Source organism: Prevotella sp. C561, from assembly GCF_000224595.1.
GTDB lineage: Bacteria > Bacteroidota > Bacteroidia > Bacteroidales > Bacteroidaceae > Prevotella > Prevotella jejuni.
The window spans coordinates 136,107-220,688 of sequence record NZ_JH114143.1 but is presented as its reverse complement, the minus strand read 5'-3'; the positions used below and the strand labels follow the sequence as shown (position 1 = coordinate 220,688).

Here is an 84,582-nt window from a genome sequence, read left to right as displayed (position 1 = left end):
CCAGATATTTGTTCTGGAGACCATTGCTCAGTAATAAGAAGGCGCTTCGCCTCTTCCATGACATCCTTGTCGACTGAACGATTGCCTGGCTTTCTGCGCCTTGTTTGTACTGCATTTGCTTGGGCAGTTTCCCAATTATAGTGTCTTCGGACTCCGCTATTACGTCTTATTTCACGAGACACTGTACTTGCACTTACATTTATCGCCTTGGCAATATCTTTTTGTTTCGTTCTATTTTGGAGTAGCACAGAAATTGTGTACCTTTGCTCCGAGGTTAATTGTTTGTACATTGCAATGCAAAATTAATTAATCTTTGGGAGACAGAGGTCTCCCTTTCTTATTTTTATGCATTGCTTGTTGATTTTCTTCTCATGGGGGCTTCTCGCCCCCAAACCCCTCGGTGTTTTCAGGTATAGATTATTAAGCTACACCAGCACTTGGGATTGCAGTTCTATGTTGAACTTGCGACACTAACTGAAAAGATTTTGTTCATATATTGCGTTCCGTTAAGACTTGAATAGTACACCCTCATTACGGTCTGTTATTGATAATAATAACACTGTAAAACACCTAAAGAAGCAAGTTTCTCAACCCCAAATAAGACTGATACTAAGCCTTCTCACTAACTGTCCGGAGCCTCTGGACAACTTGTACGGGGCGTCCGGACAACTTGTCCGAAGCCTTCGGACAATAGTTAAAAACAAGTAGCAAGGTTCACTAAAACACCTAAAAACCAACTATTAGAGCACTAAATATCAGCTACCTGTACACTACTTATGGGACGATATTAGCCGTGACAACACCAAAGGTGGATTTTCTTAATCCAAATACAAGTCCAACGCATCAATAAGTTCCTTTACAGGATGATTTGTCTCCAACAGTTTATTCAGAGACTCACGAGGCGTAAGCATTGGCTTGATTTCTTCAAACTTAGCAAGACGAATATCTACTTCAATCTGTCCGTTGTGCAGTTCTTTTGCCAATGTAGCACGGATGCGCGATTTAATAGTTAGCATTTCGTTGAGCTGAATATTGTTTTCTGCAAGTACCAAGATTGTTGGATACTCTGTGACAGTAGGTGTAATATTCTTCATACGCTGTGCCAAAGCCTGCATACGCTCAGGCATTCGTGAACACATAGCCCGCCAACTCACAACCAACTCTTGCTGTGTAAACCGCTCATTCTCATCCTTATTGGTTATTTCAAGCTCCTCTTCTTGCTTTTTCTTCTTATCGGCTTTGAGCAGATTATCGAATGACATCGTCAACGAACTGAGATTAACAGCATTCGGGACACCTGAATTTACATTCACATTAGGACGTTCGCCAGAAGTCTCAGCAACAGACTTTTCAGACGAAGACACAACCTCAACAGGCACTGTCCCACCCGCATTAGCATTGTGAACAGTGTCATTATCATGTTTCAGGCTCCCAACCACCTGCGGAGTCGGTTTCTGTTGAGCCTTCAGAATAAGATTCTTGAACAGGGATTTTAATCGTTTAGGGCTACGCCCCGAGGCAGGAATATCATCTTCCTTCTGCGTAATCTGCGCCACTTGGATAAGCGTTAGTTCAACCAACAAACGCTTATTAGAACTCTGTCGATACTCCACATCACATCGATTCATAATCTGCAATGCAGTGTAAAGGAAATTAACAGGACACTTCTGTGCCTGCTGCTGGTAACGATTTCTCAACTGTTCGCTCACCTCAAGCAACGGGAGAGTCTGCGCATCCTTTGCCATCAATACGTTACGAACATGAGAAGCCAGACCGTTCACAAGGTGCCCACCATCAAATCCCTTATTGATGACAGTATTTAAAAGTACCATTATCTCACTTACCTTATTCTCTAAGGCAAGGTCGACAATGTTAAAATAATTTTCAGTATCAAGTACATTCAAGTCTTCTATCACCTTTTGATAAGTGATATTCCCCTGAGAGAAACTTGCAGCTTGGTCGAATATAGAGAGCGCATCACGCATTCCGCCATCCGCTTTCTCCGCAATCACGCTCAGAGCCTCTTCCTCATACTGTATATTCTCCTTCTCAGCAACACGCTTTAGATGGTCGATAATATTTGGAACCGTCATTCGTTCGAAGTCATAAATCTGACAACGCGATAGGATCGTTGGGAGAATCTTATGCTTCTCAGTCGTAGCAAGGATAAAGATGACATGTGCTGGCGGTTCCTCCAGCGTCTTGAGGAACGCATTGAAGGCTGCAGTAGAAAGCATGTGAACCTCGTCAATGATAAAGACCTTATAACGTCCTACCTGTGGTGGGATACGGGTCTGGTCCATCAATGCCTTGATATTCTCAACAGAGTTATTGCTGGCAGCATCTAACTCGAAGATATTATAACTGCGTCCTTCGCTGAAAGCCTTGCAACTTTCACACTCATTGCAAGCCTCACCGTCAGCCGTAGGGTGTTCGCAATTAATAGCTTTCGCAAAGATACGGGCACAAGTAGTCTTACCCACACCTCGTGGACCACAAAAAAGATAAGCATGAGCCAGCTTACCACTCTTCACAGCATTCTTCAGCGTAGTAGTCAGCGCCTGTTGTCCTACGACAGCATCAAAGGACAACGGGCGATACTTTCGCGCCGAAACAATATATTCATCCATAAAATAGTAAAGTCTGATTATCAATGCAAAGGTAATAAAAGTTAAGAAAACAGTAAGGAGGTAAGAAGAATTAAATTGTTAATTTGCTAAAAATATATATCTTTAATGCTCCGATATGCAATCTTTTCCTTACTTTTGCAAAAAAGAATGTAAAGAAGTGAGTAAGATTACTGGACATATCATTAGTTTCTTCAATCGGTTTAAGTTTCATATTGTTATCATTCTCGGTGTACTCATTGTTGGTATCGTGGATGAAAACAGTTTTATGAAACGAATAGAGTATGCCTATCAGATTGATGATTTGAAGAGAGAAATCCAAAAGTACGATTCTCAATATAAGCATGACATGCAACAACTTAAGGAACTAAAGACTGATCCCAAAGCTATTGCACGTGTCGCTCGTGAACGTTATTTTATGAAAGCTGACAATGAAGACATCTTCGTTCTAAGCGATGATGAGCATCCAACCGAAAACACTGGTAAGAATGAAACAACTGACTAAAGTAGAATCTATCGTTTACCTCTTAGGAGGGATAACAATGGTTGCAGGGGCAGGCTTGTATGCCTTCCTTTTAATCCAGCCTATTGCTTGCTGGCTAATGCTTGTAGGTGCAATCTTATTTGCACTTATGCAGTCACGACAACGTTACTTAGGTACAGTATTAGCTATTCGTCGTCTACGCAAGATTATGTCGTTGGCAGGATGGGGATTTATCCTTGCTGGCATCTTTATGGTAGAAGACGCTTATCATTTTCTTCGCCCTATTTTCACTGGCTCATTAGATGGATACAGCAGTTATGTGAGTATCTTCCATCATAATTGGGTCATACTCCTACTCATTTCTGCTGTTATTGAGATGTATACTACTCATCGTATCAGCTACGAATTGAAGCGGGAAAGCAGCAGCACAAATACCTAAAAAAAGCTAAAAGCTCACAGATTGTTTTAATTTGAATAAAAAAGTTTCTCGGCTTCGATTATAGAATGTAATTTTGTCTGAGAAGAAACAGAACCAGTTTAATCATCTATGAATAAGATTCTCTATGCATTACTAACGCTGATAGCGTTTACGTCATGTGCCAACTCATTCAACATCCAAGGTACATCTAACGTTTCAAGTCTGGATGGACGTAAGTTGTATCTGAAAACTGATCAGGCCGATTCACTCATTGACTTGGACTCATGTGACGTGGTTCATGGTCAGTTTGCTTTCCATGGAACGGTTGACTCTACCAAGATAGGGCAAATATTCATGGATGACATCAACCTTCAGTTCCCTGTTGTAATAGAGAAAGGCGATATTACGGTTAAACTGGATAATACACAGCAACGTGTCAGTGGTACGCCCCTGAATGATAAACTTAATGATTTCTGGACGAAGTTTATACAGCTACGCAACCAATACGCCGAGATTGACCATGAAGAAAGTGCAGCCATTATGAATGGACAAGATGAGGAGACGGTGAATGTTCGTCTTACAAAGAAGGCTTTGGGCGTATATGACAAAGGTGACAAACTTTTCACAAAGTTTATTACAGAGAATTTTAATAATATCCTTGGACCATGGTGTTTCCTTACGCGCATCAGCTATGAGACAACACCTGACGCATATCCACAATGGATGAATGATTATATGTATAGCAATGCTATTAATCAATTACCTTCATGGATTGAATATATCATGTCTAAGGCTACAGACACATTTAAGCAGAATCCGCAGATAAAAGCATTCTATGCTAATTTCTTACAAGCTCAAAAGGAAATGAACGGAATGGCTGATCCTGCAGGACTACCAGATGCAGCAGGTACAACACCTAATGCTGCAGTTGCTCCTCCAACACCAGCACAAATGGCAGGCGACTCTATTTCAAAGTAAGGGCCAACCACACCCCACCATCTTTTCTGTAACGACTCTGACTTAACAAGAGTAGGATAAGATTCCATAGGAGTGTTTCCGAAGGTAGGATAAAGAGTCTACGAGCAACAACGGATTTATCCAAAACGAAAGTTGCTGTCATATCTGTCAGCCCACATGGGTATTTAACTGGCTGGATTATAGGATATTGACACGGAATGTTAAAATGACAGCAAATGATAATAAAACTATTACTAGTAAAATAGGTAATGTTTTCTATCTTACTTTAGTAGGTTTTATGCTTTCAACTTTCGGATGAATTAACAAACAATCTCAAACAAAAAAGAATATAATATATGAGGAAACTCATTCAAGGTGGAACTATCGTCAATGAAGGGCGAAGCTTTATAGGTTCGCTCGTCATAGAGGACGATTGTGTCATAGAGATTATAGAAGGTAACGAGGTACCCCGTGGTATGTTTGACGAGATAGTCAATGCCACGGGGTGCTTTGTTCTACCAGGCGTTATTGACGACCATGTCCACTTTCGTGAACCCGGCCTAACAGAGAAGGCAGATATTGAAAGTGAGAGTCGTGCAGCTGCGTATGGTGGTGTCACATCATACTTTGAGATGCCAAACACCAATCCACAAACAACAACGCTGGAAGCTTTACAAGATAAATGGGATCGTGCAAGCCGGACAAGTCATGTGAACTATAGCTTCTTTATTGGTGCGACGAATGCTAATAGTAAGCTATTTCCTCAATTAGATATACATACTATCCCTGGAATAAAGCTCTTTATGGGAGCCTCAACAGGAAACATGCTTGTTGATAGACGTGAAGCGTTAGAAGAAACATTCCGTACTGCAGCAGCATTGAATCTACCAGTGATGACACATTGTGAGGATTCTGGTATTATCAATGAGAACATAAGAGTTGCCAAGGAACACTTTGGTGATGATCCAGATATTACACATCATTGGGAGATAAGAAGCGCTGAGGCTTGCTGGGCATCCTCTCAATTAGCCGTAGAATTAGCTCGAAAATATAAGACCCAACTCCATATTGCTCATATCACTACTGAAAAGGAGCTTTCATTAGCCAATCAAACAGAAGACGAGGGAAGGATAACCTTGGAAGCTGTTATTGCTCATATAGCTTTCTCGAATGAAGATTATCTTACAAAGAAAGCACTTATTAAATGTAATCCTTCAGTCAAGACGGTATCTGATAGAGATGCTATTCGTCAGGCACTCACAGACGGGCGGATTACAGTTATTGGTACCGACCATGCGCCACACCTATTGACACAGAAACAAGGTGGTTGTACTAAGGCTGCATCAGGTATGCCAATGATACAATTCTCACTCGTCACAATGCTCGAATTGGTTGACAAAGGTGTTATGACAATAGAACGGATGGTTGACTTGATGTCACACGCACCAGCTCGGCTCTTCCATGTTGACCAACGTGGTTTCTTACGTAAAGGATATAAGGCCGACATCACCATCGTTTCACCCAACCAGCCTTGGACTGTGGACGAGGATTGTATTCAGAGTAAATGTAAGTGGAGTCCGATGATGGGACACACTTATCAATGGAGAGTATTACACACCTTCTGCAATGGACAACACCTATTAAATAACGGAAAGTTTGATGACACGCTTCGTGGTGAGAAGATTACTTTCCGAAATAAGGATTAAAGTAAAATGAACGATGCAATAATTGATAATAAAAGTAGGATTGTAACTTATAACATCAGTGACATTGTTCCATATATTAATTGGGCTTTCTTCTTCTATGCTTGGTCGATGAATGGTAAGGCTAAAGAGGCTCAACAAGAACTACGTAAGGAAGCTGAGACCCTGCTAAACGATATGGAAGAAAAGTATCACACCCATGCCGTCTTTGCTTTGTGTGATGCTAATAGCGATGGTGATGATATCATCGTCAATGGAACACGTATCCCCATGTTGCGTCAGCAGAAGGCAGTTGCAGGAAAACCCAACCTCTGTCTTTCAGATTTCCTACGCCCTGCTGCATCGGGCATTAAAGATACAGTAGGACTCTTTGCAGCTTCTGTTGATACGGCTTTTACAGAGAGTAATGAGGATGACCCCTATCAACGTATGCTATCCCAGACCATTGCTGACCGATTAGCTGAAGCTACAACAGAGAAGTTTCATGAGGATGTCCGCAAGAAATATTGGGGTTATGCAGCAGATGAGCAGCTTACAATAAAAGATCTCCTTGCTGAGAGATATCAAGGAATAAGACCAGCTGTAGGCTACCCATCTATACCTGACACCAGTGTTAATTTCCTTTTATATGAATTATTAGATATGAAAGGAATTGGGATTAGCCTAACAGAAAGTGGTATGATGATACCTCATGCCAGTGTATCTGGCTTTATGTTTGCTCACCCACAAAGTAGATCTTTTGAAGTAGGGAAGATTGATGAAGACCAATTAGAAGACTATGCTCGTCGTCGTAATCAGCCTGTTGAGCTGTTAAGAAAGTTTCTTGTCTCCTCTTTATTGAAGAAATGATAGCTCGAATCGTTATATATCTTATATTGATAATAGTGCTGTCAGACTTGTATATTGACATTCACTATTTCCGTAAGCGTTACCACGTATCTTGGTGGCTACGTCTATTGTGGTGGTTACCCTGCATCGGGATGGTAATCTATACTTGTGCAATGGCATCCATTCAAAACTTTGCGCCAGACAACCTCACTTGGTTGAACACTTATCTGTTCCTGCTCGGTATGTTTGTCGGACCTAAGGCTATCTTTGCACTCACATCATTCTTAGGTTCGATAGTTCGTAAATATATTATTCGTACAAATCGAAATTGGGGACATTATATAGGAGTACTTTTAGGTTGCTTTGCCTTTGGAGTATTTGTTTATGGACTCACATACGGAATATCAGATATACGCATCAGGCATGTAGACCTTTATTTCAAAGACTTACCAAAGTCGTTTGAGGGCTATAGAGTCGTACATGTATCTGACTTGCACCTTGGAACTTTCGATGGTTGGCGCAGTAAGATACTAAAAGCAGAGATGGATAGTATTGAAAAGCAAAAGCCTGACCTCATTTGTTTCACTGGCGATTTACAGAATATACGCCCAGAAGAGGTTGAAAGGATGTCGTCCTTTATTCGTCAACCCATGAAGGGGACTGTCTCCGTCTTAGGGAACCATGATTATACGGAGTATATAAAAGGTGATAAAAGAGAGAAGGCAGCGCAAGAAGAACGATTAGTCAATGCAGAAAGGAAGGTCTTAGGCTGGACACTCTTACGCAATCAGAACATTTGTATCACATCACCTAAGAAAGAGTCTATTTATATCTGTGGTACAGAAAATGACGGTAAGCCTCCCTTCCCAAACCATTCAGATTATAAGAAAGCAACACAAGGCATAGCGCCAAATTCGTTTATAATTATGCTACAGCATGATCCATCTGCTTGGAAGCGTTCTATCCTTCCAAAGACAACAGCACAACTGACACTTAGTGGACATACACACGGAGGACAAATGCAACTTTTTGGATGGCGACCAACGAGTGTACGCCAGCATGAAGATTATGGAGTCTACGAACAAGATGGTCGTTTTCTCAATGTTACGGCTGGATTAGGTGGCCTTGTCCCCTTCCGAATCAATATGCCTAATGAGATTACTGTTATAACATTACATATAAAGAAATAGAATAAACGGAAACATATATGAGCAATACTGTATCGCAACAAAAAAAGCAAACGTCAATAGTGATGTTGGTTATAACCTTTCTATATAGGGTTTACATGCTATTCATTGCTTTTCCACTCTTTTTCATTGCGTCCATCTTTACTGCATTAACCACAACCATTGGTTGTCAACTCGGTAATGGACATTTCTGGGGATACTACCCAGGGAAATGGTGGTCATGGTTTACTATTCGAATTCTCTTCCTCCCCGTAAAGGTTGAAGGACGTGAACACCTCAATCCTAAACAGAGCTATGTATTCGTCAGCAATCATCAAGGTGCGTTCGATATATTTCTTATCTATGGTTTTCTTGGTCGTAATTTCAAATGGATGATGAAGAAGTCTCTTCGTAAGATACCATTGGTAGGCCTGGCGTGTGAGAAAGCACATCATATTTTTGTGGATAAGAGTGGTGCAAGTAAAATTAAAAAGACTTACGACACGGCACGTGAAACACTTCATGAAGGAATGTCAGTGGTTGTATTCCCAGAAGGGGCACGTAGTTTTACGGGACACATGGGTAAGTTCCGCCGTGGTGCCTTCATGTTAGCAGACGAACTCCAATTACCTGTTTGTCCTATCACCATCAATGGTTCCTTCGATGTTATGCCCCGTACGAATGATTGGCATTTCCCTGTTTGGCACCGACTGAGTCTCACCATTCATAAACCTATTTCACCTAAAGGGAAAGGTAGCGAATATGAAAAGGAGACTATGAACGAAGCTTACAATTCTGTTATGTCTGCTCTTACTCCTGAATACCAAGGCTTCATAGAGAACCCAGACCAATAAAAATAGACAAAAACTTGTTAGTATCATATTTTTATACTACATTTGTCCTATAAAAACAAAAATCTATGACAAGCGATAGCATTGTAATTATACCGACATACAACGAAAAGGAGAATATAGAGAAGATTATCCGAGCGGTATTCCTATTGGAGAAAAAGTTTAATATCTTGGTTATTGATGACGGAAGTCCTGATGGAACGGCACAAATCGTACATAACCTGATTAAGACAGAATTCTCTGATTGTCTCTTTATCATTGAGCGTTCAGGAAAGTTAGGATTAGGTACGGCCTATATCACTGGCTTCAAATGGGCTTTAGAACATGGCTACGAATACATCATTGAGATGGATGCTGACTTTAGCCACGACCCTAACGACCTTCCTCGCCTTTATGCTGCAACCCATGACGAAGGTTATGATGTTGCAGTTGGTTCACGTTATGTCAGTGGAGTAAACGTTGTAAATTGGCCTATCGGACGTGTATTGATGAGTTACTTTGCCAGCAAGTATGTTCGTATTGTAACAGGTTTCCATGTTCATGATACGACTGCGGGCTTCGTATGTTATCGTCGTCGCGTTCTTGAGACAATCCCATTGGATATGATTCGTTTCAAGGGCTATGCCTTCCAAATCGAGATGAAGTACACCGCTTTCAAGATTGGTTTCAAGATTAAAGAAGTACCTGTTATCTTCGTTAATCGACGTGAGGGAACAAGTAAGATGAGCGGTGGTATCTTCTCTGAAGCTTTCTTCGGTGTCATCCGACTCCGTATGGATGGTTGGTTCAGAAAGTATCCTAAGATTAAAGACTAACATTCACTTTTACAAGAAAGAATAAACAAGCGGAGTAAATAAAAGGTAACAGCCACAATCTACATAGATTTTGGATGTTACCTTTTATATATAGGTCTCTTTGTCTTCATTAGCCGAGCTGGCTTACTATATTGTACTCCCTCCTTATTATATAATGGTATAATGCTTTCGGCAAACATGTTCATAAAATCTGACAACACCTATTTATAAGACATCAATGATATCAAAAGGAACACTATTCTCTGTTGTAAGCCTTTCTGTTTATATGAGAAAGATATATTACTACAGAGAACAATGTTCCTTTGTTACTATGTCTTAACACAGCGTACTGCGTGTCTTATTACCGAACTTACGCCTCCTTATCGTACTCGAGGTGGAAGTTAATGATTGTCTCAATACCCTTCAACCAGAGATCTACTGGCATATTCTCGTTTGGAGAGTGAATAGCATTTGACTCCAAACCGAAGCCCATGAGAACAGTCTTCACACCAAGCAACTTCTCGAAAGTAGAAATGATTGGAATACTACCACCGATACGTACTGGCAATGGACGCTTGCCGAATACTGCTTCGAAGCCACGCTCAGCAGCTTTATAAGCAGGGAAGTCAATAGGACAAACATAAACATGGCCACCGTGATGCTTCTCTACATTCACTGTAACATAATCAGGAGCAACACTATTAAAATAGTCTATTACCAACTGGCTAATCTTTGTATGATCCTGATGTGGAACAAGACGTGAAGAAAGTTTTGCGTATGCCTTTGATGGAATAACAGTCTTAGCACCATCACCTGTGTAACCACCCCAGATTCCACATACATCAAATGTTGGACGATAACCAGTGCGCTCGATTGTACTATAACCTTCTTCTCCGAAGAGTGCCTTAACACCAAGAGATTTCTTATATTCCTCCTCATCGAAAGGAATAGATGCAACGAGTTTACGCTCCTCATCAGAAGCCTCCTCAACATCATCATAGAAGCCAGGGATACGAATCTTGCCATCAGGACCAGTCACATCAGCTATCAACTTACAAAGAACATTGATTGGGTTAGCCACAGCACCACCGAAGGTTCCTGAGTGAAGGTCACGATTAGGACCAGTAACCTCTATCTGCCAGTAAGACAAACCACGCAAACCTGTTGTGATAGAAGGAGTATCAGGACCAATAAGACCTGTATCAGAAACGAGGATTACATCGCAAGCCAAGAGTTCCTTGTGTTCCTCGATGAATGGACCAAGACTACCAGAACCAATCTCTTCCTCACCTTCAAAGATGAACTTCATATTATGCTTCAACAAGTCATTCTTGTTAAGATACTCGAATGCCTTTGCCTGCATAAATGATTGTCCCTTATCATCATCTGCACCACGAGCCCAAATATGACCATCCTTGATAACTGGCTCAAATGGCTCAGTTTTCCAAAGTTCAAATGGCTCTGCTGGCATCACGTCATAGTGACCATAAACCAATACAGTCTTTGCATTAGGGGCAACCATTCTCTCAGCATAAACCATAGGATTACCCTTTGATGGCATCACCTCAGCTTTATCAACACCTGCCTCAAGCAGCAGTTCCTTCCAACGTTCAGCACAGCGTACCATGTCCTCCTTATGAGCAGGTTGTGCACTTACGCTTGGTATGCGTATCAGACTGAACAACTCCTCGAGCATTCTGTCTTTATTCTCTTCTACATATTTCTTAATCATAATTATTTGATATTTTATGGTGTTATATCTTTTCTTTCTTCTCTCTCCGTTTTTAGCATAAAACAATCCCATATAGTTCTACATTATCTCGGAAAGAAGTGTGAGAGAGAGTGCTCCATTCTTTTGAGGTATATACAATAGGATGAATCATTGCATTGATTTCCCAGCCAAGTTCCCAGAATGGATAAGTGAACTTATCATGGTCTATCACCTCTATCTTATCCTTGTCTAATAGGACTAGAATATCCCAATCGGAATTTTCATGAGCGTCACCACGTGCCTGAGAACCGAAGAGTATTATCTTTCCATTCTCTGGTTTTAACTTCATTGCAACGTTGCGAATAGAGCTAAAAACATCTGTATGTTTCATTCTCGTAGTCATTTGTTCGCAAATTTAAGCATGATTTATGACTTTTGCAAGTATTTCCTTTGGTTTTATACTAGTTTACTTGCATGAGATAGAATTAATTGATATATTTGCAAAAACTAATACCCTCTTTTATGAACAAAGTTATCCTGACAATCGTCCTGTCATCTTTACTATTTGCATGTGGTTCTGCTAAACTTACAGAAGAACAACGTATGCAGAATGAAATAAGGCGAGATATCCCCTTTCAATTAGATTCTCTTAAATCCATCAATAATGATTGTTGGAGTTTTGTCAGCAACAGTATTATCACAGTTGAGCCTGATTATGAAATAAGGAATAATAGTAGTTTATGGGTTTATCATACATTCTTTGATGGACCGAAGCAGGCGCAGCAGCCCAATATAGTATGGCGTAACCTCTTCATAAAAAAGAGGAAACATCGGATAATATGTGTAGATAGGGTGTTGATAGAAAAAAAACGAAAGGTATAATTTATATTCTTCAGAGTAGGAATAAGTCCTATGCCTCTTGTGGACATTATAATTGGGATGTCACCCGACTGGAACATTTAGAGTTAGTTGGCTCTATTTTAGAAGATATGAAGAACTCAACTCTAAAACGATTCAACCTTTCTAACAGCACTCCTAAATTAATGTCTTCAGATATCAAGACACTTTCCTCACAGGATGATTATTGGCGTCTTATCTTCCATGCCGACTCTCTTTATGAGCAAGGGCGTTATGATGATGCCATCCGTGCATATACTGAAGCATTCGCAGATGATCGTTACATCTTTCCTTCCAAGTTATCAAGTGTTGCTTATAAATTGCGTATGGTTGATAAAGATGAGGCTGCTTATAAGTTTGATATGCACCGTATAAGAATGGAAAAGGATTACTATCAGATGCCAGACTCTGCTACTGTACCCTCTTATGAAGATGAATTTGATAAGCGAGCAGATATCTATAACTATGACTTATCACTGAAGAACCATTTAGAAGAGATGCTTGAACGTGACCAAGCTTATAGAACACAATGGATATTGAGCCGACAGTTGCACCATGAGGAGACACAATATGATATAGCGTTAAGGCTTCGTGCTGATAGTATTGACTCTCTCAACCAAGTCGAGATAAGGCAAATATTGAAAGAACACGGCTTCCCTAAAAAGACAGAAGTAGGCACTTCTGCTTGTGAGGCAGCATGGATAATCATTCAGCATGCACCCTTGGACATACAAAAAGAATATCTACCTATGCTGGAGAGAGCTGCGACAGAAGGGAACATTCAAGCTGCTTTAGTTGCTGCTCTACATGACAGGATTGATGTAAGAGAGGGGCGACCTCAGAAATACGGAACACAGAGAAATCACAATGGGATCTGCCCTTTACTTAATAAGAAATTGGTCAATCAATGGCGGAAGGAGGTTGGTCTTCCACCATTGGATGAATATTCAAAGTGAACTTAGGGTATCCATTTCATCAAGACATTTTGTTCCCTTGTTCTATTGCTCTTAAAACTTTCACACCTTCTCCCACCGTTTTAACGTCACTAACCACCATTGACCGCTTGCCATTTCGTTCTTTCAGATTACAACGGCGGGGATGAGAACCGATGTAGTTGAGAACCTTATCAAAAGCAGCACTCTGATAGTAGACACTGTTAGGGTTAGAAACAAACTGCATCTGCATACGTCCCTGCTTAAGGATAATCTTCTCACAGCCTAATCGCTTACCTACACGACGAAGTGCAACGACCTGCATCAGTTCCTCACCTTGACGTGGAACAGGACCGAAACGGTCTTGCAGACGCTTACGATAGGCATCAAGGTCTTCGTCTTTTTCAATATTATCAAGCTCACGATAAAGTAGCATACGCTCTGAACTACCTGGCACATAGTTATCAGGGAAGTACATTTCAAGATCGCTCTCTACGGCACAATCATCAATGAAGTCATCACCCGTAATCTGCTTTCCTTCTTCCATCTCCTCTTCATAAAGATCTTGGAACTCATCATTCTTCAGCTCCATCACCGCCTGATTGAGGATTTTCTGATAGGTTTCATATCCTAAATCCTCCATAAATCCACTCTGCTCAGAGCCTAAGAGATTGCCCGCACCACGAATATCGAGGTCCTGCATCGCAAGATTAAAGCCACTACCAAGGTCGGAGAAAGTTTCCAAAGCCTCCAGACGACGACGTGCCTCTGGGCTCAATGCAGCCAAAGGAGGAGCGAGAAGATAACAGAAAGCCTTTTTATTAGAACGTCCCACACGACCACGCATCTGATGCAGGTCGGAGAGTCCGAAACGATGAGCATCGTTAATGATGATGGTGTTGGCGTTAGAAATATCAATACCATTCTCAACAATCGTCGTTGAAAGCAGTACATCATAGTCATAGTTCATAAAACCCATAACTATCTCCTCCAACTCCTCAGGTTTCATCTGTCCATGTCCGATTGCAACACGACAGTCGGGAACATACTTCTTAATTAGCTTTGCTATCTCTGGAAGATTGCTAATACGGTCATTAACGAAATAAACCTGTCCATTACGGCTCATCTCAAAGTTAATAGCATCTGCTATTACTTCATGCGAGAAAGAAGCTATCTCAGTCTGAATAGGGTAACGGTTAGGTGGCGGTGTACGCATAATACTCATATCACGTGCGCCCATCAGTGAGAACTGTAGCGTACGTGGGATAGGCGTTGCCGACATCGTAAGGGTGTCAACATTCGTTTTCAGCTGCCTGAGTTTCTCCTTTGTAGAAACACCAAACTTCTGTTCTTCATCAATGATAAGGAGTCCGAGGTCATTCCACTTCACCGTTTTTCCTATCAACTTATGCGTACCGACAAGAATATTAATCTTTCCCTCTGCCAAATCCTCCAATACCTGTTTTGTTTGTTTAGCACTACGAGCACGTGAGAGATAGTCAACCCGCACTGGCATATCCTTCAATCGCTTCTTAAAGGTTTGGTAATGCTGGAAGGCTAACACGGTTGTAGGCACCAATACAGCCACCTGCTTATTATCCACCGCAGCCTTGAAAGCAGCACGGATAGCCACCTCGGTCTTACCAAAACCCACGTCACCACAGACCAGACGGTCCATCGGACGTGCGCTCTCCATATCTTGTTTGAGTTCTTGCGTAGCCTTCAACTGGTCGGGCGTATCCTCATAAAGGAATGAAGCCTCCAATTCATGCTGCATAAATGAGTCAGGAGAAAAGGCAAATCCCTTCTCACGACGTCGCTTAGCATAGAGTTTGATAAGGTCACGAGCAATATCCTTGATACGCTTCTTCGCCTTTTCTTTCAGACGATCCCAAGCACCTGAGCCAAGAACAGACAATCGTGGTGGTTCACCACTATCACCACGACGATACTTACTAATCTTATAAAGCGAGTGAATAGATACATCCACAATATCATTATGCTGATAAACCAGACGTATCATCTCCTGATAAGAGTCACCAGCAGGTACACGAACCAGACCAGCAAACTTACCTATTCCAAAGTCAACATGCACTAAGAAGTCACCGGGTTCCATCTCTTGCAGCTCTTTCATCGTCAAAGCCATCTTACCTTGACGAGCCTTGTCTGACTTGAGGTTATACTTATGGAAACGGTCGAAAATCTGATGATCGGTGAAGAAACATACCTTCAGCGTACTATCAACGAAACCTTCATGCAACGTTCGGTTGACTGGCGTGAAAGGTAAAGCCCCCACTGTTGCATCCTGACCCTCCCCAGACAGTTCGGCTACAGATAAGTTCTCTGATTTAGCCGACATATTCGTATCTGACAAAGAGTCAAAGATATCCCTCAAACGTACAGTCTGCTTCTCGCTATCTGCAAAGATATAGAGTTTATAACCTTTTATAAGATAGTCACGAAGCGTCTTAGACAGCAAGTCAAAGTTCTTGTGGAAGAGTGGTTGCGGTGACGTACTGAAGTTTATCGTAGCCCGTGAACCATCCTTCTTCTTTGCTAAATCGGAACTGGAATGATTAATACCGAACTCTATACGACGGAAATCAAGTGCATCATTCATCCAACGTGAGGCTGGCACAAGTTGCCCTTCCTTACGGAAAGCCATTTCCAATTCGCGCTGTTCTAACTCCGTTTTACCCTCTAACTTCTCTGTCAAAGCCTGATTAGTAAAACCTTCTTGATAGATATTATCAATCGCATCACGAACATAAAGGAAGTCCTTGAATGCCAACACGGCATCTTCTGGTAAGAACTGAAGAAATGGAACCTTCTCTTCTGACATCGTTGTCAGCTCTGGAACAATCTCAACACGTGTCAACTTCTCTGTAGACAGCTGCGTCTCTACCTCAAAGTTACGAATGGTTTCAATGTCATCACCGAAGAAATCGATACGGAAAGGAAGTTCATTTGAGAAGGAATAGACATCAATAATACTACCACGCACAGCAAACTGACCTGGTTCATAGACGTAATCTGTCTCTGTAAAGCCAAAAGAACGTAAGGTTTTCTCTACCTCCACAATGTCAATATGCTGGTCAACAGTCAATGTCAAACGGCGTTCATCCAACTGCTTTTTTGATACAACAAGTTCTGATAGCGCTGATGGCTCAGTGACAATATAAAGCGGTAGAGCGTTGTCAGCACCCGAGGCAAGGGCAGAAAGACGTGTTAGCACCTCTGTTCTTAGGATTTCATTACCCGCATCACGCTGTCCATATTTCACTGCACGACGATAAGACGATGGGAAAAACAGCACCTCTGCCACCTTCCCTTCACCATCTGCAGGCATAGCAATTGTCTTAAGGTCATTATAGAAATAACCCGCCTCATCATTGTCGTTCAACACGAAAACAGTCGTTGTCTTCCATCGTTCAGCTATTGATGCAAAGAACATCGGGGCAGCTGAGGCCACGAGTCCCTGCAGGAAAACAGTCTTAACTGACTTTTCTTCCTGTATCTTCAATATCGCTCCTGCCTGTGGCAGCATAGCGTATAGTTTCTGTATGTCTTGTATCTTCATCGCAAATGCGTTGTGTTTGCAAAGTTACAACAAATTTCAGATAGACAGCAATTATCTATGAAATTAAGAAGAAAAGTACTTAAAGATTTGGTGGTTTCGTAAACTCTCCTTATATTTGCAGTCTGATTCAGTGGAAACAGAAGAGGATATGATAGGAAAACAAGGATGATTAACGTCTCCTTAAACCTATAAAAATCCTCATTGTACTATGGGCTTGTTTGGATTTGACGGCAAGACGAGATGGTACGTAAGCACGCGGAGCATCGTTGACTGGCTCCTAAATCTCAGTTATCAAACAATTAATTGGCGAAAACAATTACGCTCTCGCTGCCTAACCGAAGTACAGTAGGTTACTGGCTTTATCCGACTATTAGATAGTTGGACGAGACATCGCTCCGAGGATGTTGTTCCGAATCCAGAGAGTAAGCGATGCAGGTTCAATCGGAGATAGTTAGTGTATGCCTCAATACACTGATGAAGACTAAGAGGATAAGATGTCGGTTGGTGGTCCAGGTCTTGCCGACATACGAAAACCGAAGGCTGGAATAAACGTGTAGAAAGCGTATGGTTTCCTTGTGCGGACGTGGGTTCGACTCCCACCAGGTCCACCTCTTAATCCTAAAAGGGATTCTCTAAAAATTAAAAGGCAGTATCAAAGTTTAATTTGATACTGTCTTTTTTAGACTCTCATTGCTGAACTCATATACAGCTCTTCCGAGACATGGAATGAAAAAGCCCACTGAAAGAAGGAGAGATTATGTCTTCTATTATCATAAAAAGTTTAATTTCGTTTTGCTGTCACTTTTAACATTTCAAGTAATCTCCCTGTTGTTCAGCGTATTAAGTCGTCGCTTTGCATGACAGGAATGACAGGAAAATTTGTTTTCAAGTAATGTCTCCTTCGAAGCAATGCCCAAATCATATACGTTTCTACCTAATAATAGACCCTACAAGACAAGGATTATTTATGCGGCAGTAGCGCTTTCAGATGCTCAAGGTGCCTCATCATCCTTTGTTTCGTTTGCGCATTACGTTCTACACGACATGCCGCTTCTAAGTCAGATAAGAAGGGGAGATAGTCAGTCTCAGCTATAAAGCGAGCCGCCCGTTCTCTTACAGCAGGGCTGTTATCAAAGAGCAGACCCTGTACCCAGCGTTTAGCATCCCACGACCGACAGTTCTGTAGCCAATCGAGTGCCGCTATCTTCTCCTTAGGCGAGCCGTATAAGAATGTGTTATAATACCCACGCTCCTTTTTTAAATCAGCTTTCGTCATGAGAATCTCACGATTATATAGATCGGGATTAACGACTCGCTTCGAATAAGCTACAACTGGCATTCGTAATGTCCAACGCACCATGCGTGGTATCATCCACATCATTCCAGGTGTTGCCTCTGGGTGCGAGATACTACTAAAGACACGTCCTTTCCCATACTCATTGGCGATAAAGAATGGACGATTGTTCGTCATGTTAGCAGGTGCATTACCTTCTTCGTGCACATCGGTCTCCATCATCGCCATAGCCGTGTAGGGAAGAGGAACACTATCACTCTTCACAAGGACCGGACCTTCATAATACATCACGTATGAACGGTCTCGATTAGCAAGTTCAGGGAATAGTTTTCTACCTTCAGCGGTAAGAGAGAAAGCTGATATACCATGTCCACGGTTGTCATGTTCGATGTCGATTGCCTTTCCACCATTGATGTGCATACAAGCATATCCTGGTGTGTCTGTAAAGAGATAGGCACCAGCACAGATACCCACAGCACCTTTTCCTGAACGAATAAAGTTTCTTATTCGTTCCATGTTCTCCTCTCCAAGATTCATGTACTGCGTTGCTCCTTCTCCTCCTGGGATGATGATAGCATCCAAATCACTCAAAGCTCCATTCGCAATATCGCCTGTTGTGATTGTTCTCACAGTCATGTCTGGGTCTAACTGTATAGACGCTATGGCCTCCCAAATACACGTTTGCGCACCACCATTACCTTGGAACACACCCACACGTACCTTGTTCCCTACTCCCATACTCCATGCATTCAGTCCTACCAAACACATGGCAATGATAAAAATCGTTTTCCGTAGCATAATTGTTTATGTTAGTTTGTAATTCTTTTATAGTCTTGCTTGTTCATCGTCAACCTGCTATGAACGAAACAAAGATAGTATTTATCTTTGATACTTACATGCTTACATACGTGTTTTAAGTATTTTTAGACTATCACTTACCGTCTTGTTCCACCTTATTATATAGTCTCCACTCATCTCCCCTACCCTTTCCTCCAATAAGCAGACAACCAACTCCCTTACACGACATTATCACTAAGCAAAGCAGAACGAGCGATTGATTTCCTTGTCAACGCCTATTACGATCTTTATCATTTACGAAACATCTTACCCAACATCTTCTTATAGGTTCGTGATTATGCCACACAGCCAATGTCATTAGGGTGAGAAGCCTCAATCATAGCGTCTTCCGTGAAAAAAGAAATCTTGCAGCATTGATAATTAGAACACGCCATCTAACTCCATGGAAGCAAAGTGTAATGTCAAACCAACCACCTCATTGTATCATACCCATTATTGTCATTATTGCTATCCCTTATCATATAAATGTACACGGTGCACGAAGTCGGGTATCATGACTGGTATTGAGCCATTCTCAACAGATAGTTTAGATAGCTCCGCAATGCTGCACCACTCCGCTAAGTCATACACATCCATATCCAAAGGGAGCCCATCTTGCAGACACTGAGCGAGCCGTAAGTCCATAAAGAAGGACATCCCACCTCGTGAATCGAGCTGTTTGGCTAAAGCGATAGTCTCGGATGAGAAGGAAGGCGCATAATGATTGAGTAGTCTCTCTATCTGAACAGTATTCAAGGGTGTGTCATCTTCCTCTATCTCAATACCCACCTTGGCCGCAGCCATAGGACTTAATTGCACTTCTGGGGCAGGATATTTAGCGACATACCCCTGTGTGCCAACCGCTTGGAACATCCTACTATAAGGACGTGGAGTCATCACATTATGCTGTATAAGGATAGTCTTCCCCCTCACCGTCCGTATCATCGTAGACGTTTGGTCACCATTAGCAAAGTCATCGCAGTCTGTCCCCATCACCGTTTGATACATCTCCCGCCCCTTAAAAGCATTAGATTGCATCGCCGTAAGGTACTGCATGTTGTCAGAACGGTGTATATCAAGGAGTCTGCAAGCTGGTCCTATACTGTGCGTAGGGTAGATATCGCCGGCATGCCGACGTGTGTACTCCATGCGCCAAGGCATCCAACGGTCGCCAATAGGGTGTGCATACCCCCCTTCAACGTGTATAAGCTCACCGAGTAGGCCCTCTCTTACCATTTGACAGACTGCCATCTCAAAGTAGTCATACACTACATTCTCTAACATCATACAGTGTTGTCGTGTCCGCTCGGCCGTATCGACCAGTTTCCAGATGTCTTTTAAGGTGAGTGCTGCAGGTACTTCCACTGCGACACATTTCCCTTGCTCCATCGCATGAACGGCTATAGGCACATGCGACATCCAATCCGTACACACATAAACGAGGTTGACTGCTTGCTGTTGACACATATCGACGTAAGCTGTCTCACCCCAAAAGACCATCGGACGAGACTTCCCTAACTGCTCAACATGCTGTGCCACCTCCTCAGCCACCTCTCTTGAAACATCACAGACAGCAGCTATCCGAACCCCAGGGATATGACACCAGCGTGTGACTGCCATCCGTCCACGAGCGCCAACACCCACAAAAGCCACCTGCAAGAGGGGCATCGGTGGGAGTGTCAACGACAGAACATCACGCTGACCCACAGCCCGAGCTGGGATAAAGGTTTCTAACGGACAAGCAATAGACTTCACTTTCATTGTTATTGTAGGTTTTATTCTGTGCCAACATACTTAAAGCATGAGAAGATGTTACACTATGCTCTCTTCCCTTTCGAGTGGAACCAAGGCCTTACACAGCACTAACTCACTCCTCGAAAGTCTCCTATTCCCCTATTGCAGTCTGACGATAACAACCAAAAACAGTCATAAAGCGGGGCTTAAATGGGGGAAAGAGACCCTTCAAGTACATTGTCATGACTTGCAAAGATAGTCAATTATTATCGAAAATATTGTATGTCAGCTGACTTTTGGAGATATTTACGTCAGCGCATAGACTGAGATTATTATTAAAACAACATTCGTTTGAACTGAAAGACACGACTGTAATAAATCGTCCTCACACCATTCAGCCTTCAAAACGTCCATTTCCGATGAGAACACATGCCTGACTACCCCTGCTATCTATCTTTAATTCACGCTCACTTACGTATCTTTATAGAAAATGATTACCTTTGCAAAGTAGTTTAGAACAAATCACAACGATATGAAAAAACAGCTTATTTTGCTTTGTGCGTTGGCCTTCTCCGCATCGCTACACGTCACAGCACAATCGTTTAAGAAGCAGATTAGTGCTCGTCCAGAGCTTTCTGCCAACAATTACCTTGCTTATCCGACTCCTTCTGGTAAGCTGACACCTGCTCCGTCAGGCTATCTTCCTGTCTATCTCTCCCACTATGGCCGCCATGGCTCACGTTATCTCATCCATGCGCAGCAATATCTCCGCCCAATAGAGACGCTCGAACGGGCCGATTCAGCAGGCGTTCTGACCAATGAAGGGAAAGATGTATTGAAGAAGTTACACCTCATGTATGCTGAATCCTACAAGCGGTGGGGCGAGCTAACACCGTTGGGAGCACAGCAGCATCAGCAGATTGCGAGAAGAATGTATCGTCGTTTCCCATCCGTTTTCCGTGATTCTGTGTGGGTAGATGCCAAGTCTACGGATGTTATCCGCTGTATTCTGTCCATGGAAAACGAACTGCAAGAGCTGATTCGACATAATCCTCGCTTACGCATTAGGCATGATGCGAGTGCACATGACATGTATTTTATGAATCAATCAGACAAGAAACTGTCTCACCAAAGGGATAGCAGTGCTGTAAAGAATACGATTGACGAGTGGGGCAAACGCAACATCGACACCAAGCCTTTGATGGCTCGCCTCTTTAAGGATAAGGAATACGTGGCCAAGAAGGTAGATGCAGGACAGCTCGCCTTCGACCTCTTCAGTCTGGCAAGTATTGTTCAGAACTCAGAGATACGCCACTCGCTCTCATTGTACAATCTCTTTACGTCAGATGAGTTATATCGTCTGTGGGAGCGAAGCAATGCTTGGTGGTATCTACGCTATGCCAGTGCACCACAAAGTGGAGGTAAGCAACCTTTCTCACAGCGCAATCTCTTGCGTAAGATTATCACCGATGCCGACTCTTGTCTGGCCCTACCTCACCCAGGTGCTACCCTTCGTTTCGGTCATGACACGATGGTTATGCCATTGACTTGTCTACTTAATCTTAATAACAACGACATTAGCGTAACGGATATAGATAGTCTCGACCTAAAAGGTTGGAGCTCTACTCGCATTGTCCCTATGGCTGCTAACATTCAGTTCGTGTTCTATAAGAACCCTAAGAAGCCTAATGCCGATGTCCTCGTGAAGGTTTTACTCAATGAGGAAGAGGCTACGCTGCCCCTTCCAAAGACCTCTACACCTTATTATTATCGATGGAGTGACTTTAAGAAATACTATCTTGCAAAGCTAAACAGCTATCGTGAATAAGGGGCTGCACGCTCTTCTATCTAACAGCTGGTGGCGGGTATTTCCCATCACCAGCTGTTTTCTTCCCCCACCCCTGTCCCTTTTACTCATCAAAGCCCTGACCGTTTGTCAATAATTTTCACCTTTCTTAAATCCAACACACGCCCTTCACGGGGTAAGAAGACGCCCTTCTACAGTCAAGAACATGCCCTTCTTGCACATTAAAGAGGCCCTTCTTGATGCAAGAAAGGCCTATTCTTTAACACTAAACCTAACCACCTGATTTGTTGAATGTTACAGACTCTATTATAGAAGGTATCACACCCCTATCTTGAGAGTATTTTGTTAAGTGATATGTAATGATTTTTCATAATCTTACTAATCCTACTGATAAGGGGAGAAACCGCTACCCATGAAAGTGTTTGGAAACTTATATAACCCTAAAAAGAATGTTTGAAACACCCACGCAATTATCGGATGAGCTAAAGAAAAACTTAGAATGATAAAAGTAAACGAACATTAAGTTTATACCCAATGGGGTATAATTACGTTAAATAAGTATAAGATTATACCCGTTAGGGATGTTCTACGCTCTTTTTCATATTTTTTTTCGTATATTTGTACCCGATAAGGTATAATCAAGATGGAGAATAATCAATTATCAACCACACTAAAGCAGCTACGTAAAGAGTATCATCTTACGCAAGAGGATATGGCTTTCAAGGCTGGAGTAGGTCTACGCTTTGTTCGCGAAATGGAGCAAGGAAAAGCAACATTACGTATGGACAAGGTGAATCAAGTGCTTCTACTGTTCAACCTACAATTAGCCCCTGTACCCATTCCAAGGGAAGAACCACCATTATTATATTCATCGAAATGAGACAAGGACAGGTATTTGTTAAGAATCAATTGGCGAGTATCATAACGGAAGATGAGACTGGTTACGATTTCACTTACGCACAAGCATACTTAGATAGTGACCATCCCACACCTGTTAGCCTTACCTTGCCATTAAGCAAGAAGGACTATCAGAAACAGAGCTATAAAGCTCTTATCGATAGCCGATTAGATGTATTAGCATGGGAATAACTGCTCCTTTGTACATAAAGTAGAGATATTCACGAAGCTTTCGAAATAGCTGCTGACATAATCTGGACACACTATAAGAAACGAGGAAATCATTATTTGCTGTCATTCCTATCATTGCTTTTGCATAAAAAACCTGTTGTACACCAACGAGTTAGCGCAAATGTAAAAAATGACAGCAAATAAAAACAAAACTAAATCAAGGATTTATCGTGTGTTATAGAGAGCTTTTATTTTAGGTAAATCACTTTGCTTTGTCCACAACTTTCAATAGGTCGCGCCCCCGTACATGCTTTTTTGCAAATAGACGAATGATATTCTGGAAAGGAACTGGCATCTGTGCAAAGTCGCTATTATCACAGTCAAAGACTGTACGCCTATTTACCTCAAGCCATACACATACATCTCCTTGTCCATAATGTTCAACGTCTCCATCATAATTTATAGATGCTGATGGATGCTGATGGATAAAAGTAACAATACTATCATTCGCCTCCTGGGACAACTTAAAACTAATTTTATTCTTAAAATCAATCCCATCGTCGTCTATACTCATTATCCGTGTCCGTGTGTTATATTCGAACTCATAATTTGGAAGAGAGCTTTCGTAACATAATAAATGACAATCAAGAATATAGTTTCGTTCCTTCATCAGATAAGACTTACGTAGGTTTAGAATTTCCTTCTGATGCCGCTTATATAATAAGGAGTCGGTAACAAAAAGGCTATAAGCCTTCATACCTCGATCTTCATCAAGTTTATTATCCGACCATGCCACCAGTACTCCCCACTGGTCATAGAACTTCCATTGTGCAGAATCAGGGATTAGTGGTGAATCTCTGAGGCGTCCTTTAGACCTTACTTTATTTACTATTCCTCCCCTATCACATACGAAGAAAGAGCCAACGGAGGCATAACCATCTGTGATAATATGGTTCTTATCCTCATACCACACAGTTTTTGGAGCTTCAATAGTGAACAAAAGCAGACCGATAAATCCAACCACAAACACAATCCCACTGATGAGGATTATCGCTAAGATACCTAATATCTCATTATAGTTAAAGGTCTTCTTGATGACTCTCACTATAGGATAAAGCCATATAGGAAGGGTGCAGAGCATGCCATAATACAATATGCTGTCTAAGACAACATTGAGCTGTAAGTCATCAGACAGGCACATGTGCAATATCCACCAACTGAAGCACAGTAGGATGTGTAGTAAAAAGATGGAATATACAATCCGCTTAGTTGTCATAACAATCAGCATTTGTTACGAACAAGGAACATATTTCTTTATTCGTGCGTGATAAATCGTTGCTCAGCTAACTGCTCGTACTTCGTACCCTTACGACCATAGTTAGCGTATGGATAGATACTGATTCCCCCACGAGGAGTGAAGATTCCTGTCACCTCGATGTACTTAGGATCCATGAGCTTAATGAGGTCCTTCATGATAGTATTCACACAGTCTTCATGGAAATCACCATGATTACGGAAGCTAAAAAGATAGAGTTTAAGACTCTTACTCTCAACCATTCGCTCGTCAGGGACGTATGAGATACGTATCTCAGCAAAGTCTGGTTGTCCCGTAATAGGGCACAGACTCGTGAACTCAGGACAGTTGAAACGTACCCAATAGTCATTCTCTGGATGCTTGTTCATAAACGTCTCCAACACCTCTGGCGCATAATCCATTCTGTATTGGGTTGCAGAACCTAACGACTGCAAGCCCTCTTCGTTTCTTTCCATAATCGTTTATATTGTTTTACTTGCAAAGGTAATACATTGTTAGTAAACTACAAACACCTTCACAAGATATTACCAAAGAAGATGACCTACCTCTCCTTTTGTTGTCTCCGATATTCAAGAGGACTGCAACCAAGCCGATCCCGCACGTACTTCCCAAAGAAGCTTGTGTTAGGGAAGCCTAATAAGTTACTAATCTCCTTCACACTCATATCCGTTGTGCGTAGGTAGTTGCTGATAGCAGGTCGACTAAGAAGCCTACAAAGAACCTTGCACTTGAGATTCAACAAGCTTACGACCATTAGAACTAACGCCTGTTAGAGCAGTTTCTGACGTACAGGACTACTCTCACACATTGACATCTTATATGAAAGTCGGTAATGTAGAACTAAAAGTAATCGTCTTATCAACTTTAAGAAAGTAAGTAAACAATGAGAAAAGACATACTATTATTTCACTCGCTCATAATGAGTCTCACCGCAAACACGCAACAGAAATTCACTTTTTAGTAGGTTAAAGAGTGTACTATGATACATACTATCTGTATTTGAACTACTAACAACACTATTTTCCAAGCTTCAAAATGACTTTTAAGCTAATGAACTACGAAAAAAGGGGATGTGTCTTCTGATTGACACATCCCCTTTCTTTCGCCTATCCACTTATGTTTATTGTAAAGAGAAAATCTTCCATATACTATAGTTCACACCGTTGTCATAAACATCTTCGCCTTCATGTTGCTTTAACTTCTTTACTACACGGATAGTGATAGGCAAGGCTATTACCTCATAAAGCGTCTTTAACACTACCTGCCAAAGCATTAGTTTTGGCAATTCAGGGGTAGGAACAACGCCACCCAACGCTAATGGAAAGAAGATAAGAGAGTCAAGGCTCTCGCCTGCAATGGTACTCAAGATGGCACGCCATGAGAAATGACGACCTCCATCACGTAGTTTCATCTTACTCATCACGTAGGCATTAGCGAATGAACCTACGATGAAAGCTACGAAAGAGGCTGCTGCCACACGTGGAGCAAGGCCAAAGATAGCATGGAAGCCTGCTTCGTTTGTCCAATAAGGTGCACCCGGTATCCAGTCGCATAATGCTCCCATCGCCACGAAAAAGAAATTCATTGCAAAGCCCGTCCATATCAACAGACGTGCTTTTTGGAATCCCCACACCTCACATACACAGTCGTTGATGATGTAAGAGATGGGGAAGACGATGAGTCCACCCGTCAATGAGATACCTAATACAGAGATTTGCTTTGTCTCGAGCGTGTTTGCTGCAATAAGGCAAACGCAGAAGAGGATGCTGAAAAGCATAAACAGCACACTCACTTGTTGTTTACTTTTTGTCATTGTCTTGTTTTGTTAAAGGGGGTTGAGCAAGTACCCCTATTCAATTAAGCGGCTGCAAAGGTACACATTTATATTGAAATAACTCTAAATAATACAAGAAAAGAGAGAGTGTGCTAAGTTATTGTTCTATCAGAACAGACGCTCTAAGCATCTGTAAGACCAATATCTTAACACACTCTCTATCATGTATTATAGCCCTAATCGTGGCAATATGGGCAATATAAGTCTAAATGTAGCAAATTACTATATTACCCTTTTTACACCATCGGAGCTTAATCCTCCCAAGGAGTGAACTCAATTTCGCCCCATTCACTTTCCTTAGCTTCGAAACCACCTACGCCATCAGTGGCTCCACTATCACCTGGTTGTGAGTTAGAGGACTCTACAGGAACACCGCTCTGGTTACCGAAATGGCCATCAAGGATATCACCATTTACATTCAAAACCACCACCTCACATTGAGGGGTTAAATATATCTTCTTCATGACTTTATCCTCCTTTGATTATTTAATTACGACCTTCTTACCATTAACGATATAGATACCACGTGTTGGATTCTCTACACGACGACCCTGTAAGTCATAGTAAACACCATCATCAGTGCTACGCTTTGAGTTTTCAAGAGTCTCTATACCAGTTGTACCACCGTCCTCAAACTCTAAGACAAAGCTCTTTGCCTGTGCTTCAGTGCTGGTAAGGACAAGGAATGCCTTGTTGCCTGGGATATTAGTAACATTATTCTTCACCTTATAGAAACCTATTGGGTTTCTGCTATCAGCGGTGTTGATATTGAAAGCACGGATGTTATCATGCGTTACATTGTAGTCATTTCCTGCACCATCCTTCACTGTCAAGCCATTGATAGAGCCTCCAAAGAATGTTCCACAGAGACGGTTATTACTTGTCTTAGGTTTTTCATCACCCGTAGGCAACAACTGATTGTCAGCAGGATTCGTAGAGTTACACTCCAAAACAACGGCGGTCTGAGCTGGAACTGTATCGCCTTGCTGAGCAAGCTCCTTCACTTTAGCGAAATAATAACCTTGAGCATTCTTAGCATCAACGCCCTCAATGGTGTAAGCTTTTACGTCACCAACTATCTTGAAGGGGAAGTCCACATACAATGTAGTGTAATACTTGCCATCTCTACCCTTCATGTTAGCAGAAGGCTTAACACCAAAGTAGTTTATATCATCAACCTTTTCAAGGATCCACATAGCTGCATCTCCTGTCACAGGGAGCTCAGGACCAAAGTATTCGTCCGTAGTATTATTATTGACAAAGTCAAACTTTGCCTCCGTTCTGTCATATTCATTATGTGCTGTCCCTGTCGGATTAGCAGGGTTATAGGCTGTTCCTGAAGGGTCGACCTTCTTTAATGCACCAGAAATAAGATAGTAAGTTTGTCCTTGATTGATACGATTTTCTGCACGTGTAGTACCAATATAATGCTTTATAACATTAACAATATCAGCATTAGCATTTGGACTACTTTCTATCTTTGCTAAGGCAAGACGCTCTATTTCATACCATACATCGTCTGGATTACCACGGTCTAAAGCTGCCTTCAAGTTAGGATAACTATCCAGTGCATTACCTACCTTCAACTTTACAATAGGCCAAAGATCACAGATTGGCTGCATGGAAGGAACTGTCGCAAAGGCATAGTAAGCATCACGCCCATCAGATGTTTTTACAGATTTTAGGTGCATTTTCAAATCCCATTGTCCAATCACACTCGTATTAAAAACATCAGAAGCCATGCCACCCCCAAAAGCACCAAGCTTTTCAATCAGCTTGTCTTTCACAGCTTTCTCCACCGCTTCAATTTTAGGGTTTAGGTAATCATTGATTACATCAACACCTTGTGAACGGAGAGTTGTCACGTTAAGCCTGCTTGCGTCTTTGTCATCAACCTCTGTTTTAAGGTGAATTACAGTACCAGGCAACGTGGTTGCCTCAGCCTTAGTGGCATTAGGCTGTGCCGCAATTTTACCCGTTACATAAACATACTGCTTGCCATCCGAACGCTGATGAGCATTTACAATACGATAATAACCATCATCTGGTTTTGTTGGATTAGGTGTTCCTTGGCCAAAAGCAGCCACAGAAAAGAATCCTAACACAAGTGTCAGGACTGAGTGTAAATGTTTAACCATAAGTTTTATATTATATAAGAGTTTATTTAGCTTACATGCTTTGTCTCTTTAATTTAGCTGTGCAAAAATAATACTTTATGTAAATAGCAATACAAAACAGCATGTATTATTAATAAAAATTCAACATAATGCTACTTTATGTCATTCTTTTTCGAGTACATTTACATAACTTTTATAGATTAAAGTATTTAAGACATATATTAACCAGCCGTGTTTATATTTCTGAAATTTAATTTACTATAACCGAATAAACCGTATGATCAACTATTTTTCATGATCGCCTAATATATCACTTTACGCATAAAGCGAGAGTAAACGCATAAAAAAACATAATTATTCATGGTGATAAGCAGAAAATCAGTACTTTTGTAGTCTTATCAAAGAATAATTAATTATGAAGAAGATTATTTTAATATCAATGTTAGCTACGGCTGTCTTCACCGCTAATGCACAAGACACCAAGCCATACGAGGAGAAGATGTCTCAAATAGAGGCGCAGTTTAAGAAACTTGAAGCTGACTATCAGACATTCGGAAAGAAAGACCCTTCAACCCTCACCGAAGCTGAGAAGGCAAAGATTAGCGAGATTATCGCCAAAGCAGATTCGCTTGGTAGCGCACAGAAGAATGCTGTCTTAGAGATAGCAAAGAAATTCAAAGACACAAAGTTCCCTGCAAAATATATTGCACAGGTGATGTATGACGTTGAATATGACGAACTAAAAGACCTTTGTGACCCAAAGACAGGCTATTATAATGAGCCTGAGATGGCCAAACCAAAGCAACTCTTTGAGTCTTACAAATTACGTCAACCTGGTTCAATGTATAAAGATCTTACCATGGAAGACCTCAATGGCAAGCAGGTAAAACTGAGCCAGTGGGTAGGCAAAGGTAAGTATGTATTGGTTGACTTCTGGGCAAGCTGGTGTGGTCCTTGCCGTAAGGAAATGCCAAATGTCGTTGAGGCTTACAAGCGTTTCAAGGATAAAGGCTTAGAGATTATTGGTGTTAGCTTCGACAGTAAGAAGTTACAATGGTCTGCAGCAGTAGAGAAGTTAGGTATGACTTGGCCTCAGATGTCTGACCTTAAAGGCTGGGAATCAGCAGCAGCTGCCGTTTATGGCATCCGTAGTATCCCTTCTAACATCCTCATTGATCCACAGGGTAAGATTGTGGCAATGGACCTTAGAGAGAATAAACTACAGGAGGTACTGGCTGAGAAGTTGAAATAAAGGGACTGTAAAAAGGAATTACTGAATAAGAGGCATTGCCTGAGAATATTCAAGCTCCCTTTTGAGGGAATATAAGTTCCTATTGCACACTCCGAGAAATTACGATTTTATCAATATAAAAAAGAACCCTATCTAACTCTACTCATGAGTTTAGATAGGGTTCTTTTGGTGTTATTGCGTTTTTATCTAACCGATAAGTATTGTTAAGTAGAGGATTGTATCACTCGTTCCTCACTATATATTCGTCTCTTCCTAACAACACATTACAAAGTATTTAGTATTCTAAACCACACGTGCTAAGTCTGCGTACGTATGTAAGAAAAGGTAAAGGCCCACCATCATTGTCAACATCAATATAGCGAAACATCAACAACTTACCTCTAAACAATAAGTCCATCAGACCATACTAAATAAGGACAAGCAACGCTCCCTTCAACAGTTCCGTCGTTGCTTTAGTTCAGAAAAAGCCTTCCGAGGCAGAGTTAAAGATGCTATTAGAGCAAGGAATAGATATACCCCACGAACACTACCGTCAGTATTGCTCCTTCCCACCGCTCAATCTTATACTTCGTAAACGAAAAGAGCCATATAAGGATGATGGAGATAACCATCATGGAAAGGTCGGTCATCGTAATCCCCTTTAATGTCATTGGACTTATCACACCCGTAAGACCAAGGATAGCAAGGATATTAAACACATTCGAACCGAGTACGTTACCTATCGCTATACCACTATTCCCTTTGCGAGCTGACACAACACTTGTAGCCAGTTCAGGGAGAGAAGTTCCTCCTGCAACAATCGTCAGACCGATAACTGCCTCCGACACACCGAGCTTTGTTGCCACTGCCGTAGCACCATCAACAAACAGATTACTACCTCCTATCAAACATGCCAGCCCAACAAGAATCCATACAATAGACAGCCAAGTGCCCATCGGCTTCTTTTCTTTTTCCTCTAAGTCAGTCCCTTGCGCCTTTGCTCCTCGAAGTGTTATATACATAAAAATAAGGAACATCACAAAGAGAATAGCCGCATCAATCCTACTAATATCCCCATCAAGACACATTATCAATAGTAAAGTAGAGGCTACAAGTGCAAAAGGAATATCCTTCCTTACTGTTGTCTTCATAATAGACATTGGTGCCACCAAGGCTGACACACCAACAATAAGCAGCGTATTAAAGATGTTTGAACCAACAATATTACCCACTGCAAGGTCGGAAGTACCTTTCAAAGCAGAGATAAGACTCACACAGAACTCTGGCATACTTGTCCCCATTGCAACAATGGTCAGCCCAATAACAATCTGTGGCATCTTCATCTTCTCCGCAACAGCCACTGCCCCATCGGTCAGTCGGTCAGCTCCCCACAACACAAGGACTATCCCGATGACTATAAAAAATATATTTAGTATCATTAATTCGTACTATATTGAATAACTAAAGACAAACCTAAGCAATAGCGTCCGTTATTTTAACATCTTACGACGGTCAAGTATTTTAATATTCCTACCGTCGATCTCTATCGCACCCTCCTTCTCAAAGTCGGACAGAACACGTAGCAAAGAGAACTTCTGAATGCCAAATGAGTCGGCTATCTCCTGCCGTGACCGCTCAAGATGTACCTCGTTACTACCTTGCTCTCCGGCACGCTCCATCAGAAGATAAGCCACCTTCTCACGAACAGTGAACAGGCTAAGTATCTTCATCTTCTGTGTTAAGAACACGTCGATGTTTGAAAGAATACGAATAAAGTTCATTCGAATAACATCATCGACATCAATGAGCCGCTTCAACTCCTCTGGACGCATACGAAACAGCTGTACCTTCCCATCAGTCTCGACACTCACTGGTAGACTCCTATCCTTTGAAAAGATAAAAGCAGGAGCTACCATATTCCCACTATGTAGTCTACTTACCTCAACCTGCTTGCCTGAGAGTGCAGCCATACGGCATACAAGCCTACCTGTCACCACGATGTCTACATACTTGCAAGGCATACCCGCCAAGGCATATACCTCATGTGAAGGTAGCGAAACAAGCTGGTGGCTGACGCTACCTAACGTTAGGTCTATCTCTATCTCGCTCATTCCTGCAAAAAGCGGACAGGAACGGAGTGCTTTCATTACTTTATCTTCCATGTTACAAAGTTACGAAGTTTCTTGTTATTCCTATAGATTTAACTTTATTTAATTCGTGTTGGACACATTTGTTACCCTCGTTTCTGCTTGATAATGATTACATTTGCAACCGTATTAAACGAACAAGATAAATAGAATAATAATGGCACAAACATCATTTCAAACCACAATTCCATTCCAGTCATGGGACCTTGACCTACTCGTAGACTACGTTCTGAAATTCCATCATCGTAACATACGCAGAAAGGGAGAGGACCTTGCTATAAGACTAAACGCTCTTGCAGGCAGTCACCCAGAACTGAATCGTGTAGCAGACCACTTTCGCAATAGTGTTGCCGACCTTGACATGCACTGTCAGAAAGAGGAAAACATCCTCTTCCCATACATTATCGACATCTTCAACGCTGCTGAGTATGGACAAGAACACGCACCATTCCACTGTGGCTCTATTCAGTTTCCTATCAATGCGATGATGGCTGACCATAGTGAAGAGCTTGAACGCCATGAACGAATAGCAGAACTTACAAACGACTACACCGCTCCAGAAGGTGCTGAGCAAGAATATGTACAGGCCCTTACCGACCTTCGTCAGTTCCGTGACAACCTCCTTGAGCATGTCTATGTAGAAAATGAAATCATATTCCCAAGGGCTTTAATGTTAGAATAAAACAATGAAAATCAAACGTGCTTACGCTCCGGTAGAAGATACCGACGGTTATCGAATCCTCGTCGACCGCCTATGGCCAAGAGGCATCAGTAAGGATAAGGCGAAAATCGACCTCTGGCTGAAGTCGGTTGCACCAAGTAATGACTTGCGTAAGTGGTTCGGGCATGACCCAGAACGCTTCCCAGAGTTCTCTAAACGTTATCAGGCTGAATTAGAAGAGAGCGGTGCCTTAGACGAACTACGCGCTGCTATTAAGGATCATCCTAACGCTACTTTGCTCTTTGCGGCCCATGATGAAGAACATAACAACGCTGTCGTTCTGCAGCATCTGCTTGAAACAAAGTAAGCATTTGCCCTATAACGCAAATGAACAAAAGAGAAGTTACAAAACTAAAGGGGACAGACATCATCGTCTATCCCCTTTCTCTTTTTCACCTTCTAACATCCACTTTCTCTATGTCAGAGGTTAGTCCTTAACGCTTTAAGGTGAATGTCCTTACGTTTTTGCCTGTGTTAAGTTTCAAGATGAGAATTTTTGGTTGAACACCAGACAAGTCTATACGCTGCTGATAACTGCCTTGCTGCAAGAGACTCCCGTCTGTTGAGAAAAGCTGATATGTCTGATACGTGCCGTTAACTGTCAGTTCTGTACCATTAACAACGGGCATCAGACTATCATCACTACCACTCGTAACATTGCTGATACCGTCCGTGACAGGCTGTGCAAGCAGCTTCACGATGATAGGCTCCGCTCCACGTGTTTGGATAAGTAGTGCGGCAGCGTGTGTCTTTGAGTCATTACTCTTAAAACCTACGGCCATCGCACCACCTTCAAGGGGTAACTTCTCATGTGAAAGTTTAAAGTATTTCTTCTGAGTAGAAGGAGTCAAGGTGATAGTCACAGGTGCTGTCGTACGATCACTATATATATTAAGTGGTTGAGGTGTCATCTCCTGTCCTGAACGGAACGCAAACTTAATGAAGTCATTATCAACACTTAGCTCTGGAAGGTCAGTACGTCCGAAGGTCACATCATCTATCATAAAGTTCAAGGAGGTCTCATTCCCACCTACTGGACTATAATATGAAAAGGCCACATGAAACTTATCATCAATGGTTAGTCCCTCTACCTTAGACAGGTCTATACGATAGTCAAACCACATATCAGGCTCAAGTTTGACTCCTGCTGGGACGTATGCTGATAGGTCTATATAATAAGGTGTAGCCTTACCGTCCTTCTCTGTGATGATATAGAAGCCGAACTGTTCCTCACCATTAGTCGTCTGATTGCGATACATCACACTGAAAGTAAGGTCCCTGCTTTGTGCTTTCTTATAAGAAAGTGTTGGAGAGATAAGCCAACTCTCATGCTCACGTTTGTCCACAACCCCATACTTTAAGAAAGAAATCTGTGCCACCTCGTTCTCTACAACGCTCTGGTCAGCATTCTTCTGTTGCCATGCATAGAATGGGCGTTCACCACGTACTGTAAGGTTCTGCCAGCCCTTCAAGCCAAGGATACGTGTATGACGCAAACCTGAGAAGGTCTCATCTAACACTGCTAACGGCTCACTGTCAGCTCCTTTCAACATAGCGTCTTCTATCTTATCGTATGTCTTACGTGCCTCAGCAGCATTCGGATTAATGGTCACCCCCTGCAGCTCTACAGGCTCAGAGGTGACAAAACGCACGAGTGTAGGACGATGAGTTCCCACAACAAACTTGCCGTCACCATCAGCTGCACCAACTGAACTCCAATGCCCACCACCATCTACAGAATATTCAGCAGTACACTTTGCAGCACTACCTACTGGTGACAACTGCAGTGTATTGACTCCATCGGCAACCAACTCATCGTAATAAAGCGTATCCTTTGCCGTCAACGTGACATTACTTGCACTGTTCCAATTACCATTAAGTTTCCAATAACCTAAGTCGAACTTATGATATCCCTTCCATGCAGCACCCGTAAAGCGACTGTCCATAGCACGGTCTGCAGTGAATTTCTCTACTAAGTCGGCAGTAGCTGCTACCTGTGAGACGCCCTTGAGCTTTATGACCAAGGTGTCAGCCAAGACGCTTGACACCCTCAACTCGGCCTCATATACCCCTGCTTCACGTGGTGCAAAGGTCACCTTTACAGGACTCTGATAAAGTTTTCCTGTCCTTGTTGCATAGTAATATTGACTTTTATCTATACGGAAGGGAGTATTTTCGCCATGTTTCAGTGCAAGGTTCACATTCGTAATGACATCATCAATCTCGAACTCAAGTGTCTGTTCGTCCGCCTTTCCTGGTGCAGCACTCATCTCACGAGCCTGTCCTGACTTTAGTTTAATCGTCGGAGTAGTACCAGCCTTCTTAAAATATCCTGTCAAACTAAGCATTCCACTATTCTCTGCATCGGCTCCCGAGAAACGAAGTTTATAGGTATTAGCACCCACATAGACACCTGCAGTCTGCGGTGTAATCGTTAGATTGGCTTTTAGTGTACCGTTCTTTGGTAGTTTCTCCACATCTAATTGCATTACAGAAGACGACTGAGTACCAGAGAAATTAGGCACCTGCTCCGTTGCAAGATGCATACCCTGTAAGGCTACAGGGAACGACTTTGCTTGTCCCACCTCGCCTGTCATCGTACGATACTGTGGAAGAATGGCAACAAGTGGAGTCTTGTCTCTGTCTGACAAACGTAACACACTGAAATCATCCATACGAACTTGACTTCCTGGAGCTACCAAGAGTGAGAATTCTAAACGTACTGCCCCAGCCGGACAAACGGTACGGAATTTCAATTCGCCATACGCCTTCATGCGACCGAAATAGACCTCTGGGTTATGGATAAAGGCTTTTTCATTAGACTCAACTTCATTCCCTGCAGCGTCCAACCAGCGCAGAGCAAGACGGAAAGGACCCTCCGTGCGACTACTCTCCATCGTACAATAATGTATCAAACACTCCAACTCGTCGCCTTCAGCGACTTCCTTCCCAGTACGTTTGAGGTCTATCACCTGCTTCAGATAGCCTTCAGCATCTGATGCAGTCATTATTCCTATACCGAAACCCGTGTCACTACTGTATCTATCCCCAGCCTTCAGCTGTGTAACCGTTCCTGCTGTCTCCCACTGTGCAGGCTTACCATTATTAAAAGAATAGAAATAAGGGTCCTCCAACAACTCTACCGTTGCTTGTTCAGCAGTAAGTTGACTTGCATGACTAACCGATTGAGAGATACCATTTTGTGCATACAACGTGTTTGTAAAACCAACTAAACAAAGACTTACAAACAGTTTTGCAGATAAGTAAAAATGCTTCATTGACATCTAATTATTGATTAACATACTGCAAATATAGGAATTATTCACATACAAACAAAGTTTTGTTACATTTTATTTGACTTTTGACTTATAATAATACCAATCTAAACTAAAAGGTGTATAAGCTCTCATTAATTATAAGCAAATGGTGGTACTATTAGGCTTATTAGCCCAATAGGCACAATAAGGCCCATGAGTCAATTTGTCAGTCACGACCGACAAGATGTCATAAAGGCGTTAATGGTACGCTCATTGCATATTAGTTGGTACAAAACATTAATAAACAAACAAAAGTAAAGGAGATTAAGATATGTATAGAAATTCATGGTTACCAGAGGTTTTCAATGACTTTTTGAACACTACAAATATGCCTAAGGCTAATCCAACAGCACCAGCTATCAACGTACTGGAGTCTGAGAAGGATTATGTTGTTGAACTTGCAGCACCGGGTCTGAGCAAAGAAGACTTTGATGTGAACATTAACAGCGATGGTGACTTGACCATTAAGATGGAAAAGAAAGCTGAGGAGAACGAGCAGAAGGCGCATTACCTCCGTCGCGAGTTCGCATATAGTAAGTATGAGCAGACACTGATCTTGCCTGATGATGTTCAGAAGGACAGTATCGCAGCACGTGTTGCAAACGGAGTGCTCACCATTACTTTGCCTAAGATTCAGGTAGAGGAGCAGAAGGTTGCACGCCAGATTACAGTGGGCTAAATACTCACTGTACCCCTGATGAAAGGTTGTCGTTCTGATGCGTTAAGCTGAGGAACCTTGATGAAATAGGTTAGTTATTGGTGAATATGCCCCCGGACGGAATGTGTTTGGGGGCTTTTTCGTGTCTATACATTAGCTTTTACGACTCAAGTGGCTATCTATCATGCATCCAAAAGACGAACGAGACTACCCCAGCAAACAACCTCTCCCCACATTGAAAGAACTTCCCTTGCGAATTATTTTCACGAAGAAAAATATTTTTCTTCATGAAAAAAATATTTCTTGTCACGTAAATAAATATTTCCACTCATGAAAATAATTCGATGATAACTTCCTTTCATCTTAGAGAAAGTAAACTGAACATATATAGAAAAAGGTGGAAAGAACATAAGAAGACCGCTATCATCTCCCTAAAAAACAATGAGAAAAAGTATAACTCTTTAAGATAAACACTTGACAAGTTGGTTATTTATACTTATATTTGTACCAGAATAAAATAAACTCAAACAAAGGCTATGATGAAGACTACCTACACTATCACTTTTTTACTGGCTACGTTTCTACTCTCTTGCACGGGGAAAACCAATGGACAGATACAGCAGCCTACAGAAAAACCATCTACTGTTGAACAGACAACCATGGGTAACCAACAACGCTTAGCACCACCACCTGGCTATGAGAAAGTAAAACTATCAGAAGGAACATTCGGTTATTTCCTACGGCATCTGCCATTGAAACCTGTGGGAAGTGACTTACATTATTATAATGGTAGCATCAAACAAAAGAACTACGCAGGTGCGGTTGTTGACATCGACTTTGGTCATGGGGAGGTAGAACAGTGTGCTGATGCTGTTATCTTCCTCAGAGCTTTATGGCTTTGGACGACAAAGCAGTATGATAAAATCCATTTTAACTTCACCAATGGGTTTCGAGCTGATTACATCCGGTGGGCTAAAGGCGAACGAATCCATATTGACAAAAGGACTTGGCGATGCTCGTATAGCAAAGACACAGGACCAGACTATTCCTACAAGACATTCCGCAAATATCTAAATCTCGTCTTCACGTATGCTGGAACGGCCTCACTTGAGAAGGAATTAGCCAACGTCACGGGTAAAGAACTGCAGGTTGGTGATGTGATTATCAATGGTGGTCATCCTGGACACACCGTTATTGTCGTAGACAAAGCTGTCAACAAGAAGGGAGAAGCCGTCTACCTACTTGCACAAGGATATACGCCTGCACAAGAAATAGAGATTTTCAATCAGTGGTTCTGTATCGATCCACAGGTAAAATACCTTGAGACTCCAAACTGGTACTTCCGTGGTAATTATGCTAAACACTTCTAATTAGCATTCGATACAGTTTAGAATAGAAAAATTAAAAGCACTGCGAGCGAACTCACAGTGCTTTTGTTTGTTCCGTATTCTGACTTGAAAGCAATCTTACTTTCTGTCATCAACGTTATCGCCCTCAGTTGGTTTCATATCTTCCTCAAAGTTAGTAATACCTGCTTTAACGAGGATTTCATACCACTGGAGGAGCTTCTTGATGTCACTTGAGTGTACACGGTCGCGATCGAAGTCAGGGAGAACCTCTGCGAAGTAGTCCTGCAACTCCTTAGCAGAAGCCTTACGCCAGTTAAGAGAAGCCACTTTGCCCTCTTCCTTGTCGCGTACCTTTGCCAACACCTCACCCAATGGGACATCATCAGACTCTGTGAACATAGCGATATCAGCAAGACTTGTCACACGGTCTGAGCCAAATGCTGGCTGACGCTTGTGTGTTTCATCGAGTGACTCAACGATAAGATTCATTTTACCACGGCTCACCAACTTATAAAGACCTGGCTTACCTGCGATTGAAAGAATTGTCTGTAACATTTTAATTTATTCTTGTTTATAATTTAATCATTCTGAAATAACGGAAAGCAGATGGTCTACCTGCGGAGCGAGAGGACGTATGCCATCGTTGATGATTTCGTAATCACTACGTCGTAATACTTCCTCCTGCGGCAGCTGACGTGCTATCCACTCAAGGGTTTTGCCCCTACTAATACCATCACGTACCATCACTCGATGAATACGAACGTCTTCTGGAGCTGTGACACATACCACCTTATCTATATGGGTACGCTTGTCAAAACCACTATCGAAAAGGATAGCACTCTCTAACCATGCCTGACCAGACTGCTCAAAGTCGTGAGCTACAGCAGGATGAATGATAGCATTTACAGCTTGTACATGGTCTTCACTACGAAGGAGATAGGCCGCAAGAATGCTTTTCTGTAACACTCCATCACGAAACACATCATCACCTATAAGTGTGGAGAGCTGCTGCTGTAAGGACTGGGAGGTGCGCATCAATTCCTTTGCATGCGCATCACAATCGTAAACGGAGATACCTCGCTCCGCAAGAAGCTTACAAACGTAAGACTTTCCACTACCAATTCCACCTGTTAATGCTATAATCATCGTTGCTCAATAAGATAGTCAACCCTATTTAAAGCCAGCCGAACATTACGTACACCATTAGGTGAACTAATCACATAGATAGGACATTTATCGCTATTACTCTTCTCTATCTCTTCGTAGTTGACAACAACTCGAAAACCTACAGGGAGTAGCTCTTTCGTCTCAGCATTCTTTGGCATAGACTGCATACGGTAGGCTCCTACCACAAAGTTGACTTTTACCTTGCTTGGGAAGGTACGCATCACCTTATTTTCTGGCATGTTAATCGCCTCAATAGGTACCTCAACACTCTCTTCAGTAAGTACGTCAGGATAAAGCTTCATCCTCACCTTGGAAGGAATACACTTAGCATCGGTGAACTTTCTGAGGTCGACTGTCAATTCCTTAACGTCAGTAAAGTTACTTATATGCTGCCGCTCCGTATAGACAGTTTGGATGCTATCCAACACACTACGTGCTGCGTAGACCTGTACACTGTCTGGATAGAAATCGACACGTGCAAGATAATAGTTATCACCTGGCGTTACTGTACCTAAAAGACGTACTGGAACCTTCTTATGACGACCAAAGTTAAAAGAAAAAGTGAACTTACCGCTCTTTACAGAAGTTATCTTTGAACTCTTGGAAAGTTGAAGATTAATCTGACGTTGGAGGTCGGCAACGGGTACTTCTCCTCGGCTTCTACCATCACTGTATGCCTTATAATCGATGTAAAGAGGATGGAAAGTATCATCAAGTCCATAAAAAGCTATCATATACCCCTTGTCTCGCACGGTAAAGCGAACAACGGAATCAAGGTCGCTGGTGATGACCACATTACGAGGAACTCCCGTCATGCGAAGTGAGATACTGAACTCTCGTTCATAAGTCTCGTTCAGTGTCATAATCAACCAAAAACCTCCACTCAATACCAAGAAGAACAAAAAAATCAGAAACTCCTTATTGAATATCCTCAATAAGAAGCTCCTGAAGGTACTGAATGTACGAAGCGATTTGCTTGTTTTCATCAAATCCTTTCCTTCTTTTCTTTATCAATAAGGGTTTATTTAGTCTGTCCCTGCTGAGAAGACTGTACGTTTGCAAATACGTAGTTCTTATCAACAGTGATAACAACACCACGTGCTATTTCGACTTCAACCTTATTGGTTGTCATATCAATATGCTTTACTGTTCCATAGATTCCACCACCAGTTACAACAGAGTCACCTACTGAGAGCGCATTCTGAAAAGCACGAATTTCCTTCTGCTTCTTCTGTTGTGGACGAATCATGAAGAACCACATGATGGCAAAGATAGCGACCATCATGATAATCATAGGCATTGGACTACCTTGATTTGCAGCCTGAGCTGCGAGGATTAATGTTGTATTCATTATTTATCAGTTATTATATTCTATAATGTAATAAGTAAGAGAGAGTAAACAGCTGGACCTACTCCTTTGGTAGCTATCATAATGTATATGAGAACCATTCACATGAGTTTCGCATCCTTATCAATGCTTATTGTTATTCTCTCTATACGCTAACTCCTTATTCCTCTACAGCCTGTTCTGGCTCTTGTTGCTGACGATTAGCAACACGCTGAGCAGAAGTTTGCGCAATCGTAGGGCGACGACCTTCACGACGAGTAGCCCTATTGTCTTGACGTTCATTATGAGGATGACGAGGGCGAGGCTCTGGCATCGTCTTCATCATCATACCAGCCTGTATGAGATGACGTGCAATCGTATCAAGCATACCGTTGATATATCCGCCACTACGTGGTGTACTATATAACTTAGCTAAGTCAACATACTCGTTGATCGTTACCGTCACTGGTATATTTGGGAATGTCAACATCTCTGCAATGGCTATCTGCATGATGACAACATCCATATACGCCAAACGAGAGAAATCCCAATTACGACTTGACTCACTCATGTAACGCTGATAGTCATCGGCATTGAGGATTGTCGAACGGAATAGCTTAAGAGCGAAATCACGGTCTTCTTCGTCGCGATACTCCGGTAGAAGCTCCTGATCAGCACCATTAGCTGGGTCAAAACGCTTGATAGTCTTGATAACGAAGGTATCAACAACCTCCTTATCATCATTCCAATAAAGACTCTTCTCCTCCAACACAGCGTCCAAATCAGGATTCTCTTGTATGAGAGTACGATATATCTTACGCCACACCTCACGGTCTGCCTCGTACGAATCATCATCACTTGCCATGTACTCTTGGTAGATAGTGCTCTGTTCTATCTGGTCACAGAGTTTACGAACAGCCTCCATATCATCTTCCCAACGGCGTTTCTGTGATTCCATGAACAGGTTTAGCTGCTTATTCTCCTCCAACTGAAGAGCGAATTTATTATCTACAAAACGACTTGAGGGAGCCTCTGTCCCCTCACGGGTAGCACGATTAGCAGCAATCTCCACACGATGACGCTCCTCTTGAGTTATGGATACGATTAAAGCCAAGAGGTAATTGTAGAGATCATACGCTTTCGCCAAGCTGAAAAGTAGCTCCTTTTCAGCATTGTCCATATTCCTGTTACCGTTCTGATAGTATGCATAGGTTAACTGGACAATCTTAATTCTAATTAATTCCCTATTGATCATTGCCTTTTCTAAAGATTGTGTTTCGTATTGAATACTTTATTTTGCAAATGTAGGAAAAATCCTTCGTACGTGCAAACATTACTATCTTTTTCTATGTTTTTTTATAGATTACTTGCTTAATCCAGCTAAAAGCGGTATCTTTGCAGCGCTTTTTGCAAATTGAGGATTGAAAGTTATGGATATAGATAAAGATTTCCAATTCCTTAATCACTCAGTGTGTGATGGCGAATTAAAGTTCATATTAATTTAGAGTAACACAATTATGAAAGAAATTAAAGTATCAGGTCAGAAGCGTACAGACCTTGGAAAGAAAGCTTCTAAGCAGCTCCGTAAGGAAGGTTTAATCCCATGCAACCTCTATGGTGAGGCTCAGCAGGATAGCAAACCAGTAGCATTCTCTTTCACTGCTCCTATGTCAGAGTTGCGTAAGTTGGTTTACACACCACACATCTACGTTGTTGAGTTGGTTATTGATGGTGAGAGACACACTGCAGTTCTCAAAGAGCTTCAGTTCCACCCAGTAACAGATGCACTGCTTCACGTAGATTTCTATGAGGTAAATGACCAGAAGCCTATCACTATCGGCGTTCCTGTTAAGCTCGTTGGTTTGGCACAGGGTGTTCGTGATGGTGGTCGTATGAACCTCTCTATCCGCAAGATTAATGTTAAGGCTCCTTATCAGCAGATCCCAGAGCACCTCGATATCAACGTTACAGAACTTCGTCTTGGTAAGAGTATCAAGGTTGGCGAGTTGAGCTTCGAGGGTCTTGAGTTGGTAACACCAAAGGAGGTTGTAGTTTGCTCTATCAAGGCTACACGTAATTCTATCCAAGCTGCGCAGGCTGCAGCAGCTGCTGAGGCATAGTAATCCTACGCCAACAATTAACTTAATATAGGAAATTGGACAAGTATTTAATTTGTGGATTGGGTAACCCAGGGTATGAATACGATGGGACCCGACACAATACAGGATTTATGGTATTGGACGCTTTCGCTAAAGCGTCCAATATTGTTTTTGAGGATAAGCGTTATGGTTTCATCGCAGAGACAACCATCAAGGGTCGTAAGATTATTCTTTTGAAGCCTACGACATTTATGAATCTCTCTGGTAATGCCGTGCGTTACTGGCTCAACAAAGAGAATATCGACCAGAGTCGACTCTTGGTTATCTCCGACGACGTTGCTCTTCCATTAGGTGCTTTCCGCTTGAAAGGAAGTGGCTCAAATGGTGGACATAATGGTTTAGGACATATTCAACAACTCATCGGACAGAACTATGCCCGCTTACGTATGGGTGTTGGCAATGACTATCCACGTGGAGGACAGGTCGACTGGGTATTAGGTCGCTACTCTGACGAGGAGATGAAAGAGCTTCAACCAGCTATCGATTTAGGTGTAGAAATCATCAAGAGCTTTGTTCTTGCTGGTATCGACATCACGATGAACCAGTTTAATAAACTCGGAAAGAAGTAATAGTACACGCTCTCTAACATCAAATGAAGTTATGAACGATACTGCAAGAATTGACAAATGGCTATGGGCAGCCCGCATCTATAAGACTCGCTCGATTGCAGCGGATGCCTGCAAAAACGGTCGTATCACAATAAATGGTGTCAACGTGAAGCCTTCTCATACCATTAAGGCGGGTGAAGTGGTGAGTGTAAAGAAGTCGCCTATCACCTACTCGTTTAAGGTTCTTAAGCCAATAGAACAACGTGTTGGTGCAAAACTCATCCCTGAAGTCTACGAGAATGTGACCGATGCTAAGCAGTATGAACTCTTAGAGATGAGCCGTATCAGCGGTTTCGTTGACAGAGCACGTGGTACAGGACGCCCAACTAAGAAGGACCGCCGTCAGATGGATGCCTTCGTCGACCCTGCCCTATTTGGTTTTGATGAGGAAGACGACGAGGAAGACGACTTGTAAAGGCATGACTTACCTAACTGTACATAATTTATAGACTGTCTTACAAGGTCCCTATCCAAGCAACATTGCACCATGTGACTTCATAAGAAATAAGAAAACACGACTTACGTACCGCAAACAACAATCATAAGCGGACAGGTAAGTCGTGTTTTCTTATATAATAATGACATGCTAAAAGCGTATATTCTGCAGAACTAAAGGATGATTTAAAGTCCAATAAGACGTTCTGAGAAATTGAGAATATGACGAATAAATTACAAAGCGAACTACCCCTAACATCTAAATTTTACCAAACTTACACCTACAAAAGGTCCCACCAACAATAGACCAAACTATCGTTTTCCTACAAAATTAGCCTTTCATTCATCTTTATTCATTTTATTTCATATCTTTGCAAATGCATTTAATAAAACTAAACAAATGAAGAAACTACTCATTTTCACCTTGTTCTTTGGCTTACAAACGGCGGCTATGGCACAAGAGACGACTGGATTGGATAAGGACAAAGCCGTTTACTTGGAACTATTAGGTGCCTCTAACCTTGTAGGTATCAACTATGACGCACGTTTCAACGACCACACACGCTTCGGATGGAGAGCCGGATTGAGCTTCTGTTATGGCCATAATTCCAATATATTCTGGGAAGGTTCAGACGTACGTGGCTATGCTGTACCATTGGAAGTTAACTATCTCTTGGGTAGCCAAAAGAACAACCTTGAGGTTGGTGTAGGTACAAGTGTGGGTATATACAATATACACGGTATATTTGTGGAGTCTGTAGACGGTCCTACGTCTTCGTTATCAGCTGACCAGCAGAAGCATGCTGTGGGAGAGTATAACACTCCAGAAGGAACAAAGACCTGGCTGGCTTACAATGAGAGTCGCAACAAATTCGGCTACTATTTCTATGGAAACATAGGCTATAGACACGTCTCTCGCAAGGGTTTCCTATTCCGTGCAGGTATCAGTCCGTCATTTACTTTTGGCGAAAAGAACGCTGTTAAGAAGTCCTTCATCTATCCCTATCTTGGCTTCGGTTGGGCTTTTTAATCTTCAGTTAGATACTAACAAAAAGCAGGGACGCACGCTGAGGACGCCCTTGCTTTGCTGTATAAGCAACAGTTAAGCAATCACCTTATCTATTACACAGCCATAATTAACACCGCTATCATATTTCATTCCAACACACTCACTACTCCCATGGACAGGAGCATACTCTATAAGCGATGCTTCATCCACCTTTTTTAGCTGCAGCTCATGTACAGATATAACATAGAACACCGTTGTCAAATTCGATACATCCCATGCTTTTGGTATTGAATAAGACTTAACTAACCCATCCTTAGAATGTAAGTCTTAGAGAGAAAGGAGTAACCAACGACTCTATTAGCGTACACCTCAATTGTCGTGATATACTGCCTTAGCGTGTGTAACCAGTATTGTCTTATCTATCCTTCACTCCTTTGCAACCTTTTAATTCCCAAAAGGAACTTTCCTTCATACCCTTTCACGCTTTAGTGCTTTGACTAATTGTCAACAATTTTCACTTCTCTCGATTATAATACTTGCCCTCCTCGGGTAAAGAAGACGCCTTTCAACATTCAAGAACATGCCCTTCTTACACCTTGAATACGCCTTTCTTGAGGCAAGAAGGGCGTATTCTCCAACCCAGTATGTAACTATCTGATATATTGTAGTTTGTAAGCCTCATTCTAAAAGGCCATAGTCACCTATTTTGAGCGTATTCAGTTCACATGTATGTAATGATTTTTCTTACCCTCCAAGACGAATAGCTTTTTACAATAAAACAATAAACGGCCTACCACTCCCTCATAGAAGAAGCGGAAGGCCATTGTTTCCTTTGTTCTATTTGTAATCTACCTTACTTAACAGGTATCTCCTCCAAAGTCTGAACGAGAAGTTTCCAGAAAGGCTCAACAGTTGCTATCTCAAGACGCTCCTTCGCTGTATGTGGACTGCGGAGAGTTGGACCAAGACTAACAACATCCATACCTGGATACTTGCCAAGGATAACTGAACATTCAAGACCAGCGTGGTCAACCTGTACAATACCCTCTTCACCATTCTGCTCCTTATAAACCTTCTTCAAGAGATTAAGGATTTCGCTATCTGGATTAGGGTCCCATCCACCATATTGGCCGCTGAAGACAGTCTTCATGCCAGCCATATTGAAGCAGCTCTCCAACTGAGTAGAGATATAATCTCTCATGTCCTCACGGCTTGAACGAGCAAGAATCATAATAGAGGCCTTAGTTGGCTCAATATGTATAATTGCAAGGTTTGACGAAGTCTCAACAACGTTTGGATACGAAGGAATCATGCGTAACACACCATTGTGGCAAGCATAGATTGCATCAATAAGATTGTCCTGAATGTCTACAGGGACAAGGTTTGCAGGCTTCTCAACATCCTCTACGAAGAACTCTACATTTGGTTCAATACCCTTGAACTCGTCTTCTAAGAGTGCTTTCTGGCGTGCAACCATATCCTTCAAAGCTGCAACATTGCTCTGTGGCAACGCCAAAACAACCCCTGCCTTGAATGGAATAGCATTGCGCATATTACCACCTTCCCAAGAAGCTAAGCGTGCACCAAGTTCAGTAACAGCGTTGCGAACGAAGCGAACCATCTCTTTATTAGCGTTAGCACGACCCTCATTGATCTCAAGACCAGAGTGACCACCACGAAGACCCTTTAAAGTCACCTTTACAGCAGCTTCTTGATCGTTCTCAACCTCCTTATATTCTAATGTTGAAGTAATGTCAACACCACCTGCAGAACCAATGACAAACTTGCCCCAAGTCTCTGAGTCAAGGTTCATAAGGATATCACTATGCAACTCACCACTTGGCATTTCATTGACACCATACATACCCGTCTCTTCATCACGAGTAATCAATGCCTCTACAACACCATGCTTCAAGGTCTTATCTTCCATGACAGCCATGATAGCAGCAACACCGATACCATCATCAGCACCAAGGGTGGTATTGTTCGCATAAACCCATCCATCCACGATATGTGTGACGATAGGATCGGTCTCAAAGTTATGGTTACTATCTGGAGCCTTCTGTGGAACCATATCCATGTGAGCCTGCAACAGAACCGTCTTGCGGTCTTCATATCCTGGTGTAGCAGGCTTACGCATAACGACATTGCCGCCAGCATCGATATAAGACTCAACACCTACTCTTTTAGCAAAGTCTAACAAGAATTGCTGTACTTTCTCTGGTAATCCTGAAGGACGTGGAACCTGTGTCAGATCATCAAAGTTTCTCCAAAGGCCTTCAGGCTTAAGATTTCTGATTTCACTCATAATGTTGATTTTAAAAGGTTATTATCATTGTTTATTCATTCGCTCAATAGATTCTTCTTCTACCCTTAGTTTGCAGGACGAGTAAGCTCGGTTGGACGACCTAAAGACACTGGTGTCTTGGTGAAACTTAGTGCTATCCATGCATAGATGCCCAAGAGAATGACCAATAAGGTCTGAATGGTATGTACAATCAGTACGAAATAGAGTGCCTGATTGTCTGCCACTCCATAGAGTATCAGCATTGTCTTGACGGCGAAATGCCATGGTCCTGCCCCATTAGGTGTCGGTACGATAACGGCCACAGAGCCTACAACGAAACTCACAAGTGCACACGAAAGACCGAGGTTTGCTGTTGCATCAAAACAAAAGAACGTCAAGTAATAATGTAAGAAATAACTTCCCCATATCGCCAGACTGTAGAAGATAAACAAGGGAATATTCTTTACTTTACGTAATGAGCTAATTCCCTGCCATATACCACTAAACATTTCCTTCACTTTCTTATAGAAAGACAAGTGACGTAACACATAATAGATGAGGATAACAGCGGCAACACCACAGATAGCTGTTACCAACCAGCCTGTTGATGAGAACATTCCGAAAACATCATCAATACGTGTTCCCGTCTTAGAGAAGAAGTTTGTAAAGACTCCTATCTGCATTAAGAAGGCTGTAGCACTGATAAGTAATACGATAATCGTGTCTACTGCGCGTTCAGTAACTACCGTTCCAATAGCTTTCGGGAAGGCTACTTTATCATATCTATTCAATACACCACAGCGAGCAAACTCCCCAATGCGAGGGATAAGCAGACTGACAGCGTAAGAAAGGAAGATTGAGTTGACACATACCGACGAACGTGGATGCTCGCCAATAGGCTCAAGACTCTGCTTCCACCTCCACCCACGGAATGCTTGCGCCAGTATGCCGAAGGGGAGAGAGAGAATCATCCAAGTCCAGTTCATATCATGTAGTAGTACATGCTTGATGCTGGAGAAGTCGAATCCTCGGTACATCCAATATAGGATTGCACTTCCAAGTAGTAACGGCAATGCAATCTTCACAGTATTGTTGAACAGCTTCTTCGTCCTCATATAATGGAGCAAAGATAATTAAAATGTTTTTTAATGCAAAATAAAATGAGTATCTTTGTAGGCAAATAAAGAAAAATTATGAAATTAGTCAAGCCAAAGAAGAATTTGGGTCAGCACTTCCTCACTGACTTAAGCATAGCCCGTCAGATTGCTGACACCGTTGATGCCTGTCCTGACATACCAGTATTAGAGATTGGACCAGGTATGGGTGTCCTCACTCAATACCTTGTTGAGAAGCCTCGTGAAGTGAAAGCTGTAGAGATAGATACGGAGAGTGTGGCTTTTCTCTACGATAAGTTCCCTAAGTTAAGGGAGAATATTCTTGGGGAGGACTTTCTCCTTATGGACTTGACAAAGGTCTTTGACGGTAAACAATTCGTACTGACTGGTAACTACCCATACGACATCTCATCTCAAATCTTCTTCAAGATGCTTGAGTATAAAGACCTTATTCCTTCCTGTACGGGAATGATTCAGCGTGAAGTTGCACAGCGTATGGCTGCTGCACCAGGTTCAAAGGCTTACGGAATATTATCTGTCTTGATACAAGCATGGTATGATGTAGAATACCTCTTTACAGTAGATGAGAATGTCTTCAACCCACCCCCAAAGGTGAAGAGTGCCGTTATCCGTATGACACGCAATGATGTGACAGACATTGGATGTGATGAGAAACTCTTCAAGCGTGTGGTAAAGACTGTCTTCAATCAGCGTCGTAAGATGTTGCGTGTGAGCCTACGTCAGATCTTCAACACTGGTAAACCTACGAATGGTTTCTATGAGCAAGACATCATGACCAAACGTCCTGAACAACTGTCTATCGCTCAGTTTGTTGAACTAACAAACATGGTTGAGGCGCAATTAGTTAATTATCAACAATAGAGTACATGACAAGAAAGGAGCAATATGAACAACTAACGGTACAGATTGCTGGCTTAATAAAAGATGAAACAAACCTCATTGGCATCTTAGCGAATGTATCGGCAGCACTACATGAGGCCTTCCCAGAGCGTTTCTTTTGGGTGGGCTTTTATCTCCAAGCACATGGCAATATGTTGAGATTAGGTCCTTTTCAAGGGTCAGTAGCTTGTTACACTATCCCATACGGTAAAGGTGTCTGTGGGAAAGCATGGGAAGAAGGGCACACACTCATTGTTCCCGACGTAGAGACATTCCCTGGACACATTGCTTGTAGCAGTCTTTCTCGCAGTGAGATTGTTGTCCCTATGTATGATGATGCACATACCTTCCGTGGTGTACTCGATATCGATAGCACCCGCCTCAACGACTTCGACGAAGACGACAAAGAAGGCTTAGGACGTATCATCGACTTACTCATGGAAGAAACACAAGACCTTTTCTTATAAAGAAGGATTGAGAAGCTTATTTTAAGTAAGAATAGTAGCTAACCTCCCAACGATACGGATAGTGTATAAGGAGTAAGACCTTATTTTGACAAAAAAGTAAAGTAAAATCTTGTACATATCCGAATTAATACCTATTTTTGTAACATTGAATAATAACACAACGGAATATGATAGACGTTAAGCAGACATTAAATGATGCCAGCGAGCGCATGGAAATGGCAACGATGTATCTCGGTGATGAGTTGCAGCGCATCCGTGCTGGCCGTGCAAACGTAGCCATCCTCGATGGTGTACGAGTAGATTCATACGGTTCAAAGGTTCCTTTGAATCAGGTTGCCTCTGTCATGGTGCCTGACGCACGTACCATCGCTATCAAGCCATGGGATAAGAAAGCCATCAAGGACATTGAAAAGGCTATTATGGACTCAGATGTTGGTATCACACCAGAGAACAATGGTGAGCTAATTCGCCTTAACTTGCCTCAACCTACCGAGGAACGTCGTCGCGACTTGGTGAAACAATGCAACAAAATAGGCGAGCGTACCAAGGTTGAGATACGTAATGTTCGCTCTGATATCAAGGAGAAACTGAAGAAAGCTATCAAAGATGGCCTCTCCGAAGACAATGAGAAGGACGCTGAAGACAGCTTACAGAAGATTCATGACAAGTTTATCAAGCAGGTTGATACGCTGTTAGAAGATAAGCAGAAAGAGATTATGACCGTTTAAGAAAACACACAACGGCCCCTCCCCCTTACCCCTCCCCCAAAGGGAGGGGAGTAATATGTACCGACTATCACAATTCTATTCAGATTAATGGCGGTAACTACTCCCCTCCCTTTAGGGGAGGAGTAAGGGAGAGGGGCCACTCTCTTTTATTTTTATGCGCGGCTTAGTAATTAAGAACACAGGTAGCTGGTACACGGTGAAGACCGATGACGGCAAGACGATAGATAGCAAGATTAAGGGCAATTTCCGACTGAAAGGAATACGCTCAACTAACCCCGTGGCTGTGGGTGATCATGTTGTCATCACGCCCAACCAAGAGGGAACGGCCTTCATCACAGAGATAGAAGACCGACGAAACTATATCATCCGAAAGTCGCCTAACCTATCAAAACAGAGCCATATCATTGCTGCCAACATCGATCAAGCGTTCTTGGTTGTCACAACAAACTATCCTGAAACATCCACAACCTTTATCGACCGCTTCCTTGCCAGTGCTGAAGCTTATCGCATCCCAGTAACACTCGTATTCAATAAGCACGACTTACTTGATGAGGACGAATTACGTTATCAGCATGCCGTGATGAATCTCTATGACACTATCGGATATCAATGTGTAGAGATACAGGCAAGCGCTGAAGCAGATAACGAGTTTAGCGTGGAGAAACTAAAGCCTTTACTGGCTGGGAAAGTGACCCTTTTGAGTGGGAATAGTGGCGTAGGAAAATCAACCATCATCAATGCTCTCCTACCCCATGTCAACCTTCGTACGGCTGAGATATCTGATGTTCACAACACGGGTATGCACACTACAACATTCAGCGAGATGTTGGAGTTGCCTATAGGCGGATATCTTATTGACACACCAGGAATAAAGGGATTTGGAACATTCGATATAGAACGTGAGGAGCTGACAAGCTACTTCCGTGAGATTTTTAAGTTCTCAAAAGACTGCAGGTTCTCAAACTGTACGCACACACATGAGCCTGGCTGCGCTGTAAGAAAGGCTGTCGAAGACCACTACATAGCTGAGAGTCGTTACAATAGCTACCTCTCTATGCTCGAAGACAAGGATGAAAATAAATATCGTGAGGCTTTTTAGCTTCACGTTTCTTTTGTTCGCTTGAATTTTATTTCATGATAAGAAAGATTTTTCTTCACGACAAGAAATATTTATTTTCATGATGAGAAATATTTCTTTTCACGTAAATAAATTGAAGAAGGAAGCTTTTATAATTGTTTTTTCAATATACGAATGATAGTAGAAAACAAGTAGACTAAAAGCTAAAAAAGCCCAAATTAACGCTTTGTGAGACGTTCTAAGACATGCTCCCAACTGTCGGCAAACTCGCGAATGGTAGGGAAAAGGATGTTAGCTCCTTCTTTTAAGAGCACCGAATCAGCCAAAGGACCACTATTAATGGCCACCGTATAGCATCCTGCTGCTACTCCTGCATGCACTCCAAGTGGTGCATTCTCAACAACAATACCCTCTGATGGTGAATAGTTACCTGCTTTTTGTAATCCCATCAAGTAGGGATCGGGATTAGGTTTACCACGCTTCACATCGTAGGCCGTCGTTATCTGGTCCTTAGAAAGAAACTCACCAAAGTCACGAGTGACACGCTCTATCAATGGAAGTTGTGCACTTCCTGTTACAATACCTATCTTTAATCCACTTTCCTTAATCTTTCGCATGAGGTCTATCACACCATCAAACACCTTAGCCTCAGGCATTTCATGGAAATAATGTGCCTTAACATCATATATTCGCTGGGCCTCATCCTCACTAAGTTCCTTACCTAATTGGACTTTTGCGTACTTACGAATGGTGTCAACTCCACGTGCTCCCTCCGTTGCGTATGAGTCTTCAAGGGTGAAGTGGATACCAAACTCTTTCATAGCACGCTGCCAAGCAATACCGTGATTGGGCATTGAATCATAAAGAACACCGTCCATATCAAAGAGGACTACCCTGGGTTCTCTCCAAGACTCTCCTACGGAAGGGCTGTCTTGCTGAGGTTGTGACATCATCGTAACTTGCTTCACCTTATTATTATATATTATTATCCTCAAGTCCCTCAGCTATGTGAAGAACTTGAGGATATAGTAAGAATATTATAAATAGTACTCTCCGTGACATCTATCCACACCACCCTAACTTCGTTTCAGTAGGTATTCCTCCCCATTCGAGGAGCTTGGATAGGGTGCTTCCCTCCCTTTTGAGGAGAGATTGGGGAGAGGTTCTTATTCCTTAGTCAGTCTTTCCTGAATAGCTTTACTCTCTGCTTCGTACCCTGGCTTATTAAGAAGAGCAAACATGTTCTTCTTGTATGCCTCAACACCTGGCTGATTGAAAGGATTAACTTCTTGCACAAGACCACTAATACCGCAGGCCTTCTCGAAGAAATAAATAAGCTGACCGAGGTAATACTCATTCAGTTTAGGAACACTAACACGGATGTTAGGGACACCACCATCAACGTGTGCCAAGCGTGTACCAAGCTCAGCCATCTTATTAACCTCGTCAACACGCTTACCAGCGAGGAAATTCAAGCCATCAAGATTTTCCTCATCATGTGGGAAGAGAACCTTAGCATTAGGCTCCTCGATAGAGATGACTGTCTCAAAGATAGAACGTTCACCCTCCTGAATCCACTGACCCATAGAGTGGAGGTCGGTTGTGAAGTCACAAGCCGCTGGGAAGATACCCTTGCGATCCTTACCTTCACTCTCTCCATAGAGCTGCTTCCACCACTCAGCAAAGAAATGGAGCTTTGGCTGGAAGTTAGCTACAATCTCAATCTTCTTGCCTGCTTGTGAGTAGAGGCCTTGACGAACTGCTGCGTAACGTGCTGCGATATTGTTTGCGAAAGGAACGTCAACAGAAGTCTCTTTCTCCATCACCTGCGCACCCTCAACAAGCTTCTTTACATCGAAACCAGCAACAGCGATAGGCAACAAACCAACTGGAGTGAGTACAGAGAAACGTCCACCGACATTATCAGGAATAATAAATGTCTTATAGCCTTCCTTTGTTGCAGCAGCACGTGCAGCACCCTTGTGCTCATCAGTGATAGCAACAATGACATCCTTAGCATTCTCCTTGCCCAGTTGATCCTCACATTGCTTCTTCAAAAGACGGAATGCAAGGGCAGTCTCGGTCGTTGTACCAGACTTAGAAATATTGATAACACCAAACTTCTTATCCTTCAGATAGTCTGTTAACTCAGCGAGGTAATCCTCACCAATATTGTTACCAGCAAAGAGGATAGTTGGGTTCTTCTTATCATTTACAAGCCAAGCGAAGCTGTTACCCAATGCTTCAATGACAGCGCGAGCACCGAGGTAAGAACCACCGATACCTGCAACGACAACCACCTCACACTTGTCACGGAGTGTATTGGCAACTGCTTGAATCTCATCAAGGAACGCTGGAGTAATACTTGATGGTAAATGCAACCATCCAAGGAAATCATTACCTGGGCAAGTAGCCTTCTCTAAAGCGTCTTGAGCTGCAGCAACATGAGGGGCATAAGCCTCTACTGTGCCTGGATTCAGAAACTGAACCGCTTTTGTGATGTCTAACTTAATACTTTCCATTTGTGTTTATCTAAATGAATCTGTTAATAATTTTATTTCTATTTGTGGACTAATACGCTCATAAAGGATGTTATATACAGCATCAAGGATAGGCATATTGACGTGTAGACGACGATTAATCTCTTTCATACACTTTGTTCCGAAATAGCCCTCAGCAACCATCTCCATCTCTATCTGTGCTGATTTAACGCTGTATCCTTTTCCTATCATTGTACCAAAGGTGTGGTTTCGAGAGAACTTACTATATCCTGTCACCAATTGATCACCAAGATACACGCTGTCAATGATAGACCGCTTGATAGGATTTATCGTATTGAGGAAGCGCTCCATCTCCTGCATTGCATTTGACATCAGTACTGCCTGAAAGTTATCACCATACTTCAAACCAGAACAAATACCAGCCGAAATGGCATAGACATTCTTCAATACAGATGCATACTCTATACCGAGGACGTCTGGAGAGGTCTTTGTCTTTACATAGTTTGATGCCAACACCTCCGTGAAAGCACGTGCCTTACTGAGATCAGAACAACCCACTGTGAGATAGGTCAAGCGTTCCATTGCCACTTCCTCCGCATGAGAAGGACCGCCAATGACTGCAAGATTATCGTAAGGTACATTATATGCCTCATGGAAATACTCCGAACACACAAGGTTCTCGTCGGGAACAATACCCTTAATAGCTGTCACTATCAGCTTAGAACTTACCTTTGTCTTCAGCTTCTTTAGTAATGCTTTCAGATAAGGAGAAGGAGTTACAAACACCAACGTGTCATACTCTTGTACTATCGCATTGATATCTGATGAGAGCATCACCTCCTTCATATTAAACTTCACACTGGTGAGATAGGTTGGGTTATGTCCTCTCCGTTTAAACTCTTCTATCTTATCGTCACGTCGGAAGTACCAACCAATATGATGCGTATGCTCCACAACAATCTTAGCGATAGCCGTTGCCCAGCTACCGCTTCCTATGATTGCTATTTTACCGATGTCGAACATAGTCACTAAAGTAAAAAGGTTATAGGGTAATAAGGCTAAGAGTGGGATAAGATTAGCGTATCAGCAGGGTGTTATAAACCCCTCTCTTGACGCAACACCATCTCCCTGTTTCTTCTATCCTATATCAGAACAATAGCTTACTCCCTACTTTCTTACCTATTTGCTTCTACTTTCTTATCTTTTATTTGCTTCTTCAATCCACTTTTGGATATCCTCAACAGAAGGCTTCTCGTAGCCAAGCTTGTACTTCTTGTTGATTTCTCCAAGTTTCTGCTGCAGCCCTTGTGCCTTCTCCTCTTTGATATCAGAGATGAGGTTAAAGCCTGCCTTACGCAGAACATAGACCCACTCTTCAGCTACTCCGAGCTCAGCCCATTCCTTAACAGAAGACTGTGGAATCTTTGGTTCTGGCTTCATCTGTGGGAAGAGCAATACTTCCTGTATGTATTCCTTACCTGTCATCAGCATCACCAAACGGTCGATACCGATACCGATACCTGATGTAGGAGGCATACCATACTGCAAAGCACGGAGGAAATCTTGGTCAATAATCATCGCTTCGTCATCACCCTTATCTGCTAAGCGCATCTGTTCTACGAAACGCTCCTCCTGGTCAATTGGGTCGTTAAGCTCTGAATAAGCATTAGCCAACTCCTTTCCATTAACCATCAACTCAAAGCGTTCTGTCAAGCCTGGCTTTGAACGGTGCATCTTCGTCAGTGGTGACATCTCAACAGGATAGTCTGTAATGAAGGTTGGTTGTACGTATGTACCCTCACAGAACTCTCCGAAGATTTCGTCAATAAGCTTTCCTTTACCGAAGCTCTCGTCTATCTCTTCTAATTTCAGCTCGTTTACAGCGATATTACGGATTTCGTCCTCTGTCTTATCACTAAGGTCAAAGCCCGTCTTCTCCTTGATTGCGTCAAGAATTGGCAGTCTACGGAATGGCGCCTTGAAGCTGATAACCTTATCACCGACCTGTACTTCTGGTTTGCCATTTACCTCTGTACATATCTTCTCAAGCAATCTCTCGGTGAAAGACATCATCCAGTTATAGTCCTTGTACTGTACATAAAGCTCCATACAAGTGAACTCTGGATTATGGAAACGGTCCATACCTTCGTTACGGAAGTTCTTACCAATCTCATAAACACCCTCAAAACCACCGACAATCAGACGCTTCAGATAAAGTTCTGTTGCAATTCTCATATACATCTCGATGTTGAGAGCATTAAAGTGGGTGATGAACGGACGTGCACTTGCTCCACCAGCAATACTCTGCAAGGTTGGAGTCTCCACCTCTGTATATCCTGCCTCGTCGAAGAACTTACGCATAGTACGCAGTACGGTGGCACGCTTCAAGAAAGTATCTTTCACACCATCATTCACAACGAGGTCGACATAACGCTGACGATAACGCTGCTCTGGATCCTCGAACTTGTCGTAGGCTTCACCGTCCTTATACTTTACGATAGGTAGAGGCTTCAAACTTTTAGCCAAGAGGGTAATCTCTTTTGCATGTACAGAGATTTCTCCCATCTGTGTCTTAAACACTTCACCCTTAACGCCGATGAAGTCACCTATGTCGAGTAACTTCTTGAATACCTTATTATATAAATCTTTATCTTCACCCGGACAGATGTCATCTCGAGTGATATAAACCTGAATTCTACCCTTACTATCCTGTAATTCTGCGAAGGAGGCCTTGCCCATAACACGACGTCCCATCATACGACCAGCAATTACAACCTCACGGTGCTCGTCTTCTTTGAACTGCTCTTTGATATCAGTAGAGTAAGCATTTGTTGGGAACTCTGCCGCTGGATAAGGATTAATCCCCATCTCTCGCAATTCTTGCAGGCTTTGGCGGCGACCAATCTCCTGCTCAGATAATTCTAAAACGTTCATATTTATAATTAAATCGAATATATTCTTATAGTTTGCAAATTTAATAAATAATTCGCAAATTATGGCTGGTTTTGACTTTTTTATGGCTACTTCGCATTTATAACACTTACTTTTCAATATTTATCCCATATTGCTTTTCAGTGCCTAAACAGATTTTGTTTTTATTATCGAACTGCCTGTTCGGATTACATAACTCTGCTGCTTCCAACCTACATCATGCAACAAAGTCTTCCAAGATACCTACTCGAGGATACACTGATAGTAAATAACCATGCGATTAGTAAGAATAATAATGGCACTTGAAAATGTCTAAGAGATGAGCTATAATTACAGTTTTAGTTTTAAACTAAGTTGCTGTCATTTTAACATTTGACGCTAACTCATTATCATTCAATAGATTATATACAACAAAAGGGTGACAGATATGACAGCAAAATTATTTTCGCTCTCATTCAGCCAATCCTTAACATCTTCATATTTCACTCTTAGCTCGATTGGAATTGTATGCAAAAAGAAGGGAGAATTTAATTATTTACGATAGCCAGTAGTGGCACTCTATGTGAACTAAATTGGCTATGGGGATCTATGAGCCTCTACCAATGTACATAAATCGGTAGTCATCTGTGAAAGAAAGGATGACTCCCTTTTACTTTTTCTTACGTACACATAGGCGATGTCTCGACTATCACTCCACACTTCTGATTGGTCTGTGAATTATGAAAAGTCATTACACAGACTTGAACTAATGGTTCTCAAGACAAGGGCATATAGCCTTCTATTATAACATTCATAACCCACAAGGAATCAGAATGTTACGAATAGCGTTTAAGAACATGCCTTTCTTGCCCCAAGAAGGGCGTCTTCTTGATGCAAGAAGGGCATGTTCTCGAACGTAGAAGGGCCTCTTCTTGTTACGTCCCCAGCCTCTTTCGCAATTGAGAGAGGGAACGATTACTGAAAAAGACAGACAAGAACGGACTCACAACCGACCTCTGTACAAATTTAGAGGAGGGTGATTACTGAACTACTCTCACAATTTCAATCTGCAAGCGTAACGTTTCATCTCCTTTTATCAGCCGTCCATGAGGAGTGACCTCACATTTTACACCTCTCCCATCGAGGGAGGAGAAAGGGGAAAAGGCAGCTGGGGAAGGAGAAAGGACCAGCTGGAATTGGGGATAGACCACCTATGCAACAGCGAGTGAGGAAGCTACCCCTCCAACTTTCATATACCTTTGTGCACATGAGTCTTAGGATAACATAATCTACCAGAACACATGACAACATACATTTAATAGCCGCTTAGCACCTCATAACTATTGCTGTAATGTTGCAATCTATCTAACTTTTTACTACCTTTGCATAGCATTAAACAGACAAAGTGATGAACATAGATAAAGTTTGGGAACATATCAAAGGGGAAGACGGACTAAGTCATACACTCGGTATGGAGTTTATTTCGACACCAGAAGACGACACCTTAAAAGCAAGAATGGCGGTTGACGACCGCAATAAACAGCCTTTTGGCTTCCTCGCAGGCGGTGCTTCTTTGGCACTTGCAGAGAACCTTGCAGGGGTTGGATCGATGGCTTTATGCCCTGGGATGATGGCTATGGGTATTAATGTACACGGTAATCATGTCAAGGCAATGCCATACGGTGGAACGGTTACGGCTTATGGGAAACTGATTCACAAAGGGCGTACACTACACGTATGGAACATTGACATCAAGAATGACGATAACGAACTTATTTCAAGCGTACAAGTTACCAACTACGTCATAGCCCCACAGAAGAAGTAAATGGATTCTTTTTTTATCTATCGCGAACCTTTTGAGGAGGTTTGTCATTGCTATACTCAACCAGAACAGCCGTCAGTTTTCTCTTCCCTCACAGCCCTTAACGGACGAGAAGGATTTGTTATTGCTCCCTTCAGTTGCCATACTAATGATAAAGTCTACTTGCTGGATGGTCCAAAGGGCACTTCGGTCGTCCTTCCATTAGATGGGAGTAAAGGTTTTGAAGCTATTCCCGAATGGCAAGACGATGCTGTGTTTACCGCATCAAGTATCGCTTATCGTGAGGACTATCACAATGATTTCTGTCATTTCCATAGTGAGTTGGAACGCAATACATTCCGAAAATTGGTCTTGGCTCGCTCGGTCATCGAACAGAAAGACGAGCACATGAGTCCTCGGGACATCTTCTTGAATGCTTGTAGTATGTATCCTCGCTCATACATCGCTCTTTTCTACACACCAGCGACGGGTATGTGGCTCATTGCAAGTCCGGAGATTCTTCTCCGTGGAGACGCTAATGGTTATCAAACCATGGCTTTAGCAGGTACGATGAGATATGCGGGTGAAGACATGAGATGGTCTGACAAGAATAGAGAGGAGCAACAACTTGTGACAGATTATATCCGTACTTGCTTACAGCCGTTTGCGATGGAGGTTACAGAAAGCGAACCTTACACGACACGTGCAGCCCACCTGGCTCATCTCCGCACAGACTTTCGTTTCCTTCTCAAGGATAGGCAACGCCTTGGAACCTTCCTTACAGCCTTCCACCCTACCCCTGCAGTATGTGGTATACCTAAGGATAAGGCACAGCAATTCATCCTATCTAACGAACAACTCAACAGAGGTTATTATAGTGGGTTCAGTGGACTGCTCTCTGAAAACGGTACGGCAAAGCTCTATGTCACACTCCGTTGTATGCAACTCTCCCGCTCTGCTTGCCGCCTCTATGCTGGTGGTGGGCTCTTAAAGGACAGCATCGAAGAGAATGAATGGCTGGAGACAGAATCTAAACTCGACACAATGCGAAAGCTATTAATAAGGGATTAGCCTAATAAGCATTATTGGCCTTATTAGGCTTATTAGGCTTATTGGCCCTATAGGCCTTATTAGCCCAATAGCCCAAATAGGCCCTATAAGCCCAATAACCCTAACCATCATCACCCAACACCCATCACCCATCACCCATTATGTACAGCACCAAAGAAAACGTTAACATACTCACTGCCTTGCTCGTAAAGGAAGGCATCACAAAAGCAGTTGTCTGTCCAGGTTCTCGTAACTCACCGATTGTACACAACCTCTGCGCTTGTCCCGATATAGAATGTTATCCCGTGACTGACGAGCGGTCGGCAGGATTTGTGGCATTGGGTATGTCCTTGGCTGACAACGAACCTGTTGTCGTTTGCGTTACGTCTGGATCGGCCTTGCTCAACGTGGCACCTGCTGCCGCAGAAGCCTTCTATCAGAAGCGCCCATTGGTTATCATTTCAGCCGACAGACCACCTCAGTGGATTGACCAACAGGACGGACAAACACTACAACAACACCGTGCATTAGAACCAAACGTACGCAAGAGTGTCACACTCCCCGAACCTCACAACGACGAGGAATGCTGGTATTGCAACCGATTGGTCAATGAAGCGTTGAATGTCCTACACCTAAATGGTGGCGGTCCTGTACATATCAATGTGCCCATCACCGAACCTTTATTTGATTACGACGTCATGCAACTACCCGACGAACGTCGTATCACAGTCTACCCTGCTGTAACCAATGACACAAGTGTCTATGAAATAGCAGCAGATTTCTTCTGTTCAAAAAAGCCAATGGTCGTCCTCGGACAACTAATCCCCGAAGTTGTAGGCAACTTACTTGAGCCTATCGAGGAGATAAAGAAGGTTGCGGTCGTCATTCAAGAGAAATTGGCTGATGACGATATTGGGCCTTCACAACCTCTGGATGAGGCTTTAATGATGATTGAAGAGGATGACAGCTACCACCCAGACCACCTTATATATATAGGAGGGACCATCGTTAGTAAACGACTTCGTCAATTTCTTCGTAAGAGTGAGTGTAAGATGTCAATCGTTGTGAACGAAGGCGGGGATTGTTGTGACACCTTTATGCACACAACCGACATTATCCAAGGGTCGGCAGAAGAGGTTATCAGCATCCTTGCTAATGAGACGGTAGGAGTGGAACAAAAGGCTTTTGTGACACAATGGGACAAGCTCTTTGATAAAGCCAAGGCTATTCGTAATACGCTAAAACCACGTTTCTCACAACTGTTGGCTGTCAAGACCTTTCATCACAAGATGAGAGAAGAGGCTATTGATGGGCAACTCTTCTACGCCAACAGCTCGGCAGTGCGCCTCGGCAATATCTTCTCTGACCAATACATCTATGTCAATCGAGGTGTGAATGGTATTGAAGGCTCCTTGTCAACGGCTGTCGGTTATGCTATTGCACATCAAGACGAAGAGGATGTCTACTGTGTTATTGGTGACCTGAGCTTCTTCTATGATCAGAACGCACTATGGAACGAGTCGCTCTCACCCAATCTTTCTATCTTATTACTTAATAATGGCGGTGGAGGAATCTTCCATCAGCTATCGGGATTGGAGCGTTCTCCCTACCGAGATAGTGCTATTGGTGCTGAGCATACGACCTCTGCGGAGGGTGTCTGCCAAGCACATGACATCGTCTATCTATCTGCACATAACGAAGAAGAGCTATATGAGAATCTTGACAAATTCTTTAACTCAGAAGAAGGACCAGTCCTTTTGGAAGTATTCACCAATGTAGAGGAAGATGCACAAGCCTTGAAGGATTATTATCAAGCTTTTAAATAAGAACAACTTGCCATGGTCTACCCTCTTTTTAGGAATGCCTTGGCAAGCTCCCTATAATCAATAAAAACAAAAGACCTTATGGAGAAAAGAGAATGGAAGCCTATTGAAGGCTTTAACTTTGAGGAAATCCTCTTTGAAGAGTATAACCACATAGCGAAAGTAACCATCAATCGCCCACGCTATCGTAACGCTTTCACACCAAAGACAGTATGGGAAATGACGCAGGCCTTTAACTACTGTCGTGAAGCCCTCGATATACGCGTCGTTATACTGACTGGTGCTGGCGACAAGGCGTTCTGCTCTGGAGGCGACATGCACGTGAAGGGACATGGTGGATACATAGGTACTGATGGTGTTCCACGCCTTAATGTACTCGACTTACAGATGCAGATTAGGCGTCTTCCAAAGCCTGTCATCGCAATGGTTAATGGTTATGCCATTGGTGGTGGACACGTCCTCCACGTGGTATGCGACCTCACCATAGCATCAGACAATGCCATCTTCGGGCAGACTGGACCCAAGGTTGGATCCTTTGATGCTGGTTTCGGTGCATCATATCTGGCCCGTATTGTCGGTCAGAAGAAGGCTCGTGAGATCTGGTTCTTGTGTCGTCAATACTCTGCAGTAGAGGCAGAACGCATGGGACTGGTCAATAAGGTAGTACCTTTCGACCATCTCGAAGACGAGTGTATAGAATGGGCAGAGACAATGATAGAGCGTTCTCCACTGGCTCTCCGTATGATGAAGGCAGGCTTCAACGCCGAACTCGATGGTCAGGCAGGTATTCAGGAGCTTGCAGGTGACGCCACCATGCTCTACTACACACTTGATGAAGCACAGGAAGGAGGCAAGGCCTTCCTTGAAAAGCGCAAGCCAGATTTCGACAAGTATCCGCAGTTCCCATAATTGGTTATAGCCTCATTGGCCTTATTAGACCAATGAGGCCAATATTGCCTTTAATAAATAAGAACTGTAGAATTGTTGCTCTATTAGGCCTATAAGCCCAATAGGCCTAATAATCCTAACAGAATTATTATTATCAACATCCTATTGAAACAATCATGGAAACACCTTTCTTGCCACAAAAAGGCAACTATCGAAACCTAATAGCTTATCAGAAGGCTGAGTGTATATACGATATCACCTACTACTTTGCCCACCACTTTCTGGAAAGAAACGATAGGACAATAGACCAGATGGTACAAGCTGCTCGCTCGGGAAAGCAGAACATTGCTGAAGGATGTGCTGCCTCAACGACTTCTGCAGAAACTGAAATAAAGTTGGTAAACGTTGCACGCGCCAGTCTACAGGAACTATTAATTGATTATGAAGACTATCTTCGTGTCCGAGGTCTTGCTAAATGGAATGTAAACGATAAGAATGCTATCATCGCTCGGCGCGTATGTGCCAAGCATAATGACTCTTCTTTTTATCGCAATGCCATTCAGGTACGCACCGATGAAACCATTGCGAACATTGCTATCACCCTAATTCATCAAGAAGACGTAATACTTAGAAGATATTTAGACTATATCAAAGAGGATTTCCTTAAACATGGTGGTATACGTGAGCAGATGACAAAAGCAAGAATTGAATATAGAAACAAGCAATAATGATTATACTATGTACAAGATAAATATCACCTCACGCACGCTTCATTTCCACGTCCCTGCAGGTACCTCACGGGGTGTTTACACAACGAGGAAAAGCTATTATGTCACACTATCTGACACCTATCAACCGGGAGTCGTGGGTGTAGGGGAATGCGCAACACTCCCCGACCTGTCGTGCGACGCCATGCCTGACGAACAATATGAGCAGAGACTACATTCCTTCTGTGAGGATTTCTGTCGTACAGGGAGGATAGACATTGATGCTATGCGCCCTTTTCCCTCTATGCTCTTTGGGTTGGAAACGGCTAAGGCACAGCTGGATGCCAAGGGAAGTATCAACCTCTTCAATACGTCGTTTGGCCGAGGAGAAGAGGGAATCACCATCAACGGACTCGTTTGGATGGGGTCCTTTGACGAGATGTTTCAGCGGTTAGAAGCAAAACTCACAGCTGGCTTCCGCTGTGTGAAGCTCAAGATAGGAGCAATAGACTTCAAGAAAGAAATCGAACTCATACGTCATATCCGTCAGAACTTCACACGTGATCGAGTCGAACTACGTGTTGATGCAAATGGAGCCTTTGCCCCTGAGGAGGCTATGCAACGGTTGGAAGCACTGGCACAATATGACATTCATTCCATCGAACAGCCTATCCGACAGCATCAATGGCAGGAGATGGCACGCTTGTGTGCTGATTCTCCGCTACCGATAGCCCTCGACGAGGAACTAATAGGGGTCAATGACCCTGCCGAGAAAGCATTATTACTCGACACAATCCGCCCACAATTCATCATCCTCAAGCCGAGTCTACATGGGGGAATGACGGGTACAAGGGAGTGGATCACAATGGCAAAGGAACGTAACATCGGTTCTTGGATAACCTCAGCACTTGAGAGTAACATCGGACTGAATGCTATCGCACAACTAACCGCAGATATCTATGGGTCGAATATCACCACCCCACAGGGATTAGGTACGGGACAACTCTTCACTGACAATATCCCAATGCCATTAGAGATAAGGCGCGATCAGCTATGGATCAGCGATTAAGATAGTTATTATTAGCCCTATTAGGCTTATTAGCCCTATTGGCCCAATAGCACAAATAAACAACAAGATAGTTATTATTAGCCCTATTAGGCTTATTAGCCCCATTGGCCCAATAGCACAAAAAACAGCAAAAATGACACTACAAGACTTTCTTTCAGAATGGCAGAATGACTGTCCACAACTCCTTGTACACACCAGTGGCTCTACAGGTAAGCCTAAACCGCTGTGGGTGGAGAAGCAACGTATGCTCAACTCAGCCCGTATCACCTGCGATTTCCTTGGCTTGAAAGCAGGCGACACAGCCTTACTCTGTATGCCACTCGACTACATTGCGGGAAAGATGATAGTGGTAAGGAGTATCGAACGCAACCTGCGTTTGTTGAGTGTCACACCATCCGGACATCCCCTATCTGATGCTTCCTTGGCAGAAGCAGACCTCCCCGACGAAGAGATAACCTTTGCTGCTATGGTACCATTACAGGTTTATAACTCCCTACAAGTACCTAAAGAATGTGAGAGATTACGCCATATACGCCACCTAATAATAGGTGGTGGTGCTATTGACGACAAACTATCAGCGGCCCTACTCAATTTCCCTAATGCGGTATGGAGTACATACGGTATGACAGAAACACTCTCTCACATAGCCCTACGACGCCTAAACGGACCCAATGCGAGCGAATGGTATAAGCCTTTCGAGGGTGTGACTGTGTGGCTCAACGAGGAAGGTTGTCTTGTCATTGACGCCCCTGCTGTATGTTCACATCCATTGGTAACCAACGACAGAGCTGAGATTAGCCCTTTCACAACAGAAGATAACATTAAAACTCCTTGTTTTCGTATCCTCGGAAGGAAAGATAATGTAATTGACTCGGGCGGCATCAAGATTCAAATTGAGGAAGTGGAACAGCGTCTAAAACCCTATCTAACAGCCGACTTTGCCATAACCAGCTGTCCTGATGAGCGTTTTGGAGAAGCTGTTGTCTTGCTCTCAACACAAGACAACACCAATGACATTAAAGCACTCTGCCAACGACATCTCCCCAAATTCTGGCAGCCTCGCTTCGTCTTCCACGTTCCCTCCCTCCCCAAAACAGGTACTGGGAAACCTGCAAGGGCTGAGATAAAAGCCTTAGCACACCAAATGAGTAAGTTAAATACATAAGACTGCTCCCTTGCTAATAGTATATACTATTGGTATTCAAGCTCCGCACAACCCGTGCGGGGTGTCCCCACTCCTCTTGACAAGGGTCTGAGAAATTAGTCAAGAAGATTATCAATATTGCCCAGATAGTCCTATTCAGAACAAAAACATCCCTTAACAATCTATTGACCAGCGTAAAGCAGGAATATAAAACAAAGAGAAAGCGTCTCTTATCATACTATTGATGCTGAGAATACACCTTTTTATATATAATACACGATAATAGTCACACAAGCGATATACCCCCACAACCATTCGGCATCTTTTCTCTCATGAAACCAATTCAGCACTTGCTATACAATGAAAAACTTAATCTTTTGTTTGCCACAACCGATTTTTTTGTCTAATTTTGCACTCACAAAACCAATACGTAGATTATAAATGGACGATTATCACGCGGAGAATTACAATTCGTAGACGTGAGGATTACAACAAGAAGTTGCTAATCCCCACCATATTATTTAACTATGGAGATTAGCTAATGAAGACATATTGGAACATTAACGGAACCCTGAATACCATTAAAGAATGGCAGCCAAACTGCTGGATTCAGGTTACTTGCCCAACAGAACAAGACCAACAAGAACTCGAAGACACCTTTCATATTCCAGACTATTTCTTATCGGATATCAGCGATACCGATGAGCGAGCTCGCTATGAATATGATGATGGATGGATGCTGATTATCCTTCGTATACCATACGTGAAGGAGATACGCTCACGAACACCTTATACTACGGTGCCATTGGGTATTATTCATAAAAGAGATGTGACCATCACGGTTTGTAACTTTGAGACGAATATGATGCTCGACTTCGTCAGCTATCAGCAAAAAAGGAATGAAGGCTTCACCGACTATGTAGACCTTATCTTCCGTCTCTTCCTCTCTTCTGCCGTATGGTACCTTAAACGACTGAAGCAAATCAGTACTTTGATTGAGAAGGCAAAACACAACTTGGATAGAGGAGTGGATAATGAGAGCCTTATCGGACTAAGTAGACTACAGGATTCGCTCACTTATTTCATCACATCTATCCGTGGTAACGAGAACCTCCTGGCTAAGTTGAAGTTCAAACTGCAGATAGACGAGTTGGATGCCGACCTCATTGAAGACGTAAACATTGAGATGTCACAGGCACGAGAAACGACAAGTATCTATTCAGACATCCTTGAGTCAACAATGGATACCTACTCAAGTATTATCAACAACAACATGAACACCGTGATGCGTACGCTCACCTCGGTGTCTATTGTCATGATGTTGCCAACCCTAATATCCTCTCTCTTCGGTATGAACCTCGTCAACGGAATGGAAACAAACCCTTGGGGATTCCCTGTAGCAATGCTCTTATCAGTCGTTGTTTCCGTTGCTTCATGGTGGTTCCTACGCCATAAACGATTGCTTTAGAGCAGAGAAATAAAAAAAACAACTTAAAATTAGGTATTTTCAAACTTTTTGTCTAAGTTTGCAAATGATATGTTATATGGTAGAAGACTACCGGCATCTTTGCAATGGTCTGAAACCTTGAATGTGGAAAAACCCAAATCACAAACAAAAAGTGAAATGATGGACTCTCAAGAAAATACCCTGAAGCAGGGTGCAGAAGAAGTTAAGCTGTCTGAAGAAGTTGTAACTAACGCCTCAAAAGATAATTCTGAAGAAGCACAGGAAACTAATACTAAAGCAGCAGAAGACCTCAAACAGCCAGTTGAAACACAGCCTGAAAGCGAGGAGACAAACCCTGCTGCAAAGGCGTATAGTTCAAAAAAGGAAATCATAGAGCGTCTAAAGGCTATCGTCGATAGTGACGATACACCTGAAAAAGCAGAAGTGGAACACCTTAAAACGGTATTCTATAAGTTGCACTTTGCCGAGCGCGAAGCACAACAAAAGGAATATCTCAACAATGGCGGAGACCCTGAGAAATATCAGGTACTACCTGATGAGGACGAAGAAGTCTTTAAGGCGGAGATGACCATTATCAAAGAAAAACGCCAGAAAGCATTCCTTGCGCTTGAAGAAGAGAAACAGCAAAATCTGAAGAAGAAAGAGTCTATCATCGAGCAGATTAAGGCGATGGCTACTACTCCAGATGAGGCTAACAAGAATTTCGACAAGCTCAAGAAGCTACAACAGGAGTGGAAAGAAATCAAACTTGTCCCTGCTGAAAAGGCTAACGAGCTTTGGCGTAACTATCAACTCTATGTTGAACAGTTCTACGACTTGTTAAACCTCAACCGAGAGGCACGAGAATACGATTTCAAAAAGAATCTTGAGAAGAAGACAAAACTGTGTGAGGCTGCAGAAAAGTTAGCTGACGAAACAGATATCATCAGTGCTTTCCATCAGTTACAGGAGCTTCATCAGGAATACCGAGAGACTGGTCCTGTGGCAAAGGAGCTTCGTGAACAGATTTGGACACGCTTTAAGGCTGCAAGTACTGTTATCAACAAACGCCATCAACAGCATTTCGAGACACTTCGCAACCATGAGGAAGAGAATCTAACAAAGAAGACTGCACTCTGCGAAAAGGTTGAGGATATCGCTAAACAGGAGAATAAGACCTCTGCTGATTGGGAGAAACGTACAAAGGAGATAATAGCTATTCAGCAAGAATGGAAGACTATCGGCTTTGCTCCACAGAAGATGAACGTTAAGATCTTTGAGCGTTTTCGTGCTGCATGTGACGATTTCTTCGGCCGTAAAGGCGAATTCTTCAAGCAGCTTAAAGAGCAGTTTGCTGAGAACGCAGAGAAGAAGAAGGCACTTGTTGAGAAGGCAAAGGCATTAAGTGACTCTACTGACTGGAAAGCAACATCAGATAAACTCATTGCATTACAGAAGGAGTGGAAGACCATTGGTATGGTTCCTAAGAAGATTGGTGACCAGCTATGGAATGATTTCTTGGCTGCTTGTAACCATTTCTTTGAGGCTCGTAACGCTGTCCATGCAGACTCTCGTAATGAGGAGCATGAGAACCTGAACAAGAAACGTGACATCATCAAGCAATTGAAGGAACACGCAGAAAAGGCCGAGGAAGGTTTGCACGAGAAGGTTCAAGAGCTGACTGAGCAATATAATAAGGTGGGGCACGTACCTTACAAGGAGAAAGACAAGCTTTATAAAGAGTATCATGAGGTATTGGACAAGATATATAAGGACCTCCATATCTCTGCTGCTCGCAAGCGTGTTGACAACTTCCGTAACAATCTGAAGAAGGTTGCAGACCGTGGTGCAGATGCTCTTGACAACGAGCGCGGCCGTCTCCTCAGACGCTTCGAACAACTGAAACAGGAGATAAATACCTACGAGAACAATCTTGGGTTCCTCAATATTAGTTCAAAGAAGGGCAATAGCCTTATTGATGATATGAACCGTCGTATTCAGAAACTCAAAGATGATATGGAAGAGGTGAAGCAGAAGATTAAGGCAATCGATGCTGAAAACAAATAAAACATAACATCCCTACCATGCTCGTCCATGGTAATAAAGGACGGAGGGAAGGGTAAAATAGAAACAAAGAAAGGGGCAATTCCGCATAGGATTGCCCCTTTCTTTGTTCTACTTTATCCACAGCTCCACTCCACAAAAAGCTTCATTGCCGAATTTACTTTCATGAGAAGAAATATTTTTTATCGTGAAAAGAAATATTTTTCTTCATGAAAAGAAATATTTTTCTTCATGAAAAAAAATCGAAAACAGACTTTTCTTTACTCAAAGAAGACAGATGACAGGAGTATCTGTCACACATAGTATCTACTCTGAAAGATGGTTTCGTCACTCCTTAACCGTCTTCTTCTTTGCCTCATTCCATGCTATGATACCCCCTAAAAGGTTAGTTACTTTAAAGCCCTCCTTGCTAAGAAGAGAAGCAGCCATAGCCGAACGCTTCCCCGAACGACAATAAACCGCACAAGCACGATGCTTGTCAAGCGTAGCAAGAGCCTTCGTTAGAAATGTAGAATCCAATACGTCGATATGTAGTGAGCCTGGAATATGTCCTTCCTTATACTCATTAAGTCTGCGAACATCCACCAACTGAACAGAATCAGACTTAATCAGCTGTTCAAAACCATTTACATCAACATTCTTGTACGCACTTTGTGCTGATGCACCCATCCCTATTCCAAATACTGCCAAAATGGCTGCAATAAACTTTTTCATACTCTACTGTGTAAGAAGATAAATACTTTATGAAACGAAAAAAGAGAGTTGAATACTCAACTCTCTCATCTTTGTTGGGATACCCGGACTCGAACCAGGAATGACAGGACCAGAATCTGTAGTGTTACCATTACACCATATCCCAATAACTAAGCAACTCATTTCCGAATTGCGAGTGCAAAGTTAGCACTTTTTCTTTAACTACCAAAACTTCTAACGACTTTTTTTAATAAAAGAGTTAAATTTGTTCTTTAATGGAGTTCTACGTTGGTTAAAGTGGACAACTTCGTCAAATGGTAACAAATTGCTAAATAAAACAAAATTTATTTTGTGCTTCATTCCTTTTACGCTACCTTTGCATCTCATATAATAATGTAACTTAATGGAAGAAACAAAGAAATTAGTAGAACTTATAACAAAAGGAATTCAAGATAAGAAAGGACATGGCATAGTTATTGCAGACCTATCAGAGATTGATGGTACTATCTGTCGCTATTTCGTAATATGCCAGGGTAACTCCACTCAACAGGTAGAATCTATTGCAGGATCGGTGAGCGACTATGTTCGTGAAGCCGTCGGTGAGAAGCCAATCAACTGTGTTGGACTCGGTAATGCACAGTGGGTTGCAATAGATTATGCGGACGTCATCGTCCATATCTTTACCCCAGAGACACGTGCTTTCTATGATATAGAACACCTCTGGGAGGATGCCAAGTTGATTACTCTGCCTGATTTAGACTGATAAAGTAACCCGGTAATCAACCTTGTTATATCAAAATTAAAACTTCAAAATGGACAATTCAAAACCGAACAACAAACCGAATATGCCTAAATTCAATATGAATTGGCTTTACATATTCGTTATCATTGCCCTCGGAGTAGTGTTCTTTGCGGGAGGAAATGGAATATTTCCGTCAAGTGCAGGTGTAGATAAGGATTATACCACCTTTAAGCAATATGTTGCAAAAGGCTATGGTACGAAAGTTGTTATCAATAGGAACGACAACACCCTACGCATGTATGTTAGCCCAAACCACATCCGTGACATCTTCAAGAAGGGCACTAAAGAAGTAGGAACAGCCCCATACGTAAACGTAGAGATTGGGTCTGTTGACAAAGTTGAGACTTTCCTCGATCAAGCTGTAGCCCAAAAGAAGATTGCCAGCTATAGTTATGAGAACAAATCAAGCAATACCATCCTCGATATTCTTGGTTCTATCGCACCATGGATATTCTTCTTTGGTATCTGGTATTTCCTCATGCGCCGCATGGGCGGAGGTGGCAGCGGAGGCGGTAGTGTCTTCAGTGTTGGCAAGTCTAAGGCTAAGCTTTATGAAAAGGCCAATGAGATGGGCATCACCTTCAAGGATGTTGCGGGCCAGACAGGTGCTAAACAAGAGGTAGAAGAGATTGTTGAGTTCTTGAAGAACCCTAAGAAATACACCGACTTAGGCGGTAAGATACCTAAGGGAGCACTGCTTGTTGGACCTCCTGGAACGGGTAAGACGCTCTTGGCAAAGGCCGTTGCAGGCGAAGCAGGAGTACCTTTCTTCTCTATGAGTGGTTCTGACTTCGTTGAAATGTTTGTCGGTGTCGGTGCAAGCCGAGTACGTGATGTATTCCATCAAGCTAAGGAGAAGTCACCTTGTATCATCTTTATTGACGAGATTGATGCCGTGGGTCGTGCGCGTTCAAAGAACCCAGCAATGGGAGGAAACGATGAGCGTGAGAACACACTCAACGCCCTTCTGACAGAGATGGACGGCTTCGGAACGAACTCAGGTGTTATCGTTCTTGCAGCAACCAACCGTGTAGACATGCTCGACAAAGCCCTCCTTCGTGCCGGACGTTTCGACCGTCAGATACACGTTGACCTACCCGACTTGCCTGAACGCAAGGAGATTTTCCTTGTTCACATGCGTAACCTAAAGTTAGAGAAGAACCTCGACATAGACCTTCTCGCACGTCAGACACCAGGTTTCTCAGGTGCTGATATCGCTAACGTATGTAACGAGGCTGCCCTTATCGCAGCCCGTCATGATAGTAAAGAGGTAACAAAGCAGGATTTCCTTGATGCTGTTGACCGTATCATCGGTGGTCTTGAGAAGAAGACAAAGATACTGACAGCTGCCGAGAAGCGTACAATCGCGCTCCATGAGGCTGGTCATGCAACAATCAGTTGGTTCTGTGAACATGCCAACCCATTGGTTAAGGTGAGCATCGTACCACGTGGACAGGCACTCGGTGCAGCATGGTATTTGCCAGAGGAACGCCCTATCACCACCAAGGAACAGATGCTCGACGAGATGTGTTCATTGCTGGGTGGACGTGCAGCAGAGGAACTCTTCACTGGTCATATATCCACAGGAGCGATAAACGACCTCGAGCGTGCCACTAAAAGTGCATACGGTATGATAGCTTATGCAGGTATGAGTGACAAGTTGCCAAACATCTGTTATTATAATAATGACGAATACAACTTCCAGAAGCCATACTCTGACACGACGGCTAAGACCATCGACGAAGAAGTACTGAAGATGGTTAACGGACAGTATGCACGTGCAAAGCAGATCCTCTCAGAGCACAAAGAGGGTCATAACCGCCTGGCACAACTTCTTGTTGAACGTGAGGTTATCATGGCAGAAGACGTTGAAGAAATCTTCGGAAAGCGTCCATGGGTAAGTCGCACAGATGAGTTACTCCACCAGGAGGAGAACTCTCAGCCTAAATTAGAGGATATGCCAGAAGAGGTTAAGCAAGCTCAAGCAGAGCACGAAGCAATGAAGGCAAAGGAAGAAAACGACAAAGCCAGTGACTTATAAACATCTATACAGTTATGAGTGATAAACTAAAGAACTTGATTATAAGGGCTATAACGGGTGTGTTCTTCGTTGTTGCGATGGTGTTAGGTATCCTTCACCCTCACGGACTGATTGCTCTTTTCGCACTCATCACGGGCCTTTCTGTCTGGGAATACACTGGACTGGTGAACAACATCAAAGGAGTAAAGGTAAACCGGTTTATATCAACCATCGCAGGTGTCTATTTCTTTCTGTCGGTTGCAGGTTTATGTGTGACACCCATTGAAGGTTTCATCGTCTTTGTACCCTACATTCTGACCATCATCTATATGTTTATTTCAGAACTCTACTTGAAGAATGAGAACCCTGTCAACAGTTGGGCATACACGATGTTAGGCCAGATGTACATCGTACTGCCTTTCTCTTTGATTAACGTATTGGCTTTTCAACAGGTAGGACCGGGCCAGATAACTTTCGATTTCCTCCTTCCGTTGAGTATCTTCATCTTCCTTTGGACCAACGACACAGGTGCTTACGTATGTGGTTCGCTCTTTGGCAAGCATAAACTTTTCCCACGTATCAGTCCTAAAAAGAGCTGGGAAGGAAGTATCGGTGGTGGTATTCTTGTTCTGATTGTGGCTGGTGTCATTGGCTACTTTGCCAACAACAGCGGTACACCTCACGTGCTAAGTATTCCTGCATGGGTAGGTCTCGGACTCGTCGTCGTATTCTTCGGGACGTGGGGCGACCTTGTAGAGAGTCTTCTTAAACGTACACTCGGTGTTAAGGATAGCGGTAATATCTTACCAGGACATGGTGGAATGCTCGACCGTTTCGACTCTTCTCTCTTAGCAATACCAGCAGCTGTCGTGTATCTCTACACGCTGACCTTCTGGATTCAACACTGATTAATAATGATATAACAGACGTATAGGGACAGACAAAGCCGTCTGTCCCTATCGTGTTTATAACCTCATCATATTCTGACAATGAACACAACACCCATAGTAGATTGTCTTCGACAAGCTTTCGACTATTACAATGCCCTCATCTTTGGTGGTAAACTACCCGTACCAAAGCTAAAGTGGTCGTATGCTAAGACTCGATTGGGACAGATGGCATGCAAAAGAAAGATGAGCTTAGGGCGTACGACGTATTATGACTATTGTATTTCCGTCTCTAACTATTATCAGTTAACGAAGGAGGAGATAGACGATGTGCTCATTCACGAGATGATACACTACACCATCGCCTACACAGGTCTGAAAGACACCGCGCCACATGGCATTGTCTTCCGGGGTATGATGGACAAGATAAACCGTACTTTCGGCAGACACATCACCATCTCCGTGCGCACACGCAACCTCCAACCTCGCATAGCACAACAATCCAAGAACTTTCTCATATTAGCGTTAGAGATGAAAGATGGCAAATATTTCCTTTCTTCCGTCAACCCCTCTTTCGCAAGGAAATTGTCGCTCTCTCTTGCTCGCATGCATGAGATAGTTCATTACGCATGGTATCAATCACAAGACGAGTACTTCCACAACATGCCATGCGTGCGTTCTTTACGGGGCAAACAAGTGTCGAAAGAGGTCTATACAACGATGATTGAGAAGATGAAACGACTCAAATAAAAGTCTCATAGAGTCCCTTATCCGAATTATTTTCACGACAAGAAAGAATTATTTTCACGACAAGAAATATTTTTTTTCATGAAGAAAAATATTTTTCTTCATGAAAAAAAATTAGAAATAACTACCCCATGGGGGATGTACACCCTACTGAAATAATACAAAAACGCCTTTGCAGGAGTCCCGCAAAGGCGTTTTCTGTATTATAAAATATGCCTATCAGCTTAGTAAACTGGTACAATCCAGAAGTGCATAGCACGGTTTTCAGCTGGCAACTGATACTTCTTTAATGGTTCAGCACCCCAACTGTCAATACCACCCACACCCATCATTGCAGCATCTAAAGTAAGATTAGTGTACTTAGACAGTGGTACCTGATAGCTATGTCGCTGATGTTTCTCACGTCCTTCATCAAGGTCAGAGATATTATAGTGTAATGCGCTGGCAGAGAAAGCAGCCTCATCAAACAGTACACGGAACCCATGACCACCGTTATCAGTCTGTTGCCACCAGCGAATATCGCTTTTCGTACCCGTTTCCTGTGGTCGGATGTAAGGATAGAATTGCTTGTCAGCAGTCTGCTCATATATCCCGATGCGCTGAGAAAGCTTACGATCAGCATAGTTCTCGATAGGTCCACGACCGTAGAACACCGATTTATCCATATTATAAGGCAACTGCATCAACACTCCGAAACGAGGAAGTTGAGGTGCTTTGCTGCCTTCCTTCATGTCCATATCCATGCTTACATGGAGTGCACCATCCGTTGCTACATGATAGACAAGGCATAACTGGCCCTCAACCTGTGGCATATCATAGACAGCAGTGAGGCGATTCATCTTCTTATCGACCTCTAATGACCTAAGAGTCATGGTAGGGTTCTTCCACACAGACAGGCGGTTTTGGAAGTTCGTTCCCATGTCATTGTCTGTCATAGCACGCCAGAAATTAGGCCTCAAACTACCACCTTCGCCCAAGAAGTTACGTCCATCGACCTGATAACTGCTGAGGAAGCCAGTCTTACGGTCGAAGACAATGTTAAAGTTATTACCCGCAAAGCCTACAAAACCCGCTTTCACGTTATCTATAACCTTCACCTTACTCTTAGCAACAGGCTCCATCTTTGGCATAGGTTGCCAAGGCTGCACCTCCATTTGCATCTCAGCAACAGTCTGACCAGCAGCCATTAATGGTTCAGCCGACTTTAATTTAAAGTCGACATTCAATAGTACTTCGCCATCAAACTCCTTACCTGTGATAGGCAAAGTGTATTCAACAGTCTGCTGCGGTGCGACCTTCAGCTGTTCAATCGTACCCTTCTCTACTGTCTTACCATCATTGACAAGACTCCATTCCATGCGATAGTTGCTAAGATCACGGAAGAAATATTCATTATAAACAGCTATCTTTCCATGTTTAAGGTCGACAGGATGCGCCCATATATTCTGATACTCATAGGCAACCTCGTACGCATGTGGATTAAGCTGACGGTCAGGACCAATCATACCATTGCAGTTGAAGTTATTGTCCGATGGGTCTGTCTTATTATAATCACCCCCGTATGTGTACTCAGTCTTCGCATCTACTGCATCAGCCGCCCGTTCATAGTCCTCCAACCTACGAGCAGCATTGAACTTAGGGTTGCGGTGTAAGCCCTGATCAACAAAGTCCCAATCAAAGCCACCTTGGAACTTTGGATACTTACGGACGAGGTCCCAGTACTCTTTCAAGTTTCCTCCAGAGTTACCCATGGTATGATTATACTCGCATTGGATAAGTGGTCGGGTGTATTTATCATTCTTTGAATACTCCTCACAAGCCTTTGGAGGATAGTACATCGGACAGAAGATATCCGTAGCATAGCCATTCAGCTCTGCACGTTCATACTGTACAGGGCGACTCTTGTCCTGCGACTTTATCCAATCGTATGCCGCATCGAAGTTCTTACTGTAGCAAGTTTCGTTGCCTAAGCTCCAAAATGTGATGCTTGTATGATTAAACTTTGTCCCAACATTATGCTGGTTACGCTCCATAATCTGCTTTGCAAAGAGTGGACTACCAGACACTGCATCCTTATTATAACCAAAGCCATGACTCTCTTGATTAGCTTCAGCAACGACGTAGAGGCCATACTCGTCGCAAAGGTCGTACCATATAGGGTCGTCAGGATAGTGACATGTGCGCACGGCATTGACGTTCAACCGCTTCATCAGCTTGATATCTTGAAGCATTCGCTCACGTGTAACAACATAGCCTCCGTCTGGGTCCATCTCATGACGGTTGACTCCCTTGAAGAGAATAGGCTGACCATTCACCAACACCTGCGAGTTCTTAATCTCAACCTTACGGAAACCAACCTTTAGAGGGATTATCTCAATAGCCTTACCAGTCTTGGTATCCTCTACATAAACATAGAGATTGTAGAGATAAGGAGTTTCAGCAGTCCACTTCTCTGGGTTTCTGAGTTCCATAAAAGCCGTAGCCTGTCCTGCCTTATCTGCCGTAACAACAGTCTTATTGGCAAGGTTATTATCCGCATCCTCCAATATCAAGAAAGCCTTTGTACTCCCTGCCAACTGAAGATCGACACTAAGCGTACCGTCTTTGTAATCGTTTACAAGGTCAGGCGTTACACGGATATCTGTCAAATGCTGCTTAGCATCACGTGCATAGAGATAACTCTCACGTGCAACACCACTGAGTCTCCAGAAGTCTTGGTCCTCACAATAACTGCCATCCGACCATCGGAACACTTGGAAAGCAAACTGGTTTTCACCCTTCTTAAGATACTTCGTCACGTCAAACTCTGGCCCTATCTTAGAGTCTTCACTATAACCAACGAACTTACCATTCACCCACAGATATATACAAGACGTCACTGAACCAAAATGAGCAATAACTTGTTTGCCATCCCAGTTGTCTGGTAGACGAAGAGTACGACGATAAGACCCTACGTGATTCTCCTTGATAGGAACCTCGGGAGGGTTATTCTTGAAATTACCTCGCCATGCAAAACCGATATTAACATAGACAGGATCACCATAGCCATTCATCTCCCAGATGCCAGGAACAGGGAAGGTCGACCACTGAGAATCGTCGAATTCCGTACGAAAGAAGTCTGTTGGACGTTGATCAGCATTCTCAACCCAATTGAACTTCCAGTCCCCATCGAGGGAAAGAAAGTTCGTCGAGTTCTTCCTATCGAACTTTGTTCCATGCACATCCTCCGCTGGTGCGAAAGCAAAAAAGTCCGTATGCGTTGCAAAACGATTGACAGCATTTACCTGAAGGTCATGCCACTCGGTGAAAGTTGGCGCAGGAATGGTATTCTGCGCATGAACACCAGTAACAGACATACCCATCAGTAATGCTGTTAGAAATAACTTTTCCATATTGATAACAATTTAGGTTTCTATCTTAAAGTTCCTTAACTCACACAAAGAGCATATATAAGGATAACACAACAAATTTAACAAAAAAACCTGTAATTATCGTCTTATCTCACAAAAAATATGTATATTTGCTTAGATAAACAGTATAAATAACATTTATTGTATCCTAATATGGCCAGACAACACTCCCTAAACCGCTCAATTGTTTGTTGCCTTTTGATGATTAGTTCTACCACTGTAGCAAATGCACAGAGCAGACATAAGGCAATTACTAACAAACATAAGCAGCCATTATTCCTCATCAATGACACCCTTCCTATTGTCGGTTCTATGGCAAAGGTAGGGGAGAAACAGATGAATAAAGGTTTGGTAAACTCTGCCATCAGTGCCCTCTCTGGACAAGCTGTTGGTGTGAATGTCGTAACAAGTGGACAGGATCGAATGGCAATGTTGACCAGTGTGCGCGTTCGTGGTACCACTTCGCTTACAGGAGGCAACGACCCTCTGGTCCTCATAGATGGTGTCTCGTCTGATTTAGCTACTCTTTCCACTATCTACCCGGCTGATATAGAAAGCTTTACTATCCTCAAGAATGCCTCTGAAACATCTAAGTATGGTTCAAGAGGAGCAGCGGGTGTTATCGAAGTAAAGACGAAACGTGGTAATGGCGGTAAGTTTCAAATCTATTATGATGGGACTGCAGGCTTCGACGTAGTGTACAAACGCCTTCGAATGCTTAATGCTGCAGAGTACATAAGTGCGGCTAAAGCATTGGGATTAGACTATGTTGACAAGGGTTATGATACTGATTTCCAAAAGGAAATAGTACGAACAGGCTTCGTAAACTCACATCACGTTGCTTTTAGTGGGGGTAGTGACAAGTCTAACTATCGTGCCTCATTAGGCTATGTACGTGGACAAACGGTCATTAAGGACAAGAACTACAATAACTTCGTGGCTAAGTTGGATATCTCACAGCTTGCCTTTGATGAGAAGCTAAAGATAGACTTCGGTGTGTTCGGCTCTTCTCAACAAGACGATAAGATATTTGATATACAAGCATTGTCCTACTCTACCGCTGCTATGAACCCTACCCTCCCCTTCCATAAGGTAGGAACAGGATGGCAGAGGAACGGTAATGCTTCACAGATAGGACCAACAGAACCACTGCTGTTTGAGCGTAATGATGAGAAGAACCTCACGTTCAATTCTCACCTGCAGTTATCCTTGCAGTTGGCACATAACCTACAGTTAGCGGCCTTAGGTTCCTATTCTTACACCTCAACAGAGAATGGTAAGTTTGCTCCTACGTGGGTTTGGGCACAGGGATTGGCGTATAGAGGAGAGCGAAAGACCGAAGATATGTTAGGAAACATCTCTCTTGACTGGAAGAACCATTGGGGTGCAAATGCCTTGTCAGCCACCCTCCTCGCTGAATATCAGAAGAGAAAGGTAGCTGCCTTTTGGACTCAAGTAAAGGGATTGACCAACAACAACTTTGGTTATGACAATCTTGCAGCAGGCTCTGACCGCCCGTACGGAGGAACAGGAAGCAGCTATGCCGACCCAAGTCTTACCTCTTTTATGGGTACTCTATCCTATACGCTACTCGACAGATACACCCTTAACCTGACAACACGTGCTGATGGTTCGTCAATGGTAGGCAAAGATCATACCTGGGGTATCTTCCCTTCTATCTCAGCAAGCTGGGATTTAAAGAAGGAAAGGTTCCTTCGTAACTGCAATACCATTAGTCTATTGAACCTCCGAACGGGCTATGGTAGGTCAGGAAACCTTGGTGGTATCAGTTCTTATCTTACTTTAAGACAGTATATTCCAGTAGGTTTAGTGCCATACAACGGTACACCTACTGTGACAATGGGTACCTTGCGTAATAGTAATCCAGACCTACGTTGGGAGACACGCAGCACTTTCAATATCGGTACCGACCTTGGTTTGTTCAACAACCGACTCCTTCTTACGGCAGAGTACTACTATTCCAAGACAACAGATATGCTCTATGAATACGACGTACCAGTACCTACCTTCGCCTTTGACAAGCTATTAGCAAATATCGGATCTATGTCTAACAGCGGTTTTGAAGTGGGTATTGGCCTTGTTCCGATATCAAAGAAAGATATGGAACTCAACGTCAATATCAATATGGCATGGCAACGGAATAGACTCCTGTCACTCAATGGTAAACATAATGGAAGACAGATGACTGCATCAGAAATAACCCCTATCGGTGGTATGAACGGTGCTGGTTTCCATGGTGGATATAGTGATATTCTTTATCAGATAGTAGGTCAACCCTTAGGCGTTTTCTATCTTCCTCACTGCAAAGGAATTGTTGACAACGGACATGGACACTACAAGTATGACATTGCCGACTTAAACAATGACAACGTAATCGACCTCAGCGACCATGGTGATCGGTATATTGCAGGACAGGCAACACCTAAGATGACGCTGGGTTCTAATATAAGTTTCAGATACAAAGACTTCGACATCTCTCTACAAATGAACGGTGCTTTCGGACATAAGATATTTAATGGTACGGCACTGTCGTTTATGAACATGTCGAATTTCCCTGACTATAACGTGCTTGCAGAAGCTCCTTCACGGAACATTGTAGACCAGAATGTGACTGACTACTGGCTGGAACGCGGTGATTACCTGAACTTTGATTATCTCACGATAGGCTGGAACACACCCGTTAAAAACAAGTATATCAATTCTCTACGCATGTCTTTTAGCATCAACAACCTTGCTACTATCACAGGCTACAGTGGCTTAACACCAATCATCAACAGCTATGTAGTAGACAACACCTTAGGTATTGACGACAAGCGAACCTACCCTCCTTATCGTACCTACTCTATCGGTGTGAGCATTAAGTTCTAAGTACTTTAACGCAACATAAACAACTATCAAGTATGAAATACCTACTTCGACCACTCCTGTTCATGGCCCTCATCTCCCTTACGGGCTGTTTGGACGAAAACAGCAAAGACCGACTTGACGAGCAACAAGTCTACACTACAGACAAAGACGTGTATGTCAATGCTGTTGCAACCTTATATAATTACATTGGCGGCGACAAAGACAGTGAAGGACTACAAGGTACCTATCGGGGTGTGTACGACTATAATACGTTCACAACCGACGAGGCCATCATCCCTATTCGTGGTGGTGACTGGTATGACGGAGGTTTTTGGATTGACTTATACACACACAACTGGGCCGAAGATAGCAAACCGCTCTACGACACATGGAAATATTTATATAAGGTGATCGTGTTCAGTAATGATGGACTTTCTACTATCGAACGACATAAACAACTGCTAACTGACGAACAGTATAAGACTTATAAGGCAGAGGTTAGGGCTATTCGTGCCTTATACTACTATTATCTTATGGACATGTTCGGCAATATTCCCTTAGTAACAACAGTAAATGAAGATACTGAAAACGCTGAACAGGCAAGTCGTCCTGAGGTATATAAGTTCATTGTTAAGGAACTGCAAGAGGTCGCTCCCCTACTCCCTACAGGGCATAGCAACCATGCTGGCGTGTATTATGGACGTGTGACACGCTCTGTTGCCAACTTCCTCCTTGCTAAGTTAATGCTTAATGGTGAGGTCTACTCTGATGCCGATTGGACCGACAATCAGCGTCCTGATGGTAGGCAAACTTACTTTACTGTTGACGGTCAACAGATGAATATATGGCAAGCCTGCAAGTATTACTGTGATAAGGTGACTGCCGATGGCTTCACCTTAGCACCAGACTATCTCAGTAACTTCTATGTTCACAATGAGGATTCACCAGAGAATATCTTTATCATCCCGCTCGACAAACACCTTTATAAGAGTCAGTTCCAGTATCTGTTCCGCTCTCGTCACTACGCACATGGCGGTGCCTTTGGTACAAGCTCTGAGAATGGAGCCTCAGCAACCGTCTCAACTGTGAGGACTTTCGGCTATGGAACTAACCATGTAGACAATCGTTACGCCTACAACCTCTACTCTGACACGGTTCGTGTAGACGGGAATATCATCCGTTTAGAGAATGGTCAGCCGCTTGTCTATGTACCACTTGCAGTAGAGCCAACCCTCACAAACAGCCCATATATCAAGACGGCAGGGGCAAGAATGGCTAAGTATGAGGTGGACCGTACCGCCTTTAACGATGGTAAAAGCCCTGATAACGACATTGTTCTCTTCCGTTATGCTGATGTGTTACTGATGAAGGCAGAGGCCGAAGTACGCAATGGAGAGAATGGTGATAGGGAACTTAACCTCGTCAGAAGTCGTAGTGGAATGGGCTACAGAACAGCTACCTTGGATAATATCTTGGCCGAACGCCTTATGGAACTGATGTGGGAAGGCTGGCGCCGCAACGACCTCATCCGCTTTGATCGCTTCCATCAGTCCTACGACCAACGTACTGCACCTGCAACAGAAGCCGACCGACATACTATTGTCTTCCCTATTCCTTCACGAGCATTAGACCTCAATGAAAAGCTAAAACAGAATAAGGGGTATCAGAGTTAATGGTTATCTTTCGCCTGTCTGACAGCTGGCTGCCTCTACCTTTACAATGTAGAGCATGCTGTTTCATCATCGACACAAGGAGCGATACCCCCCCTATTCCACTACAAGGGAATATCGGGAAGAGGGCAATTACCCCTATATTGAAAACAAGAGTAGTATAAACTAAAAAACGCAGAGATAGACAATTCCGTCTTTCCCTGCGTTTTCTTTATGACTAACTTGTAAGAAAAGATAGCTTGTATGCCTCACATAGAAGGCCTGTCAACCCTCTTGACTTAGCAAGTCTACCGTCACCAGCTTATCCATCCCTCACCTCCTTTGGACGAATAGGGGTAGGTCTTTACATATCCTCTTGGAACAATGGGTCCTCAGGCACAACCATGATAGGCTTCTGCTGGGCAACCTTCAAAATATTCTCTGGTACATACTTATTGTCAACAACCAGACGGAAGGTGTATTCATTGAACCAAGGATTACTCATAATCAAGTAACCATTCTGACCATAAGAGGCACTCCAAGAGTTCTCAACCTTCCATTTCTTAGGCTGACCGTTCTCATCTAAGTCTACTGCCGTAAGTGTCATCGCATGCGTAGAACCACTGTCAAAGGTCGCTATGCGCTCTGCCTTGTTCATTGGGAAGGTCGTTCCAAAAAGTGTCCCATAGTCATAGTTATCCAAGTCAAGGTAACCACGCTTGCGATCGAGCTGCTTACCAACATCATAACTGGTGTACATCTTCGTCGAATCCTTCAAAGAAGCAATCGCCATCTTTGCTATCTCCTCCATAGGGAGGTTCACATACTTCCAGTTATGACCATCGTAGGTGTGGCGATCATACTCTATCTCGTAGGTCTTATAGTAAGGACGACGAGGGTCATTCATGGCCATAATGAACGTACCATTAAGTGGTCCGCCCACCGTTTCTTTATAGAATTGCTGTGGAGTATAGGTCTTTGCCTTACCAATCTGCTTGCCGTTCTTATCCTTAAAAGCAAAGGTAAAAGTCTTCACAGGCTCGCCCAAAGAAAGTGAGAGAATATGATAGATACTACCCAACATCTCTGTCTTACGTGCCTTAATAGCTGCCTTCGATTTCTTTTCAGCTACCATCTTACGTAATTCCAGTCCATACTCACGTAGTTTTGACGACACTATCCTTGCCATACGAGACGTGTTTTCAGCAGAATAAGTCTCTTTCATTGCTTCCATTGGTACAACACCATACTTCTCAACCAAGTCTGACACACCGCAGAACGTACCGCCATCGCTGATAGGATTCTTAAAGAAGAACTGCACACGTGGGTCGTCTAAGGGCTTATTCGCATTGTCTATCACCCCCTGTAACATCAGGTTTGCCTTCTCTAACTGGTCATAGAAAGAGAGGTAGACGTGCGAGAACTCCACCTTCAGTGTGTCCTTATGCTGACGAGCAAAGTTGGCACGTAGCACATTCAGACCCGTGAAGAGCCAGCAACGCCCAGAACTCTTCTGGTCCTGAATATTCTGCTTCGGTGTCTCCACGCTGAAATAGGTATCTACTGGTCCTGAATTACGGAAGTTATAAGCAAGGTCGTCAATCGAATTTGTTGCGATAGCATTCGCCAGAGCACGGTCGGATGTGCCCAAACCTGTCTTCTGTATCTGCTGTAACATCTGCGCATCAATACCGCCATCTTTCGTCTGTGCTTGAAGTGAAAGCGCACAACTCAACAAGCCACAGGCAATAATAATATTCTTTCTCATTGTTTTCTTAATAATATTAAGGTAAAGAGTTACTAATAAAATATACTCCACAAAGATACTATTTATTTCCCATTGTGGTTGTAAGAAAGTACGAAAAACATCAACAACACTGATAATTTCTGGTTCTTCCGTTAAATGTGTGGATTGTTAATAGAGTGAGATTAATCCACATACATGGTAAGCTTACCTCCAATAAGATTGTTTTATAAGGGGGGGGGAAAACTATATGATAAATGTAATTAGGTGTGATGTCTATCTGTCATCTATAACCTGCTTATTCCCTTATTAAATCATGTTTGTAAACTATTTTTGTACATCTCAAACCCAATACATGCTCTTTTGGCTTCTAAAAGACGCCCTTTTGGCTTGCAAAAGATGCTCTTTAAGACCCTAGCTAACGCCCTTTTGAAGTCCAATTAAGCACCTTTTACTTTATACTTGGTAACTAATTGATACTCTGTTGATTGCAAACATGCTTCATGTGTGTATTTTTGTCGTTATTTATAGATGTTTTCTTTGAAATTATGTAATGATTTTTAAACCCTTGTCTGCAGGTTTTCGATGTCTTAAAACGAAAAGATTTTCAATGAAAGAGGATGAAAATAGGATAAATAGTTGACTTTCTCAGCTATATTTTTGTTTAATGAGTAACTTTGGCTCTTACGTTAAAGCACTAC

General features: G+C 42.8%; 73 protein-coding genes, 1 tRNA gene and 1 other RNA gene. 42 read left to right on the top strand and 33 right to left on the bottom strand.

Going from position 1 to position 84,582, the window contains the following annotated elements; translation table 11 throughout:
- The coding region (locus HMPREF0666_RS06480) for a helix-turn-helix domain-containing protein (protein ID WP_009011573.1) at positions 1-290 on the bottom strand (290 nt) is incomplete at its 3' end.
- Between the two features lie 528 nt (positions 291-818).
- Positions 819-2,630, bottom strand: a complete 1,812-nt coding sequence (locus tag HMPREF0666_RS06475) for a DNA polymerase III subunit gamma/tau (protein ID WP_009011572.1) — start codon at positions 2,628-2,630, stop codon at positions 819-821.
- A 157-nt stretch (positions 2,631-2,787) separates the two neighbouring features.
- Here HMPREF0666_RS06475 and HMPREF0666_RS06470 point away from each other — a divergent pair, with 157 nt between their 5' ends.
- The 3 genes from HMPREF0666_RS06470 (at position 2,788) to HMPREF0666_RS06460 (ending at position 4,507) form a co-directional block, all read left to right on the top strand.
- Positions 2,788-3,132, top strand: a complete 345-nt coding sequence (locus HMPREF0666_RS06470; RefSeq protein ID WP_042856124.1) for a septum formation initiator family protein — start codon at positions 2,788-2,790, stop codon at positions 3,130-3,132.
- Positions 3,116-3,550, top strand: coding sequence for a hypothetical protein (locus tag HMPREF0666_RS06465; RefSeq protein WP_009011570.1), 435 nt, complete (start codon positions 3,116-3,118; stop codon positions 3,548-3,550). The genes HMPREF0666_RS06470 and HMPREF0666_RS06465 overlap by 17 nt, the downstream gene beginning before the upstream one ends.
- A gap of 108 nt (positions 3,551-3,658) precedes the next feature.
- A complete protein-coding gene (locus HMPREF0666_RS06460; protein WP_009011569.1) occupies positions 3,659-4,507 on the top strand; it encodes a DUF4369 domain-containing protein in 849 nt (282 codons plus the stop codon).
- On the opposite strand, the gene HMPREF0666_RS17290 is transcribed toward HMPREF0666_RS06460, so the two are convergent.
- On the bottom strand, positions 4,494-4,649 hold the full coding sequence (locus HMPREF0666_RS17290) for a hypothetical protein (protein ID WP_157600253.1): 156 nt from the start codon (positions 4,647-4,649) through the stop codon (positions 4,494-4,496). The two genes, HMPREF0666_RS06460 and HMPREF0666_RS17290, sit on opposite strands and share 14 nt — an antisense overlap.
- Before the next feature lie 193 nt (positions 4,650-4,842).
- Between HMPREF0666_RS17290 and HMPREF0666_RS06455 the strand changes: the two genes are divergently transcribed.
- The 5 genes from HMPREF0666_RS06455 (at position 4,843) to HMPREF0666_RS06435 (ending at position 9,849) form a co-directional block, all read left to right on the top strand.
- The gene (locus HMPREF0666_RS06455; RefSeq protein ID WP_009011568.1) at positions 4,843-6,192 is read left to right on the top strand and encodes a dihydroorotase; all 1,350 of its coding nucleotides are present in this window, start codon (positions 4,843-4,845) and stop codon (positions 6,190-6,192) included.
- Between the two features lie 6 nt (positions 6,193-6,198).
- Positions 6,199-7,038, top strand: a complete 840-nt coding sequence (locus HMPREF0666_RS06450; RefSeq protein WP_009011567.1) for a vitamin B12 dependent-methionine synthase activation domain-containing protein — start codon at positions 6,199-6,201, stop codon at positions 7,036-7,038.
- A complete protein-coding gene (locus tag HMPREF0666_RS06445) occupies positions 7,035-8,207 on the top strand; it encodes a metallophosphoesterase (protein WP_009011566.1) in 1,173 nt (390 codons plus the stop codon). The genes HMPREF0666_RS06450 and HMPREF0666_RS06445 overlap by 4 nt, the downstream gene beginning before the upstream one ends.
- Before the next feature lie 17 nt (positions 8,208-8,224).
- Positions 8,225-9,037, top strand: a complete 813-nt coding sequence (locus tag HMPREF0666_RS06440) for a 1-acyl-sn-glycerol-3-phosphate acyltransferase (protein WP_009011565.1) — start codon at positions 8,225-8,227, stop codon at positions 9,035-9,037.
- 65 nt (positions 9,038-9,102) lie between these two features.
- Positions 9,103-9,849, top strand: coding sequence for a polyprenol monophosphomannose synthase (locus tag HMPREF0666_RS06435; RefSeq protein ID WP_009011564.1), 747 nt, complete (start codon positions 9,103-9,105; stop codon positions 9,847-9,849).
- 349 nt (positions 9,850-10,198) lie between these two features.
- On the opposite strand, the gene HMPREF0666_RS06430 is transcribed toward HMPREF0666_RS06435, so the two are convergent.
- Together HMPREF0666_RS06430 and HMPREF0666_RS06425 are read right to left on the bottom strand one after the other, a co-directional pair.
- Entirely contained in the window at positions 10,199-11,560 is a 1,362-nt protein-coding gene (locus HMPREF0666_RS06430; RefSeq protein ID WP_009011563.1) for a dipeptidase, read from the bottom strand.
- Positions 11,561-11,612: 52 nt separating this feature from the next.
- Entirely contained in the window at positions 11,613-11,930 is a 318-nt protein-coding gene (locus HMPREF0666_RS06425; protein WP_042856078.1) for a nucleotidyltransferase domain-containing protein, read from the bottom strand.
- A gap of 131 nt (positions 11,931-12,061) precedes the next feature.
- Between HMPREF0666_RS06425 and HMPREF0666_RS18005 the strand changes: the two genes are divergently transcribed.
- Together HMPREF0666_RS18005 and HMPREF0666_RS18000 are read left to right on the top strand one after the other, a co-directional pair.
- A complete protein-coding gene (locus HMPREF0666_RS18005) occupies positions 12,062-12,421 on the top strand; it encodes a hypothetical protein (RefSeq protein ID WP_009011561.1) in 360 nt (119 codons plus the stop codon).
- Between the two features lie 107 nt (positions 12,422-12,528).
- Entirely contained in the window at positions 12,529-13,392 is an 864-nt protein-coding gene (locus tag HMPREF0666_RS18000) for a DUF6624 domain-containing protein (protein WP_232214072.1), read from the top strand.
- 19 nt (positions 13,393-13,411) lie between these two features.
- Here the strand turns inward: HMPREF0666_RS18000 and mfd are convergent, their stop codons facing one another.
- Positions 13,412-16,948, bottom strand: a complete 3,537-nt coding sequence (mfd, locus tag HMPREF0666_RS06415; RefSeq protein WP_009011559.1) for a transcription-repair coupling factor — start codon at positions 16,946-16,948, stop codon at positions 13,412-13,414.
- 210 nt (positions 16,949-17,158) lie between these two features.
- Here mfd and ssrA point away from each other — a divergent pair.
- Positions 17,159-17,559, top strand: a transfer-messenger RNA (tmRNA) gene (gene ssrA, locus HMPREF0666_RS16505).
- A 350-nt stretch (positions 17,560-17,909) separates the two neighbouring features.
- Here the strand turns inward: ssrA and HMPREF0666_RS06410 are convergent.
- Positions 17,910-19,040: a BPL-N domain-containing protein gene (locus HMPREF0666_RS06410; protein ID WP_009011558.1), complete on the bottom strand. Its 1,131-nt coding sequence runs from the start codon at positions 19,038-19,040 to the stop codon at positions 17,910-17,912.
- A 507-nt stretch (positions 19,041-19,547) separates the two neighbouring features.
- A complete protein-coding gene (locus HMPREF0666_RS06405; protein ID WP_009011557.1) occupies positions 19,548-20,840 on the bottom strand; it encodes a Gfo/Idh/MocA family protein in 1,293 nt (430 codons plus the stop codon).
- A 505-nt stretch (positions 20,841-21,345) separates the two neighbouring features.
- On the opposite strand from HMPREF0666_RS06405, the gene HMPREF0666_RS06400 reads away from it, so the two are divergent.
- The 3 genes from HMPREF0666_RS06400 to HMPREF0666_RS06390 all read left to right on the top strand — a co-directional run bounded on the left by HMPREF0666_RS06400 (position 21,346) and on the right by HMPREF0666_RS06390 (position 23,709).
- Positions 21,346-22,641, top strand: a complete 1,296-nt coding sequence (locus HMPREF0666_RS06400) for a histidine-type phosphatase (RefSeq protein WP_009011556.1) — start codon at positions 21,346-21,348, stop codon at positions 22,639-22,641.
- Between the two features lie 622 nt (positions 22,642-23,263).
- Entirely contained in the window at positions 23,264-23,500 is a 237-nt protein-coding gene (locus tag HMPREF0666_RS06395; protein WP_009011555.1) for a helix-turn-helix transcriptional regulator, read from the top strand.
- On the top strand, positions 23,497-23,709 hold the full coding sequence (locus HMPREF0666_RS06390) for a HipA N-terminal domain-containing protein (protein WP_009011554.1): 213 nt from the start codon (positions 23,497-23,499) through the stop codon (positions 23,707-23,709). The genes HMPREF0666_RS06395 and HMPREF0666_RS06390 overlap by 4 nt, the downstream gene beginning before the upstream one ends.
- A gap of 241 nt (positions 23,710-23,950) precedes the next feature.
- On the opposite strand, the gene HMPREF0666_RS06385 is transcribed toward HMPREF0666_RS06390, so the two are convergent.
- From HMPREF0666_RS06385 to HMPREF0666_RS06365, 6 genes are all read right to left on the bottom strand, one after another.
- Positions 23,951-24,964, bottom strand: a complete 1,014-nt coding sequence (locus tag HMPREF0666_RS06385; protein ID WP_009011553.1) for a hypothetical protein — start codon at positions 24,962-24,964, stop codon at positions 23,951-23,953.
- Positions 24,965-25,002: 38 nt separating this feature from the next.
- Entirely contained in the window at positions 25,003-25,458 is a 456-nt protein-coding gene (gene queF / locus HMPREF0666_RS06380) for a preQ(1) synthase (RefSeq protein ID WP_009011552.1), read from the bottom strand.
- A gap of 86 nt (positions 25,459-25,544) precedes the next feature.
- Complete coding sequence (locus HMPREF0666_RS18435; RefSeq protein ID WP_255346420.1) at positions 25,545-25,757, bottom strand: helix-turn-helix domain-containing protein; 213 nt, start codon at positions 25,755-25,757, stop codon at positions 25,545-25,547.
- A gap of 366 nt (positions 25,758-26,123) precedes the next feature.
- Positions 26,124-26,816, bottom strand: a complete 693-nt coding sequence (locus HMPREF0666_RS06375; RefSeq protein WP_042856076.1) for a queuosine precursor transporter — start codon at positions 26,814-26,816, stop codon at positions 26,124-26,126.
- 272 nt (positions 26,817-27,088) lie between these two features.
- A complete protein-coding gene (locus HMPREF0666_RS06370) occupies positions 27,089-27,301 on the bottom strand; it encodes a hypothetical protein (RefSeq protein WP_009011549.1) in 213 nt (70 codons plus the stop codon).
- An 18-nt stretch (positions 27,302-27,319) separates the two neighbouring features.
- Complete coding sequence (locus HMPREF0666_RS06365) at positions 27,320-28,975, bottom strand: hypothetical protein (protein ID WP_009011548.1); 1,656 nt, start codon at positions 28,973-28,975, stop codon at positions 27,320-27,322.
- A 394-nt stretch (positions 28,976-29,369) separates the two neighbouring features.
- Here HMPREF0666_RS06365 and HMPREF0666_RS06360 point away from each other — a divergent pair, with 394 nt between their 5' ends.
- On the top strand, positions 29,370-30,206 hold the full coding sequence (locus tag HMPREF0666_RS06360; RefSeq protein WP_009011547.1) for a TlpA disulfide reductase family protein: 837 nt from the start codon (positions 29,370-29,372) through the stop codon (positions 30,204-30,206).
- 494 nt (positions 30,207-30,700) lie between these two features.
- Here the strand turns inward: HMPREF0666_RS06360 and HMPREF0666_RS06355 are convergent, their stop codons facing one another.
- Entirely contained in the window at positions 30,701-31,624 is a 924-nt protein-coding gene (locus tag HMPREF0666_RS06355) for a calcium/sodium antiporter (RefSeq protein ID WP_009011546.1), read from the bottom strand.
- 51 nt (positions 31,625-31,675) lie between these two features.
- Positions 31,676-32,347: a Crp/Fnr family transcriptional regulator gene (locus tag HMPREF0666_RS06350; protein WP_042856075.1), complete on the bottom strand. Its 672-nt coding sequence runs from the start codon at positions 32,345-32,347 to the stop codon at positions 31,676-31,678.
- 142 nt (positions 32,348-32,489) lie between these two features.
- Between HMPREF0666_RS06350 and HMPREF0666_RS06345 the strand changes: the two genes are divergently transcribed.
- Both HMPREF0666_RS06345 and HMPREF0666_RS06340 read left to right on the top strand, forming a co-directional pair.
- A complete protein-coding gene (locus HMPREF0666_RS06345; RefSeq protein WP_009011544.1) occupies positions 32,490-33,014 on the top strand; it encodes a hemerythrin domain-containing protein in 525 nt (174 codons plus the stop codon).
- Between the two features lie 4 nt (positions 33,015-33,018).
- Positions 33,019-33,360, top strand: a complete 342-nt coding sequence (locus HMPREF0666_RS06340) for a DUF488 domain-containing protein (protein ID WP_009011543.1) — start codon at positions 33,019-33,021, stop codon at positions 33,358-33,360.
- Positions 33,361-33,487: 127 nt separating this feature from the next.
- Here HMPREF0666_RS06340 and HMPREF0666_RS06335 read toward each other — a convergent pair whose 3' ends face one another.
- Complete coding sequence (locus tag HMPREF0666_RS06335; RefSeq protein WP_009011542.1) at positions 33,488-36,331, bottom strand: choice-of-anchor J domain-containing protein; 2,844 nt, start codon at positions 36,329-36,331, stop codon at positions 33,488-33,490.
- A 310-nt stretch (positions 36,332-36,641) separates the two neighbouring features.
- Here HMPREF0666_RS06335 and HMPREF0666_RS06330 point away from each other — a divergent pair, with 310 nt between their 5' ends.
- On the top strand, positions 36,642-37,049 hold the full coding sequence (locus HMPREF0666_RS06330) for an Hsp20/alpha crystallin family protein (protein ID WP_009011541.1): 408 nt from the start codon (positions 36,642-36,644) through the stop codon (positions 37,047-37,049).
- 518 nt (positions 37,050-37,567) lie between these two features.
- Positions 37,568-38,398 (top strand): DUF4846 domain-containing protein, encoded by an 831-nt coding sequence (locus tag HMPREF0666_RS06325; protein WP_042856118.1) that lies wholly within the window; start codon positions 37,568-37,570, stop codon positions 38,396-38,398.
- A gap of 96 nt (positions 38,399-38,494) precedes the next feature.
- Here HMPREF0666_RS06325 and HMPREF0666_RS06320 read toward each other — a convergent pair whose 3' ends face one another.
- The 5 genes from HMPREF0666_RS06320 to nusB form a co-directional block, all read right to left on the bottom strand.
- Positions 38,495-38,932 (bottom strand): DUF5606 domain-containing protein, encoded by a 438-nt coding sequence (locus HMPREF0666_RS06320; RefSeq protein WP_009011539.1) that lies wholly within the window; start codon positions 38,930-38,932, stop codon positions 38,495-38,497.
- Positions 38,933-38,959: 27 nt separating this feature from the next.
- A complete protein-coding gene (coaE, locus tag HMPREF0666_RS06315; RefSeq protein WP_009011538.1) occupies positions 38,960-39,523 on the bottom strand; it encodes a dephospho-CoA kinase in 564 nt (187 codons plus the stop codon).
- A complete protein-coding gene (locus tag HMPREF0666_RS06310) occupies positions 39,520-40,530 on the bottom strand; it encodes a CdaR family protein (RefSeq protein ID WP_009011537.1) in 1,011 nt (336 codons plus the stop codon). Before HMPREF0666_RS06310 ends, coaE begins: the two co-directional genes overlap by 4 nt.
- Before the next feature lie 35 nt (positions 40,531-40,565).
- The gene (gene yajC, locus HMPREF0666_RS06305; protein ID WP_009011536.1) at positions 40,566-40,895 is read right to left on the bottom strand and encodes a preprotein translocase subunit YajC; all 330 of its coding nucleotides are present in this window, start codon (positions 40,893-40,895) and stop codon (positions 40,566-40,568) included.
- Positions 40,896-41,052: 157 nt separating this feature from the next.
- A complete protein-coding gene (gene nusB / locus HMPREF0666_RS06300) occupies positions 41,053-42,126 on the bottom strand; it encodes a transcription antitermination factor NusB (protein WP_009011535.1) in 1,074 nt (357 codons plus the stop codon).
- A gap of 262 nt (positions 42,127-42,388) precedes the next feature.
- Here nusB and HMPREF0666_RS06295 point away from each other — a divergent pair, with 262 nt between their 5' ends.
- From HMPREF0666_RS06295 to HMPREF0666_RS06280, 4 genes are all read left to right on the top strand, one after another.
- Complete coding sequence (locus HMPREF0666_RS06295; RefSeq protein WP_009011534.1) at positions 42,389-42,991, top strand: 50S ribosomal protein L25/general stress protein Ctc; 603 nt, start codon at positions 42,389-42,391, stop codon at positions 42,989-42,991.
- Positions 42,992-43,026: 35 nt separating this feature from the next.
- Entirely contained in the window at positions 43,027-43,599 is a 573-nt protein-coding gene (pth, locus tag HMPREF0666_RS06290; protein ID WP_009011533.1) for an aminoacyl-tRNA hydrolase, read from the top strand.
- 31 nt (positions 43,600-43,630) lie between these two features.
- Entirely contained in the window at positions 43,631-44,053 is a 423-nt protein-coding gene (locus HMPREF0666_RS06285) for an RNA-binding S4 domain-containing protein (protein ID WP_009011532.1), read from the top strand.
- A gap of 471 nt (positions 44,054-44,524) precedes the next feature.
- Positions 44,525-45,103: a hypothetical protein gene (locus HMPREF0666_RS06280; RefSeq protein ID WP_042856116.1), complete on the top strand. Its 579-nt coding sequence runs from the start codon at positions 44,525-44,527 to the stop codon at positions 45,101-45,103.
- Between the two features lie 72 nt (positions 45,104-45,175).
- On the opposite strand, the gene HMPREF0666_RS17995 is transcribed toward HMPREF0666_RS06280, so the two are convergent.
- The 3 genes from HMPREF0666_RS17995 to HMPREF0666_RS06270 form a co-directional block, all read right to left on the bottom strand.
- Entirely contained in the window at positions 45,176-45,334 is a 159-nt protein-coding gene (locus HMPREF0666_RS17995; protein ID WP_232214071.1) for a hypothetical protein, read from the bottom strand.
- Between the two features lie 601 nt (positions 45,335-45,935).
- Positions 45,936-47,390: an aminoacyl-histidine dipeptidase gene (locus HMPREF0666_RS06275; protein WP_009011529.1), complete on the bottom strand. Its 1,455-nt coding sequence runs from the start codon at positions 47,388-47,390 to the stop codon at positions 45,936-45,938.
- A gap of 65 nt (positions 47,391-47,455) precedes the next feature.
- Positions 47,456-48,484 (bottom strand): lysylphosphatidylglycerol synthase transmembrane domain-containing protein, encoded by a 1,029-nt coding sequence (locus HMPREF0666_RS06270; RefSeq protein WP_042856074.1) that lies wholly within the window; start codon positions 48,482-48,484, stop codon positions 47,456-47,458.
- Between the two features lie 78 nt (positions 48,485-48,562).
- Here HMPREF0666_RS06270 and rsmA point away from each other — a divergent pair, with 78 nt between their 5' ends.
- From rsmA to rsgA, 4 genes are all read left to right on the top strand, one after another.
- Positions 48,563-49,366 carry a 16S rRNA (adenine(1518)-N(6)/adenine(1519)-N(6))-dimethyltransferase RsmA gene (gene rsmA, locus HMPREF0666_RS06265; RefSeq protein WP_009011527.1) on the top strand — a complete coding sequence of 268 codons (804 nt, stop codon included), beginning with the start codon at positions 48,563-48,565 and terminating at the stop codon, positions 49,364-49,366.
- Positions 49,367-49,371: 5 nt separating this feature from the next.
- Positions 49,372-49,851 (top strand): GAF domain-containing protein, encoded by a 480-nt coding sequence (locus HMPREF0666_RS06260; RefSeq protein ID WP_009011526.1) that lies wholly within the window; start codon positions 49,372-49,374, stop codon positions 49,849-49,851.
- 167 nt (positions 49,852-50,018) lie between these two features.
- On the top strand, positions 50,019-50,579 hold the full coding sequence (gene frr, locus HMPREF0666_RS06255; RefSeq protein WP_009011525.1) for a ribosome recycling factor: 561 nt from the start codon (positions 50,019-50,021) through the stop codon (positions 50,577-50,579).
- A 154-nt stretch (positions 50,580-50,733) separates the two neighbouring features.
- Positions 50,734-51,678, top strand: coding sequence for a ribosome small subunit-dependent GTPase A (gene rsgA, locus HMPREF0666_RS06250; RefSeq protein WP_009011524.1), 945 nt, complete (start codon positions 50,734-50,736; stop codon positions 51,676-51,678).
- 197 nt (positions 51,679-51,875) lie between these two features.
- Here the strand turns inward: rsgA and HMPREF0666_RS06245 are convergent, their stop codons facing one another.
- The 4 genes from HMPREF0666_RS06245 to lysS all read right to left on the bottom strand — a co-directional run bounded on the left by HMPREF0666_RS06245 (position 51,876) and on the right by lysS (position 57,092).
- Positions 51,876-52,610: an HAD family phosphatase gene (locus tag HMPREF0666_RS06245; RefSeq protein WP_009011523.1), complete on the bottom strand. Its 735-nt coding sequence runs from the start codon at positions 52,608-52,610 to the stop codon at positions 51,876-51,878.
- A 213-nt stretch (positions 52,611-52,823) separates the two neighbouring features.
- Entirely contained in the window at positions 52,824-54,179 is a 1,356-nt protein-coding gene (locus HMPREF0666_RS06240) for a glucose-6-phosphate isomerase (RefSeq protein ID WP_009011522.1), read from the bottom strand.
- Positions 54,180-54,185: 6 nt separating this feature from the next.
- Positions 54,186-55,181 (bottom strand): NAD(P)H-dependent glycerol-3-phosphate dehydrogenase, encoded by a 996-nt coding sequence (locus HMPREF0666_RS06235; protein ID WP_009011521.1) that lies wholly within the window; start codon positions 55,179-55,181, stop codon positions 54,186-54,188.
- A gap of 174 nt (positions 55,182-55,355) precedes the next feature.
- Positions 55,356-57,092 carry a lysine--tRNA ligase gene (gene lysS / locus HMPREF0666_RS06230; RefSeq protein ID WP_009011520.1) on the bottom strand — a complete coding sequence of 579 codons (1,737 nt, stop codon included), beginning with the start codon at positions 57,090-57,092 and terminating at the stop codon, positions 55,356-55,358.
- A 1,384-nt stretch (positions 57,093-58,476) separates the two neighbouring features.
- Between lysS and HMPREF0666_RS06225 the strand changes: the two genes are divergently transcribed.
- The 9 genes from HMPREF0666_RS06225 to HMPREF0666_RS06185 all read left to right on the top strand — a co-directional run bounded on the left by HMPREF0666_RS06225 (position 58,477) and on the right by HMPREF0666_RS06185 (position 69,064).
- Positions 58,477-58,893 (top strand): PaaI family thioesterase, encoded by a 417-nt coding sequence (locus HMPREF0666_RS06225; RefSeq protein WP_009011519.1) that lies wholly within the window; start codon positions 58,477-58,479, stop codon positions 58,891-58,893.
- Entirely contained in the window at positions 58,894-59,940 is a 1,047-nt protein-coding gene (locus tag HMPREF0666_RS06220; RefSeq protein ID WP_009011518.1) for an isochorismate synthase, read from the top strand.
- Between the two features lie 140 nt (positions 59,941-60,080).
- Complete coding sequence (gene menD, locus HMPREF0666_RS06215) at positions 60,081-61,745, top strand: 2-succinyl-5-enolpyruvyl-6-hydroxy-3-cyclohexene-1-carboxylic-acid synthase (protein ID WP_009011517.1); 1,665 nt, start codon at positions 60,081-60,083, stop codon at positions 61,743-61,745.
- Positions 61,746-61,823: 78 nt separating this feature from the next.
- A complete protein-coding gene (menB, locus tag HMPREF0666_RS06210) occupies positions 61,824-62,651 on the top strand; it encodes a 1,4-dihydroxy-2-naphthoyl-CoA synthase (RefSeq protein ID WP_009011516.1) in 828 nt (275 codons plus the stop codon).
- A 155-nt stretch (positions 62,652-62,806) separates the two neighbouring features.
- Entirely contained in the window at positions 62,807-63,358 is a 552-nt protein-coding gene (locus tag HMPREF0666_RS06205) for a four helix bundle suffix domain-containing protein (protein ID WP_009011515.1), read from the top strand.
- Positions 63,359-63,368: 10 nt separating this feature from the next.
- Positions 63,369-64,406: an o-succinylbenzoate synthase gene (locus HMPREF0666_RS06200; RefSeq protein ID WP_009011514.1), complete on the top strand. Its 1,038-nt coding sequence runs from the start codon at positions 63,369-63,371 to the stop codon at positions 64,404-64,406.
- A 133-nt stretch (positions 64,407-64,539) separates the two neighbouring features.
- Positions 64,540-65,571 carry an AMP-binding protein gene (locus HMPREF0666_RS06195; protein ID WP_009011513.1) on the top strand — a complete coding sequence of 344 codons (1,032 nt, stop codon included), beginning with the start codon at positions 64,540-64,542 and terminating at the stop codon, positions 65,569-65,571.
- Positions 65,572-66,091: 520 nt separating this feature from the next.
- On the top strand, positions 66,092-67,018 hold the full coding sequence (locus tag HMPREF0666_RS06190) for a magnesium transporter CorA family protein (RefSeq protein WP_009011512.1): 927 nt from the start codon (positions 66,092-66,094) through the stop codon (positions 67,016-67,018).
- Positions 67,019-67,174: 156 nt separating this feature from the next.
- Entirely contained in the window at positions 67,175-69,064 is a 1,890-nt protein-coding gene (locus tag HMPREF0666_RS06185) for a DUF349 domain-containing protein (RefSeq protein ID WP_042856073.1), read from the top strand.
- A gap of 324 nt (positions 69,065-69,388) precedes the next feature.
- Here HMPREF0666_RS06185 and HMPREF0666_RS06175 read toward each other — a convergent pair whose 3' ends face one another.
- Together HMPREF0666_RS06175 and HMPREF0666_RS06170 are read right to left on the bottom strand one after the other, a co-directional pair.
- A complete protein-coding gene (locus HMPREF0666_RS06175; protein WP_009011510.1) occupies positions 69,389-69,775 on the bottom strand; it encodes a rhodanese-like domain-containing protein in 387 nt (128 codons plus the stop codon).
- Between the two features lie 74 nt (positions 69,776-69,849).
- Positions 69,850-69,920: transfer RNA gene (locus HMPREF0666_RS06170), tRNA-Gln, on the bottom strand.
- A gap of 237 nt (positions 69,921-70,157) precedes the next feature.
- Between HMPREF0666_RS06170 and rsfS the strand changes: the two genes are divergently transcribed.
- From rsfS to HMPREF0666_RS06150, 4 genes are all read left to right on the top strand, one after another.
- Positions 70,158-70,517, top strand: a complete 360-nt coding sequence (gene rsfS / locus HMPREF0666_RS06165; RefSeq protein WP_009011509.1) for a ribosome silencing factor — start codon at positions 70,158-70,160, stop codon at positions 70,515-70,517.
- Between the two features lie 49 nt (positions 70,518-70,566).
- Entirely contained in the window at positions 70,567-72,597 is a 2,031-nt protein-coding gene (gene ftsH / locus HMPREF0666_RS06160; RefSeq protein ID WP_009011508.1) for an ATP-dependent zinc metalloprotease FtsH, read from the top strand.
- A gap of 14 nt (positions 72,598-72,611) precedes the next feature.
- Positions 72,612-73,484, top strand: a complete 873-nt coding sequence (locus HMPREF0666_RS06155; protein WP_009011507.1) for a phosphatidate cytidylyltransferase — start codon at positions 72,612-72,614, stop codon at positions 73,482-73,484.
- Positions 73,485-73,565: 81 nt separating this feature from the next.
- A complete protein-coding gene (locus HMPREF0666_RS06150; protein ID WP_009011506.1) occupies positions 73,566-74,213 on the top strand; it encodes a SprT-like domain-containing protein in 648 nt (215 codons plus the stop codon).
- 221 nt (positions 74,214-74,434) lie between these two features.
- Here the strand turns inward: HMPREF0666_RS06150 and HMPREF0666_RS06145 are convergent, their stop codons facing one another.
- Entirely contained in the window at positions 74,435-77,602 is a 3,168-nt protein-coding gene (locus HMPREF0666_RS06145; RefSeq protein ID WP_009011505.1) for a glycoside hydrolase family 2 TIM barrel-domain containing protein, read from the bottom strand.
- Positions 77,603-77,773: 171 nt separating this feature from the next.
- Between HMPREF0666_RS06145 and HMPREF0666_RS06140 the strand changes: the two genes are divergently transcribed.
- On the top strand, positions 77,774-80,509 hold the full coding sequence (locus tag HMPREF0666_RS06140; protein WP_009011504.1) for a SusC/RagA family TonB-linked outer membrane protein: 2,736 nt from the start codon (positions 77,774-77,776) through the stop codon (positions 80,507-80,509).
- 32 nt (positions 80,510-80,541) lie between these two features.
- Complete coding sequence (locus tag HMPREF0666_RS06135; protein ID WP_009011503.1) at positions 80,542-82,161, top strand: RagB/SusD family nutrient uptake outer membrane protein; 1,620 nt, start codon at positions 80,542-80,544, stop codon at positions 82,159-82,161.
- Between the two features lie 340 nt (positions 82,162-82,501).
- On the opposite strand, the gene HMPREF0666_RS06130 is transcribed toward HMPREF0666_RS06135, so the two are convergent.
- A complete protein-coding gene (locus HMPREF0666_RS06130) occupies positions 82,502-83,905 on the bottom strand; it encodes a C1 family peptidase (RefSeq protein WP_042856070.1) in 1,404 nt (467 codons plus the stop codon).
- Positions 83,906-84,582: the final 677 nt, after the last annotated feature.

Bases quoted from the DNA above. Each gene is read 5' to 3' on its own strand.
- HMPREF0666_RS06355 (WP_009011546.1), bottom strand. From the start codon at position 31,624: ATGATACTAAATATATTTTTTATAGTCATCGGGATAGTCCTTGTGTTG.
- mfd (WP_009011559.1), bottom strand. From the start codon at position 16,948: ATGAAGATACAAGACATACAGAAACTATACGCTATGCTGCCACAGGCA.
- rsgA (WP_009011524.1), top strand. From the start codon at position 50,734: ATGCGCGGCTTAGTAATTAAGAACACAGGTAGCTGGTACACGGTGAAG.
- HMPREF0666_RS06320 (WP_009011539.1), bottom strand. From the start codon at position 38,932: ATGTTACAGACAATTCTTTCAATCGCAGGTAAGCCAGGTCTTTATAAG.
- HMPREF0666_RS06450 (WP_009011567.1), top strand. From the start codon at position 6,199: ATGAACGATGCAATAATTGATAATAAAAGTAGGATTGTAACTTATAAC.
- HMPREF0666_RS06425 (WP_042856078.1), bottom strand. From the start codon at position 11,930: ATGAAACATACAGATGTTTTTAGCTCTATTCGCAACGTTGCAATGAAG.
- ftsH (WP_009011508.1), top strand. From the start codon at position 70,567: ATGGACAATTCAAAACCGAACAACAAACCGAATATGCCTAAATTCAAT.
- HMPREF0666_RS06130 (WP_042856070.1), bottom strand. From the start codon at position 83,905: ATGAGAAAGAATATTATTATTGCCTGTGGCTTGTTGAGTTGTGCGCTT.
- HMPREF0666_RS06385 (WP_009011553.1), bottom strand. From the start codon at position 24,964: ATGACAACTAAGCGGATTGTATATTCCATCTTTTTACTACACATCCTA.
- HMPREF0666_RS06405 (WP_009011557.1), bottom strand. From the start codon at position 20,840: ATGAAAGTGAAGTCTATTGCTTGTCCGTTAGAAACCTTTATCCCAGCT.
- HMPREF0666_RS06390 (WP_009011554.1), top strand. From the start codon at position 23,497: ATGAGACAAGGACAGGTATTTGTTAAGAATCAATTGGCGAGTATCATA.
- HMPREF0666_RS06140 (WP_009011504.1), top strand. From the start codon at position 77,774: ATGGCCAGACAACACTCCCTAAACCGCTCAATTGTTTGTTGCCTTTTG.
- HMPREF0666_RS06310 (WP_009011537.1), bottom strand. From the start codon at position 40,530: ATGAAAACAAGCAAATCGCTTCGTACATTCAGTACCTTCAGGAGCTTC.
- HMPREF0666_RS06335 (WP_009011542.1), bottom strand. From the start codon at position 36,331: ATGAAGCATTTTTACTTATCTGCAAAACTGTTTGTAAGTCTTTGTTTA.
- HMPREF0666_RS06245 (WP_009011523.1), bottom strand. From the start codon at position 52,610: ATGATGTCACAACCTCAGCAAGACAGCCCTTCCGTAGGAGAGTCTTGG.
- coaE (WP_009011538.1), bottom strand. From the start codon at position 39,523: ATGATTATAGCATTAACAGGTGGAATTGGTAGTGGAAAGTCTTACGTT.
- nusB (WP_009011535.1), bottom strand. From the start codon at position 42,126: ATGATCAATAGGGAATTAATTAGAATTAAGATTGTCCAGTTAACCTAT.
- HMPREF0666_RS17290 (WP_157600253.1), bottom strand. From the start codon at position 4,649: ATGACAGCAACTTTCGTTTTGGATAAATCCGTTGTTGCTCGTAGACTC.
- HMPREF0666_RS06400 (WP_009011556.1), top strand. From the start codon at position 21,346: ATGAAAAAACAGCTTATTTTGCTTTGTGCGTTGGCCTTCTCCGCATCG.
- HMPREF0666_RS18005 (WP_009011561.1), top strand. From the start codon at position 12,062: ATGAACAAAGTTATCCTGACAATCGTCCTGTCATCTTTACTATTTGCA.
- HMPREF0666_RS06285 (WP_009011532.1), top strand. From the start codon at position 43,631: ATGAACGATACTGCAAGAATTGACAAATGGCTATGGGCAGCCCGCATC.
- HMPREF0666_RS06260 (WP_009011526.1), top strand. From the start codon at position 49,372: ATGACAAGAAAGGAGCAATATGAACAACTAACGGTACAGATTGCTGGC.
- HMPREF0666_RS06225 (WP_009011519.1), top strand. From the start codon at position 58,477: ATGAACATAGATAAAGTTTGGGAACATATCAAAGGGGAAGACGGACTA.
- HMPREF0666_RS06345 (WP_009011544.1), top strand. From the start codon at position 32,490: ATGGCACAAACATCATTTCAAACCACAATTCCATTCCAGTCATGGGAC.
- HMPREF0666_RS06440 (WP_009011565.1), top strand. From the start codon at position 8,225: ATGAGCAATACTGTATCGCAACAAAAAAAGCAAACGTCAATAGTGATG.
- HMPREF0666_RS06395 (WP_009011555.1), top strand. From the start codon at position 23,264: ATGGAGAATAATCAATTATCAACCACACTAAAGCAGCTACGTAAAGAG.
- HMPREF0666_RS06410 (WP_009011558.1), bottom strand. From the start codon at position 19,040: ATGCTACGGAAAACGATTTTTATCATTGCCATGTGTTTGGTAGGACTG.
- HMPREF0666_RS06340 (WP_009011543.1), top strand. From the start codon at position 33,019: ATGAAAATCAAACGTGCTTACGCTCCGGTAGAAGATACCGACGGTTAT.
- HMPREF0666_RS06155 (WP_009011507.1), top strand. From the start codon at position 72,612: ATGAGTGATAAACTAAAGAACTTGATTATAAGGGCTATAACGGGTGTG.
- queF (WP_009011552.1), bottom strand. From the start codon at position 25,458: ATGGAAAGAAACGAAGAGGGCTTGCAGTCGTTAGGTTCTGCAACCCAA.
- HMPREF0666_RS06460 (WP_009011569.1), top strand. From the start codon at position 3,659: ATGAATAAGATTCTCTATGCATTACTAACGCTGATAGCGTTTACGTCA.
- HMPREF0666_RS06350 (WP_042856075.1), bottom strand. From the start codon at position 32,347: ATGGAAGATAAAGTAATGAAAGCACTCCGTTCCTGTCCGCTTTTTGCA.
- HMPREF0666_RS06190 (WP_009011512.1), top strand. From the start codon at position 66,092: ATGAAGACATATTGGAACATTAACGGAACCCTGAATACCATTAAAGAA.
- menB (WP_009011516.1), top strand. From the start codon at position 61,824: ATGGAGAAAAGAGAATGGAAGCCTATTGAAGGCTTTAACTTTGAGGAA.
- HMPREF0666_RS06205 (WP_009011515.1), top strand. From the start codon at position 62,807: ATGGAAACACCTTTCTTGCCACAAAAAGGCAACTATCGAAACCTAATA.
- HMPREF0666_RS06330 (WP_009011541.1), top strand. From the start codon at position 36,642: ATGTATAGAAATTCATGGTTACCAGAGGTTTTCAATGACTTTTTGAAC.
- lysS (WP_009011520.1), bottom strand. From the start codon at position 57,092: ATGAACGTTTTAGAATTATCTGAGCAGGAGATTGGTCGCCGCCAAAGC.
- HMPREF0666_RS06175 (WP_009011510.1), bottom strand. From the start codon at position 69,775: ATGAAAAAGTTTATTGCAGCCATTTTGGCAGTATTTGGAATAGGGATG.
- menD (WP_009011517.1), top strand. From the start codon at position 60,081: ATGTACAGCACCAAAGAAAACGTTAACATACTCACTGCCTTGCTCGTA.
- rsfS (WP_009011509.1), top strand. From the start codon at position 70,158: ATGGAAGAAACAAAGAAATTAGTAGAACTTATAACAAAAGGAATTCAA.
- HMPREF0666_RS06150 (WP_009011506.1), top strand. From the start codon at position 73,566: ATGAACACAACACCCATAGTAGATTGTCTTCGACAAGCTTTCGACTAT.
- HMPREF0666_RS18435 (WP_255346420.1), bottom strand. From the start codon at position 25,757: ATGGTCGTAAGCTTGTTGAATCTCAAGTGCAAGGTTCTTTGTAGGCTT.
- HMPREF0666_RS18000 (WP_232214072.1), top strand. From the start codon at position 12,529: ATGAAGAACTCAACTCTAAAACGATTCAACCTTTCTAACAGCACTCCT.
- HMPREF0666_RS06365 (WP_009011548.1), bottom strand. From the start codon at position 28,975: ATGGTTAAACATTTACACTCAGTCCTGACACTTGTGTTAGGATTCTTT.
- HMPREF0666_RS06240 (WP_009011522.1), bottom strand. From the start codon at position 54,179: ATGGAAAGTATTAAGTTAGACATCACAAAAGCGGTTCAGTTTCTGAAT.
- yajC (WP_009011536.1), bottom strand. From the start codon at position 40,895: ATGAATACAACATTAATCCTCGCAGCTCAGGCTGCAAATCAAGGTAGT.
- HMPREF0666_RS06270 (WP_042856074.1), bottom strand. From the start codon at position 48,484: ATGAGGACGAAGAAGCTGTTCAACAATACTGTGAAGATTGCATTGCCG.
- HMPREF0666_RS06235 (WP_009011521.1), bottom strand. From the start codon at position 55,181: ATGTTCGACATCGGTAAAATAGCAATCATAGGAAGCGGTAGCTGGGCA.
- HMPREF0666_RS06465 (WP_009011570.1), top strand. From the start codon at position 3,116: ATGAAACAACTGACTAAAGTAGAATCTATCGTTTACCTCTTAGGAGGG.
- HMPREF0666_RS06220 (WP_009011518.1), top strand. From the start codon at position 58,894: ATGGATTCTTTTTTTATCTATCGCGAACCTTTTGAGGAGGTTTGTCAT.
- HMPREF0666_RS06325 (WP_042856118.1), top strand. From the start codon at position 37,568: ATGAAGACTACCTACACTATCACTTTTTTACTGGCTACGTTTCTACTC.
- HMPREF0666_RS06475 (WP_009011572.1), bottom strand. From the start codon at position 2,630: ATGGATGAATATATTGTTTCGGCGCGAAAGTATCGCCCGTTGTCCTTT.
- HMPREF0666_RS06455 (WP_009011568.1), top strand. From the start codon at position 4,843: ATGAGGAAACTCATTCAAGGTGGAACTATCGTCAATGAAGGGCGAAGC.
- HMPREF0666_RS06445 (WP_009011566.1), top strand. From the start codon at position 7,035: ATGATAGCTCGAATCGTTATATATCTTATATTGATAATAGTGCTGTCA.
- HMPREF0666_RS06370 (WP_009011549.1), bottom strand. From the start codon at position 27,301: ATGAAGAAGATATATTTAACCCCTCAATGTGAGGTGGTGGTTTTGAAT.
- HMPREF0666_RS06135 (WP_009011503.1), top strand. From the start codon at position 80,542: ATGAAATACCTACTTCGACCACTCCTGTTCATGGCCCTCATCTCCCTT.
- HMPREF0666_RS06200 (WP_009011514.1), top strand. From the start codon at position 63,369: ATGTACAAGATAAATATCACCTCACGCACGCTTCATTTCCACGTCCCT.
- HMPREF0666_RS06295 (WP_009011534.1), top strand. From the start codon at position 42,389: ATGAAAGAAATTAAAGTATCAGGTCAGAAGCGTACAGACCTTGGAAAG.
- HMPREF0666_RS06375 (WP_042856076.1), bottom strand. From the start codon at position 26,816: ATGACAAAAAGTAAACAACAAGTGAGTGTGCTGTTTATGCTTTTCAGC.
- HMPREF0666_RS06430 (WP_009011563.1), bottom strand. From the start codon at position 11,560: ATGATTAAGAAATATGTAGAAGAGAATAAAGACAGAATGCTCGAGGAG.
- rsmA (WP_009011527.1), top strand. From the start codon at position 48,563: ATGAAATTAGTCAAGCCAAAGAAGAATTTGGGTCAGCACTTCCTCACT.
- HMPREF0666_RS06275 (WP_009011529.1), bottom strand. From the start codon at position 47,390: ATGAGTGAAATCAGAAATCTTAAGCCTGAAGGCCTTTGGAGAAACTTT.
- HMPREF0666_RS06195 (WP_009011513.1), top strand. From the start codon at position 64,540: ATGACACTACAAGACTTTCTTTCAGAATGGCAGAATGACTGTCCACAA.
- HMPREF0666_RS06360 (WP_009011547.1), top strand. From the start codon at position 29,370: ATGAAGAAGATTATTTTAATATCAATGTTAGCTACGGCTGTCTTCACC.
- HMPREF0666_RS06145 (WP_009011505.1), bottom strand. From the start codon at position 77,602: ATGGAAAAGTTATTTCTAACAGCATTACTGATGGGTATGTCTGTTACT.
- HMPREF0666_RS06280 (WP_042856116.1), top strand. From the start codon at position 44,525: ATGGCACAAGAGACGACTGGATTGGATAAGGACAAAGCCGTTTACTTG.
- HMPREF0666_RS06435 (WP_009011564.1), top strand. From the start codon at position 9,103: ATGACAAGCGATAGCATTGTAATTATACCGACATACAACGAAAAGGAG.
- frr (WP_009011525.1), top strand. From the start codon at position 50,019: ATGATAGACGTTAAGCAGACATTAAATGATGCCAGCGAGCGCATGGAA.
- HMPREF0666_RS06185 (WP_042856073.1), top strand. From the start codon at position 67,175: ATGATGGACTCTCAAGAAAATACCCTGAAGCAGGGTGCAGAAGAAGTT.